This is a genomic window from Pseudomonas chlororaphis subsp. chlororaphis, from assembly GCF_003945765.1.
In the GTDB taxonomy this organism is placed as follows: domain Bacteria; phylum Pseudomonadota; class Gammaproteobacteria; order Pseudomonadales; family Pseudomonadaceae; genus Aquipseudomonas; species Aquipseudomonas chlororaphis.
The window spans coordinates 6,037,479-6,149,270 of sequence record NZ_CP027712.1; the positions used below are offsets into that span (position 1 = coordinate 6,037,479).

General features: G+C 60.4%; 114 protein-coding genes, 6 tRNA genes and 3 rRNA genes (2 of these 123 running past the window's edge). 39 read left to right on the forward strand and 84 right to left on the reverse strand.

All coding sequences use genetic code 11. The annotated features are described in order from the left end of the window. On the forward strand, positions 1-377 hold the 3' portion of the coding sequence (locus C4K27_RS27435; protein ID WP_053262810.1) for a DUF6124 family protein. 10 nt of this gene lie to the left of the window's left edge; only the last 377 of its 387 coding nucleotides appear in the window; its start codon lies beyond the left edge, outside the window; the stop codon is at positions 375-377. Between the two features lie 115 nt (positions 378-492). Here the strand turns inward: C4K27_RS27435 and C4K27_RS27440 are convergent, their stop codons facing one another. Then, positions 493-786 carry an addiction module antidote protein gene (locus tag C4K27_RS27440; protein WP_009045810.1) on the reverse strand — a complete coding sequence of 98 codons (294 nt, stop codon included), beginning with the start codon at positions 784-786 and terminating at the stop codon, positions 493-495. Then, positions 783-1,082, reverse strand: coding sequence for a type II toxin-antitoxin system RelE/ParE family toxin (locus tag C4K27_RS27445; RefSeq protein WP_007924097.1), 300 nt, complete (start codon positions 1,080-1,082; stop codon positions 783-785). The genes C4K27_RS27440 and C4K27_RS27445 overlap by 4 nt, the downstream gene beginning before the upstream one ends. 171 nt (positions 1,083-1,253) lie before the next feature. Here C4K27_RS27445 and C4K27_RS27450 point away from each other — a divergent pair, with 171 nt between their 5' ends. Continuing rightward, positions 1,254-1,703, forward strand: a complete 450-nt coding sequence (locus tag C4K27_RS27450) for a DUF3828 domain-containing protein (RefSeq protein WP_053262811.1) — start codon at positions 1,254-1,256, stop codon at positions 1,701-1,703. Positions 1,704-1,727: 24 nt separating this feature from the next. On the opposite strand, the gene C4K27_RS27455 is transcribed toward C4K27_RS27450, so the two are convergent. The 3 genes from C4K27_RS27455 to nirK all read right to left on the reverse strand — a co-directional run bounded on the left by C4K27_RS27455 (position 1,728) and on the right by nirK (position 4,250). Beyond that, positions 1,728-2,732: a zinc-dependent alcohol dehydrogenase family protein gene (locus C4K27_RS27455; RefSeq protein WP_053262812.1), complete on the reverse strand. Its 1,005-nt coding sequence runs from the start codon at positions 2,730-2,732 to the stop codon at positions 1,728-1,730. Positions 2,733-2,795: 63 nt separating this feature from the next. Continuing rightward, positions 2,796-3,095 carry an ArsR/SmtB family transcription factor gene (locus C4K27_RS27460; RefSeq protein WP_007924100.1) on the reverse strand — a complete coding sequence of 100 codons (300 nt, stop codon included), beginning with the start codon at positions 3,093-3,095 and terminating at the stop codon, positions 2,796-2,798. Between the two features lie 66 nt (positions 3,096-3,161). Then, entirely contained in the window at positions 3,162-4,250 is a 1,089-nt protein-coding gene (gene nirK, locus C4K27_RS27465; RefSeq protein ID WP_053262813.1) for a copper-containing nitrite reductase, read from the reverse strand. A 226-nt stretch (positions 4,251-4,476) separates the two neighbouring features. On the opposite strand from nirK, the gene C4K27_RS27470 reads away from it, so the two are divergent. The 4 genes from C4K27_RS27470 to C4K27_RS27485 all read left to right on the forward strand — a co-directional run bounded on the left by C4K27_RS27470 (position 4,477) and on the right by C4K27_RS27485 (position 9,598). Beyond that, positions 4,477-4,719, forward strand: a complete 243-nt coding sequence (locus C4K27_RS27470; protein WP_007924102.1) for an exodeoxyribonuclease VII small subunit — start codon at positions 4,477-4,479, stop codon at positions 4,717-4,719. Continuing rightward, positions 4,716-5,603 (forward strand): (2E,6E)-farnesyl diphosphate synthase, encoded by an 888-nt coding sequence (gene ispA, locus C4K27_RS27475; RefSeq protein WP_053262814.1) that lies wholly within the window; start codon positions 4,716-4,718, stop codon positions 5,601-5,603. The genes C4K27_RS27470 and ispA overlap by 4 nt, the downstream gene beginning before the upstream one ends. A gap of 111 nt (positions 5,604-5,714) precedes the next feature. Continuing rightward, positions 5,715-7,613 carry a 1-deoxy-D-xylulose-5-phosphate synthase gene (dxs, locus tag C4K27_RS27480; protein WP_007924104.1) on the forward strand — a complete coding sequence of 633 codons (1,899 nt, stop codon included), beginning with the start codon at positions 5,715-5,717 and terminating at the stop codon, positions 7,611-7,613. A gap of 101 nt (positions 7,614-7,714) precedes the next feature. Beyond that, positions 7,715-9,598 carry a TonB-dependent receptor domain-containing protein gene (locus C4K27_RS27485; protein ID WP_053262815.1) on the forward strand — a complete coding sequence of 628 codons (1,884 nt, stop codon included), beginning with the start codon at positions 7,715-7,717 and terminating at the stop codon, positions 9,596-9,598. Positions 9,599-9,613: 15 nt separating this feature from the next. On the opposite strand, the gene C4K27_RS27490 is transcribed toward C4K27_RS27485, so the two are convergent. The 12 genes from C4K27_RS27490 to nrdR form a co-directional block, all read right to left on the reverse strand. Then, complete coding sequence (locus tag C4K27_RS27490) at positions 9,614-10,408, reverse strand: cobalamin-binding protein (protein ID WP_053262816.1); 795 nt, start codon at positions 10,406-10,408, stop codon at positions 9,614-9,616. Beyond that, entirely contained in the window at positions 10,408-10,827 is a 420-nt protein-coding gene (locus C4K27_RS27495) for a hypothetical protein (RefSeq protein ID WP_053262817.1), read from the reverse strand. Before C4K27_RS27495 ends, C4K27_RS27490 begins: the two co-directional genes overlap by 1 nt. Further along, positions 10,824-11,441 carry a GTP cyclohydrolase II gene (ribA, locus tag C4K27_RS27500; RefSeq protein WP_007924108.1) on the reverse strand — a complete coding sequence of 206 codons (618 nt, stop codon included), beginning with the start codon at positions 11,439-11,441 and terminating at the stop codon, positions 10,824-10,826. The genes C4K27_RS27495 and ribA overlap by 4 nt, the downstream gene beginning before the upstream one ends. A 112-nt stretch (positions 11,442-11,553) precedes the next feature. Next, positions 11,554-12,312 carry a substrate-binding periplasmic protein gene (locus C4K27_RS27505; protein ID WP_053262818.1) on the reverse strand — a complete coding sequence of 253 codons (759 nt, stop codon included), beginning with the start codon at positions 12,310-12,312 and terminating at the stop codon, positions 11,554-11,556. Positions 12,313-12,322: 10 nt separating this feature from the next. After that, positions 12,323-12,826, reverse strand: a complete 504-nt coding sequence (locus C4K27_RS27510; protein WP_053262819.1) for a phosphatidylglycerophosphatase A family protein — start codon at positions 12,824-12,826, stop codon at positions 12,323-12,325. Further along, on the reverse strand, positions 12,823-13,788 hold the full coding sequence (gene thiL / locus C4K27_RS27515) for a thiamine-phosphate kinase (protein ID WP_053262820.1): 966 nt from the start codon (positions 13,786-13,788) through the stop codon (positions 12,823-12,825). Before thiL ends, C4K27_RS27510 begins: the two co-directional genes overlap by 4 nt. Positions 13,789-13,806: 18 nt before the next feature. Next, the gene (nusB, locus tag C4K27_RS27520) at positions 13,807-14,307 is read right to left on the reverse strand and encodes a transcription antitermination factor NusB (RefSeq protein WP_007924115.1); all 501 of its coding nucleotides are present in this window, start codon (positions 14,305-14,307) and stop codon (positions 13,807-13,809) included. Then, positions 14,304-14,780 (reverse strand): 6,7-dimethyl-8-ribityllumazine synthase, encoded by a 477-nt coding sequence (ribH, locus tag C4K27_RS27525; RefSeq protein ID WP_007924117.1) that lies wholly within the window; start codon positions 14,778-14,780, stop codon positions 14,304-14,306. The genes nusB and ribH overlap by 4 nt, the downstream gene beginning before the upstream one ends. 91 nt (positions 14,781-14,871) lie before the next feature. Next, positions 14,872-15,963: a bifunctional 3,4-dihydroxy-2-butanone-4-phosphate synthase/GTP cyclohydrolase II gene (gene ribBA, locus C4K27_RS27530; protein WP_053262821.1), complete on the reverse strand. Its 1,092-nt coding sequence runs from the start codon at positions 15,961-15,963 to the stop codon at positions 14,872-14,874. 16 nt (positions 15,964-15,979) lie between these two features. Continuing rightward, entirely contained in the window at positions 15,980-16,642 is a 663-nt protein-coding gene (locus C4K27_RS27535) for a riboflavin synthase (RefSeq protein ID WP_007924128.1), read from the reverse strand. A gap of 46 nt (positions 16,643-16,688) precedes the next feature. Beyond that, on the reverse strand, positions 16,689-17,822 hold the full coding sequence (ribD, locus tag C4K27_RS27540; protein WP_053262822.1) for a bifunctional diaminohydroxyphosphoribosylaminopyrimidine deaminase/5-amino-6-(5-phosphoribosylamino)uracil reductase RibD: 1,134 nt from the start codon (positions 17,820-17,822) through the stop codon (positions 16,689-16,691). Continuing rightward, a complete protein-coding gene (nrdR, locus tag C4K27_RS27545) occupies positions 17,819-18,283 on the reverse strand; it encodes a transcriptional regulator NrdR (RefSeq protein ID WP_007924133.1) in 465 nt (154 codons plus the stop codon). The genes ribD and nrdR overlap by 4 nt, the downstream gene beginning before the upstream one ends. Positions 18,284-18,412: 129 nt before the next feature. On the opposite strand from nrdR, the gene C4K27_RS27550 reads away from it, so the two are divergent. The 3 genes from C4K27_RS27550 to trxA all read left to right on the forward strand — a co-directional run bounded on the left by C4K27_RS27550 (position 18,413) and on the right by trxA (position 20,502). Then, entirely contained in the window at positions 18,413-18,871 is a 459-nt protein-coding gene (locus C4K27_RS27550; protein ID WP_053262823.1) for a hypothetical protein, read from the forward strand. Beyond that, positions 18,868-19,524, forward strand: coding sequence for a class I SAM-dependent methyltransferase (locus tag C4K27_RS27555; protein ID WP_009045827.1), 657 nt, complete (start codon positions 18,868-18,870; stop codon positions 19,522-19,524). The genes C4K27_RS27550 and C4K27_RS27555 overlap by 4 nt, the downstream gene beginning before the upstream one ends. A 105-nt stretch (positions 19,525-19,629) precedes the next feature. Further along, entirely contained in the window at positions 19,630-20,502 is an 873-nt protein-coding gene (gene trxA / locus C4K27_RS27560; RefSeq protein WP_007924137.1) for a thioredoxin, read from the forward strand. A gap of 50 nt (positions 20,503-20,552) precedes the next feature. Here trxA and C4K27_RS27565 read toward each other — a convergent pair whose 3' ends face one another. After that, the gene (locus C4K27_RS27565) at positions 20,553-20,906 is read right to left on the reverse strand and encodes a hypothetical protein (RefSeq protein ID WP_053262824.1); all 354 of its coding nucleotides are present in this window, start codon (positions 20,904-20,906) and stop codon (positions 20,553-20,555) included. Between the two features lie 135 nt (positions 20,907-21,041). Between C4K27_RS27565 and C4K27_RS27570 the strand changes: the two genes are divergently transcribed. The 5 genes from C4K27_RS27570 (at position 21,042) to C4K27_RS27595 (ending at position 25,237) form a co-directional block, all read left to right on the forward strand. Then, positions 21,042-21,638 carry a DUF2796 domain-containing protein gene (locus C4K27_RS27570; RefSeq protein WP_053262825.1) on the forward strand — a complete coding sequence of 199 codons (597 nt, stop codon included), beginning with the start codon at positions 21,042-21,044 and terminating at the stop codon, positions 21,636-21,638. Positions 21,639-21,776: 138 nt separating this feature from the next. Further along, on the forward strand, positions 21,777-22,487 hold the full coding sequence (locus C4K27_RS27580; protein ID WP_053262826.1) for an ABC transporter ATP-binding protein: 711 nt from the start codon (positions 21,777-21,779) through the stop codon (positions 22,485-22,487). Position 22,488: 1 nt separating this feature from the next. Continuing rightward, entirely contained in the window at positions 22,489-23,754 is a 1,266-nt protein-coding gene (locus C4K27_RS27585; RefSeq protein ID WP_053262827.1) for an ABC transporter permease, read from the forward strand. A gap of 28 nt (positions 23,755-23,782) precedes the next feature. Beyond that, complete coding sequence (locus tag C4K27_RS27590) at positions 23,783-24,301, forward strand: DUF3299 domain-containing protein (protein ID WP_037005021.1); 519 nt, start codon at positions 23,783-23,785, stop codon at positions 24,299-24,301. Positions 24,302-24,538: 237 nt separating this feature from the next. Continuing rightward, the gene (locus C4K27_RS27595) at positions 24,539-25,237 is read left to right on the forward strand and encodes an OmpW/AlkL family protein (protein ID WP_009045833.1); all 699 of its coding nucleotides are present in this window, start codon (positions 24,539-24,541) and stop codon (positions 25,235-25,237) included. Positions 25,238-25,295: 58 nt separating this feature from the next. Here the strand turns inward: C4K27_RS27595 and C4K27_RS27600 are convergent, their stop codons facing one another. Both C4K27_RS27600 and C4K27_RS27605 read right to left on the reverse strand, forming a co-directional pair. Further along, entirely contained in the window at positions 25,296-26,225 is a 930-nt protein-coding gene (locus tag C4K27_RS27600) for a UDP-N-acetylglucosamine epimerase PgnE (RefSeq protein ID WP_053262828.1), read from the reverse strand. Further along, on the reverse strand, positions 26,218-27,102 hold the full coding sequence (locus C4K27_RS27605) for a sugar nucleotide-binding protein (RefSeq protein WP_023969342.1): 885 nt from the start codon (positions 27,100-27,102) through the stop codon (positions 26,218-26,220). The genes C4K27_RS27600 and C4K27_RS27605 overlap by 8 nt, the downstream gene beginning before the upstream one ends. 222 nt (positions 27,103-27,324) lie before the next feature. Between C4K27_RS27605 and C4K27_RS27610 the strand changes: the two genes are divergently transcribed. The 6 genes from C4K27_RS27610 (at position 27,325) to C4K27_RS27635 (ending at position 37,303) form a co-directional block, all read left to right on the forward strand. Continuing rightward, positions 27,325-31,641 carry a DEAD/DEAH box helicase gene (locus C4K27_RS27610; RefSeq protein ID WP_053262829.1) on the forward strand — a complete coding sequence of 1,439 codons (4,317 nt, stop codon included), beginning with the start codon at positions 27,325-27,327 and terminating at the stop codon, positions 31,639-31,641. A gap of 194 nt (positions 31,642-31,835) precedes the next feature. Then, on the forward strand, positions 31,836-33,047 hold the full coding sequence (locus tag C4K27_RS27615; protein ID WP_053262830.1) for an MFS transporter: 1,212 nt from the start codon (positions 31,836-31,838) through the stop codon (positions 33,045-33,047). 255 nt (positions 33,048-33,302) lie between these two features. Next, complete coding sequence (locus tag C4K27_RS27620) at positions 33,303-34,229, forward strand: DUF72 domain-containing protein (protein WP_053262831.1); 927 nt, start codon at positions 33,303-33,305, stop codon at positions 34,227-34,229. Then, positions 34,226-35,023 (forward strand): endonuclease/exonuclease/phosphatase family protein, encoded by a 798-nt coding sequence (locus C4K27_RS27625; RefSeq protein WP_053262832.1) that lies wholly within the window; start codon positions 34,226-34,228, stop codon positions 35,021-35,023. The genes C4K27_RS27620 and C4K27_RS27625 overlap by 4 nt, the downstream gene beginning before the upstream one ends. Next, positions 35,020-36,321 carry a cardiolipin synthase ClsB gene (clsB, locus tag C4K27_RS27630; RefSeq protein ID WP_053262833.1) on the forward strand — a complete coding sequence of 434 codons (1,302 nt, stop codon included), beginning with the start codon at positions 35,020-35,022 and terminating at the stop codon, positions 36,319-36,321. The genes C4K27_RS27625 and clsB overlap by 4 nt, the downstream gene beginning before the upstream one ends. Continuing rightward, positions 36,308-37,303 carry a lysylphosphatidylglycerol synthase domain-containing protein gene (locus C4K27_RS27635; RefSeq protein ID WP_053262834.1) on the forward strand — a complete coding sequence of 332 codons (996 nt, stop codon included), beginning with the start codon at positions 36,308-36,310 and terminating at the stop codon, positions 37,301-37,303. The genes clsB and C4K27_RS27635 overlap by 14 nt, the downstream gene beginning before the upstream one ends. Positions 37,304-37,305: 2 nt before the next feature. On the opposite strand, the gene C4K27_RS27640 is transcribed toward C4K27_RS27635, so the two are convergent. The 3 genes from C4K27_RS27640 to C4K27_RS27650 all read right to left on the reverse strand — a co-directional run bounded on the left by C4K27_RS27640 (position 37,306) and on the right by C4K27_RS27650 (position 40,342). Next, a complete protein-coding gene (locus tag C4K27_RS27640; protein ID WP_053262835.1) occupies positions 37,306-38,061 on the reverse strand; it encodes an alpha/beta hydrolase family protein in 756 nt (251 codons plus the stop codon). Beyond that, positions 38,051-39,160, reverse strand: coding sequence for a DUF3182 family protein (locus tag C4K27_RS27645; protein ID WP_053262836.1), 1,110 nt, complete (start codon positions 39,158-39,160; stop codon positions 38,051-38,053). Before C4K27_RS27645 ends, C4K27_RS27640 begins: the two co-directional genes overlap by 11 nt. Before the next feature lie 183 nt (positions 39,161-39,343). Beyond that, positions 39,344-40,342, reverse strand: a complete 999-nt coding sequence (locus C4K27_RS27650; protein WP_053262837.1) for a GlxA family transcriptional regulator — start codon at positions 40,340-40,342, stop codon at positions 39,344-39,346. 103 nt (positions 40,343-40,445) lie between these two features. On the opposite strand from C4K27_RS27650, the gene C4K27_RS27655 reads away from it, so the two are divergent. The 10 genes from C4K27_RS27655 to C4K27_RS27700 all read left to right on the forward strand — a co-directional run bounded on the left by C4K27_RS27655 (position 40,446) and on the right by C4K27_RS27700 (position 53,651). Beyond that, positions 40,446-41,012, forward strand: coding sequence for a cysteine hydrolase family protein (locus tag C4K27_RS27655; protein WP_053262838.1), 567 nt, complete (start codon positions 40,446-40,448; stop codon positions 41,010-41,012). A 732-nt stretch (positions 41,013-41,744) separates the two neighbouring features. Then, positions 41,745-43,628 (forward strand): 3-dehydroquinate synthase, encoded by a 1,884-nt coding sequence (locus C4K27_RS27660; RefSeq protein WP_053262839.1) that lies wholly within the window; start codon positions 41,745-41,747, stop codon positions 43,626-43,628. Further along, on the forward strand, positions 43,625-44,509 hold the full coding sequence (locus tag C4K27_RS27665) for a UbiA family prenyltransferase (RefSeq protein WP_053262840.1): 885 nt from the start codon (positions 43,625-43,627) through the stop codon (positions 44,507-44,509). Before C4K27_RS27660 ends, C4K27_RS27665 begins: the two co-directional genes overlap by 4 nt. After that, positions 44,506-45,273, forward strand: coding sequence for an EboA domain-containing protein (locus tag C4K27_RS27670; protein WP_053262841.1), 768 nt, complete (start codon positions 44,506-44,508; stop codon positions 45,271-45,273). The genes C4K27_RS27665 and C4K27_RS27670 overlap by 4 nt, the downstream gene beginning before the upstream one ends. Positions 45,274-45,322: 49 nt before the next feature. Further along, positions 45,323-46,207, forward strand: a complete 885-nt coding sequence (locus tag C4K27_RS27675; protein ID WP_053262842.1) for a TatD family hydrolase — start codon at positions 45,323-45,325, stop codon at positions 46,205-46,207. Then, entirely contained in the window at positions 46,204-47,436 is a 1,233-nt protein-coding gene (gene eboE, locus C4K27_RS27680) for a metabolite traffic protein EboE (protein WP_053262843.1), read from the forward strand. The genes C4K27_RS27675 and eboE overlap by 4 nt, the downstream gene beginning before the upstream one ends. Further along, on the forward strand, positions 47,426-48,871 hold the full coding sequence (locus tag C4K27_RS27685) for an alkaline phosphatase family protein (protein WP_053262844.1): 1,446 nt from the start codon (positions 47,426-47,428) through the stop codon (positions 48,869-48,871). The genes eboE and C4K27_RS27685 overlap by 11 nt, the downstream gene beginning before the upstream one ends. Next, on the forward strand, positions 48,850-49,989 hold the full coding sequence (locus C4K27_RS27690) for a hypothetical protein (RefSeq protein ID WP_053262845.1): 1,140 nt from the start codon (positions 48,850-48,852) through the stop codon (positions 49,987-49,989). The genes C4K27_RS27685 and C4K27_RS27690 overlap by 22 nt, the downstream gene beginning before the upstream one ends. A gap of 10 nt (positions 49,990-49,999) precedes the next feature. Then, positions 50,000-52,396 (forward strand): hypothetical protein, encoded by a 2,397-nt coding sequence (locus C4K27_RS27695; RefSeq protein WP_053262846.1) that lies wholly within the window; start codon positions 50,000-50,002, stop codon positions 52,394-52,396. 199 nt (positions 52,397-52,595) lie between these two features. Beyond that, a complete protein-coding gene (locus tag C4K27_RS27700) occupies positions 52,596-53,651 on the forward strand; it encodes a hypothetical protein (RefSeq protein WP_053262847.1) in 1,056 nt (351 codons plus the stop codon). A gap of 92 nt (positions 53,652-53,743) precedes the next feature. Here C4K27_RS27700 and C4K27_RS27705 read toward each other — a convergent pair whose 3' ends face one another. Further along, complete coding sequence (locus tag C4K27_RS27705; protein WP_009045846.1) at positions 53,744-54,256, reverse strand: single-stranded DNA-binding protein; 513 nt, start codon at positions 54,254-54,256, stop codon at positions 53,744-53,746. Between the two features lie 9 nt (positions 54,257-54,265). Then, positions 54,266-55,660, reverse strand: coding sequence for an MFS transporter (locus tag C4K27_RS27710; protein ID WP_053262848.1), 1,395 nt, complete (start codon positions 55,658-55,660; stop codon positions 54,266-54,268). Positions 55,661-55,840: 180 nt separating this feature from the next. On the opposite strand from C4K27_RS27710, the gene uvrA reads away from it, so the two are divergent. Then, positions 55,841-58,675: an excinuclease ABC subunit UvrA gene (gene uvrA / locus C4K27_RS27715; protein WP_007924172.1), complete on the forward strand. Its 2,835-nt coding sequence runs from the start codon at positions 55,841-55,843 to the stop codon at positions 58,673-58,675. 91 nt (positions 58,676-58,766) lie between these two features. Here uvrA and bfr read toward each other — a convergent pair whose 3' ends face one another. The 56 genes from bfr to tyrS all read right to left on the reverse strand — a co-directional run bounded on the left by bfr (position 58,767) and on the right by tyrS (position 102,348). Then, positions 58,767-59,231, reverse strand: coding sequence for a bacterioferritin (gene bfr / locus C4K27_RS27720; protein WP_007924173.1), 465 nt, complete (start codon positions 59,229-59,231; stop codon positions 58,767-58,769). 155 nt (positions 59,232-59,386) lie between these two features. Next, complete coding sequence (locus C4K27_RS27725) at positions 59,387-60,835, reverse strand: catalase (protein ID WP_053262849.1); 1,449 nt, start codon at positions 60,833-60,835, stop codon at positions 59,387-59,389. A gap of 171 nt (positions 60,836-61,006) precedes the next feature. Then, a complete protein-coding gene (gene rplQ / locus C4K27_RS27730; RefSeq protein ID WP_007924175.1) occupies positions 61,007-61,393 on the reverse strand; it encodes a 50S ribosomal protein L17 in 387 nt (128 codons plus the stop codon). Positions 61,394-61,435: 42 nt separating this feature from the next. Further along, a complete protein-coding gene (locus C4K27_RS27735) occupies positions 61,436-62,437 on the reverse strand; it encodes a DNA-directed RNA polymerase subunit alpha (RefSeq protein WP_007924176.1) in 1,002 nt (333 codons plus the stop codon). 22 nt (positions 62,438-62,459) lie between these two features. Next, complete coding sequence (rpsD, locus tag C4K27_RS27740) at positions 62,460-63,080, reverse strand: 30S ribosomal protein S4 (protein WP_003176404.1); 621 nt, start codon at positions 63,078-63,080, stop codon at positions 62,460-62,462. A gap of 18 nt (positions 63,081-63,098) precedes the next feature. Beyond that, a complete protein-coding gene (gene rpsK, locus C4K27_RS27745) occupies positions 63,099-63,488 on the reverse strand; it encodes a 30S ribosomal protein S11 (RefSeq protein WP_007924177.1) in 390 nt (129 codons plus the stop codon). Between the two features lie 30 nt (positions 63,489-63,518). Beyond that, positions 63,519-63,875, reverse strand: coding sequence for a 30S ribosomal protein S13 (gene rpsM, locus C4K27_RS27750; protein ID WP_009045849.1), 357 nt, complete (start codon positions 63,873-63,875; stop codon positions 63,519-63,521). 130 nt (positions 63,876-64,005) lie between these two features. Next, a complete protein-coding gene (gene rpmJ / locus C4K27_RS27755; protein ID WP_002555468.1) occupies positions 64,006-64,122 on the reverse strand; it encodes a 50S ribosomal protein L36 in 117 nt (38 codons plus the stop codon). 24 nt (positions 64,123-64,146) lie between these two features. Further along, positions 64,147-65,475: a preprotein translocase subunit SecY gene (gene secY / locus C4K27_RS27760; protein ID WP_007924182.1), complete on the reverse strand. Its 1,329-nt coding sequence runs from the start codon at positions 65,473-65,475 to the stop codon at positions 64,147-64,149. Next, positions 65,476-65,910 (reverse strand): 50S ribosomal protein L15, encoded by a 435-nt coding sequence (rplO, locus tag C4K27_RS27765; RefSeq protein ID WP_007924183.1) that lies wholly within the window; start codon positions 65,908-65,910, stop codon positions 65,476-65,478. 3 nt (positions 65,911-65,913) lie between these two features. Beyond that, positions 65,914-66,090, reverse strand: a complete 177-nt coding sequence (rpmD, locus tag C4K27_RS27770) for a 50S ribosomal protein L30 (RefSeq protein WP_003176408.1) — start codon at positions 66,088-66,090, stop codon at positions 65,914-65,916. A gap of 2 nt (positions 66,091-66,092) precedes the next feature. Beyond that, the gene (gene rpsE, locus C4K27_RS27775; RefSeq protein WP_007924184.1) at positions 66,093-66,593 is read right to left on the reverse strand and encodes a 30S ribosomal protein S5; all 501 of its coding nucleotides are present in this window, start codon (positions 66,591-66,593) and stop codon (positions 66,093-66,095) included. Between the two features lie 3 nt (positions 66,594-66,596). Next, positions 66,597-66,947: a 50S ribosomal protein L18 gene (rplR, locus tag C4K27_RS27780; protein WP_003186037.1), complete on the reverse strand. Its 351-nt coding sequence runs from the start codon at positions 66,945-66,947 to the stop codon at positions 66,597-66,599. Between the two features lie 10 nt (positions 66,948-66,957). Beyond that, positions 66,958-67,491 (reverse strand): 50S ribosomal protein L6, encoded by a 534-nt coding sequence (gene rplF, locus C4K27_RS27785; RefSeq protein WP_007924185.1) that lies wholly within the window; start codon positions 67,489-67,491, stop codon positions 66,958-66,960. 12 nt (positions 67,492-67,503) lie between these two features. Next, the gene (gene rpsH / locus C4K27_RS27790) at positions 67,504-67,896 is read right to left on the reverse strand and encodes a 30S ribosomal protein S8 (protein WP_003228724.1); all 393 of its coding nucleotides are present in this window, start codon (positions 67,894-67,896) and stop codon (positions 67,504-67,506) included. A gap of 208 nt (positions 67,897-68,104) precedes the next feature. Beyond that, positions 68,105-68,410, reverse strand: a complete 306-nt coding sequence (gene rpsN / locus C4K27_RS27795; protein WP_003228726.1) for a 30S ribosomal protein S14 — start codon at positions 68,408-68,410, stop codon at positions 68,105-68,107. 13 nt (positions 68,411-68,423) lie between these two features. Next, a complete protein-coding gene (gene rplE / locus C4K27_RS27800; protein ID WP_007924186.1) occupies positions 68,424-68,963 on the reverse strand; it encodes a 50S ribosomal protein L5 in 540 nt (179 codons plus the stop codon). A 20-nt stretch (positions 68,964-68,983) separates the two neighbouring features. After that, positions 68,984-69,298 (reverse strand): 50S ribosomal protein L24, encoded by a 315-nt coding sequence (gene rplX, locus C4K27_RS27805; protein WP_003186046.1) that lies wholly within the window; start codon positions 69,296-69,298, stop codon positions 68,984-68,986. A gap of 11 nt (positions 69,299-69,309) precedes the next feature. Further along, on the reverse strand, positions 69,310-69,678 hold the full coding sequence (gene rplN / locus C4K27_RS27810) for a 50S ribosomal protein L14 (protein WP_002555479.1): 369 nt from the start codon (positions 69,676-69,678) through the stop codon (positions 69,310-69,312). Positions 69,679-69,701: 23 nt separating this feature from the next. Continuing rightward, a complete protein-coding gene (rpsQ, locus tag C4K27_RS27815; RefSeq protein WP_003194644.1) occupies positions 69,702-69,968 on the reverse strand; it encodes a 30S ribosomal protein S17 in 267 nt (88 codons plus the stop codon). 2 nt (positions 69,969-69,970) lie between these two features. Next, positions 69,971-70,162 (reverse strand): 50S ribosomal protein L29, encoded by a 192-nt coding sequence (rpmC, locus tag C4K27_RS27820; protein ID WP_002555481.1) that lies wholly within the window; start codon positions 70,160-70,162, stop codon positions 69,971-69,973. Then, positions 70,162-70,575, reverse strand: a complete 414-nt coding sequence (rplP, locus tag C4K27_RS27825) for a 50S ribosomal protein L16 (protein WP_003228729.1) — start codon at positions 70,573-70,575, stop codon at positions 70,162-70,164. The genes rpmC and rplP overlap by 1 nt, the downstream gene beginning before the upstream one ends. Before the next feature lie 12 nt (positions 70,576-70,587). Further along, entirely contained in the window at positions 70,588-71,274 is a 687-nt protein-coding gene (gene rpsC, locus C4K27_RS27830) for a 30S ribosomal protein S3 (RefSeq protein ID WP_007924192.1), read from the reverse strand. A 13-nt stretch (positions 71,275-71,287) separates the two neighbouring features. Further along, positions 71,288-71,620, reverse strand: coding sequence for a 50S ribosomal protein L22 (gene rplV, locus C4K27_RS27835; protein ID WP_003103908.1), 333 nt, complete (start codon positions 71,618-71,620; stop codon positions 71,288-71,290). A 13-nt stretch (positions 71,621-71,633) separates the two neighbouring features. Continuing rightward, on the reverse strand, positions 71,634-71,909 hold the full coding sequence (rpsS, locus tag C4K27_RS27840; protein ID WP_002555486.1) for a 30S ribosomal protein S19: 276 nt from the start codon (positions 71,907-71,909) through the stop codon (positions 71,634-71,636). A 16-nt stretch (positions 71,910-71,925) separates the two neighbouring features. Beyond that, complete coding sequence (gene rplB, locus C4K27_RS27845) at positions 71,926-72,750, reverse strand: 50S ribosomal protein L2 (RefSeq protein ID WP_007924198.1); 825 nt, start codon at positions 72,748-72,750, stop codon at positions 71,926-71,928. Between the two features lie 14 nt (positions 72,751-72,764). Next, entirely contained in the window at positions 72,765-73,064 is a 300-nt protein-coding gene (gene rplW / locus C4K27_RS27850) for a 50S ribosomal protein L23 (RefSeq protein ID WP_002555488.1), read from the reverse strand. Further along, the gene (gene rplD, locus C4K27_RS27855) at positions 73,061-73,663 is read right to left on the reverse strand and encodes a 50S ribosomal protein L4 (RefSeq protein ID WP_007924200.1); all 603 of its coding nucleotides are present in this window, start codon (positions 73,661-73,663) and stop codon (positions 73,061-73,063) included. The genes rplW and rplD overlap by 4 nt, the downstream gene beginning before the upstream one ends. Positions 73,664-73,675: 12 nt before the next feature. Further along, entirely contained in the window at positions 73,676-74,311 is a 636-nt protein-coding gene (rplC, locus tag C4K27_RS27860; protein ID WP_007924205.1) for a 50S ribosomal protein L3, read from the reverse strand. An 80-nt stretch (positions 74,312-74,391) separates the two neighbouring features. Beyond that, entirely contained in the window at positions 74,392-74,703 is a 312-nt protein-coding gene (gene rpsJ / locus C4K27_RS27865) for a 30S ribosomal protein S10 (RefSeq protein ID WP_003186070.1), read from the reverse strand. 140 nt (positions 74,704-74,843) lie between these two features. Next, positions 74,844-76,037: an elongation factor Tu gene (tuf, locus tag C4K27_RS27870; RefSeq protein WP_007924207.1), complete on the reverse strand. Its 1,194-nt coding sequence runs from the start codon at positions 76,035-76,037 to the stop codon at positions 74,844-74,846. Between the two features lie 30 nt (positions 76,038-76,067). Further along, on the reverse strand, positions 76,068-78,197 hold the full coding sequence (gene fusA / locus C4K27_RS27875; protein WP_007925960.1) for an elongation factor G: 2,130 nt from the start codon (positions 78,195-78,197) through the stop codon (positions 76,068-76,070). Positions 78,198-78,227: 30 nt separating this feature from the next. Further along, positions 78,228-78,698, reverse strand: a complete 471-nt coding sequence (rpsG, locus tag C4K27_RS27880; RefSeq protein ID WP_007925959.1) for a 30S ribosomal protein S7 — start codon at positions 78,696-78,698, stop codon at positions 78,228-78,230. Positions 78,699-78,808: 110 nt separating this feature from the next. Then, the gene (gene rpsL, locus C4K27_RS27885) at positions 78,809-79,180 is read right to left on the reverse strand and encodes a 30S ribosomal protein S12 (protein ID WP_003186084.1); all 372 of its coding nucleotides are present in this window, start codon (positions 79,178-79,180) and stop codon (positions 78,809-78,811) included. Positions 79,181-79,379: 199 nt separating this feature from the next. Beyond that, on the reverse strand, positions 79,380-83,579 hold the full coding sequence (rpoC, locus tag C4K27_RS27890) for a DNA-directed RNA polymerase subunit beta' (protein ID WP_007925958.1): 4,200 nt from the start codon (positions 83,577-83,579) through the stop codon (positions 79,380-79,382). A 64-nt stretch (positions 83,580-83,643) separates the two neighbouring features. After that, a complete protein-coding gene (gene rpoB / locus C4K27_RS27895) occupies positions 83,644-87,717 on the reverse strand; it encodes a DNA-directed RNA polymerase subunit beta (protein ID WP_007925957.1) in 4,074 nt (1,357 codons plus the stop codon). A gap of 219 nt (positions 87,718-87,936) precedes the next feature. Then, a complete protein-coding gene (rplL, locus tag C4K27_RS27900; RefSeq protein WP_007925956.1) occupies positions 87,937-88,302 on the reverse strand; it encodes a 50S ribosomal protein L7/L12 in 366 nt (121 codons plus the stop codon). 80 nt (positions 88,303-88,382) lie between these two features. Then, on the reverse strand, positions 88,383-88,883 hold the full coding sequence (gene rplJ, locus C4K27_RS27905) for a 50S ribosomal protein L10 (RefSeq protein ID WP_007925954.1): 501 nt from the start codon (positions 88,881-88,883) through the stop codon (positions 88,383-88,385). 198 nt (positions 88,884-89,081) lie between these two features. Continuing rightward, entirely contained in the window at positions 89,082-89,777 is a 696-nt protein-coding gene (gene rplA, locus C4K27_RS27910; protein WP_007925952.1) for a 50S ribosomal protein L1, read from the reverse strand. Beyond that, entirely contained in the window at positions 89,777-90,208 is a 432-nt protein-coding gene (gene rplK, locus C4K27_RS27915) for a 50S ribosomal protein L11 (protein ID WP_003176435.1), read from the reverse strand. Before rplK ends, rplA begins: the two co-directional genes overlap by 1 nt. A 118-nt stretch (positions 90,209-90,326) precedes the next feature. After that, positions 90,327-90,860: a transcription termination/antitermination protein NusG gene (gene nusG / locus C4K27_RS27920; RefSeq protein WP_002555501.1), complete on the reverse strand. Its 534-nt coding sequence runs from the start codon at positions 90,858-90,860 to the stop codon at positions 90,327-90,329. Between the two features lie 9 nt (positions 90,861-90,869). Further along, on the reverse strand, positions 90,870-91,238 hold the full coding sequence (gene secE / locus C4K27_RS27925; protein WP_009045851.1) for a preprotein translocase subunit SecE: 369 nt from the start codon (positions 91,236-91,238) through the stop codon (positions 90,870-90,872). A gap of 45 nt (positions 91,239-91,283) precedes the next feature. Beyond that, a tRNA-Trp gene (locus tag C4K27_RS27930) sits at positions 91,284-91,359 on the reverse strand. 54 nt (positions 91,360-91,413) lie between these two features. After that, on the reverse strand, positions 91,414-92,607 hold the full coding sequence (gene tuf, locus C4K27_RS27935; protein ID WP_007924207.1) for an elongation factor Tu: 1,194 nt from the start codon (positions 92,605-92,607) through the stop codon (positions 91,414-91,416). A gap of 84 nt (positions 92,608-92,691) precedes the next feature. Beyond that, positions 92,692-92,767, reverse strand: a tRNA-Thr gene (locus tag C4K27_RS27940). A gap of 26 nt (positions 92,768-92,793) precedes the next feature. After that, positions 92,794-92,867 (reverse strand) — tRNA-Gly (locus C4K27_RS27945). A gap of 24 nt (positions 92,868-92,891) precedes the next feature. Beyond that, positions 92,892-92,976: transfer RNA gene (locus tag C4K27_RS27950), tRNA-Tyr, on the reverse strand. Between the two features lie 142 nt (positions 92,977-93,118). Beyond that, a complete protein-coding gene (locus C4K27_RS27955; RefSeq protein WP_053262852.1) occupies positions 93,119-93,556 on the reverse strand; it encodes a hypothetical protein in 438 nt (145 codons plus the stop codon). A 7-nt stretch (positions 93,557-93,563) separates the two neighbouring features. Continuing rightward, on the reverse strand, positions 93,564-94,313 hold the full coding sequence (locus tag C4K27_RS27960) for a pantothenate kinase (RefSeq protein ID WP_053262853.1): 750 nt from the start codon (positions 94,311-94,313) through the stop codon (positions 93,564-93,566). Further along, positions 94,303-95,262 carry a bifunctional biotin--[acetyl-CoA-carboxylase] ligase/biotin operon repressor BirA gene (gene birA / locus C4K27_RS27965; RefSeq protein ID WP_053262854.1) on the reverse strand — a complete coding sequence of 320 codons (960 nt, stop codon included), beginning with the start codon at positions 95,260-95,262 and terminating at the stop codon, positions 94,303-94,305. Before birA ends, C4K27_RS27960 begins: the two co-directional genes overlap by 11 nt. Positions 95,263-95,429: 167 nt before the next feature. Further along, positions 95,430-95,545 (reverse strand): 5S ribosomal RNA (gene rrf, locus C4K27_RS27970). A gap of 139 nt (positions 95,546-95,684) precedes the next feature. After that, positions 95,685-98,576: ribosomal RNA gene (locus C4K27_RS27975) — 23S ribosomal RNA — on the reverse strand. 240 nt (positions 98,577-98,816) lie between these two features. Beyond that, positions 98,817-98,892: transfer RNA gene (locus C4K27_RS27980), tRNA-Ala, on the reverse strand. A gap of 26 nt (positions 98,893-98,918) precedes the next feature. Continuing rightward, a tRNA-Ile gene (locus C4K27_RS27985) sits at positions 98,919-98,995 on the reverse strand. A gap of 65 nt (positions 98,996-99,060) precedes the next feature. Continuing rightward, positions 99,061-100,597 (reverse strand): 16S ribosomal RNA (locus C4K27_RS27990). The 16S, 23S and 5S rRNA genes sit together here with 2 tRNA genes alongside, the layout of an rRNA operon. A gap of 551 nt (positions 100,598-101,148) precedes the next feature. Next, positions 101,149-102,348 (reverse strand): tyrosine--tRNA ligase, encoded by a 1,200-nt coding sequence (tyrS, locus tag C4K27_RS28000; protein ID WP_053262856.1) that lies wholly within the window; start codon positions 102,346-102,348, stop codon positions 101,149-101,151. 211 nt (positions 102,349-102,559) lie between these two features. Here tyrS and C4K27_RS28005 point away from each other — a divergent pair, with 211 nt between their 5' ends. Both C4K27_RS28005 and C4K27_RS28010 read left to right on the forward strand, forming a co-directional pair. After that, positions 102,560-103,990, forward strand: coding sequence for a peptidoglycan DD-metalloendopeptidase family protein (locus C4K27_RS28005; protein ID WP_053262857.1), 1,431 nt, complete (start codon positions 102,560-102,562; stop codon positions 103,988-103,990). A gap of 2 nt (positions 103,991-103,992) precedes the next feature. Then, positions 103,993-105,084 (forward strand): anhydro-N-acetylmuramic acid kinase, encoded by a 1,092-nt coding sequence (locus C4K27_RS28010; RefSeq protein ID WP_053262858.1) that lies wholly within the window; start codon positions 103,993-103,995, stop codon positions 105,082-105,084. Positions 105,085-105,151: 67 nt separating this feature from the next. Here C4K27_RS28010 and erpA read toward each other — a convergent pair whose 3' ends face one another. Both erpA and argC read right to left on the reverse strand, forming a co-directional pair. After that, a complete protein-coding gene (gene erpA / locus C4K27_RS28015) occupies positions 105,152-105,502 on the reverse strand; it encodes an iron-sulfur cluster insertion protein ErpA (RefSeq protein WP_007906865.1) in 351 nt (116 codons plus the stop codon). 167 nt (positions 105,503-105,669) lie between these two features. Continuing rightward, on the reverse strand, positions 105,670-106,704 hold the full coding sequence (gene argC, locus C4K27_RS28020) for an N-acetyl-gamma-glutamyl-phosphate reductase (RefSeq protein WP_053262859.1): 1,035 nt from the start codon (positions 106,702-106,704) through the stop codon (positions 105,670-105,672). A gap of 134 nt (positions 106,705-106,838) precedes the next feature. Here argC and hemJ point away from each other — a divergent pair, with 134 nt between their 5' ends. The 6 genes from hemJ (at position 106,839) to coq7 (ending at position 111,338) form a co-directional block, all read left to right on the forward strand. Then, entirely contained in the window at positions 106,839-107,270 is a 432-nt protein-coding gene (gene hemJ, locus C4K27_RS28025) for a protoporphyrinogen oxidase HemJ (protein ID WP_053262860.1), read from the forward strand. A gap of 34 nt (positions 107,271-107,304) precedes the next feature. Next, positions 107,305-108,273 (forward strand): NAD(P)H-dependent flavin oxidoreductase, encoded by a 969-nt coding sequence (locus C4K27_RS28030; protein WP_009051135.1) that lies wholly within the window; start codon positions 107,305-107,307, stop codon positions 108,271-108,273. Between the two features lie 92 nt (positions 108,274-108,365). Next, positions 108,366-109,229, forward strand: coding sequence for a DUF805 domain-containing protein (locus C4K27_RS28035; RefSeq protein WP_053262861.1), 864 nt, complete (start codon positions 108,366-108,368; stop codon positions 109,227-109,229). Positions 109,230-109,358: 129 nt separating this feature from the next. Then, positions 109,359-110,147, forward strand: a complete 789-nt coding sequence (locus C4K27_RS28040) for an SDR family NAD(P)-dependent oxidoreductase (RefSeq protein ID WP_053262862.1) — start codon at positions 109,359-109,361, stop codon at positions 110,145-110,147. 79 nt (positions 110,148-110,226) lie between these two features. Then, positions 110,227-110,565 (forward strand): histidine triad nucleotide-binding protein, encoded by a 339-nt coding sequence (locus C4K27_RS28045; protein WP_053262863.1) that lies wholly within the window; start codon positions 110,227-110,229, stop codon positions 110,563-110,565. A gap of 125 nt (positions 110,566-110,690) precedes the next feature. After that, positions 110,691-111,338, forward strand: coding sequence for a 2-polyprenyl-3-methyl-6-methoxy-1,4-benzoquinone monooxygenase (gene coq7, locus C4K27_RS28050; protein ID WP_007930179.1), 648 nt, complete (start codon positions 110,691-110,693; stop codon positions 111,336-111,338). Between the two features lie 82 nt (positions 111,339-111,420). Here coq7 and C4K27_RS28055 read toward each other — a convergent pair whose 3' ends face one another. Beyond that, a protein-coding gene (locus C4K27_RS28055) for an OsmC family protein (protein WP_009045862.1) crosses the window boundary here: on the reverse strand, positions 111,421-111,792 show its 3' portion. It continues 51 nt past the right edge of the window; the window shows 372 of its 423 coding nt (coding positions 52-423); its start codon lies off the right edge, out of view — the gene reads right to left on this strand; it ends in the stop codon at positions 111,421-111,423.

Genomic DNA, 111,792 nt, shown 5'->3' on the forward strand with positions numbered 1-111,792 from the left:
TTGTCCCCGATCCGCCCCTGCCCGGGCAATTCAGCCCCCCCGAACACGATCTCGCCACCCAGCGCATCCGCCTGGCCCTGGCCGCGAATACAGCTGAAACCTCAATCCTCGGCAACCTGAAAGCCACCGCCCCGGCAGCCGTGGGCCGTGACGCCCTGTTCAGCGTCCGCCCCGGCGTCAGCGCCGAAGAGGCCTTGGTGCATGTGTCGCTGCTACTGGATTGCGCGGTACAGGTCAGCGACGAGATCAGCGAACGCGCCAGCGGTGTGGAGCGCGGGCTGATCTGGTCGATGATCCACTCGGTGGAGATGGCCAATGCCGTAGTGAGCGCGTTGCTCGACACTAACCGGCCGGCCGAGGCTGGCGCGGGGCGTTAAAAATCGGCGAACGCTGGAACGGGGCGAAGCTCATTCGCCCCGTGCTCCATGAATTCCCGCCAGGCGCTGGACAGGGCCACCCACTCCGACATTGGCTGCGCGGCCTGGCCATCAATCAAGACGCCCCATGCACCCGCGCCGTCATGTCCAGTCCCAGTGCACGCATCACCGCCAGCAGGGTCTTCAGGGTCGGGTTGCCTTTTTCGCTGAATGAGCGATACAGCTGCTCGCGGGACAGCCCGGTTTCATGGGCCAGCTCAGTCATGCCCTTGGCCCGCGCCACCACACCCAGGGCTTTGGCGATGTAGCCGGCATCGCCGGTTTCGAAGGCGTCCGCCATGAACAGGGCGATGGCTTGCGGGTCGCGCAAGGCCGTGGCGGGGTCATAGTCGAATAGCGGTTCGTTCATGATCGGCTCCAACGACGGGCCAGGTATTTGGCCAGTTCGATATCGCGGCTCTGGCGACTCTTGTCGCCGCCGCACAACAGGATGACGAGTTGCAAGCCGCGCTGCTGGAAGTAAACCCGGTAGCCCGGCCCGTAATGGATGCGCAACTCGCTGACGCCTTCGCCCACCGGGGACACGTCCCCGGCAAGACCGTTGGCCAGGCGAAAAATCCGCGCAGCAATCAACGCCCTGGCTCTGGAATCCTTGAGCCTGTTTTCCCACTCCATAAAGGTCGCGGTCTGTTTGATCTCGATCATCCCGCGACTGTAGTTTGAAGACTACAGCATTTGAAAGCGTATTTGTATTGCAAAGCGCTGCCAACGCACAGGCAGATAGCGATCCGGGCCACAGCGTGTTGAAATCGAGCACTCGGCCATAAACCTGATGTCTCAACGGCTCAATGTCTTAACTCCTGTAAGGACGTCCCCATGAGAAAGCTGTTCCCCCTGCTGCTCCTCGCCGCGGCTTTCCATCAACCCCTCGCGCTCGCTGACTGCGCCAGCTCGCCCAAGCCAGTGGCCGAGGCCTTCTACAACTGGTACCTGCAAAGTTTCAGCAACGAAAAAGACCCGATCACCGATGACCTGTCGCACCTGCAGCAGTACGTCACGCAAACGCTGATCGAACGGATCAAGAAACAGATGAGCAGCCCCGAGGGTCTGGAAGAGGACTACTTTCTCAAGACCCAGGACTACATGGATGAGTGGCTGACCCAGATCAAGGTCAGCGAACCGCAGGTGCAAGGCACCTCGGCGCGTGAGTCGGTGACCCTGGGCAATACGCCGGATACCACGCAGATCGTCGACCTGCTGCTGGTCAAGGACAAAGGCTGCTGGAAGATCAACGAGGTGCTGGCCACCACGGATCAGAGCGAGTGATCCGCGGCGGCCGGCCAGGCAGGATCAGATATCGAGAATGATCTTGCCGAAGTGCTGGTTGCTTTCCTGGTAGCGGAAGGCATCGACCATCGCGTCCAGGGCGAAGTGCTTGTCGAGGATCGGATGCATGCCGTTGGCGTCGATCGCGCGGACCATGTCCTGCTGCTGCCGGCGGCTGCCCACCAGCACGCCTTGCAGACGCAGTTGCTTGACCAGCGCGGTGACGATCGGGAACTCACCGGCAACCCCGGTCAGGATGCCGATCACCGAGATATGGCCACCGACCCGCGCGGCGATCATCGACTGCTCCAGGGTGGAGGGGCCGCCCACTTCGATCACATGGTCGACACCACGGCCGTCAGTGAGCTTCTGTACGGTCTCGCCCCAGGTCGGGTCCTGGCGGTAGTTGATCAGGTGATCGGCGCCGAGGGCTTTCAAGCGTTCCAGCTTGGCATCGCTGGACGAAGTGGCGATCACGGTAGCGCCGAGCATCTTGGCGAATTGCAGGGCGAAGATCGACACACCGCCGGTGCCTTGCACCAGCACGGTATCGCCGGCAGTTACGCGGCCGTCGTCCACCAACGCGCGCCAGGCGGTAAGGCCGGCGGTGGTGAGGGTCGCCGCTTCGGCGTGGCTCCAGCCCTTGGGCGCACGGGTGAAGGCGGTGGCGCGGGCGGTGACGACTTCCCGGGCGTAACCATCCAGGCCATCGCCCGGCACCGTGGCAAAACCTATGACATTGGGCCGGCCGTCCAGCCATTCGGGGAAGAAGGTGCTGACCACCGAGTCGCCGATGGCGAATTCACTGACACCCTCGCCCACCGCTACCACTTCACCGGCGCCATCGGCCATCGGGATGCGCGACTCAGTCGGCCCCCACATGCCACTGACCACCGCGAAGTCGTGGTAGTTGAGGGAGCTGGCGCGCAGGCGCACAGTGATTTCGCCCGCTTGTGGCGCCGCGGCCGGAGCCTCGCCGACCACTACTTTGTCGTAGCCACCACCGGGTTGTACGTAGATTGCTTTCATGAACAGATCCTCCTGGGTTGCCTTTTCATTTCGAAAAATAACGAAATGTTCAAGTAAAAAAACTCAGAGTTCGCGCTTCAGTTGCTCGGCAAAAGCAGCAATGGCCGCTTCGTTACGGCGAAAGTAAGTCCATTTGCCGATACGCGTGGCCTCGACCAGCCCGGCCTGCTGCAGGATCGCCAGATGGCTGGACGTGCTGGACGCCGAAAGCGCGGCCTTGTGCTGCAGGTGAGTCATGCAGATGCCGATTTCTTTCGGCGCGTCATGCCCCTGGGGCGGGAAGTTGCCTTCCGGGTCCTTCAGCCATTCGAGCATCTGCATACGAATGTCGCTGGCCAGGGCTTTGATTTGGTCGATGAGCATGGCGAGGATATTACGGACTTTTACGAAATGTTCAAGATCCGAGCAATATCCTCGCCCGTCCACCTATTACTTGCTCTCGACGATCGGCCCCGGCGCTTTCACCTGGGTCATCAGGTCATCGTCCCACTGCCCTTCCACCTTGATCTGGGCCAGGGCCCCCAGTTCCATGGCCTCGATCAGGTTGTGGCTGAGGTACACGTAGGTACCCGGCTGCTTGAAGGTGTACAGCGCCGCGACCGCGGAGCCGCCGGGGATAAACCAGGTTTCCATGTTGCGTTGCGGCGGGTTGGCGAATTTGCCGGTGGTCCAGACCCAGTCGCCATGGCCGCCAATCAGGTGTGGACGGCTGTCGCGGTTGGCCTGGGAATGGATGAACAGCACGCTTTCACCGACCTTGGAGGTCAGCGCGTTGGCACCGGTCAGGGCGCCGACACGGCCGTTGAACACCACGTGGCTCGGAGTCAGGGTGCGCATGACCGCGCGAGTGTCCTGGTAGCTGGACGCCAGGTCCGGGTAGTCCTTGTAGTGGCCGTCCTTGTCCTTGGGGATATACAGGTCGGATTCGCCTATGGTGTAGACGCGGTCGTAATGCAGGGGCTTGCCCTGAGGATCGCGCAGGCCGTCACGGGGCAGCACCATCAGTGCGCCGTTCATGCCCGACACCATGTGCCACGGCACCATGCCTTGCGGCGCGCAATGGTAGACAAAGGTACCGCTGCGATCAGCCTTGAAACGCAGCACCACTTCCTGCCCCGGCACCACCTGGGTCAGGCCCGCCCCGCCCAGGGCGCCGGTGGCCGCATGAAAGTCGACGTTATGGGGCATGCTGTTGGTCGGCGGATTGACCAGTGTCAGCTCCACATAGTCACCCTCATGCACCACCAGCGTCGGGCCGGGCATGGACCCGTTGAAGGTCATGGCCTGGAGCGTGGTGCCCTGGTCGTCGATGACCATTTTTTTCTCTTCGATACTCATGCGGAACTGCACCACCTTGGGTGGCCCGTTGACCACTTGCTCATGAGGATGAACCAGCGGCGGTGCGACCAGCTCGACCTGCACCCGCTGCAAACCCTCTGCCCCACCGGCCAGGACCAGGCTGCTGGCACAACTGCCAAGCAGCACCCAGGCCCCCAATACACTTCGAAAAACACTCATTGCAGCTTCTCCTTGCCAATCAACGATGGGGCATTGCAAGGCAAGTGCGCGCAACTTTCCTTGTCGTAAAGCAAGAAATGGCGACAGAAGGTCGACCCGCGCAACCGGCCCCTGACCCAGGGCAGAAAATCGCCCTGCCGAGCCGTTCGGCAACCCCCTCTCATTTGCCCCAAAACCCCATGTCTGCTAGTGTCGCGCCGGTTTAACGTCAACCGGGATAGCCGCCATGGCCCGCAAAAAAGCTGCCTTAGATTTCGAACAATCCCTCGCCGACCTGCAAACGCTGGTCGAGCGTCTGGAGAACGGCGAGCTGTCGCTGGAAGACTCGTTGACCGCCTTCGAGCAAGGCATCGGCCTGACCCGCGATTGCCAGGCGGCGCTGGCCCAGGCCGAGCAGAAGGTGCAGATCCTGCTGGAGCGCGATGGCGAGCTGGCCGAAGAACCCTTCGACGCGGAACAACCAGAATGATCGCGGCCTATCAGGCCAGCAGCCAGGCCCGGGTCAATGCTGCACTGGAAACCCTGTTCCACGCGCCAAGCCCGGAGCTGGCCCGTCTTTACCAGGCCATGCGCTACAGCGTGATGAACGGCGGCAAGCGCGTGCGTCCGCTGCTGGCCTACGCCGCCTGCGAAGCCCTCGGTGCACGGCCGGAACAGGCCAACGGCGCGGCCTGCGCGGTGGAGCTGATCCACGCCTATTCCCTGGTGCACGACGATCTGCCAGCCATGGACGACGACGACCTGCGTCGCGGCCAGCCAACTACCCATAAAGCCTTCGATGAAGCCTGCGCGATTCTCGCCGGCGACGGTTTGCAGAGCCTGGCCTTCAGCGCCCTGCTCGACCCGCGCCTGAGCGATTCGAGTGCCGAGATCCGCCTGCAGATGGTCAGCGCCCTGGCGCTGGCCGCGGGCCCCGCAGGCATGGTCGGCGGCCAGGCCATCGACCTCGGTTCGGTGGGCCTCAAGCTCGACCAGAAAGCCCTGGAGTACATGCACCGGCACAAGACCGGCGCGCTGATCGAGGCCAGCGTCAAGCTCGGCGCCCTGGCCAGCGGCCGGGCCGAAAAAGACGAGCTCAAGTCCCTGCAGACCTACGCCCAGGCCATCGGCCTGGCGTTCCAGGTGCAGGACGACATTCTCGACGTGGAAAGCGATACCGCGACCCTCGGCAAACGCCAGGGTGCCGACATTGCCCGGGACAAACCGACCTACCCGGCCCTGCTCGGCCTGGAAGCGGCCAAGGCCTATGCCCTGGAACTGCGCGATCAGGCCCTGCACGCACTGCGACCCTTTGACGCGGGCGCCGAGCCCCTGCGGGAGCTGGCGCGTTATATCGTCGAACGACGCAGTTGATCGACCCCGGCGCGGCAGACCGCATATCGGCCAAGTTCCGCGCTCTGCGTGGGCAGCTTGCGATGCATAAGGTAAACTGCCGCCTCTTTTATACCTATAACGATTCGCCTGATGCCCACGACGTTTCATGAGATTCCCCGCAAGCGCCCGACCACGCCCCTGCTCGACCGTGCCAACACGCCGGACGGCCTGCGCCGGTTAGGCGAAGCCGAGCTGGAAACCCTGGCCGATGAGTTGCGCCTGGAATTGCTCTATACGGTCGGCCAGACCGGTGGGCATTTCGGTGCCGGCCTGGGCGTCATCGAGCTGACCATCGCGCTGCATTACGTCTTCGACACGCCGGACGACCGCCTGGTGTGGGACGTGGGTCATCAGGCTTATCCGCACAAGATCCTCACCGGTCGCCGCGAGCGCATGGCCAGCCTGCGCCAGAAGGACGGCCTGGCCGCCTTCCCGCGGCGCTCCGAGAGCGAGTACGACACCTTTGGCGTCGGCCACTCCAGCACCTCGATCAGCGCGGCGCTGGGCATGGCCATTGCCGCACGCCTGCAGAACAGCGAGCGCAAGGCCATCGCGGTGATCGGCGACGGCGCCCTGACCGCGGGCATGGCCTTCGAAGCGCTGAACCACGCGCCGGAAGTGGACGCCAACATGCTGGTGATCCTCAACGACAACGACATGTCGATCTCGCGCAACGTCGGCGGCCTGTCCAATTACCTGGCCAAGATTCTTTCCAGCCGCACCTACGCCAGCATGCGCGAAGGCAGCAAGAAGGTACTGTCGCGCCTGCCCGGCGCCTGGGAAATCGCCCGTCGCACCGAAGAATACGCAAAAGGCATGCTGGTTCCCGGCACCCTGTTCGAAGAACTGGGCTGGAACTACATCGGCCCGATCGACGGCCACGACCTGCCGACCCTGATCGCCACCCTGCGCAACATGCGCGACCTCAAGGGCCCGCAGTTCCTGCACGTGGTGACCAAAAAGGGCAAAGGTTTCGCCCCGGCGGAAGTCGACCCGATCGGCTACCACGCCATCACCAAGCTCGACCCCCTGGACAGCCCCGCCGCCGCGCCGAAAAAGGCCGGCGGGCCGAAGTACTCCGGAGTATTCGGCGAATGGCTGTGCGACATGGCCGCCGCCGACCCGCGCCTGGTGGGCATTACCCCGGCGATGAAGGAAGGCTCGGACCTGGTGGCCTTCAGCGAGCGCTTCCCGCTGCGCTACTTCGACGTGGCGATTGCCGAGCAGCACGCCGTGACCCTGGCGGCCGGCATGGCCTGCGAAGGCGCCAAGCCGGTGGTGGCGATCTATTCGACCTTCCTGCAGCGCGGTTACGACCAGCTGGTGCATGACGTAGCGGTGCAGAACCTCGACGTGCTGTTCGCCATCGACCGTGCCGGCCTGGTGGGCGAAGACGGCCCGACCCACGCCGGCAGCTTCGACCTGTCGTTCCTGCGCTGCATCCCCGGCATGCTGGTGATGACCCCGAGCGACGAGAACGAGCTGCGCAAGATGCTCAGCACCGGCCACCTGTACAACGGCCCGGCCGCCGTGCGTTATCCACGCGGTACCGGCCCGAACGCCACCATCGAAAAGGACCTGCAGCCGATCGAGATCGGCAAGGGCGTGGTCCGTCGCCAGGGCAGCAAGGTCGCCCTGCTGGTGTTCGGCGTGCAACTGGCCGAGGCGCTGAAAGTCGCCGACAAGCTGGATGCCACTGTGGTCGACATGCGTTTCGTCAAGCCGCTGGATGAAGCCCTGGTATGCGAAATCGCCGCCAGCCACGAACTGCTGGTGACTATCGAAGAGAACGCCATCATGGGCGGCGCCGGTGGCGCGGTCGGCGAGTTCCTGGCGCGCGAAGCGATCCTCAAGCCGATCCTGCACCTGGGCCTGCCGGACCTCTATGTCGAACACGCCAAGCCGGCGCAGATGCTGGCCGAATGCGGCCTGGACGAAGCCGGTATCGAAGCCGCCGTACGGGCACGCCTGCAACGGCTCGGCCTGTAATCTGTAGCCGCTGCCGAAGGCTGCGATCGCCCCCGAAAGGGGGCGTTGCTTTTGAGGTCGCACGGTTTTTCCTTGCATGCTCCATTCGCTATAGATTGCCGATGAAAGCCTCGCACCTCACCCTGACCCTTTGCCTGCTGCCCACCGGCCAACTGCTGGCCGACAATCTCGACCGCGAACAGGCCCTCAAGCTGCCGGACACGCTGATCAGCGCCAACCGCCAGGTAGAGGCCCGCAACGACAGCAGCGCCGCCAACACCGTATTCACCCGCGACGACATCGACCGCCTGCAACCCTCCAGCGCCACCGACCTGCTGCAACGGGTGCCTGGCGCGCAAGTGGCGCAAAGTGGCGGCCGGGGCAGCGTGCCGGGGATCTATATCCGCGGCACTTCGTCGGCGCAGACCCTGGTGCTGGTGGACGGCCAGCGCATCGGCAGTTCGAGCTCCGGCGACAGCAATCTGCAGCATCTGAATATCCAGCAGATCGAGCGGGTGGAAGTGCTGCGCGGCTCCCGCTCAGTGATCTACGGCAGCGACGCCATCGGCGGGGTGATCCAGATCTTCACCCGACGCAGCGCCGAGCAGGGCCTGCAACCCCGCCTGCACCTGGGGGTCGGCAGCCACCAGAGCTGGGAGCGCAGCATTGGCCTGTCCGGCGGCGACCAGCAGACCCGCTTCAGCCTGGGCGCCAGCCTCGACGACACGGCCGGGAGCAATCGCACCCATGAGTCCTATGCCAGCGATCGCGACAATGACGCCTACCGCAACCAGTCCCTCAGCCTGAGCCTGAGCCACGCCTTCAACGACGACTGGGAAGCGGGCCTGAACCTGCTGGATAACCGCGGCAAAAGCGAGTTCGACAACCCCTTCGGGCGCTTCGACAGCCGCACCTTCGAGAGCCTCCCGCAGAAGCCCTACAGCGAATTCGCGGTCAGCAGCTTCAGCAGCTATGTCGACGGGCGTATCAACGACGTCTGGAAGTCGCGCCTGGAGCTGGGCCACAGCGAAAACCGCGAGAAGACCTTCGACAAGCTCAGCGACGAACGCACGGTGTTCAACACCTACCGCGACTCGGTCAACTGGCAGAACGACCTGACCCTCGACGAACGCAACAGCCTGATCGTCGGCGGCGACTGGTACCAAGACCGGGTCAACAGCAGTACCGCCTTCGCCGAAGACAGCCGCTGGAACCGCGCAGCCTTTGTCCAGCATCGCTTCAAGGCCGAAAGTTTCTCCACCGAACTGGGCCTGCGCCGCGACCAGAACCAGCAGTTCGGCGGCCAGAACAGCTGGAGCGGCACCCTCACCCTGCCGCTGAACGCCGACAACGATGTCCTACTGACCTATAGCGAAGGCTTCCGCGCCCCGACCTTCAACGATCTGTATTACCCCGACTTCAGCAACCCCGACCTCAAGCCCGAGACCTCGAAAAGCTACGAGTTGCAATGGCGCAGCCAGTTAAGCGAGAGCACTCGCCTGGAGACCTCGCTGTACCGCACCGACCTGGAAGACGCGATTATCTTCGGCAGCAATTCGCGCCCACAGAACGTCGCCTCGGCACGCATCAACGGCTTCGAGGCGACGCTGCAGCAGGAGTTGTTCGGCTGGCAGAGCAATCTGGGGCTGGCGATCATCGATCCCCGCGACCGCGACACCGGCCACACCCTGGCCCGTCGTGCCCGGCGCACCCTGAGCCTGGACCTTGATCGGCAGTTCGACCGCCTGGGCCTCGGCGCCAGCTGGCAGGCGGTGAGCAGCAGCTATGACGACCTGGCCAACCAGCAACGCCTCGGCGGCTATGCCCTGCTGGGCTTGCGCAGCAGTTGGGCGCTGAATCGCGAAGTCCGGCTGGAACTGAAGGTCGACAATCTGCTCGAAAAGTCCTACAGCCGGGTGCTGTACAGCCATGACGGCGCGCAGTACGGGTATCGGGAGCAAGGCCGGGCCTGGATGTTCGGGGTGACCTGGACGCCGGAGCTTTAGTGGCGCCAGTAGCCGCTACTCGGAATCAAGCAACTCACAGAGCTTGGCCGTCGCGGCGATCATCTGCCCGCTCGGCCGCTCCAGGCCTTTATCGCTGATCAGCAACAACCTGCCTTGCGCCACCGCCTTCAGTTGCGGCCAGGCTTTCCAGGCGTCAAGTTGCGCCTGGGTGCTGGCCAGAATCACCTCGGGGTTGCGCTGCAATACTGCCTCGACGCTGACCTGGGGCGCCGGCAGCGGCAGGTCGGCAAACACATTGCGCGCGCCGCACACACTCAAGGCATCACTGATGATTTGCCCGCCGCCCACGGTGTACAACGGCTGGTCCCAGACCTGATAGAACACCGCCAGGGGCGTGCTGCGGGCATAGCGCTGACGCAGGCCGGCCAGTTGCTGCTGCAACTCGCTGGCACGCTCCAGGCCGCGTTGTGGGCGCCCTAGCCGGGCGGCGATGGTTGCAATTTGAGTGGTGAGCTGGTCGAGACTATGGGGTTCGGCCACCAGGGTCGGGATGCCCAGGCGAGCGAGCTGCTCGCGCTGGGCCGGGCCGACGCTGCCGGGCCAGAGCAGAAGCAGATCCGGCCTGAGGCTGAGCAGCCGCTCCATGTCCAGCTGGCCGTAGCGGCCCACCGACGGCAGGTTGTGCAATTGAGGGGGACGCTCGCCGGCGTCGAGCACACCAACCAGCAGGTCGGCGGAATCCAGTTCGACGACGATTTCCGATAGCGAAGGCGCAAGGCTGACCACGCGCTCCACGGCCAGCGCCGGGCCTGCGAGTGCCAGCAGCAGGACTGCCAGCCAGCGGCGCATCAACCGAGCTGACGCGGGATGCGGTAGAGGTAGAACAGCACCGCGGTGGACAGCGCCAGGAGGATCAGCGGCACCGCTTCCAGGCCGACGAACACCGCCAGGGCACCGACCCAGGCTGGCAGGGCCGCCGCCAGAAACGCCGTGCGACGGCGGGCCGCCAACTCGATCCAGGCCGCTGGCTCTTCAGGGGTATCGAGGGCTTTATGGGTGGCGATCAAGGCCCGTTTGTAGCCGCCGAAAAAGCGCAGGCTGACAAACATCGAAGCTACGCCAGCAATGAAAAACGGCATCGCCAGGATCGGCAGCAGCGGCTCGCCCTGGCCAAACACCAGGTTGATCACGAACAGCGGCAGCAACGCCAGCGCCAGGTATTGCCACCAACTGACGGCCAGCCGCCGCCGGACCTGACCGCGGGTCACGCCCGGTCTACCTCGCCCTGGTGCTCGTTGCCCATCATGTGGTCGAGCTTGCTGGCCTTGGTGGCCAGGTAGAGTTTGTTGTGCGGGTTGTGGCCGGTATGCAGCGGCACGCGCTCGGCAACGACTATACCCATCTCGGTCAGGGCCTTGACCTTGCGCGGGTTGTTGGTCATCAGCCGCAGGGATTTCACCCCCAGGTGCTCGAGCATCGGCAGGCACATGGCGTAGTCACGCTGGTCGGCGGCAAAGCCCAGGCGTTCGTTGGCTTCCACGGTGTCGGCGCCGCCATCCTGCAACTCATAGGCGCGGATCTTGTTCAGCAGGCCGATGCCACGGCCTTCCTGACGCAAGTACAGGAGTACGCCACGGCCTTCGCGGGCGATCGCCTGCAGGGCGGCTTCCAGTTGCGAACCGCAGTCGCAGCGCTGGCTGAACAGGGCATCGCCGGTCAGGCATTCGGAGTGCAACCGGCCGAGCACCGGAGCGCCATCGGCAATATCACCCAGGCTGAGCACGACGTGCTCGCGGCCGGTGGCTTCATCGAGAAAACCGTGCATGGTGAATTGCGCAAAAGGGGTGGGCAGCTTGGAAGCGGCGACAAAAACGACGGGCACCGTTGTGCTCCTGATCTGTATGGGACTGGAGATTCGCAGAGGCGGCATTGTAACAGCAGCTTCCGACAGACGCTTAGGCTGAATTATCGGACATAAAGATCGAGAAGTTAGATCAACGGTCTTCAGGCGGACGCCCGGTATCGAACGGATAGGGCTGCTGCCAGCGCTGGAAAATCGGGCGCAAACGGCCGTTTTTCACCAACTCGGCCATCCGTCGATCGAACAGCGCGCGCAGCACCCGGCCCCGTTCATTGTCGGCAAAGCCCAGGTACAGCGGCAGTTCGGCCAAATGGCTGCGCCGGAACTGAGAGCGGTCCCCGGCCTGGGACAGGACAACATCGACCTCGGTCAGAGCATCGATATAGAAGTCGGCGCGACCTTGCTGGAGCATCGGCAAGATACCGACCCGCCGGCGGATTTCATTGAAACGCTGAATATTGGGCAAGTAGTCCTGGTAGCGGTAGCCGCGTACCCAGACCAGGCGGTAGTTGCCGAGCGTGGCCAGGGTCGGCGGCGGGTTCGTCGCCAGGCCCAGGCTGTAGATATGGTCGGTGTCGTAATTCCAGCGCGGATACAGGGCGCCATCGGTCTCGTCCCGATAGGAGCCGACCAGGGCGTCGACTTCACGCCGCTGCACCAGCCCGACCGAGCGGGTGTACGGCACGCTGCGCATGTCGAGCTTCACGCCCTGGGTCTCGAAGACCTCGCGCAGGATATCCCAGGCCATGCCCTGGCCATCGGCCTGGGTGTAGCTGTCCCACTCCTCGCTGGCCACCCGGATTTCGCCGGGAAGCGCCGCCGGCTCGGCGGCCCGGACCAGGCTGGCGGTCAAGACACAGAGCGTTACCAGCAGAACGCGAGCGGCCGGCATGGCTGATTCCTCAGGTAAAGCACCACACCAGCCCCTGCATCGCCAACCAGGCGAAGACACCGGCCAGCACGTCGTCGAGCATGATCCCGATACCACCGTGCACATGCCGGTCGATCCAGCGAATCGGCCAGGGCTTGAGAATGTCGAAGAAGCGGAACATCAGGAAACCCGCCAGCAACCACTGCCAGCCTTCCGGCACCAGCCACAGGGTGATCCACATGCCGACCATTTCGTCCCAGACGATGCCTTCGTGGTCATGCACCCGCAGGTCGTCGGCCACCTTGCCGCACAGCCAGAAGCCGAACAGCATGGTGATGCCGAGCATCAGCCAGTAACCCCAGTCCGGCAGCATCTGCCACAGCGGGATGAACGGTAGCGCCACCAGCGAGCCCCAGGTACCCGGAGCCTTGGGCAAGGTGCCCGAACCGAAGCCGAAGGCCAGAAAATGCCAGGGATTACGCCAGACGGAGGGCGGCACGAACTCTGCCGGAACCTGTTTGGGATGATCTGTCACGGTGTCTCCCGAAAATGTTGATAGCCCCGAGTGCTCGGGGTGATGTCCCGCCCCTCGGCATCCAGCAGCACCACGCCCTGCCCGGCCACGACCCGGCCCAGCACATGCACCGGCCAGCCGGCGGCGAGCAGCGGCGCCAGCTTGGCTTCGGGCAAGGTGAAGAGCAGCACGTAATCGTCACCGCCGCTGAGTGCCGCCGAGCGGGCGCCATTCTCACCGAGAAAGCTCAACAACGCCCGGGACATCGGCAGTTTTTCACTTTCGATCAGCAAGCTGACAGCTGAAGCGGCAGCAATGTGCCCGCAGTCGGCCAGCAGGCCATCGGAGATATCCATGGCTGCGGTAGCCTTGCCGCGCAGCGCCTGGCCCAGGGCCAGTTGCGGTTGCGGCGACCAGTAATGGACCAGCAAAGGCTCGGCGACCGCCGGCTCGGCGCTGCGTTGTCCGAGCACCAGGGGCAAGGCACCGGCACCATTGCCCAGCTCGCCGCCGACACACAGCAGGTCGCCCGGACGGGCACCGCTGCGGGTCAGGGCCTGGCCGGCAGGCACGCGACCGAACACGGTCATGGTCAGGGTCAACGGACCACGGGTGGTGTCGCCGCCTACCAGGCGCACGCCGCAGCTCTGCGCCATGGCGCTCAGGCCGTTGGCATAGGCTTGCAGCCAATCGGCGTCAACCGTCGGCAGAGTCAGGGCAAGGGTGAAGGCGACAGGCGCGGCGCCCATGGCCGCCAGGTCGCTGACCGCCACCGCCAGCGAGCGCTGGCCGAGCAGGAAAGGGTCGCAGGGATCTGCGAAATGCACACCGGCCACCAGGGTGTCGGTGGAGATCGCCAACTGTTCGCCAGGGGGAACAGCCAGCAAGGCGCAGTCGTCGCCAATCCCCAGTGCAACGCCCTCGCCGCCCTGCGCACAAGGCGCGGCAGCGAAGAAGTTACGGATCAGCTCAAACTCGCCCATGGCAGCTGCAAGCGCGGATCAGCGCTTGAATGCCTTCACTTCAGCTTCACGCAGACGCGGGGCCAGCTTGTCGAGTACGCCGTTGACGAACTTGTGGCCGTCGGTGGAACCGAAGACCTTGGCCAGTTCGATACCTTCGTTGATCACAACGCGGTATGGCACATCGACGCGCTTGAGCAGTTCCCAGGTGGACAGGCGCAAAACCGCCAGTTCGACCGGGTCCAGCTCTTCGATGGTGAGGTCCAGGCAAGGAGTGAGAGCGTTGTCGATCTCATTCTTGTTGGCCGGAACGCCGTGCAGGATCTCACGGAAGTAGGCACCGTCGATGTCGGTGAAATCGTTGTCGACCCGGAACTGCGCTTCGATCTCGTTCAGCGAGTGCTTGGCCATGTGCCATTGGTACAGCGCCTGGGTCGCGAGCTGACGGGCTTCGCGACGCTTGGCGCTCTTGGATGGCTTGCCAGCGTCCGCAGGTTTCGGATCGCGCGGGTTGAAACGATCGCTATCGTCGCTAATCACTTGGCCTCCAACTGCGCCAGCAGGCTGACCATTTCCAGAGCGGACAAGGCAGCTTCAGCACCTTTGTTGCCGGCCTTGGTGCCGGAACGTTCGATGGCTTGCTCGATCGAGTCGACGGTCAGCACGCCGAAGGCGACCGGTACGCCAAACTCCATGGACACCTGGGCCAGGCCCTTGGTGCATTCGCCCGCCACGTATTCGAAGTGCGGAGTGCCGCCACGAATGACCGCGCCCAGGGCGATGATCGCCGCGAACTCGCCCTTCTGCGCGACTTTCTGCGCAACCAGCGGAATCTCGAAGGCGCCAGGGGCACGAATCACGGTGATGTCGCTTTCGCTCACGCCGTGACGGACCAGGGCGTCAACGGCGCCGCTGACCAGGCTTTCGACGACGAAGCTGTTGAAACGGCCGACCACCAGGGCATAGCGGCCTTTGGGGGCGATGAAGGTACCTTCGATGGTCTTCAGGGTCATTCGACAAATCTCTTAAAGAGCCGGAGCGCGTTCACTACGCGCTCACTAGTGATATTTGAACCGCGAATTTCAAGCCCGCAACAACCGGCTTTTATTCGGAGGGCACGTATTCTACAACTTCCAGGTCGAAACCGGATATCGCATTAAATTTCATCGGCGCGCTCATCAGGCGCATTTTGCGTACGCCCAGGTCGCGCAGGATCTGCGAACCGGCACCGACGATGCTGTAGGTGGTCGGTTTTTTCGCAGGCACGTGCTCGGCCGTTTCGCGGATATGCGCCAGCAGCACGTCGCCGTCCAGGGGGTGGCCCAGCAACAGCACCACGCCGCTGCCGGCCTCGGCCACCGTGGCCATGGCGGCCCGCAGGCTCCAGCGGCCAGGCTGTTTGACCATCAGCAGGTCGCGCAGCGGATCCATGTTGTGCACGCGAACCAGGGTCGGCTCTTCGGCGCAGATGTTGCCCAGGGTCAGCGCCATGTGCACGTCGCCTTCCACCGAATCACGGTAGGTCACCAGGTTGAACTGGCCCAATTCGCTGTCCAGCGGCTGCTCGGCAATCCGCTGAACGGTACGTTCGTGGATCATCCGGTAGTGAATCAGGTCGGCGATGGTGCCGATCTTGATGTCGTGTTCGGCGGCGAAGGCTTCCAGCTCGGCGCGACGGGACATGGTGCCGTCGTCGTTCATCACTTCGCAGATCACCCCGCTCGGCTCGAAACCGGCCATGCGCGCCAGGTCGCAGGCAGCTTCGGTGTGGCCCGCGCGGGCCAGGGTGCCGCCCGGCTGGGCCATCAGCGGGAAGATGTGGCCCGGGCTGACGATGTCTTCGGCCTTGGCGTCCTTGGCGGCGGCAGCCTGCACCGTGCGTGCGCGGTCGGCGGCGGAGATACCGGTGGTCACGCCGGTAGTGGCCTCGATGGAAACGGTGAACTTGGTACCGAACCCGGAACCGTTGCGCGGCGCCATCAAAGGCAGCTTGAGCAGCTCGCAACGCTCGCGGCTCATCGGCATGCAGATCAGGCCGCGGGCATGCTTGGCCATGAAGTTGATGTGTTCGGCCTTGCAGCACTCGGCGGCCATGATCAGGTCGCCTTCGTTCTCGCGGTCTTCGTCATCCATGAGGATGACCATCTTGCCTTGGCGGATGTCTTCAACCAGTTCTTCGATGCTGTTGAGCGCCACGCGGCACCCCCTTGAGTCAGGATTTGAGGTAGCCGTTAGCGGCCAGAAAACTTTCGGTGATGCCACCGCTCGAAGGCTCCGCGGCCTTGTCGCCCAGCAGCAGGCGCTCCAGGTAACGCGCCAGCAGGTCGACTTCGAGGTTGACCTGCCGACCCGGCCGGTAGTCGGCCATGATGGTTTCGGCCAGCGTGTGCGGGACGATGGTCAGCTCGAACTCGGCGCCATTGACCGCGTTGACCGTCAGGCTGGTGCCGTCGACGGTGATCGAGCCCTTGTGGGCGATGTACTTGGCCAGGTCCTTGGGCGCGCGGATACGGAACTGGATGGCGCGGGCATTTTCCTCCCGGGCCACCACTTCGCCGACGCCGTCGACATGGCCGCTGACCAGGTGACCGCCCAGGCGGGTGGTCGGGGTCAGGGCCTTTTCCAGGTTGACCCGGCTGCCGGCCTTCAACTGATGGAAAGCGGTGCAGTCCAGGGTCTCGCGGCTGACGTCGGCCCAGAAGCCGTCGCCCGGCAGTTCCACCGCGGTCAGGCAGACGCCGTTCACCGCGATGCTGTCGCCCAGCTTCACGTCGCCCAGGTCGAGCTTGCCGGTTTCCACATACACCCGCACATCGCCACCCTTGGGGGTCAATGCACGGATGCTGCCGATGGATTCGATGATGCCTGTAAACATGGAGTCCTCCTCGAGAACAGGGTCGCCGCGTGGCGAAGGCCCGAAATTATACGCTCGCTGCTGGCAGAGGAATGGCAATGACTCGCCAGTCATCGCCTACGGCGCGCATTTCAATGATTTTCAGCTGCGGCGCCTCACTCATCTGCGCCAGCGGCCAGTCGAGCAGCGGCCGGGCCGTAGAGCCGAGGAACTTGCCGGCGACAAAGATCTGGTACTCGTCCACCAAACCCTGCTGGGCGAACGCCCCCGCCAGGCGCGGACCGGCTTCCACCAGCACCTCGTTGACGCCGCGGGCAGCCAGCTCGCCCAGCAGCCGACGCAGGTCCACCTGGCCATCGGCGCCCGGCACGATCAGGCACTCCGGACCATTGGCGTACTGTTCTTCCACCGCGGCGCAGGTGGCGACCAGCGCCGGCCCCGCCTTGAAGAACGGCGCATCGAGCGGCACCCGCAGGCGGCCGTCGATCAACACGCGCAAGGGTGGACGGCTCATGGCCAGGGCGGTCTGTTCCGCATCCAGCCCCAGTTCCTCGGCACGCACCGTCAGCCGGGCATTGTCCGCCAGCACCGTGTCGGCTCCGGTCAACACCACGCTGGCCTGGGCCCGCAGGCGCTGCACCGCGGAGCGCGCGGCGGGGCCGGTGATCCACTGGCTTTCGCCACTGGCCATGGCGGTGCGCCCGTCCAGGCTCATGGCCAGCTTGACCCGCACGAACGGCAAGCCGTGCTCCATGCGCTTGAGGAAACCCTGGTTGAGGGCACGGGCTTGCTGCTCCATCACCCCACTGTGGGTAGCGATGCCGGCCTGGGCCAGGCGCTGCAGGCCACGGCCGGCGACTTCCGGGTTGGGGTCCTGCATCGCCGCCACGACCCGCGCCACGCCGGCATCCACCAGGGCATCGGCGCACGGCGGCGTACGGCCGTGATGGCTGCAGGGTTCGAGGGTCACGTAAGCGGTGGCGCCGCGGGCGTTGGCACCGGCGGCACGCAGGGCATGGACTTCGGCATGGGGCTCGCCGGCCCGCACATGCCAGCCTTCGCCGACGACCTGGCCGTCGCGCACGATCACGCAACCGACCCGGGGGTTGGGGTGAGTGCTGAAGCGGCCTTTTGCGGCCAGCTCCAGGGCGCGCGCCATATAGTGGGCGTCGAGTACCGCCTGTTCGCTGGAGGTGTTCATTCTTTACCCGGCTCACGGGCGAGACGGTCGATCTCTTCGCGGAATTCGTTGAGATCCTGGAACCGTCGGTAGACCGAAGCGAAGCGGATATAGGCCACTTCATCGAGCTTTTGCAGCTCGGCCATCACCAGTTCACCGACGACCAGGGACTTGACCTCGCGCTCGCCGGTGGCGCGCAACTTGTGCTTGATATGCACCAGCGCGGCTTCCAGGCGCTCGACGCTGACCGGACGTTTTTCCAGGGCACGCTGCATGCCAGCGCGGAGTTTTTCTTCGTCGAAGGGCTGGCGGCTGCCGTCAGTCTTGATCAGGCGCGGCAACACCAGTTCGGCGGTTTCGAAAGTGGTGAAACGCTCACCGCAGGCCAGGCATTCACGCCGGCGGCGCACCTGTTCGCCTTCGGCGACCAGACGCGAGTCGATGACCTTGGTGTCGTTGGCACCGCAGAAGGGACAGTGCATGGTGGCAGGCAACAAAAAAAGGGAGGGCCATGGTAGCGCATCCCACTGGCAAGACAAGCCATAGCCTTTACGGTATACAGACCGACTATTATGTTTTGCACATGGAATTTCGCCTTGTTGGAGCTTCGCATGCCACTACGACCGCTCGTTTTGCTCAGCCTTTTCAGCCTGCTGGTCGCTTGCAGCAGCGACGCCCCGAAACCGGTCACCTCCACCGTGCCGCCCCAGCAGAGTGTGAAAAAAGCCCAGGAATCCACTGACCTCGGCCCCCTGCCGGCCTACCAGCGTGAACTGAGCGGCACCCTGCAGGGCGTACCGAGCGGTGCCGAGGTGGAACTGGCGCTGCTGGTGATCGACGAGCGCGGCCGGCCGCAACGTTTGCTGGCCAGCAGCAACCTGATCGGCAACAACAAGGTCCTGCCGTTTCGCCTGCGCTTCAATCCCGATGTCTTCCCGGTAGGCGCCCGCGTCGAACTGCGCGGCCGCGCCAGCCAGTCCGGCCAGTTGATCCTGCACCTGCCGGCGCAACTCATCACCCAGCCGACCACCCAGGCCGTGGGCCAGCTGCAATTCGTCAAAGCACCATGACCCCACCGCTCGACCTGCAACGCGCCCTGAGCGAACTGCTGGGCGATGCCCAACTGGTGGCCTGCGAACTGCCGGACACCGAGCTGAAGCTGTGGTTGATCGATGCCGACAACATGGACCGCGCCTTCACCCCGGAAGAAACCCGGCGAATTCTCCACGAACCGCCGTACTGGAGTTTCTGCTGGGCCAGCGGCCTGGCCCTGGCGCGCTATCTGGCCGAGCGTCCGCAGTGGGTGCAAGGCAAGCGGGTCCTGGATTTCGGCGCCGGCTCCGGCGTGGCCGGTATCGCGGCGCTGAAAGCCGGCGCGCTGGAAGTGGTGGCCTGCGACCTCGACCCGCTGGCCATCGCCGCCTGCAAGGCGAATGCGGCGCTCAACGGGGTTGAACTGGGTTACTCCACGGACTTTTTCGCGCAAGCGGATCGCTTCGACCTGATCCTGGTGGCCGACGTGCTCTACGACCGCGCCAACCTGCCGCTGCTGGATGAGTTCCTCAGCCGCGGACGCCAGGCGCTGGTGGCGGACTCCAGGGTCAAGGACTTCCAGCATCCGCTGTACCGACGTCTGGAAATGCTCCACGCCCTGACCCTGCCGGATCTAGCCGAGCCCTGGGAGTTCCGCGAAGTGAGCCTGTATCACGCGCAGCGCGATTGATTCCCTGCCAGCGCCACGCGATAACCGGCGAGCGGACAGCCACCGCTTTCAGGCACACCCCGCCAGCCCTTATAGTTGGCCCATTCACGTTCTTCGAGATCCCCCATGAGTCAGGACACGCCGTACATTTTCGACGCCAGCACCGCCGACTTCGACCAGTCGGTGATCGAGAACTCGTTCCACAAGCCGGTGCTGGTGGATTTCTGGGCCGAATGGTGCGCGCCCTGCAAGGCGCTGATGCCGATGCTGCAACAGATCGCCGAGAGCTATCAGGGCGAACTGCTGCTGGCCAAGGTCAACTGCGATATCGAGCAGGACATCGTTGCCCGCTTCGGCATTCGCAGCCTGCCGACCGTGGTGCTGTTCAAGGACGGCCAGCCGGTGGACGGCTTTGCCGGAGCGCAACCGGAGTCCGCGGTGCGCGCCATGCTCGAACCCCATGTGCAGATGCCGCCGCCCAAGGCCGCCGACCCGCTGGAGCTGGCTGAAGCGCTGTTCGCCGAAGGGCGCATCGCCGATGCCGAAGCCACGCTCAAAGTGCTGCTGGGCGAAGACAACAGCAACGCCAAGGCCTTGATCCTCTACGCCCGCTGCCTGGCCGAACGCGGTGAACTGGGCGAAGCCCAGACCGTACTCGACGCGGTCACCGGCGATGAACACAAGGCGGCGCTGGCCGGGGCCAAGGCGCAGATCACCTTCCTCAAGCAGGCTGCCGACCTGCCGGACAGCGCCGAGCTGAAAAGCCGCCTGGCGCAGGACCCGCAGGATGACGAGGCGGTGTATCAGCTGGCCATCCAGCAACTGGCGCGCCAGCAGTACGACGCGGCGCTGGATGCCCTGCTCAAGTTGTTCATCCGCAACCGCAGCTACAACGAAGGCCTGCCGCACAAGACCTTGCTGCAAGTGTTCGAGCTGCTGGGCAACGATCACCCGCTGGTGACCACCTACCGTCGCAAGCTGTTCGCCGCGCTGTACTGATTCATAGCTGATAGCCGCGCCGGTTTATCGCAAGCCGGCGCAGCCCTCGCCTACTCGATCCAGCTGTAGAGCGGCGTATCGCCGCCGCTCACCACCTTGACCTGTGCGCTATGGCGCAAACGCACCAACAGCCGCTTGCCCGCCGCGGCGCTGCCGGTCAGGCCTTCCAGTTGCTCCAAAAGATCCGGGCCGCTCAATTGCCCGGCCTTGCGCAGCAGGTCCTGGGTGATCTGCCACAGCGCATCGTCCTGGCTCGCCGGCTTGGCCACAGGCGCGCCGCTTTCGGCTTTGGCCGCCTGCAACGGCGCCCCCAGCCGGGCACTCAACTGATCCCAGTCGGCCTCGTCCAGTTCCAGGGTCAAATCCACCGGCCATTCGCCGATGCTTCCACGAATCCGCACCATCGCTCTGCTCCCGAAAATTTCTGACGAGCATGCTCCCATGCGTCTTGCGCAACGCCAAGCAGGCGGTCAAACTCTTGCCACTTCCGTTATAAGATTACATAACATTATTTTCATGTTCGCTCCCGGAGACTTGCCATGCGTCGTCTGCTGCTCGCCTTGCCGTTCGCTCTGTTGCCCCTGGCCATCGCTCACGCGGCCGAAAAACACGACCACGACCATGAGCACGGCAGCCTCGATGCTCACGAGCATGGCGTGGCCCGCCTGAACGCGGCACTGGACGGCCAGACCCTGGAGCTGGAACTGGAAAGCCCGGCGATGAACCTGGTGGGCTTCGAGCACGCCGCCAGCACCGACGCGGACAAGGCCAAGGTCGCCGCCGTGCGCGCCCAGCTGGAAAAACCGCTGGCGCTGTTCAGCCTGCCGCCCGCCGCCGGTTGCGTGGTGGCGCAACAGGAACTGGAAAGCCCGCTGTTCGGTGACAAGCCCGAGGATCACGACGAAGACCATGACGACGCGAAGAGTGCCGGCGGCCACGAGCATCACCACGAGCACAGCGAGATCCATGCGCACTACCAGTTCACCTGTGCCACGCCGGGCGCGCTGAAGAACCTGGACTTGGGCGGCGTGTTCAAGACCTTCCCCGCCACCCAGAAAATTCAGGTACAACTCATCTCGCCAAGTGGCCAGCAAGGCGTGGAAGCGACGGCCAAGGCCGCCAGCCTGAAGTTCTGACCGCAACTCCTGTAGCCGCTGCCGCAGGCTGCGATCGAGCCCGAAGGGGTCGTTGCTCTTGAGGTTTTCGCAAGGTCCTGCGGACCTTATCGCAGCCTTCGGCAGCGGCTACAAAACTCACTCCATGATCGGCCCAACATGACCCAAGCACTTATCGAACTGTCCGACCTGGGCTTCAGCTGGCCCGGCCATCCACAGTTGCTGGATATCCCGGCCTTTCGCCTGGAAGCGGGTGAAACGCTGTTCCTCAAGGGCCCCAGCGGCAGCGGCAAGACCACCCTGCTCGGCCTGCTCGGCGGTGTGCAGAAACCCGGCCGCGGCAGCATCCGCCTGCTGGGCCAGGAGTTGACCGAACTCTCCGCCGGCGCCCGCGACCGCTTCCGGGTCGATCACACCGGCTACATCTTCCAGCAGTTCAACCTGCTGCCGTTTCTCTCGGTACGCGAAAACGTCGAGTTGCCCTGCCACTTCTCCAAATTGCGCGCCAGCCGCGCCGTGCAGCGCCACGGCAGTGTCGACCAGGCGGCGGCCACCCTGCTCGCCCACCTGGGGCTTAAAGACCCCGACCTGCTCGGTCGCCGCGCCGACTCGCTGTCCATCGGCCAGCAACAACGGGTCGCCGCCGCCCGCGCGCTGATCGGCCAACCGGAACTGGTGATCGCCGACGAACCCACCTCGGCACTGGACTACGACGCCCGCGAAGCCTTTATCCGCCTGCTGTTCGCCGAATGCCGCGAGGCCGGGGCCAGCCTGCTGTTCGTCAGCCATGACCAGAGCCTGGCGCCGCTGTTCGATCGCAACCTGTCGCTGGCCGAACTCAATCGCGCCGCTACGCCCGCGGAGGTCTGAGATGTATCTGTTCCGTCTAGCCATGGCCAGCCTGGCTAACCGCCGCTTCACCGCGATCCTCACCGCCTTCGCCATCGCCCTGTCGGTCTGCCTGCTGCTGGCGGTGGAACGGGTGCGTACCGAAGCCCGCGCCAGCTTCGCCAGCACCATCAGCGGTACCGACCTGATCGTCGGCGCCCGCTCCGGTTCGGTGAACCTGCTGCTGTACTCGGTGTTCCGCATCGGCAACGCCACCAACAACATTCGCAGGGACAGCTTCGAGCACTTCGCCAGCAGCCCGAAAGTGAAATGGGCGATCCCGATTTCCCTAGGCGATTCCCATCGCGGCTACCGGGTGATGGGCACCACCGCGGCCTACTTCGAGCATTACCAGTACGGCCACCAGCAGAACCTGCAACTGGCCAGCGGCCGCGAGTTCGCCAGCGATCCGTTCGAAGTGGTGCTGGGCGCCGAAGTCGCCGAGGCCCTGCATTACAAGCTCGGCGACAAGCTGGTGCTGGCCCACGGCGTAGCGGCCATCAGCCTGGTCAAGCATGACGACAAACCCTTCACCGTGGTCGGCATCCTCAAGCGCACCGGCACCCCGGTGGACCGCACGCTGCACATCAGCCTCGGTGGCATGGAGGCGATCCATATCGACTGGCACAACGGCGTGCCGGCCCAGGGCAACGGCCGCATCAGTGCCGACCAGGCGCGCAACATGGACCTGACGCCGCAAGCGATCACTGCCTTCATGCTCGGCCTGAACAGCAAGATCGCCACCTTCGCGGTGCAGCGCGAGATCAATGAATACCGCGGCGAACCGATGCTGGCGATCCTGCCCGGGGTCGCCCTGCAGGAGCTGTGGAGCCTGATGGGCACCGCGGAAAAGGCCCTGTTCGTGGTGTCGCTGTTCGTGGTGCTGACCGGCCTGATCGGCATGCTCACGGCGATCCTCACCAGCCTCAACGAGCGCCGTCGGGAAATGGCGATCCTGCGTTCGGTCGGCGCCCGCCCCTGGCATATCGCGACCTTGCTGGTGCTGGAGGCCTTCGCCCTGGCGCTGTCCGGTGTGCTCGCCGGGCTGGGCCTGCTGTACCTGGGCATCGCCCTGGCCCAGGGTCATGTGCAGTCGAGCTACGGCCTGTATCTGCCGCTGTCCTGGCCAAGCGAGTATGAGTGGACGCTGCTCGGCGGTATCCTGATCGCCGCCCTGCTGATGGGCAGCGTGCCCGCCTGGCGCGCCTACCGACAATCGCTAGCCGATGGCCTGTCCATCCGTTTATGAGGAACTTCCGGTTATGAGGAGCTCCGGCATGCCCCGTGCCCTGCTTGCGCTATTGATGCTGGTCGCCCTGCCACTGTGGGCCGCCGAACCCCGAGACCTGGCCTGGTCGGAAATGATCCCGCCGGACGCGCCGGCGGAGGTGCCGAACATGCAGCCGCTGCACGACCTGTCGCAGATGAGCGACGCCCTGGCCGCCGAGTCTGCCCCGGCGGCCAAGCAGGACATGCCCAACGCTCCGGTGGTGCAGAGCCTGGACGGCCTGTCGGTGCGCCTGCCCGGCTACATCGTGCCGCTGGAAGTCAGCGAGGAAGGCCGCACCACGGAGTTTCTGCTGGTGCCGTATTTCGGCGCCTGCATCCACGTGCCGCCACCGCCGTCGAACCAGATCGTGCATGTGAAAAGCCAAGTCGGCGTGAAGCTCGACGAGCTGTATCAGCCGTACTGGATCGAGGGGCCGATGCAGGTCAAGGCGTCCACCAGCGAAATCGCCGACGCGGGTTACCAGATGGAGGCAGAGAAGATCTACGTGTACGAATTGCAGGAGTGAAACCGCCGGTTTTGCAGTGCCGCACATGACCTCATCGCGAGCCAACCCGCTCTCGCAAAACAGCACAGTTCCCTGTAGGTGCGAACGGGCTCGCGATCAGTTGCAGCGCGCCCATAGCGCCCCCCCGATTAGTCCATTCCCACGCTGATCCGCTTTTCATTGAGCTGAGTCAAAGCCTGTTCCTTGACGATCCTTACCATTGGACCTAGCCAACTCGAATCGTCCTTTGGAGCTCCCATGCACAAGCCCCTGCTCAGCGCCTCCCTGTTCGCGCTCGCGCTCGCCGCCCCGATCGCCCACGCCCACGAAGCGGGCGACATCATCGTTCGCGCCGGTGCCATCACCGTCAATCCGAAAGCCGACAGCGGCGACGTCAAGGTCGATCGCGGTCCATTGGCCGGTGCCAACCTCGGCGGCAAGGCGACCATGAGCAGCGACACTCAGCTGGGCCTGAACTTCGCCTACATGCTGACCAACAACGTCGGTATCGAACTGCTCGCGGCCACCCCGTTCGAGCATGACGTCAAGCTCAAGGGCACCGCGCTGGACGCCGCCAACGGCAAGCTCGGTACCCTCAAGCACCTGCCGCCGACCCTGAGCGTCGTGTACTACCCGCTGGACCACAAGGCCGCCTTCCAGCCTTACGTCGGTGCCGGCATCAACTACACCTGGATCTATGACGAGCACGTCGGCAGCCGCGCCAGCGCCGCCGGTTTCGACAATTTCCGGGCGAAGAACTCCTGGGGCCTGGCCTGGCAGGTCGGTGCCGACTACATGCTGACCGACAACGTGATGATCAACGCCCAGGTGCGCTACGTCGACATCGACACCACCGCCTACGTGAACAACAACGCGGTCGCCGGCGGCACCCGGGCCAAGGTCGACGTGGATGTCGATCCATGGGTCTACATGGTCGGCCTGGGCTACAAGTTCTAAATCGGCCAGACAAAAAAAGGCGCCTGCAAAGGCGCCTTTTTTCATCGCTGGGGAAAGCTCAGCGGCCCAGCAAACGTGCCAGCCCGACGCTCATCGGCGTCGGTTCGGGGAACTTGAAACGCTGCAACAGGCGCTGGTTGTTCGCCCGCGAATGGCGAATATCCCCGGAGCGCGCCGTGCCGTAGCTGACAGGTGGCAATTGCCCCAACACCTCGCCCAGGGCCTCGAGCAACTGCTTGAGGGTAGTGGCCTGGTTCAGGCCGACATTGACCGCGCCGACTTCCAGTTGCGGTGCTTCCAGAGACTGTGCCAACACGTTCACCAGGTCTTCGACATAGACGAAATCGCGGGTTTGCTCGCCATCGCCAAATACGGTAATCGGCAGGCCTTTCTGCGCACGCTCGCAAAAGATGCTGATGACCCCGGAGTACGGCGAGGATGGATCCTGGCGCGGCCCGAAGATGTTGAAAAAGCGGAAAATCGCCGGCTCCAGCCCATGCTGGCGGCGATAGAAATCGAAGTAGTACTCGCTGGCCAGCTTGTCCGACGCATAGGGCGTCAGTGGTGCCTTGGGCGTGTCTTCATCGATCGATTCGCCCTCGCCATTGTTGCCATACACCGCCGCGCTGGAAGCAAACAGCACGCGCTTGACGCCAGCCTGGCGCATGGCTTCGCAGACGTTGAGGGTGCCTATGAAGTTGCTCTGGTGGGTACGCACCGGGTCGTCCACCGAAGCCTGTACCGAAGCGACCGCCGCCAGGTGCGCCACCGCGCGGCAGCCGCTCATGGCCCGCGCCACCAGGGCCGCATCGGCGACGTCGCCTTCGATCAGTTCGACCCGCGGGTTGTCCAGCGGCAGGTTGCCGGGTTTACCCGTGGACAGATCGTCGAGGATCCGCACCGAGTAACCCTTGGCGAGCAAAACGTCGGTCAGGTGCGAACCGATGAAACCGGCACCGCCGGTGATCAAGATTGGGGCATTAGCCATGACGATAAAACCTATCCAGTAGAGCCGGGAGTGCCGCGCGCCAGGCGCGAGGCTTGATCCCGAAGGTGTGCAGAATTTTTTTGCAGGCCAGCACCGCGTGCTGCGGTTCTTCGGCAGCGTCCGGCCGGGCGGCGTGGGCCTGGGCGGTCGGCGCTTCGATGGCCAGCGGATGCAGGCTGCGGGCCTCGGTGAGGATCGCCTGGCCCAGCGCCAGCGGCGTGGTCGCCTCATGGCCGGCGTAGTGGTAAGTGCCCCACAGCGGCGCGGCGCAATCGAGTTGCTTGAGTACGGAGATGATCACCCGGGCGGCATCGTCCACCGGCGTCGGGTTGCCCCGGCGGTCGTCGGCCAGCAGCAGCTCTTCGGGTTGCTCGGCACGGGCCAGAAAACGCCCCAGGGTGCCTTCGGCGCTATCGTCCAGCAGCCAGCCGAAACGCAGCAGCACATGCTGTGGGCAGGTGGCGCGCACATTCTGCTCGATCCGCCACAAGGCCTGGCCACGCAGGCCCAGCGGTACCGGTTCGTCCTTTTCGCTGTAGGCGGTGGCCCGCGAACCGTCGAACACGCGGTAGCTGGAAGGCTGCAGAAGAATGATGTTGTGATGCTGGCACAGCTCGGAAAGCCGCTCGACCGCCCGTTCCTGGCTGGCCAGGCGTGCCTCGGGGACACTCTCCGCCTGGAACCAGTCGAAGTAGTACGCAAGGTTGATCAAGGCATCCGGACGGGTGTCGTCGAGCAGTTGCGTCAGGCTCGCGGCATCCCAGCCGTCTTGCGGCGGACGGGGGGCGAGGAAACCGATGTCTTCCTCCGCACCGAGGCGAATCAGCGCCTGCCCAAGGGCATTTCCGCCGCCCAGTAACATAAGGCGCATTCGCATAGAGTCAGCAGGCCCAATCTGTTCGGAACGATGGTTTGAATCGGCCAGCCCCGCGGGTCTGGCCATGAATATTGCTCAGAATCGTTGCATTTTGCGGGTTTCCGGCGCAACCGTCACTGAGAAAGTGTAGAGCAGCAAAGCACACAGCCCTTCAGGGCCGCTGCCGCCAGCGGCGACAAGGCAGGCTTGCAACTTCACTCCGGCGGTCGCATAACGTTGTGCATGAACCTTCCCCAGATCCCCGCCAACGCCCTGCCGGGTTTTCATCCCGCGGTCAGCGCTTGGTTCGACAGCTGCTTCCCGGCGGCGACCGCCGCCCAGGCCCGGGCCTGGCCGCTGATCCGCCAGCGCCGTTCGACGCTGATCGCCGCGCCCACCGGCTCGGGCAAGACCCTGACCGCCTTCCTCGCGGTGATCGACGAGCTGGTTCATCGCGGCCTGGAAAACGGCGGCACGCTGCCGGAACAGACCCTGGTGGTCTACGTCTCGCCACTCAAGGCTTTGAGCAACGATATCCAGATCAACCTGCAGGACCCGCTGGCCGGGATCACCGCGCAACTCGAACACATGGGCCTGCCGCAATTGCGCATCAGCACCGCGGTGCGCACCGGCGACACCCCCCAGAAAGACCGCAGCGCCATGCGCAAAAGCGCGCCGCATATCCTGGTGACCACCCCCGAATCGCTGTATGTGCTGCTGGGCTCGGCCTCCGGCCGGCAAATGCTCGCCAGCACGCGCACGGTGATAGTCGACGAGATCCACGCCATCGCCGCCAGCAAGCGCGGCAGCCACCTGGCGTTGAGCCTGGAGCGCCTGCAAGCGCTATGCGCCGAGCCGCTGACGCGCATCGGCCTGTCGGCCACGCAGAAGCCCATCGAAGCGGTGTCGCGTTTTCTGGTCGGCCATGAACGCCCTTGCGAGATCGTCGATATCGGCCACGCCCGCCCCCGGGACCTGGCCATCGAAGTGCCGCCCGTGCCGCTGTCGGCGGTGATGGCCAACGACGTCTGGGAACGGGTCTACGAACGTATCGCCGAACTGGCGCGGGAGCACCGTACCACCCTGGTGTTCGTCAACACCCGGCGCCTGGCCGAACGCCTGAGCCGCCACCTCAGCGAGCGCCTGGGCAAGGACGCGGTGGCCGCCCACCATGGCAGTCTGGCCAAGGAGTTTCGCCTGGACGCCGAACAGCGTCTCAAGCGCGGCGACCTGCAAGTACTGATCGCCACCGCCTCGCTGGAACTGGGCATCGATATCGGCGATGTCGACCTGGTGTGCCAGATCGGCTCGCCGCGTTCGATCTCGGCCTTTCTGCAAAGGGTTGGACGCTCCGGGCACCAGGTCGGCGGCACGCCCAAGGGCCGCCTGTTCGCCCTGAGCCGCGACGACCTGATCGAATGCGCCGCCCTGCTCGACTGCGTGCACCGCGGCGAACTCGACACCCTGCAGATCCCCAGGGCGCCGCTGGATGTGCTGGCGCAGCAGATCGTCGCCGAAGTCAGCAACCAGGAATGGCAGGAACAGCCGCTGCTGGAGATGATCCGCCGCGCCTCGCCTTATAGCGACCTCGACGAAGGGCATTTCCAGGCGCTGCTGCGCATGCTCGCCGAGGGCTACAACGGGCGCCAGGGCATTCGCAGCGCCTATCTGCATCGCGATGCCGTCAACCGTAGCCTGCGCGGCCGGCGGGGCAGCCAGCTGACGGCGGTGACCAGCGGCGGCACCATCCCCGACAACGCCGACTACGCCGTGCTGCTGGAGCCCCAGGCGCTGAATATCGGCAGCGTCAACGAAGACTTCGCGGTGGAAAGCATCGCCGGCGATGTGTTCCAGCTGGGCAACACTTCGTACCGCATCCTGCGGGTGGAAACCGGCCGGGTGCGGGTCGAGGACGCCCACGGCCAGCCGCCGACCATTCCGTTCTGGCTCGGCGAAGCCCCTGGGCGCAGCGCCGAACTGTCGTTTGCCGTGGCGCGCCTGCTGGGCCGGCTCGACGAGTTGCTCGGTGCCACCCCCGGCCAACTACAGCCCGCCCTCGACTGGCTGGGCGACAGCCTGGGCCTGGACGCCGCCAGCGCCGAACAACTGGTCGAGTACCTGGCCCGCGCACGCCAGGCCCTGGGCGCGCTGCCGTCCCAGGACACGCTGATCATGGAGCGCTTTTTCGATGAGTCCGGCGGCACCCAACTGATCATCCACACGCCGTTCGGCAGCCGGATCAACCGCGCCTGGGGCCTGGCGCTGCGCAAGCGCTTCTGCCGCACCTTCAACTTCGAACTGCAGGCCGCCGCCAGCGAAGACGCCATCGTGCTGTCGCTGTCCACCGGCCACAGTTTCGAGCTCGACGACGTCTGGCGTTACCTGCACAGCAACAGCGCCGAACACATCCTGGTCCAGGCCGTGCTGGAGGCGCCGCTGTTCGGCGTGCGCTGGCGCTGGAATGCCGGGGTGGCCCTGGCGCTACCGCGCTTTGTCGGCGGGCGCAAGGTAGCGCCGCAGATCCAGCGGATGAAAAGCGAAGACCTGATCGCCAGCGTGTTTCCCGACCAGATCGCCTGCCTGGAGAACCTCGCCGGCGAACGGCAGATTCCCGATCACCCGCTGGTGGAACAGACCCTCGACGACTGCCTGCACGAAGCCATGGACAGCGAGGGCTGGCTGACGCTGTTGCGGCGCATGGAGCGCGGCGAGCTGCGCCTGATCAGCCGCGACCTGCCGGCGCCCTCGCCCCTGGCCGCGGAAATCCTCAGCGCCCGGCCTTACACCTTCCTCGACGACGCACCGCTGGAAGAGCGCCGCACCCAGGCCGTGCTCAGCCGCCGCTGGAGCGACCCCGAGTCCAGCGACGACCTCGGCGCCCTGGATGCCGAGGCCATCCAGTCGGTGCGCGAGGAAGCCTGGCCCGCCCCCGGCAACCCGGACGAAATGCATGAAGCGCTGATGAGCCTGGCCTGTATCAGCGAGGACGAAGCCCAGGCCAACCCGCGGTGGACCGACTGGCTGCAAACCCTGGCGGACAGCGGGCGCGCCAGCCGCCTGCAGATCGGCGACGGACAGGCCCTGTGGCTGGCCGTCGAGCGCCTGGGCTGCCTGCGGGCGATTTATCCACAGGTGCCGCTGCAACCGCTCCTCGAGGCGCCGCCCGGCTTCGATGAGCGATGGCAGCGCGATGAAGCGGTGGTCGAAGTGATTCGAGCCCGGCTCAGCGGCTTCGGCCCGTTGCCGCTGGAGAGTATCGCCATGCCCCTGGGCCTGAGCGCCGGCGAGGTCACCCAGGTCCTGGCGCAGCTGGAAGGCGAAGGTTATGTGCTGCGCGGCCGCTTCAGCCCCGGCGAGGCCCGGGAAGAGTGGTGCGAACGGCATCTGCTGGCGCGGATTCATCGCTACACCGTCAAACGCCTGCGCCGGGAAATCGAACCGGTGTCGCTGCAGGACCTGATGCGTTTTCTGTTCGACTGGCAGCACCTGTCCAGCGCCACCCAGGGCCAGGGCAGTGCCATGCTGGCGCAGACGGTCGCCCAGTTCGAAGGCTATGCCGCCGCGGCCGGCGCCTGGGACAGCGACCTGCTGCCGGCGCGGATCAAGGATTACTCCGCCACCTGGCTGGATGAGCTGTGCCGCAACGGCAAGGTGGTCTGGAGCCGGCTCAGCGCGCCGCACAAAACCGCCGGCGCGACCCTGCGCAATACGCCGATCGTGCTGCTGCCGCGCAACCAGGTCGCGCTGTGGAGCGGGCTGGGCGCACAGCCCGACAGCAGCGAGCTGTCACCCAAGGCGCAGAAGGTCCATGAGGCCCTGAGCCAGCACGGCGCCTTGTTCTTCGATGAATTGCAGCATGAAGCCCATGTCCTGCGGACCGAGCTGGAGATCGCCCTGCAGGAACTGGTGGCCGCCGGGCTGGTGAATGCCGACAGTTTTGCCGGCCTGCGCGCCTTGATCACCCCGGCCAGCAAGCGTCTGGCCCGCAGCGGCCGGCGCGGGCGCGGGGCCGTGGTCGGCGGCATGGACGATGCAGGGCGCTGGGCCCTGCTACGGCGTCCGTCGCCAGTACCGGAGGGCGTCGGCGGTCATGGGCAGGCAACCCCACCGGCCACCCTGGAACACATCGCCATGACCCTGTTGCGGCGTTATGGCGTGGTGTTCTGGCGCCTGCTGGAACGCGAGGCCGACTGGCTGCCGAGCTGGCGCGAACTGTTGCGCACCTTCCATCGGCTGGAGGCCCGCGGCGAAATTCGCGGCGGGCGTTTTGTCAGCGGCCTGGCCGGCGAGCAGTTCGCCCTGCCCGAGGCCATCGCCCTGTTGCGCGAAGTGCGCCGCCGCCCGCTGGATGGCAGCCTGATCGCGGTGTGTGGCGTCGACCCGCTGAACCTCGCCGGCACCTTGCTGCCCGGGCCGAAGGTTCCGGCCCTGGCCGGCAACCGGCTGGTGTACCGCGACGGCCTGCCCGCGGCCGCCGAGATCGCCGGCAAAGCGCATGTCTGGCTGGACCTTGAGCCGCAGGCCAGCCTTGAGCTGCGGACCCGGTTGATTCGCCACTGATATCGGGCCGCGGGCGGCCTGGTGCATCGCGTCGGCCTTATCGCGAGCAAGCTTCGCTCCTACAGAAGCGCAGTGATCGCGCTCAGCTCGATATTTGCCTTCAGGTCAAATATCAAATACCGGAACCGCTATTTTTCCGCACGAGTCAAATCCGGACACTGCGCTCCATTGTCAAATCCACCGGAGTTGCAGCCATGCCCATTGCCTTGCTCGCGCTGACCCTCAGCGCCTTCGCCATCGGGACGACTGAGTTCGTCATCGTTGGCCTGTTACCCACCATCGGCGCCGACCTCGGCGTCAGCCTGCCGTCCGCCGGGCTGCTGGTCAGCCTGTACGCCCTGGGTGTCGCCGTCGGCGCGCCGGTGCTCACCGCGCTGACCGGCAAGGTCCCGCGCAAACTGTTGCTGCTGTCGCTGATGGTGCTGTTCACCCTCGGCAACCTGCTGGCCTGGCAAGCGCCCAGCTATGAATCCCTGGTCCTGGCACGCATCGTCACCGGCCTGGCCCATGGCGTGTTCTTCTCCATCGGCTCGACCATCGCCACCAGCCTGGTGCCCAAGGAAAAAGCCGCCAGCGCGATTGCCATCATGTTCACCGGCCTGACGGTGGCCCTGGTCACCGGCGTGCCGCTGGGGACCTTTATCGGCCAGCATTTCGGCTGGCGCGAAACCTTCCTCGCGGTATCCGCCCTGGGTGTGATCGCCTTTATCGGCAGCCTGATCTACGTGCCGAAAAACATCGCCCACAGCAAACCGGCGTCCTTGCTGCAACAACTGCAAGTGCTGAAACAACCACGCCTGCTGCTGGTGTACGCCATGACCGCGGTGGGCTACGGCGGCTCGTTCATCGCCTTCACCTTCCTCGCGCCGATTCTCCAGGACATTTCCGGCTTCAGCGCCAGCACCGTCAGCCTGGTGCTGCTGGTCTACGGGATCTCGGTCGCCGTGGGCAACATCTGGGGCGGCAAGCTGGCGGACAAGCGCGGCCCGATCAGCGCCTTGAAGATCATCTTCGCCCTGCTGGCCGGCGTGCTGTTCCTGCTCACCTTCACCGCCGGCAACCCGTGGCTGGCACTGGCCACCGTACTGGTGTGGGGCGCCGTGGCCTTCGGCAACGTACCGGGCCTGCAGGTCTACGTGGTGCGCCAGGCCGAACACCACACCCCGCAAGCGGTAGACGTGGCCTCGGGCCTGAACATCGCCGCCTTCAACCTCGGCATCGCCGGCGGCGCCTGGGGTGGCGGCCTGATCGTCGCCCACCTGGGGCTGATCCACACCGCCTGGATCGGTGGCCTGGTGGTATTGGGCGCCCTGGCCCTGACCGCCTGGAGCGGCCGCCTGGATCGCCTCGGCCCGGTATACGCCGAGCCGGCCGAGGGGTCGAGCCGGGTGGTGGTCGGGCACTGAGCCCACAGCCCTGGCCGGCTAATGCCGATCAGTTAAACCATTGACTCCCCTGTAGGAGCGAGGCTTGCCCGCGAACGCCACGCCGCGCAATGCCTGCTCCATCGCGTTATCGTTCTTCGCGCGCAAGCTGCGCTCCTACAGGATCGGCTCCTAGAGGATCGAAAACACCGTCCGTAGGAAGGTCGAAACTTTCCCGTCAGCCGGGCAGTCATCAAAAGACAGAGGTGGTTCGAAGGCCCCTAGACGGGAGCAGACATGGCGGCGATTCATATCGGTATTTCCGGCTGGCGCTACAAGCCCTGGCGTGGAGATTTCTACCCCGAGGGGCTGACGCAGAGGCGCGAGCTGCAATTCGCTTCGCGCGCAGTCAACAGCATCGAAATCAACGGTTCGTTCTACGCGCTGCAGACCCCCGAGCGTTATGCCAACTGGTATGCCGATACGCCCAAGAACTTCGTGTTCAGCGTCAAGGCGCCACGCTACATCACCCATATCCTGCGGCTGCGGGATGTGCACAAGCCGATCGCCAACTTCTTCGCCTCGGGCGTGCTGGAGCTCAAGAACAAGCTCGGGCCGATCCTGTGGCAGTTTCCCCCAAGCTTTCGGTTCGACGCCGAGCTGTTCGGCGCCTTTCTTCAGCAATTGCCCGCCGATACCGAACAGGCCGCCGCCCTCGCCCGCCAGCACGAACCACGCCTCAACGGCCACGCCAGCACCAAGGCCTACGGCAAAAAAGCCATGCGCCATGCCGTGGAAATTCGCCACACAAGCTTTGCCGTGCCCGAATTCACCCATCTGCTGCGCCAGCACGGCGTGGCACTGGTGGTGGCCGACACCGCCAGCAAGTGGCCCTATTGCGAGGACCTGACCGGCGATTTCGTCTACCTGCGGCTGCACGGCGACAAGGCGCTGTACGCCAGCGGCTATACGTCCCAGGCCCTGAAGCGCTGGGGCGACCGGATCGAGGCCTGGCACAGCGGCAAGCAGCCTGCCGATGCCCGGCTGATCGACGCCCGGCACCCACCCTGGGCGCGCAAGAGCCGGGAGGTGTTCTGTTATTTCGACAATGACCTCAAGGTCCGCGCGCCCTTCGACGCCCGTCGGTTGCTGCAGCGCTTCGGGCTCGACAAGACACTGTCGACAACGCCCGGCGAGCCTGCCGCGCCCGGGGTGCTGCCATGAGCCATGACGAGTCGGCCAACAACCCGATACCGCCCGCGATCGGGCTCGCCGCCACGCGCCGCTTCACGGTGCTGACGGTGAATACCCACAAGGGTTTCACCGCCCTGAACCGGCGCTTCATCCTGCCCGAGCTGCGCGAGGCGGTGCGCAGCGTGGCCGCCGACGTGGTGTTCCTGCAGGAGGTGCACGGCGCCCACGACCAGCACCCGCAGCGCTACAACAATTGGCCGAGCATGCCGCAATACGAATTCCTCGCCGACAGCATCTGGCCGCAGTTCGCCTATGGACGCAACGCCGTGTACCCGGCCGGCGACCACGGCAATGCGTTGCTCTCGAAATTCCAGATCATTCGCTACGACAACCTCGACATCTCCCTGTCCGGGCACGAGAGCCGCGGCCTGCTGCATTGCGTGCTGCGCCTGCCCGGCGATGCCCTGGAAGTGCACGCCATTTGCGTGCACCTGGGATTGCGCGAAAGCCATCGCCAGCAACAGCTGGATCTGCTGCTGCAACTGATCGCCGAGCTTCCCGCCGACGCGCCCTTGATCGTCGCCGGCGACTTCAACGACTGGCGGCTGCGCGCCGGTGCACAGCTTGCGCCCAGTGGCTTGCGGGAGGCCTTTGTCAGCCAGCACGGCAAACCGGCGCGCAGCTTCCCCGCGCGCCTGCCGCTGCTGCGGCTGGACCGGATCTACGTGCGTCACCTGAAAATCCACCGCCCCCAGGTCCTGGCCTCCCATCCCTGGTCCCATCTCTCCGATCATGCACCGCTGTCGGTCGAGGTCGAGTTATGAACGACATGCCCCTGGAAAAAACCACGGTGGACCACCCGCCTGACGCGGGGCTGGCCCACGAGCCGCTACGGATGGACCTCGAGTACGGTTGGCACAGCAACAACCGGGTGGTGCTGCTGGAGAATGGCGAGGCGTATTTTCCCCGGGTATTCGAAGTGCTGCGCCAGGCGCAGAACGAGATCCTGCTGGAGACCTTCATCCTCTTCGAGGACAAGGTCGGCCACGAGCTGCACCGTATCCTGATCGAGGCCGCACAGCGTGGCGTGCGTGTCATCGTCAGCCTGGACGGCTTCGGTTGCGGCGAATTGAGCACCGAGTTCCTTGCCGCCATGAGCAACGCCGGGGTGCGCTTGCAGATATTCGACCCGGCGCAGCCGATTTTCGGGGTGCGCACCAACTGGTTCCGCCGCCTGCATCGCAAGATCGTGGTGGTCGACGGCGCCATCGCCTTTGTCGGCGGGATCAACTTCTCCGCCGATCACCTGGCCGATTTCGGCCCCCAGGCCAAACAGGATTACTCGGTAGAGATCCAGGGGCCGGCGGTGGTGGATATCCACCATTTCGCTCTGCTGCAAGGCGACCGCCCGGCCCGCGCCCGCTACTGGTGGCAACGCCGCCGGCAGCGCCGCGCGGAGCTGGCCCTGACCGACCATGACGGCCAGGTGCGCCTGGTCTACCGCGACAACCGCCAGCACCGCAGCGATATCGAAGAGGTCTACCGCCAGGTATTGCGCGGGGCCCGCCAGCGGGTGGTGATCGCCAATGCCTACTTCTTCCCCGGCTATCGGCTGCTGCGCGAGATCCGCAACGCCGCGCGCCGTGGCGTCGAGGTGCGGCTGATCCTGCAGGGCGAGCCGGACATGCTGGTGGCCAGGCTGGCGGCGCGCATGCTCTACGACTACCTGCTCAAGGACGGCGTGACCATCTACGAATATTGCGAACGGCCACTGCACGGCAAGGTGGCGCTGGTGGACGACGACTGGAGCACCGTGGGCTCGAGCAATCTCGACCCGCTGAGCCTGTCGCTGAACCTGGAAGCCAATGTGCTGATCCGCGACCGGGCGTTCAATCGCGACCTGTTCGAGCGCCTCGACCGGCTCAGTCGCGACCACTGCCAGGCCATGCCGGCCAAGGGCTCCGGGCGTGGCCGCTTGTGGCGCCTGACCGTGGGTTTCCTGGTGTTTCACATCCTGCGTCACTTCCCGGCCTGGGCCGGCTGGCTGCCCGCCCACAAGCCGCAATTGAAGCCCTTCGGCCAGGCCGTCACCCCTCGGGAGTCGCCCCATGAGCCACACTGACGCCCATGGCTCGACGCCCGCCGCGTCGCACTCCCGATCACGCTGGCAACGCCTGAAGAAACCGCTGACCATCGCTTTCTTCCTGCTGTTGATCGTGCTGTTCACCCTGCTGGCCCGGCGCATCGACTGGAGCGAAGTGCTCGGCACCCTGGCCGACTTCAAGGTGCGCACCCTGGTCATCGCCGCGGGCCTGACCCTGGCCAGTTTCCTGGTCTACGCCTGCTTCGACCTGATCGGGCGCACCTACATCCGGCAGAACCTCGGCTGGCGGCAGATCCTGCCGGTGGGGTTCATCAGCTACGCCTTCAACCTCAACCTCAGCGCCTGGGTCGGCGGGATCGCCATGCGCTACCGGCTGTATTCCAGGCTCGGGGTGAGCACCGGCAATATCGCCAAGATCCTCGGCCTGAGCCTGGCCACCAACTGGTTCGGCTACATGGCCCTGGCCGGCACGGTATTCGCCAGTGGCCTGATGAAGTTGCCGCCCGGCTGGCAACTCAGCAACGACGCGTTGCAGGGCGTGGGCGTCCTGCTGCTGGTGCTGGGCGTGGGTTACCTGGCGGCCTGTCGGTTTTCCCGACGGCGCGAGTGGTCGATACACGGGGTCGAGATCAACTTGCCCTCGTTGCACATGGCCCTGCTGCAACTGGCCCTGGGCGCACTCAACTGGTCGCTGATGGCAGCGGTGATCTTTACCCTGCTGCCCAGCAAGCTCGATTACCCGGTGGTGCTCGGGGTGCTGCTGATCAGCAGCATCGCCGGGGTCATCACCCATATTCCGGCGGGGCTCGGGGTGTTGGAGGCAGTGTTTATCGCCCTGCTGCAACATGAGGTGTCCCGCGGCAGCCTGCTGGCCGGGTTGATCGCCTACCGGGCGATCTACTTCATCCTGCCGCTGCTGATCGCGCTGCTGATGTACCTGGTGGTGGAGGCCAGGGCCAAGGCGTTGCGCGTGGAGAAAAATCCGCGCAAAGGCAGCTGAGGCTATCGCGACTGAATGATGCTCAAGCGTTCTCCCACCACCATTTCCGTGATCCAGTCCACCAGGATCGAGGTGTAGGCCTGCTGCGACACGGGATCGCTCAGGGCATGGTCGGCGCCGTCGATGATCCGGTGGGTCATGGAATGGGTCTGCTGGCAGGCCGCGCGGTAGCTCATGAACGTGGCGTGGGGCACATACTCGTCGTTTTCCGATTCCACCAGCAGCACATCCCCGGTGAACGTCGAACAGGCATGCAGCGCCCGGTTGCTGTCGGCACGCACCAGGCTGCTGCGGTAATCCAGCAGGTCGGCTTTGTCCAGGTCGCGCTTGGGGCTGTTCCAGGCTTCGTCGCGATACAGCGCCGGCACCCGCAATGCCAGCCAGCGCACCGGTCGCAGCGAGGTCAGGATGCTCGCCAGGTAGCCACCGTAACTGGTGCCCACCACCGCAATCGCCGAGGTGTCGAGGGCCGGATGGGCCAGCAGGCGGTCATAGGCCGCCAACAGGTCGCGCAGGTTGTCTTCGCGGGTCACCCGGTTCAGCGGGATGCCGCTGCCGGCATGGCCCCGCAGGTCGAAGGTCAGGCACACGCAACCCAGCCCGGCGATGCCGCGGGCACGCTCCAGGTCGCGCTCCTGGCTCCCACCCCAGCCGTGGACAAACAGTACGCCGGGGACTTTCGACTTGGGGCTGAGGAAAGTCCCGCGCATCTGCTCGTCATCGATGTCGATTTGAATGCTTTCGCTTCTAGCCGTCATAGGATTGGACCGTTACATATTTGAGAAGAAAGTCACTGTGTTCCGCGGGCCCGCGATAGACCTCGATGGCATCGGCCGGCAAGGGCCGGTCGACATAGGTTTCCACCGCGGACACACGAATCGCGCGCATGTCCGGATGATCGATAAAGGCCTGCAAAGCCGCCACTTCGGCGCTGCTGGCACCGCCCATGCGCCACGATTGTTCGAGTACGCCGCTGCGCTGCCGGCCTTCGGCGTCCAGGCCCTGGGCGATGTCGTAGTTGCGCCGGGAGGCGAAAAATCGTGGATAGGCCTCATCGGCGGCGGCGTCGAAAACCCGCGCCTGCTGCACCGCCAGGCGCACTTGCTGCGGCAGTTGCAACGCCAGCAACTCAGGGTAGCCACCCTGCACCACCAACAGCTCGGAACCGCCGTAGACCTGCTCGCTGTCGGAGTCTTCGGTCAGGTACTGCTGGCCGCAGTAACTGAGGACGTGGCCGGCGATAAAGGATTGGCCGACGCTGTAGGTGGCCACCTGTTGCAGATCCTGCTCCAGGACCACGCCTTGATTGAACTGCCGGGCGACGTCCGGTTGCGCCAGCATCTCGTCGAAGCGCTCCAGGCTCTCGATCACCTGCTGGCCGCGACCGGCGCAGGCATGGATCGGTTTCATGCGGATCGGCCCGCTGTAAAGCAAATGACTGGCCGCTGGCCGGGCGTCATTCAGGGAAAACACGCTCAGGCCGTCCAGCACCACATTGCGCACCCGCTGGGAGAACAGCGGCGCCCAGCCCGGCGGGGCCACGGCGTTCCTGTTCAACAGACCATGGGTAATGGCCTTGGTGCAGATAAAGTCATGCTCGACATACCCGCCCCACAGGTCGTCCGGCCCCTTGAGCCGCAATTGCCGGGCCGCGGCGGGGCCGACGATGGTCTGCGTCGGCAACAGGTACAGCTCGCTCTGCCCATGCACGAGCGGGTCGTAGTCACCGGCGAACTGCAACCCGAGGATCTGCGCCAGCCAGCGGGCCAGCGCGCGATTGGTCTCCACGACATGCTGCGAGGCCCCCGGATGGACCGAGTGGGCGACCACTAGCTTCTTGCGTTGCGTCGGGGTCATGCGTCCCCCTTCGTCATCGGCGTGATGAATGTACAAGACAGGGTGCAGGGATCACGCCAAGGCCAGGGGGGAAGTCGAATGCCCCCATGGAATAAGCGCTCCAGGCCATCGCTGCTGGCATTGCGCCTGTTTTATTTTGCACGATCGGCCCGCGACGCCCGGTATTTTGCACGACCCGCGGGGTCAGCCCCGCGCCAGCGGTGCCGGCGGTGTCACGCCGAAACGCGCGCGATACTCACTGGGCGCCAGCCCGGTGATCTTCTTGAAGGTGGCGCGGAACGCCCCCGGGTCCTGGTAACCGACCGTCCAGGCGATATGGTCGATGGTGCCGTTGGTGAACTCGAGCATTTCCCGTGCCTTGCCTACCCGCAAGTGTTGGCAATATTCAGTGGGCTTGAGCCCGGTGGCGGCCCGGAAGCGCCGCAGGAAGGTGCGCTCCTCCAGCCCGGCCTGCTGCGCCATGACGGCGAGGGAAACGTCCACCGCGCCATTGGCCTGCAGCCAGTGCTGCACCTTGAGGATCGCCGCGTCGCCATGGCCGAGGATCGGCGCGAAGTTACTACCGCACTGGCTGGCGCTGTCGCTGTGTTCGATCACCAGGAAACGCGCGGTGCCGCTGGCGATGCTCGGGCCCAGCAGGCGGTCGACCAGGCGCAGCCCCAGCTCGGACCAGGCCATCAGACCGGCGGTGGTGATCAGGTCGCCGTCGTCGACGATCGGCTTGTCGGCGTTCAGGCGGATGTTCGGGTAGCGCTCGGCGAACCGCTTCGCCGAGGTCCAGTGAGTGGTGGCGCTGCGGCCGTCGAGCAGGCCGCTTTCGGCCAGCAGGATCGAACCGACACAGACCCCGCCCAGGGTCGCGCCATTGGCATGCTGCTGGCGCAGCCATTGGATCAGTGCCTGCGGTGCCTGCGCCTGGGAAAAACCGGCCACCGAGGGCGGGATCAGCACCGCCAGCAATGGACCGTCAGCACCCGGGTGACTGTCGTACACCCGTACGGGCGCCTGGTCGGCCTGGGCCTGCCAGTGGCTGATGCGCAGCAGCGGCAACTGTGTGCTGCGCTGTTCGGCGGCAATGCGGTTGGCGACCTCGAACAGGTCGGTCAAGCCATGCACCGCGGCCATCTGTGCGCCGGGATAGATCAGCACGCCCAGTTCGGCAACTGCGCTTTCCATACCCATTGTCAGTTTTCCCCCTGCTATTGTCGGTGCGGCCAATCCTCGACCGGCCCGCCGGAGCCAATACTGGACTCCACAGCCAACCACTACTTCAGAGGAAACACCCATGGCCAAGCAAGCGCTCATCGTAATCGATATCCAGAACGACTACTTCCCCAACGGCAAGTGGCCCCTGGTTGGCGCCGAAGCCGCCGCCGACAACGCCGCGCGGCTGATCCAGGCCTTCCGCGACAGCGACCAGCAGGTGGTGCACATCCGCCACGAATTCACCTCCGACGGCGCACCGTTCTTCACCCCCGGCTCCAGCGGCGCGCAACTGCATCCGAAGGTCAGCAACCGCGCCGACGAGCCGGTGGTGCTCAAGCACTTCGTCAACTCGTTCCGCGAAACCGAGCTCAAGGCCATTCTTGACCAGCACGGCATCGAACAACTGGTGGTGGTCGGCAGCATGAGCCACATGTGTGTGGAAGGTACCGCCAGGGCCGCCGCCGACCTGGGCTACCCGGTGAAAGTGATCCATGACGCCTGCGCCACCCTCGACCTGGAGTTCAATGGCCAGCGAGTCGCCGCGGCACAGGTTCAGAGCGCGGTGATGTCAGCCCTGGCGTTCGCCTATGCCAGCGTCTTGTCCACCGAAGAGTTCCTTGCCGCCGAACGCGTCACTCCGGCCTGAGCCCACGGCTGCGGTGAGTTTTCCCTCACCGCAGCCGCCGTGCAGCCCGATCTTCACGGACAACCGGTGCAGAAACAGCCAGGTCCATGGCGCACGACTTACATGTTGTTTCAAGCAAGGCAACTTAACCGAACAACTTCACGAATGATTCTTACTACCAAATAAACAACCTCCCCCTTGAATAAGTCCATACAGTAAATTCGCCCATACAACTCAATAAAGACCAAACCAACAAGCCACCTATTCAATAGCCAACTAATAGTCAGTCTAAGAATAGTTATTTCAAATCCTGCCTTATCCCCCCTCCCCAAAGTATTCCCTTTATAAATTGCCGCGTTTATTTCCTTTGGTTACTTCTCTTGCATATGAAAAAAAGCAATACACTCTATAGCCGAACACCACACCAAAAAATCTTGTACTGCCCCGAACCCATTGACTAAAACCCACAAAAACAGGTCATCACAGTCAATCCACAAGACTGTTCGCAACAGTACAAACACATTATTCCCAGGCTTTCCCAACGAACCAGAAAAGCGTATTTCAGCCAGCTCGCTCGGTTTACTTGCAAAACTCTCGGCCTTGGCTAAGTTGATGACTAATCGAGATCCAAGTGTTCTCCAACGGGGCAAAAACCAATAAGAACCTTTCGAGGAATTCAATAACCGAACATCTCCCCTGCCTTACAAGCTGAACTGACACGGAATAAGTCATATCAATCAAGAGGGATGCTTGATGAAGCGCAGCTCGTTGCCTCGTGCCTTCTCGCTGAAGGGTGCGACTGAGAATTACTGGCTCTCGTTATTCCTGTTCTCGACCCTGGTGGTCGCCAGCTTCCTGCTGTTCGAACAGCAGATCCAACAGCTGCTGAATCATCTGGGCAGCTTGCTACCCACCGACCCCACGCAACGTTTAGGCCTGGCCCTGCTGCTGGTAGCCCTGCTGACGCTGGATGTGCTGCTGCCAGTACCTTCAAGCCTGGTGGCGCTGCTGGCCGTGGCAGCCCTGGGTGCCATCGGCGGCTACCTGGTGATCTTTATCGGCCTGTGCCTGGGAGCCTGCCTGGGCTACTGGCTGGGGTCAGGCTACTTTCGCCTGCTCTCCAACTGGCTCGGTCTCAGAAGCTGGCAACCCGGGCAACTGGCCTATCGCCTCAGTACCTTGTCGCTGGTCTGCCTGCGTGGTGTGCCAGTGCTGGCCGAGACCTCGGTGCTGGCCGCCGGCATGCAGCGCTACCCGCTGCGCCAGTTCCTGCTGGTCACCACCCTGGCCAACGCCGGACTGGCCCTGGCCTACAGCGCCATCGGCAGTCTGCTGGTAGAGCAGAATGCCATGCTGGCGACCATTCTCGCCAGCATGGTCCTGCCGGGTCTGTTCCTGGGCGGCCGCAGCCTGCTCAAGTCACGCGTCGCGCAGCCGCAGGGTGATCGAGCGCGCTCCCTGGAGGGTCGCTTCGAGGTGAGCTACCACTATCCGGTACTGTTCACCGACCACATCTTCCAGGCGGACAATGCCTGCCTGCACCAGCAACTCACCCGGCAGCATCCGGGGCGGACCACCGTGCTGGTGTTTGTCGACGAGCAACTGCTGCAGTGCTCCGCGCAATTGCCACAGCAGATCAGCGATTACTTCAGCGCCCACACCGCCGACCTGCATCTGCAGGCCGCGCCGATCGCGGTGCCGGCGGGGGAACTGAGCAAAACCCCGGAAGTGCTCCAGCAGTTGTATGCGCACATGCTGCAGCACGGCCTGGACCGGCACTGCTATGTGCTGGCCCTGGGCGGCGGAGCGGTACTGGACGCCGTGGGCTACGCCTGTGCCACCTTCCACCGGGGCATGCGCCTGGTCCGCATCCCGACCACGGTGCTGGCCCAGAACGACGCGGGCATCGGGGTGAAAAACGGCATCAACGCCTTCGCCCAGAAGAACCTGCTGGGGGCGTTCTACCCCGCCACGGCAGTGATCAACGACTTCCAACTGCTGCTCAGCCTGTCGCACCGGGACCAGATCGCCGGCCTCGCCGAGGCGGTGAAAGTCGCGGTGATCAAGGATCATGCGTTCTTCCAGTGGATGGAGCAGCAGGTCGAGGCCCTGGCCAGCTTCGAGCACAGCGCCAGCCGTTATGCCATCCGCCGCTGCGCCGAGTTGCACCTGGGCCATATCAATGGTGCCGGCGACCCCTTTGAACGGGGCAACGGCCGGCCTCTGGATTACGGCCACTGGGCCGCCCACAAGCTGGAAAACCTCAGTCGGCACCGCTTGCGCCATGGTGAGGCGGTGGCCGTGGGCATGGCTCTGGATGCGCTCTACGCCAACGCCATCGGCCTGCTGTCCGATGGGGAAACCCAGCGCCTGCTGCACGTGCTCGACAAGCTCGGCTTCAACCTGTGCCCCGCGGAACTGCGCCTGAAAGACGCCCAGGGTGGCTCTCTGGTGCTGCAAGGTCTGGAAGAGTTCCGCCAGCACCTGGGGGGGCAGTTGTCGATCCCGATGCTCAACCGCCTGGGCCAGTCCATCGATGTGCACCACATCGAACTGCCAGTGATGGAACAAGCCCTGTTGCGCCTGGCCAGCCTCGGCAGAGCGGACTTCGCCTGGAGCGAGGGCTGCGCGCAATGACGCCTTCAGCGCTGAGCACCTGGCTGACCCTGGGGCGGGTCTCCAACCTGCCGACGGTGTGGACCAACGCCCTGGCCGCCTCCCTGCTGGCCAGCAGCGCCACCGCCCTGGCGCCGCCCTCGTCGCTGGTCTGGACCCTGCTGCTGGTGGTGCTCTCGGCGCTCTACCTGGCGGGCATGCTGCTCAACGACCTGCTGGATGCCGACTGGGATCAGCGGCACCAGAACCCGCGCCCCATTGTCCTCGGCCTGGTCAGTCGCACTCAGGTGAGCCTGGCCACCACCGCCCTGCTGCTGTTGGCGTTACTGTCGCTGCTGGGGCTCAGCCAGTTGATCGCCCAGCCTCGCTGGCTGCTGGCCAGCGCCGGGTTGTTGCTGCTGTTCATCCTGGCCTACAACCTGCTGCACAAAAAACACCCCCACAGCGTCTGGCTCATGGGCGGCTGCCGCTCGGCCCTGTACCTGACCGCCGCCGCCAGCCTGGCCATGCCACCGCAACCGTTGTGGTTGTGCGCCGCGTTGCTGGGCGCCTACATCGCCGGCCTGACTTACCTGGCCCGGCTGGAACATAAGAACCAGCTGCTCAGCCGCCTGCCGCTGCTGCTGATGCTCAGCCCGCTGGCCCTGGTCGCTTATGCCGATAACGGCGTGTTCTGGCTGGTACTGCTGCTGTGGCTGGGCTGGTTGGGCTGGCACTACCGGCGCCATCTGGCCAACCCGCGGCAGCGGCAGATCCGTGCCTTTATCGGTGCCGGCCTGGCTGCCCTGCCACTGTTCGATGCCCTGGTGCTGGCCCTGGCCAACCAACCCCTGGGCAGCCTGCTGTGCGTACTGGTGTTTTTCCTGCTTCCTCACCTTCAACGCTGGATCAAGCCGACATGAGCATGGACGTCATTGCCCCATCCTCGAATGCGCTCGCCCCCCGCCATGCCGCCTTCGCCGAACGGCGCCGGCAGCTCGACGGACAGCTCGCCCCCGACACCCGCCGCTGGTGGCAAGAGGCCCTGGAACAACTGGCCCGGAAGCCTTCGGCCAATACCCTGGTGCTGCTCAGCAGCCAGTGCAAACGCCGCCTCGGTGACAGCCTGGTGCCCGACAGCCAAGGCTGGACCCGGAGCCAACTGGCCCGCGCGCTGTTGTTGGCGCAGCTTCTGCAACAGCAGGCCAGCGCCGATCGGTTGCCCTTGTTGCGCCAGCTGTTCCTCTGGGCCGACGACTCGGAAAAGAGCGCCCTGCTCAAGGCCCTGGACGACCTCGATAGCCAAGGCCACAGCCTCGACCTGGCGCTGCAGGCGGGGCGCACCAATAACCGCGAGGTGTTCGCCGCCATCGCCCTGGACAACCCCTTCCCGGCCCGCCACTACAACGACCGGGCCTTCAATCAACTGGTGCTCAAGAGCCTGGGCATGGGCCTGGACAGCCGCCGGATCAACGGCCTGGCCCAGCGGCGCAGCGTCGATCTCAACCAGCTGGCGCTGGACCTGATGGAGGAGCAATTGGCGGCGCAGCGCAACGTTTCCGACGGGTTGCCCCAGGCCATCGCCTTCGAGTTGTTGAGCCCGGCCCAGCGTCTGCGTCTGCGCGACCTGTGCCAGCAGCGACGACTGCCGCCGCACTGGCTCGAACACCTCCCGGCCGACGCCTGAACAAGCCAGGCACCACCACGGTTTTCTACAACCACATAAGGGACTCACCATGCTGAAGTACTTCGACCCGCATATTCATATGGTCAGCCGCACCACCGACGACTATCAGAACATGGCCGCCGCTGGCATCACCGGGGTGATCGAGCCGGCTTTCTGGCAAGGCCAGGCGCGCACCAGCGTCGGCAGCTTCATCGACTACTTCGATACCCTGCTGGGCTGGGAACGCTTTCGCGCCAGCATGTTCGGCATCCACCACTTTTGCACCATCGGCCTCAACCCCAAGGAGGCCAATGACCTGTCGCTGGCCAACGAGGTGCTGGAGATCCTGCCGCGCTATCTGGTCAAGGACGGCGTCGTGGCGGTAGGGGAAATCGGCTACGACGACATCACCCCGGAGGAAGACCGCTTTCTCGCCGCGCAACTGGAACTGGCCAGGCAGTTCAACCTGCCGGTGCTGGTGCACACCCCGCACCGCGACAAGATCGGCGGCACCAAGCGCACCCTGGCAGTGATCCGCGAAGTGGGCATCGCCGAACATCTGGTGATCATCGATCACCTCAACGAACTGACCCTGCCCCTGGTGCTCGACAGCGACTGCTGGCGCGGGCACTCCATCTACCCCAACACCAAGATGTCGGAGCAGCGCATGGTGGCCCTGCTCAAGGAGTACGGCACCGAGAAAATGGTGGTCAACAGCGCCGCCGACTGGGGCATCAGCGATCCGCTCAAGGTGCCCAAGACCGGACAGGCCATGCTCGCCGCCGGCTTCAGCGAGGCCCAGGTGGAGCAGGTGCTGTTCCACAACCCGGTGGATTTCTTCGCCCAGAGCGGGCAGTTGGACAAGCAGTGGGTGAGTGCCCCGCTGCCCATCGACCAGCGTCGTCAGTGGCAGGACAACTCCGCCCTGCGCGGCCAGGAACCGGTGGTCAAATGAGCGCTCGTCGGGGCTGGAGCGCCGCCCGGATCGGCTATTGCAGCAACGTGCACCCAGCCCCCGACCTGGCCACGCTGAGCGCCTCGATCGAGACGCACTTCCAGGGCGTGCGCCAGCAACGCGGCCTGCCCGAACAGGACAGCGGGTTGTGGATCAGCGCCCAGGCGGCGGCCGAGCTGCAACAGCCGCAGGCCCTCATGGGATTTCTCAGGCTGTTGCGGCACAGCGGGCTGCGCCTGACTTCGCTCAATGGCTTTCCCTACGGCCAGTTCCACCAGGGCGCGGTGAAAGCCGAAGTCTATCTGCCCAACTGGGCCGACCCGCAGCGCCTGGAGTACAGCCTGCAACTGGCGCGGATCCTGGCCGCGGCCCTGCCGCAGGATTGCCCCAAAGGGGTGATTTCCAGCGTGCCGCTGGGGTATGCCGCCACCTGGAGCCTGGCCCACCGGCAACGGGCCGAGCAACAGCTGCGCCAGCTGACCCAGGCCCTGGCCAGGCTGCGCCGGGAGACCGGCAAGCAGATCCTGTTCTGCCTGGAAATGGAGCCCGACTGCGTGCTGGAGCACACCGACCAGGCCATCGAATTCTTCCGCCGCTGGCAAGCCACGGATCCCCATCATGAACATCTGGCCCTGTGCTTCGATGTCTGCCATCAAGCCGTGGTCTTCGAGCATTGCCATGACGCCCTGGAGCGGCTGCGCCAGGCCGGTGTGCCGGTGGGCAAGATCCAGCTCTCCAATGCCCTGATCTGCCGCCTGCCGGAAGCGGACCCGCTGCGGCGCCAGCAGGTGCTGACGGCCCTGGGGGACTTTGTCGAGGCCACCTACCTGCATCAGGTCAAAGCCCGGGACCACCAGGGCCGCCTGCTGGCCTGGCCGGACCTGCCCGCCGCGCTGCAGGCCGGCGAGCTGGCGTCCTGCCCCGAGCTGCGCATTCATTTCCATGTGCCGCTATTCAGCGAGCAGTTGTTGCTGCCCGAACTCAGCGGCAGCCAGAGCACGCTGTTGCAGACCTTCGATTACCTGGCGGAACACCCGGAAGTGCGCCCGGTACTGGAGGTGGAAACCTACAGCTGGAATGTGCTGCCCGCTCCGCTGCGGCCACAGACCGAACAGGCGCTGCTCCAAGGCATCGTTGCCGAGTTGCGCTGGGTCGAAGGGCAATTACGCGAGCGGCAACTGCTGAGCGCCCCATCCCCCGCGCAGGAGGCCTGCCCCCATGGTCTCTGAAACGAGCTGCCCACCGCTGTTGCTGATCAATGTGGTCGGGTTGACGCCGAGCCTGCTGGGCGAGGCCACGCCACGGATCAATGCCCTGCTGCGCAACGCCGCGATGACCAGCCTGCAACCGGTGTTCCCGGCCGTGACCTCGACCGTGCAGGCCTCGCTGCTGACCGGCCTGACGCCCGCGGAACACGGCATCGTCGGCAACGGCTGGTACTTTCGCGACCAGGCCGAAGTGCGCTTCTGGCTGCAATCCAACGCCCTGGTCCAGGGGGAAAAGGTCTGGCAGACCCTCAAGCGCCAGCGCCCCGACTTTCGCTGCAGCCAGTTGTTCTGGTGGTTCAACATGCACGCAGAGGTGGATGCGGCCATCACTCCACGCCCCCATTACCCGGCCGATGGGCGCAAGGTGTTCGGGCTCTATTCGACGCCCGCCAGCCTGCACCAGACCCTCGAGCGGCAGATCGGCGAGTTTCCCTTCCCCGGTTTCTGGGGGCCCGCGGCGGGCATCGCCTCCAGCCGCTGGATCGTCGATTGCGCCATGGCCGAGTTCCAGCTCAACCGACCCGACCTGCAACTGATCTACCTGCCGCACCTGGATTACAGCCTGCAACGCCTGGGCCCCCAAGACCCGTCGATCGCCGACGAGGTCCGCGCCATCGACCAGCAGGTGGGGCGCCTGCTGAGCTTCGCCCAAGCCCAGGGCGCCAGGGTGATGCTGCTCTCCGAATACGGCATCGAGGCGGTCCGGCAATCGGTGTCGATCAACCGCCTGCTGCGCCGTGAAGGATGGCTGCAGGTCCGCCAGTCGCTGAGCTGGGAATTGCTCGACCCTGGCGCCAGCGCCGCCTTCGCCGTGGTGGACCATCAGATCGCCCATGTCTACGTGAAACGCGCCGAGGACGTGGCCCGGGTCAAGGCGCTATTGCAGCGCCAGCCGGGCATCGAGCAGGTGCTGGACAAGCCCGCGCAACGGGACTGGCAACTGGACCACGAGCGCAGCGGCGAACTGGTGGCGGTGGCCGCGGCCGGCTACTGGTTCGATTACCGCTACTGGCTCGACGACTGCCTGGCCCCCGACTTCGCCCGCACCGTGGACATCCACCGCAAGCCGGGCTACGACCCGCTGGAACTGTTCATCGATCCGGCCATCCGCTTTCCGAAACTGCGAGCGGCGCGGCGCCTGCTGCAGAAGAAACTCGGCTTTCGCTACTACATGGACCTGATCCCCCTGGATACCCGGCTGGTCCGCGGCAGCCATGGACGCTTGCCGGCCAGCCGCGCGACCGCTCCGCTGCTGATCACCAATTGCGGTCTGTCGTTGCCGGACCAGCTTCCGGCCACGGCAGTCAAGCAACTGCTCCTGCAGTACTTCCTGGAGCGCCCCCACCACGACCCGGCCAATGCCAAGGAGCTTCCATGCGGCGAGCCATCTCTATAACAGTTCTGAGTGCCGTGGCCGGTTTGGCCCAGGCCCAGAGCGCCAGCCCTTACGACTGCAGCAATTTCTTCACCTACGGGACCAACGTCGAGAAGACCCGCAGCGACTTCCTCGCCAGTCCCGAGACCCAGGCCTGGAACTGGTTCGTCTGCCTCAACCAGCCGTCCGCCCAGGGCAGCCCCAACCGGGTCTGGGAAGGGCTCAAGCCCTCGAGTCAGGTGTTCCTGCCCAATGGTGCTCCGCCCCAGCCCTACCTCCCGGAGCAGCCCGCGCCCGACGCAGTCCTGGAACAGGCCCGGCAACTGGGGATGAACCTCGACCGGACCTTCCATGACCTGGACAGCACGCTACAGGTGGACGGCCTGCCCCTGCTGATGGGCGGCCAGGTACCGGCAGCGCAACGGGGCCAGCCGGTGCGTTTTCTCTTGCAGATGGGCCAGGGCACCTTCGACTACATCGTGCAGAAACAGGTCTACAACATGAACGGTCAGTACGCGCTGACCAGCAACCTGAAATTTCCCGAGACCTCCTGGGAGGTAAAAACCTCGTGGATCTGGATCGGCACCGATGCCACGTTCAAGCAACAGCTGGAAAACGACGGCTACTACGTCATCCAGGCCTACTACCCCCACCAGAACCAGTATCAGGTCGGCTATGCCGCGCTCAGCGGCATGCACGTGATCAACAAGCTGAGTCCCGAGTGGATCTGGACCACCTTCGAGAACGTCAACAACCACAAGTACACCGTGACCAACGCCGTGCCGGCCACCCCGATGACCAACACCACCGGGCCGACGCCCCCCTCCATACCAGTCAACAGCAGCTTCCAGGGCAACTACCCCTACCTCTCGAAGTACGAGTTGATCGGGGTCGAATTCCAACCCGTGACCCAGGTGCTGGCCAATTCGCAACTGGAGTCGGCCTTCCAGGACACCTCATCGTGCCTGGCCTGCCACGGTACCGCGGCCTACTCGAAACAGAAGGGTTACTTCAATTTCGCGATGAAAGAGGACGGCGGGATCGTCTACCCCACCACCCCGCTGCCGGCTTCGGACTTCGCCGATTACAACAAACTGGACTTTGTCTGGTCGCTTAAACGCGCCCAGTGGCAACGCTAAGGAGCCTGACATGAGCGTATTGAACTTCCCCCGCATCTACCTCAACGGCCATATGTTCTGGAACCCGCCAACGGCCAACAACAACGATGCACTGCCGCTCTATGACGCGGTCAGGATGGACCTCAACTGGCAGTTCCTGAACTACTACGACATCAATCCCCAGAACGCCCCCGAAGCGCTGATGCCCTGGACCATCCAGCCGTTGTCCAGTACCCAGGTACCTCGCTATGTATTGCAGGTGCCGACCAATGCCGGGGCCTTCCGCAATCCGTTCATGCCCGCCGAATGGGACCTGTTCGGCGACAATGCCTGCGGCACCGTAAGCTACAAGGACACTCAGTCAACGATCATTGGTGGCGAGCTCCAGGCCAATACCTACATCGACCGGGACCCGCTGGTCAGCAAGAGCTTTCAGTTGCTCGGCAACCCCTTTGGCAGCCAGGCGCCCACGCCCGCCCGCTTCGTCGATATCAGCCCCTGGCAGAACACCTTCACCGCGCTGTATTTCGACAAGCTGGTGCTGGGCGACGCCCAGTGCGGCCTGACCCTCAACCGCCAGTACCGGATGCTCGACCGCTTCCTGAACTTCAACTGGGCATCCACCTTCGGCGGCCTGAGCTATGTGACGACCACCTGGCAGACCTGCTTTGCGAGGGAAAACCTGGACTGGGCCGTCGGCGATTCGCTCCTGCTGCAACAACTCCAGCAGCAGATGATCGAGCAAGGCGCCAAGGGGCTGATGTTCCGCTTCTCCACCTACCTGACCTACTACGACAAGAACGGCGTGTTCAACGACTTCCCGCCGGTCAATACCCATTCCAGCAACCCCGAGGACGTGGCCCAGGTGCAGCGGATGTATGAGCAGGGGCTGAACAACGTCGCCGATATTTTCTACAACCCGGCCTACAGCAGCACGGCGGGTACCCTGGGCCTGTGGTTCGACGACGAATTCCCCACCGCCCCGGCTGGCCGGCGCCTGGTCCCGGCGGAGCCGGTGCCGGTCTACAAGACCACGCCTGGCGATATGCAAGACACCAAGGCCACGCTGGGCGTGATCCCTGTCCAGATCACCGACGACACCCTGTCGCTGGACCTGTCCAACGGCTTTCCGTTCTATCCGGTCGATCCCAAGGCCCCCATCGCGGTGGCCGAGAAATTCAATGCCGGCATCCTCCACCTGGGGGTGCGCCAGCAAGACCGGTTCATCTCCGCCGTCATGATCACCTACCCCCAGTACCGTCAGTCGGCCTTCAACCAGCGCTCAGGCATTCTCGACCTGCCCCTGACTGTCGAGCAAAAGAACCTGCTCGAGAGCGGCCCCCTGGAACTGCAACAACTGCTGGCAAGCGCCGAACCGGTGATCGCCGCCACCCAGCGGCAGTGGACCGCCGAAGTGGTCGAGAGTGGCGGATTCATCGATGTGGGCGACCACAAGACGCTGACGATCATGGTGCAGAAGGACGGCAAGCCCGCGCCGGAGGGCACCGAGCTACTGGTCGCCGAATACGGCAACGCCTATATGGTGACCACCAGCGACTATTACCTGGCATTCAGCAACGAAGCCGACTTCACCCTGTTCTACGATTACCCGGAAGAACCTACGCTGAATCGCTCCAACCGGCCGCAGTTCATCGACACGCCGGTGGCTGTCAGCTATCTGGCCACTGGCAGCGGCCGCCGGCTCACGGACAGGCGCACGGTCGTCACCTCCAATACCGTGCCGGAGGGAGAACCGGTCGGTTATCAGCAGTTCCTCGACCAACCCATTACCGTCAACCTGCGCCCCTGCCTGGTTTTCGACAATGCCATCGCCCAGACCGGAACCCTGCGCGACGAAACGGCTACCAGCAGCGTCAACTACAGCATCGCCAGGATCCGCACCGACGCCAGCGGTGTCGCCCGACTGGGAATCAGGGCAGAAGCACCGGGTTTCCCTACCCTGCGTTTCTTCCTGCCCGAAAGCGGCAAGATGCCCGCCGTGCCCTTCAGCTTCAACTACTCCGAGGCCTACACCGACTGCCTCGCGCCTTTGCGGGTGCTGCCGCTGGAGCCGAAGCTGCAGCAGGACTTCATCGACTACTGGAACACCATCTACCGGGACCTGAACGCCAGCCAGCTGATGTGGAACAACTTCATCTACCCGCAGATCCTGCAGCCTTTCTATTACCTGTACCCGATCATGAACAAGTTCATGCCGCTCAACTCCCAGCAGCGCGTGGAAGGCGCCATCGACCAGTTGATCGTGCTGATCAGCAAGGAGTACCAGGAAGAAAGCACGCTCTCGATGCCCATCACCCGTGACATGTCGCAGAGCCGGCGGGCCGTGCTGGAGCTTTGGGCCAACGCCCTGGTGAAACACAATTACCCGCCGATGCCCCTGAGCATGAAGGACTTCCCCCCCTGCTGACAGGAACCCCGTACCGGGAACACCGGGTGACACAGCGTCACCCGGCACTTCACAGGAGTGCCGCCATGAACGTCTGTCTCTTGCGCCGCCTGTTGCCATTGCTCCTGCTGTTCTGTCCCTGGGCTTTCGCCGGGCAGGACAGCAGCGAGCCCTGGCAGCCGCCGCTATGAACCGACCCAATGCCAACTGGAGAGAACCGATGACAGCTCCCCTACGGATTCCCCCCCGGCCCCGTGAAGACTTGCGTGCGCACACGGTCATTCGCGAGAACCTGCTCAACCCCCGGGGCCTCTGTCTGCAAGCCGATGGCAGCCTGCTGCTGGCCGAAGCCGGCTCCGGGCGGCCGGACCAGCCGTTCAGTGGGCGCATCAGCCGGCTGCGCCCCGACCCGCACCGGACGGGTGCCTACCTGATGCCCGAAACGCTGGCCCATGGCTTTCGCTCCATGAACATGCAGGCACGCATGCTGCGCGACGAAATCCTGGGGCTGTCGGATATCGCCTGCGGCGCGGGGCGTTGCCTGGCCAGCCTGACCGACTACGTCGAAGGCTCGAAAGTCCTGGACCTGGCCTGTAGCCCTCCCGAGCCTCTGTTTCACAGCCGCGGCAACCTCAACGCCCTGTGCTATCACCCCACGCGTCATCGCTGGCTGGCAGTCAAACCCGATAGCAACCAACTGGTGGAGTTCAGCGGCACCGGCGAGGAGCGGGTCCTGGTCGAGCTGCCCGACCTGGGCCAGGATCAGGATGCGGTGCCCGTTACCCTGGTCTACGAACCGACCACCGGCGCCATGCTGATCAGCCTGTTCTCCGGCGAGTTGCACCAGGACCCGAGTCGCCGGGGCATCGACTTCGCCGACCAGGCCGGCCAGGTGATCCGGGTCTGGCCGGAAAGCGGCCACAGCGAAGTCCTGATCGAAGGCCTACAACTGCCCACCGGCCTGGCACTGACCCCGACAGGACAACTGCTGGTGCTGGAACTCTGCGACCGTCTGCTGCAACCGCTGCTCACGGACTGGGACGGCGAATGCCTGCACGGCGGCTTCGCCCGCTTCAGCGGTCGCCTGCTGTGCTGCAACCTGCAGACAAGAGAAGTGAGTGTCCTCGCCCAGGGCCTGGATACCCCGTCCAACCTGTGCCTGGTACCGGGGGCCGCGCTGATCAGCGAAGGCATGGGCTTGAGTGGCCGCCCCTTGCCCACCCCCGACGGCCCGCCCGTCCCCTTGACCGGTAGGCTGCGGCGAGTCGAACTCTAAAGCGGCGACACCAGGCCGGTGTTTCGAGCGGCCAAAAAAAACGGAGCCCATCAAGGGCTCCGTTTTTCACTCATGACCTGCGTTCCGAGGGATCAGAACGGAATATCGTCATCGAAGCTGTCGTCGAAGTTCTGCGCCGGCTGTGGCGAGGACTGCTGAGGCGCTGGACGCGATTCACGTTGTGGCGCCTGCGAAGGCTGCGGACGCGACTGCTGCGGACGTGGCGCGGAGTTGCCCATGCCCTGACCCTGGTCGCCCTGAGGACGGCCGCCCAGCAGCTGCATGGTGCCCTGCATGTCGACGATGATTTCAGTGGTGTAACGCTTGATGCCGTCTTTTTCCCACTCGCGGGTCTGCAGCTTGCCTTCGATGTAGACCTGCGAGCCTTTGCGCAGGTACTCGCCGGCGATTTCCGCAACCTTGCCGAACATCGACACACGGTGCCACTCGGTCTTCTCGACCTTCTGACCGGTCTGCTTGTCGGTCCATTGTTCGCTGGTGGCCAGACTCAGGTTGGTCACGGCGTTACCGTTAGGCAGGTAGCGAACTTCAGGATCCTGGCCGCAAGTGCCGACCAATATGACTTTGTTAACCCCACGGGCCATAACGTTCTCCTAGGCTTCGCACGCCGATCGGGCTGGGTTGACCAGCTGCTCGAGGGTCGCGCGATCCAATAATTCGGTGTCCAATTTGATGTAAATGGCGGCTTCTTCGGCCACCATCACTGCATCTGTTACCCCAACAACGGCCTTCAGGCGCTCGACCAGACCGGCTTCGCGGATCGCTTCGGGCGATAACGGCAAGCGCAGGCTCGTCACGTAAGGTGGTTCGCGCATGGTAACAGCAAAGGCCAGCCAGAGTGCAGCCAACCCTGCGCAACCCAGGAATACAACCGACAAACCGCCATGCTGGAACAACCAGCCGCCGAGAATGCCGCCCAGCGCCGAACCGAGGAACTGGCTGGTGGAATAGACCCCCATGGCCGTGCCCTTGCCGCCGGCCGGTGAAACCTTGCTGATCAGCGACGGCAGCGAAGCTTCCAGCAGGTTGAACGCGGTGAAGAACACCACCGTGCCGATCACCAGCGCCTGCAGGTTGTCGCCGAACTCCCAGAAGAATAGCTCGGTGAGCAGCAGCGTACTGACCGCGCCCAGCAGAACTCGTTTCATTTTGCGTTTCTTCTCGCCGTAGATGATGAACGGGATCATGGCGAAGAAGGAGATCAACAACGCGGTGAGGTAGACCCACCAGTGCTGCTCCTTGGGCAGGCCGGCTTTTTCCACCAGGGCCAGCGGCAAGGCGACGAAGCTCGACATCAGCATCGCGTGCAACACGAAGATACCAAGATCCAGGCGCAGCAGGTCCGGGTGCTTGAGCGTCGGCAACAGGGCCTGGCGCGCGACCCCGGATTCGCGGTGCTGCAACGGGCCGGTCGAGTGCGGCACCATGAAGGCGACGATGAAAATGCCCAGCAGCGCCATGCCGCCGGTGGCGAAGAACAGCCCGGGCAAGCCGAAAGCGCGGGTCAGCAGCGGGCCGGCCACCATGGCCACGGCAAAGGACAGGCCGATGGTCATGCCGATCATGGCCATGGCCTTGGTGCGGTGCTGCTCGCGGGTCAGGTCCGACAACAGCGCCATGACCGCCGCGGAAATCGCCCCGGCACCCTGCAGGATGCGCCCGGCGATCACGCCCCAGATCGAATCGGCGTTGGCCGCCAGCACACTGCCCAGGGCAAAGACGATCAGCCCCAGGTAAATCACCGGGCGACGGCCGATGCGGTCGGAAATGATCCCGAACGGGATCTGGAAAATCGCCTGGGTCAGGCCGTAAGCGCCGATCGCCAACCCGATCAGGGCCGGGGTCGCTCCCGCCAGGTCCATCCCATAGGTCGCCAGGACCGGCAACACCATGAACATGCCAAGCATACGGAAGGCGAACACCAGGGCCAGACCGCTTGCCGCGCGGGTCTCGGCGCCACTCATGCGCTCGCTGTGGGGATCATGCATGGAAAAACCTCGTGTGAACCGGCGGCGATTCTACCAGTCCGATCGATTGACGGGGTATATGGCGACGCTTTGCCGCGCAGGTTTCATCTACGGCTGCACAGACCTCATTTGATAGTGTGCATCCATCCAGTATTTGCCCTTATACTCCTACGTTTTCGACGCCCGCCGAGCGAGGCCACTTTGGACAAGATCCTGATTCGTGGGGCCCGAACCCACAACCTGAAGAACATCGACCTGACCCTGCCACGGGACAAACTGATCGTCATCACCGGCCTGTCCGGATCCGGCAAATCGTCCCTGGCGTTCGACACGCTGTACGCCGAAGGCCAGCGTCGTTATGTCGAGTCGCTGTCGGCCTATGCCCGGCAATTCCTGTCGATGATGGAAAAACCCGATGTCGACACCATCGAAGGTTTGTCGCCGGCAATTTCCATCGAGCAGAAATCCACCTCGCACAACCCGCGCTCCACCGTGGGCACCATCACCGAGATCTACGACTACCTGCGCCTGCTATATGCCCGCGTGGGTACGCCACGCTGCCCGGATCACGACATCCCGCTGGAAGCCCAGACCGTCAGCCAGATGGTCGACCTGGTGCTGGCCCAGCCGGAAGGCAGCAAGCTGATGCTGCTGGCGCCGGTGATTCGCGAGCGCAAGGGCGAGCACCTGTCGGTCTTCGAGGAACTGCGCGCCCAGGGCTTCGTCCGTGCCCGGGTCAACGGCAAGCTCTACGAGCTGGATGAGCTGCCGAAGCTGGATAAACAGAAGAAGCACTCGATCGATGTGGTGGTCGACCGCTTCAAGGTCCGCGCCGACCTGCAGCAGCGTCTGGCCGAGTCGTTCGAGACCGCGCTGAAGCTGGCCGACGGTATCGCCCTGGTAGCGCCGATGGACGACGAGCCCGGCGAAGAAATCATCTTCTCCGCGCGCTTCGCCTGCCCGATCTGTGGTCACGCCATCAGCGAACTGGAACCCAAGCTGTTCTCCTTCAACAACCCGGCCGGTGCCTGCCCGACCTGCGATGGCCTGGGGGTCAAGCAGTTCTTCGACATCAAGCGCCTGGTCAATGGCGAGCTGACCCTGGCCGAGGGGGCGATTCGCGGCTGGGACAGGCGTAACGTCTATTACTTCCAGATGCTTGGCTCGCTGGCATCGCATTACGGCTTCAGCCTGGAAGTGCCGTTCAACCAGCTGCCGGCCGACCAGCAGAAGGTCATTCTCAACGGCAGCGGCACGCAGAACGTCGACTTCAAGTACCTCAACGATCGTGGCGATATCGTCAAACGCTCCCACCCGTTCGAAGGCATAGTGCCGAACCTGGAACGCCGCTACCGCGAGACCGAATCGGCCACCGTGCGCGAGGAGCTGGCCAAGTTCCTCAGCACCCAGCCGTGCCCGGATTGCCGTGGCACCCGCCTGCGTCGCGAAGCCCGCCACGTGTGGGTCGGCGAGAAGACGTTGCCGGCCGTTACCAGCCTGCCGATCGGCGATGCCACCGATTACTTCGGCACCCTGTCGCTAACCGGACGCCGTGGCGAGATTGCCGACAAGATCCTCAAGGAAATCCGCGAGCGTCTGCAGTTCCTGGTCAATGTCGGCCTGGATTACCTGACCCTGGATCGCAGCGCCGATACTCTGTCCGGCGGCGAGGCGCAGCGTATTCGTCTGGCCAGCCAGATCGGCGCCGGCCTGGTGGGGGTGATGTACATCCTCGACGAACCCTCCATCGGCCTGCACCAGCGCGACAACGATCGCTTGCTGGGCACCCTGAAACACCTTCGGGATATCGGCAATACGGTGATCGTGGTCGAACACGACGAGGACGCCATTCGCCTGGCCGACTATGTGGTGGACATCGGCCCGGGCGCTGGCGTGCATGGCGGACAGATCGTCGCCGAGGGCACTCCCGACGAGGTGATGTCCCATCCCGATTCGCTGACCGGCAAATACCTGTCAGGGCGCGTGAAAATCGCCGTGCCGGCCAAGCGTACGCCGCGCAACAAGAAGCTTTCTCTGTCCCTAAAAGGGGCTCGCGGCAACAACTTGCGCAACGTCGACCTGGAGATTCCGATCGGCCTGCTGACCTGCGTGACCGGTGTCTCCGGTTCGGGCAAGTCGACCCTGATCAACAACACCCTGTTCCCCCTCAGCGCTACGGCGCTGAACGGCGCGACCACGCTGGAAGCCGCTGCGCACGACAGCATCAACGGCCTGCAGCACCTGGACAAGGTGGTCGATATCGATCAAAGCCCGATCGGTCGTACCCCGCGCTCCAACCCGGCGACCTATACCGGGCTGTTCACGCCGATCCGCGAACTGTTTGCCGGGGTACCCGAATCGCGCTCGCGCGGCTACGGTCCGGGCCGCTTCTCCTTCAACGTCAAGGGCGGACGCTGCGAAGCCTGCCAGGGCGACGGCCTGATCAAGGTGGAAATGCACTTCCTGCCGGACATCTACGTGCCGTGCGATGTGTGCAAGAGCAAGCGCTACAACCGCGAAACCCTTGAGATCAAGTACAAGGGCAAGAGCATCCACGAGGTCCTGGAAATGACCATCGAGGAAGCGCGGGAGTTCTTCGACCCGGTGCCGGCGCTGGCGCGCAAGCTGCAGACGCTGATGGACGTGGGGCTTTCCTACATCAAGCTGGGGCAGTCGGCGACGACCTTGTCCGGCGGTGAGGCGCAGCGGGTCAAGCTGTCTCGCGAGCTGTCCAAACGTGACACCGGCAAGACCCTCTACATCCTCGACGAGCCAACCACCGGCCTGCACTTTGCCGATATCCAGCAGTTGCTGGACGTTCTGCATCGCCTGCGTGACCACGGCAACACCGTGGTGGTGATCGAACACAACCTGGACGTGATCAAGACCGCCGACTGGCTGGTGGACCTGGGGCCGGAAGGCGGTTCCAAGGGCGGACAGATCATTGCCGAGGGTACGCCGGAGCAGTTGGCAGAAATGCCGCAATCCCATACCGGCTACTACCTCAAGCCACTGCTGACCCGCGACCGGGCCTGAGCCCAATGAAAAAGCCCCTGCCATTGTGAAATGGCAGGGGCTTTTTTGTGCTCGTCAGTCCTGCATTTGCCTGCAGGCGCGGGCTAGAACATCAGAACTGCGACTGCAGGTAGTTTTCCAGACCGATCGACTTGATCAAGCCCAACTGCTTTTCCAGCCAGTAGGTATGGTCTTCTTCGGTATCGGCCAACTGCACACGCAGGATGTCGCGGCTGACATAGTCCTTGTGCTTCTCGCACAGTTCGATGCCTTTGCACAGTGCAGCGCGGACCTTGTACTCCAGGCGCAGGTCGGCGGCGAACATGTCCGGCACGGTGGTACCGATATCCAGATCGTCAGGGCGCATGCGTGGCGTGCCCTCGAGCATCAGGATGCGACGCATCAATGCATCGGCATGTTGAGTCTCTTCTTCCATCTCATGATTGATGCGCTCGTAGAGCTTGCTGAAGCCCCAGTCCTCATACATGCGCGAGTGGATGAAATATTGGTCACGCGCCGCCAGTTCGCCCGTCAGCAACGTGTTGAGGTAATCGATTACGTCCGGGTGACCTTGCATCGCCCTACATCTCCCTGCTTGAAAGTCTGTATTTTGAACCAAGCTGACTTGCAGGTCACTGGAAAAACGCTAACAAAGTGAAGATTTTCAGAGAAAAGTAGCCGAAAAAACGCAAAAACCGCCCGAATGAGGGCGGTTCTGCTTCTCGTTTAGACTTAGTTAAGCTGTACGCCCAACGCCTTTGCGATTCCTTCTCCATAAGCCGGGTCAGCCTTGAAGAAATGCTGCAGTTGACGCTGAACCACGTCCGAGCTGACACCCGCCATTGCGCCGGCGATGTTGTTGATCAACAGGGCTTGCTGCTGATCATTCATCAGGCGGAACAGAGCGCCTGCATGGCTGTAGTAGTCGGTGTCTTCGCGGTGATCGTAACGGTCCGCCGCACCGCTGAGGGCCAGCGCCGGCTCCGCGTAGCGAGGAGCCTGCTTCGGCGCATCGGCGTAGCTGTTCGGCTCATAGTTCGGTGCCGCGCCACCATTGCTGCCAAACGCCATGGAGCCGTCGCGCTGGTAGCTGTTCACCGGGCTGCGCGGGGCGTTGACCGGCAGTTGCTGGTGGTTGGTGCCGACACGATAGCGATGAGCATCGGCGTAAGCGAATACGCGGCCTTGCAGCATGCGGTCCGGCGACAGGCCGACGCCTGGAACCATGTTGCTAGGACCAAAGGCAGCCTGCTCGACTTCCGCGAAGTAGTTCAGCGGGTTGCGGTTCAACTCCAGCTCACCGACCTCGATCAGCGGGAACTCCTTCTGCGACCAGGTCTTGGTCACGTCGAACGGGTTCTCGTAGTGAGCGGCAGCCTCAGCCTCGGTCATGATCTGAATGCATACGCTCCATTTCGGGAAGTCGCCGCGCTCGATCGCGTTGAACAGGTCACGTTGGGCGTAATCCGGATCGGTACCCGCCAGGCGGGCAGCCTCGGCCGGCGCCAGGTTCTTGATGCCCTGCTGGGTCTTGTAGTGCCATTTCACCCAGTGACGCTCGCCCTTGGCGTTGATCAAGCTGTAGGTGTGGCTACCGAAACCGTGCATATGACGATAGCCGTCCGGAATCCCGCGATCCGAGAACAGGATGGTGACCTGGTGCAGCGCCTCGGGAGAGTGTGACCAGAAGTCCCACATGGCCTGGCCGCTCTTCAGGTTGCTCTGCGGCAGACGTTTCTGGGTGTGGATAAAGTCGGGAAACTTCAGTGGATCGCGAATGAAGAACACAGGCGTGTTGTTGCCGACGATGTCCCAGTTACCTTCTTCGGTATAGAACTTCAGGGCAAAACCGCGCGGGTCGCGTTCGGTATCAGCCGAACCACGCTCGCCACCTACGGTGGAGAACCGCAGGAAGGTAGGAGTCTGCTTACCCACGGACTCGAAAAGCTTGGCGCTGGTGTATTCGGTGATGTCGCGGGTCACTGTGAAAGTGCCATAGGCACCCGAGCCCTTGGCGTGTACGCGACGTTCAGGAATGTTTTCACGGTTGAAGTGGGCAAGCTTCTCGATCAGGTGAAAATCATCGAGCAGCAGCGGGCCACGAGGGCCAGCAGAACGGGAATTCTGGTTATCGGCGACTGGAGCGCCACTTGCGGTGGTAAGCGTTTTGTTTTGGCTCATGCTCAATCTTCCTCTGTCAGTCTTGGAACTGCCGGCTAATCGGCTGACGAGGAGTATCGACCATCAAGATGACAGCATCAAATGCATTAAATGATTACTATCGATAGAAATTTTCTAATACAGCAGACACAAAAAACCGGGCACTAGGCCCGGTTCTTTGTATTTGACGTCTTACTCAGCGGATACAGCTTCACCGCCGACAGCACGATCAACCAACTCGACGTACGCCATAGGCGCGTTGTCGCCAGCGCGGAAACCGCACTTGAGGATGCGCAGGTAGCCACCCTCACGGGTAGCGTAACGCTTGCCCAGGTCGTTGAAGAGCTTACCAACGATAGCTTTCGAACGAGTACGGTCGAAAGCCAGACGGCGGTTAGCCAGGCTGTCTGTCTTGGCCAAAGTGATCAGCGGCTCAGCAACGCGGCGCAGTTCTTTAGCTTTCGGCAGTGTAGTTTTGATCAGCTCGTGCTCGAACAGCGACACCGCCATGTTTTGGAACATGGCCTTGCGGTGCGAGCTGGTGCGGCTCAGGTGACGACCACTTTTACGATGACGCATGGTTCATTCCTTACCAAACACAACGTTCGGTGATTACGACGATCAGGCAGTCGCCTTGTCGTCCTTCTTAAGACTTGCAGGCGGCCAGTTGTCGAGGCGCATGCCGAGGGACAGACCGCGGGAGGCCAGAACGTCCTTGATTTCGGTCAAGGATTTCTTGCCAAGGTTCGGAGTCTTCAACAGCTCTACTTCGGTACGCTGAATCAGGTCGCCGATGTAGTAAATGTTTTCCGCCTTAAGGCAGTTAGCCGAACGTACAGTCAGTTCCAGATCGTCAACCGGGCGAAGCAGGATCGGATCGATCTCGTCTTCCTGCTCGATTACCACTGGCTCACTGTCACCTTTGAGGTCGACGAATGCAGCCAACTGCTGTTGCAGGATGGTTGCAGCACGACGGATAGCCTCTTCAGGATCCAGGGTACCGTTGGTTTCCAGATCAATAACCAGCTTGTCCAGGTTGGTACGCTGCTCGACACGGGCGTTTTCCACCACGTATGCGATACGGCGAACCGGGCTGAACGAAGAGTCAAGCTGCAAGCGACCGATGCTGCGGCTTTCGTCTTCATCGCTCTGACGCGAGTCTGCCGGTTCATAACCACGACCACGAGCTACTACGAGCTTCATGTTCAGGGCGCCGTTAGACGCCAGGTTAGCGATTACGTGATCGGGGTTAACGATCTCGACATCATGATCCAGCTGAATATCGGCAGCGGTAACCACCCCCGAACCCTTCTTCGACAAGGTCAGCGTAACTTCGTCACGGCCGTGCAGCTTGATAGCCAGACCTTTAAGGTTCAACAGGATTTCAATTACGTCTTCCTGTACACCTTCGATGGCGCTGTACTCGTGGAGCACACCGTCAATCTCGGCCTCGACTACTGCACAGCCGGGCATTGAGGACAACAGGATGCGGCGCAGCGCGTTGCCCAGGGTGTGGCCAAAACCACGCTCGAGAGGCTCGAGGGTGATCTTGGCGCGGGTTGGACTGACAACCTGCACATCAATATGGCGGGGTGTCAGGAACTCATTTACCGAAATCTGCATGGATGCACCTATTTTCTAGCCCTTACTTGGAGTAGAGCTCGACAATCAGGCTTTCGTTGATGTCGGCGGACAGATCACTGCGAGCTGGAACGTTCTTGAAAACGCCCGATTTCTTCTCAGTGTCTACTTCTACCCATTCTACGCGGCCACGTTGGGCACACAGATCGAGAGCTTGGACAATGCGAAGTTGGTTTTTTGCTTTCTCGCGAACAGCAACCACGTCACCAGCACGAACCTGGTAGGACGGAACGTTAACGGTCTGACCGTTTACGCTGATCGACTTGTGCGATACCAGCTGACGGGATTCGGCACGAGTCGAACCGAAGCCCATACGGTATACAACGTTGTCCAGACGGCATTCGAGCAGTTGCAGCAGGTTTTCACCGGTTGCACCCTTCTTGCCAGCAGCTTCTTTGTAGTAGCCGCTGAATTGACGCTCGAGAACGCCGTAGATACGACGGACCTTCTGCTTTTCACGCAGTTGGGTGCCGTAGTCGGACTGGCGACCGCGGCGCTGGCCGTGGATACCAGGTGCTGCTTCGATGTTGCACTTGGATTCGATAGCGCGCACGCCGCTCTTCAGGAAGAGATCGGTGCCTTCGCGACGAGCCAGTTTGCATTTTGGACCAATGTAACGAGCCATTCTTTACAATCTCCTGGATTACACGCGGCGCTTCTTCGGCGGACGGCACCCGTTATGCGGGATTGGCGTCACGTCGGTGATGCTGGCGATCTTGTAGCCACAGCCGTTCAAAGCGCGGACTGCGGATTCACGACCTGGACCTGGGCCCTTGACGTTAACGTCGAGGTTTTTCAGGCCATATTCCAGCGCAGCTTGACCAGCACGCTCAGCAGCTACTTGAGCAGCGAACGGGGTGGACTTGCGGGAACCGCGGAAACCCGAACCACCGGAGGTTGCCCAGGAAAGAGCGTTACCTTGACGGTCGGTGATGGTCACGATGGTGTTGTTGAAAGACGCGTGGATGTGGGCGATGCCATCAACCACTGTCTTTTTAATCTTTTTACGAGGACGAGCAGCAGGTTTTGCCATGACTAAATTCCTGTCGATTCGCTGGTGCGATTACTTGCGGATCGGCTTACGCGGACCTTTGCGAGTACGCGCGTTGGTCTTGGTACGCTGACCGCGCACTGGAAGACCACGACGATGGCGCAGACCGCGGTAGCAGCCCAGATCCATCAAGCGTTTGATTTTCATGTTGATTTCGCGACGCAGGTCACCTTCAGTGGTGAACTTCGCCACTTCGCCACGCAGCTGTTCAATTTGCTCGTCGCTCAGATCCTTGATCTTTGCGGCTGGGTTGACCCCAGTCTCTGCACAGATTTTCTGCGCAGTCGTGCGACCAACACCATAGATGTAGGTCAGCGAGATAACAGTATGCTTGTTATCTGGAATGTTAACGCCTGCAATACGGGCCATTCAGTGGGACTCCAATTGACAGCTACCTACGCCCCGGAAGCCAAGAAATAGGGCGCGAGATAATATCGCTGTAATAACAAATAATCAACCCAGCAGCGCACTAGCTGCTGGGCTTGAAGCACAATCACACTCAGCCTTGGCGCTGTTTGTGACGCGGTTCCGCGCTGCAAATTACTCGAACAACACCTTCGCGGCGAATAATCTTGCAGTTACGGCACAGCTTTTTCACCGATGCACGAACTTTCATCACCAACTCCTCGAACCTTATGGGTCAGCGCAGCATGCCGCTGCCGTAACCCTTCAGGTTGGCTTTCTTCATCAGGGATTCGTACTGGTGCGAAACGAGGTGCGATTGTACTTGCGACATAAAGTCCATAACAACCACGACCACGATCAGCAACGAGGTCCCGCCAAGGTAGAACGGAACGTTTGCTGCAACCACCAGGAACTGGGGCAACAGGCAGACGGCCGTCATATATAGAGCACCGAACATGGTCAAGCGGGTCAGAACGCCATCAATGTAGCGCGCAGACTGCTCACCTGGACGGATGCCCGGAATAAAGGCACCGGACTTCTTCAGGTTTTCCGCTACGTCTTTCGGATTGAACATCAACGCCGTATAGAAGAAGCAGAAGAAAATAATCCCTGCACTAAACAGCAGAATATTCAACGGCTGACCAGGAGCGATCGACTGCGAGATGTCCTGCAACCAGCCCATACCTTCAGACTGACCGAACCAGGCACCCAACGAAGCCGGGAACAGCAAAATGCTGCTCGCGAAAATGGCAGGAATAACGCCTGCCATATTCACTTTCAGCGGCAAGTGGCTAGTCTGCGCAGCAAACACCTTACGGCCCTGCTGACGCTTGGCATAGTGAACAGCGATACGACGCTGGCCACGCTCAATGAACACCACAAAACCGATAATCGCTACTGCCAGCAAACCGATGGCAACCAGGGCAAAAATGTTGATATCACCCTGACGCGCAGACTCGAAAGACTGCCCGATCGCTCTCGGAAGACCGGCGACGATACCTGCGAAAATCAACATCGAGATACCGTTGCCAACACCACGCTCAGTAATCTGCTCACCCAGCCACATCATGAACATCGCACCAGCCACAAAAGTGGATACCGCGACGAAATGGAAGCCAAAGTCACCAGTGAACGCAACGCCCTGCCCCGCCAGGCCAACGGACATGCCGATGGCCTGAACAAGAGCTAGGACGACAGTGCCGTAGCGGGTGTACTGGCTGATCTTGCGACGGCCAGCTTCACCTTCCTTCTTCAACTGCTCCAACTGCGGGCTGACGGCGGTCATCAACTGCATGATGATCGATGCCGAGATGTACGGCATGATCCCCAGTGCAAAGATGCTCATCCGTTCCAGCGCGCCGCCGGAAAACATGTTGAACAAGCTAAGAATGGTCCCCTCATTCTGTCGAAACAGGTCTGCGAGTCGGTCAGGGTTAATACCTGGAACCGGGATGTGTGCGCCTATTCGGTAGACGATAATCGCCAAGAACAGAAAACGCAGACGAGCCCAGAGTTCAGACATACCGCCTTTGCCGAGCGCAGAGAGAGCACCTTGCTTAGCCATTTATTCCTCGAACTTGCCGCCAGCTGCTTCGATAGCCGCACGCGCACCTTTGGTGGCTGCGATGCCCTTGATAGTCACAGCGCGAGTAACTTCGCCGGACAGCATGATCTTCACACGCTGTACGTTTTGGTTAATCACGTTGGCATCTTTCAGGGACTGCACGGTGACGATGTCGCCTTCCACTTTAGCCAGCTCGGACAGACGCACTTCTGCGCGGTCCATGGCCTTCAGGGATACGAAACCGAACTTTGGCAGGCGACGATGCAGCGGCTGTTGACCGCCTTCAAAGCCTGGAGCAATGGTGCCACCGGAGCGGGAAGTCTGACCCTTGTGACCACGGCCACCAGTCTTACCCAAACCACTACCGATACCACGGCCCGGACGATGCTTTTCGCGACGGGAACCCGGCGCTGGACTCAGATCATTGAGTTTCATCGATTAACCCTCGACACGCAGCATGTAGTAAGCCTTGTTGATCATCCCGCGGTTCTCGGGAGTATCCTGGACTTCTACAGTGTGACCGATGCGACGCAGACCCAGACCCTTAACGCACAATTTGTGGTTAGGGATACGGCCGGTCATGCTTTTGATCAGCGTTACTTTAACGGTAGCCATGATCAGATGATCTCCTGGACGCTTTTGCCACGCTTGGCGGCAATGGATTCAGGGGACTGCATTGCTTTCAAACCCTTGAAAGTGGCGTGAACCACGTTTACTGGGTTAGTCGAGCCGTAGCACTTGGCCAGAACGTTCTGAACGCCAGCAACTTCGAGGACAGCACGCATAGCGCCGCCAGCGATGATACCGGTACCTTCAGAAGCAGGCTGCATGTACACCTTCGAAGCGCCGTGAGCGGACTTCATTGCGTACTGCAGGGTAGTGCCGTTCAGATCAACTTGGATCATGTTGCGGCGAGCAGCTTCCATTGCCTTCTGGATCGCAGCAGGCACTTCACGCGACTTGCCACGGCCGAAGCCAACGCGACCTTTACCATCACCAACCACGGTCAACGCGGTGAAAGTGAAGATACGGCCGCCTTTTACGGTTTTGGCTACGCGGTTAACTTGAACCAGCTTCTCAATGTAGCCTTCGTCGCGCTTTTGGTCGTTATTTGACATAACTTAGAACTCCAGCCCAGCTTCACGAGCAGCATCAGCCAGCGCCTTGACGCGGCCGTGATACTTGAAGCCAGAGCGGTCGAAAGCCACCTGCGAGACGCCAGCGGCTTTTGCACGCGTAGCGACCAGCTGGCCAACCTTAGTGGCCGCGTCGATGTTGCCAGTGGCGCCATCACGCAGTTCTTTATCCAAAGTCGAGGCACTTGCCAGGACCTTGTTGCCGTCGGCCGAAATGACCTGGGCGTAGATGTGCTGCGAAGAGCGGAACACGCAGAGACGCACGACTTCGAGTTCGTGCATTTTCAGGCGTGCTTTGCGAGCGCGACGCAGTCGAGTAACTTTTTTGTCGGTCATTTGCTATGCCCTACTTCTTCTTGGCTTCTTTACGACGGACGACTTCGTCCGCGTAGCGCACACCTTTACCTTTGTAAGGCTCTGGCGGACGGAAGTCGCGGATCTCAGCGGCCACTTGACCTACCAGCTGCTTGTCGATGCCCTTGATCAGGATATCGGTCTGGCTAGGAGTCTCAGCGGTGATGCCTTCCGGCAGCTCGTAGTCCACTGGATGCGAGAAGCCAAGGGCCAAGTTCAGCACTGTGCCTTTTGCTTGTGCCTTGTAACCAACACCGACCAGCTGGAGCTTGCGCTCGAAGCCTTGGCTTACGCCTTGGACCATGTTGTTTACCAACGCACGAGTGGTACCGGCCATTGCGCGAGTTTGTTGGTCGCCATTGCGAGCAGCGAAACGCAGCTCACCAGCTTCCTGAACAATTTCAACGGACGAGTGTACGTTCAGTTCGAGAGTGCCCTTGGCACCCTTCACCGAAAGCTGTTGGCCGGCGAATTTAACTTCAACACCAGCTGGCAGCTTAACGGGGTTCTTAGCGACGCGAGACATGCTTATCCCCCCTTAGAACACAGTGCAAAGAACTTCGCCGCCGACACCGGCAGCGCGCGCAGCACGATCAGTCATCACACCTTTGTTGGTGGAGACGATAGACACGCCGAGACCGCCACGAACTTTCGGCAGATCTTCAACGGACTTGTACTGACGCAGGCCTGGACGGCTAACGCGCTTCACTTCCTCGATGACCGGACGGCCTTCGAAGTATTTCAGCTCGATGGACAGCAGTGGCTTGGTTTCGCTGCTGATCTGATAACCCGCGATGTAACCTTCGTCCTTCAGGACTTTTGCTACAGCCACCTTCAGCGTGGAAGACGGCATGCTTACGACGGACTTTTCAGCCATCTGGGCATTACGGATTCGAGTTAGCATGTCCGCTAACGGGTCCTGCATACTCATGGGCTAGACGCTCCTGATACAAAAAAAATGAGCCTTGCGGCTACAGCTTGTCGCCGAGAAATTCCGGGCAAAAAACACGGGCTCAGGCGAGCCGGTCATTCTAGACACACCCCAGAAATGAATCAAGCCCCAAAAGGGGCTTGATTCATGTTCAAGGCCACCGGCGGTCAGGATCTTGCGACCCCGAACACCGCGACTTTTATAGCTATTACCAGCTGGCTTTAACCAGACCTGGTACGTCACCACGCATTGCAGCTTCACGCAGCTTGTTACGGCCGAGGCCGAACTTGCGGTAAACGCCGTGCGGACGACCAGTCAGGCGGCAGCGGTTACGCATGCGCGAAGCGCTTGCGTCACGTGGCTGCTTCTGCAGAGCTACGGTAGCCTCCCAACGCGCTTCTGGACTTGCGTTCAGATCGACGATGATAGCTTTCAGCGCTGCACGCTTGGTGGCGTACTTGGCAACGGTGAGCTGACGCTTCAGCTCACGGTTTTTCATGCTCTTCTTGGCCATTTTCCTACTCCAATCAGTTGCGGAACGGGAATTTGAAAGCACGCAGCAGAGCGCGGCCTTCATCATCGTTCTTGGCAGTGGTGGTCAGGGTAATGTCCAGACCGCGGAGAGCATCGATCTTGTCGTAGTCGATTTCCGGGAAGATGATCTGCTCTTTCACGCCCATGCTGTAGTTGCCACGACCGTCGAAGGACTTGGCATTCAGGCCGCGGAAGTCGCGAACCCGAGGCAGGGAGATCGACAGCAGACGATCCAGGAACTCGTACATACGCTCACGACGCAGGGTCACTTTGACGCCGATCGGCCAACCTTCACGGACTTTAAAGCCAGCGATGGATTTCCGAGCGTAGGTCACAACGACTTTCTGGCCGGTGATCTTTTCCAGGTCAGCAACAGCGTGCTCGATGACTTTTTTGTCGCCGATCGCTTCGCCCAGACCCATGTTCAGGGTGATTTTGGTAACGCGCGGAACTTCCATCACGTTCGAAAGCTTAAGTTCATCCTTAAGTTTCGGAGCGATTTCCTTCCGGTAAATCTCTTGTAGTCGTGCCATGGTCTTCTACCTAGCAGTGTTCAAGCATCAACCGCTTTTTGGGTCGACTTGAAGACACGAATTTTTTTGCCGTCTTCTACTTTGAAACCAACGCGGTCAGCCTTGTTGGTTTCGCCGTTGAAAATGGCGACGTTGGAAGCGTGCAGTGGCGCTTCTTTCTCGACGATACCGCCCTGTACGCCCGACATCGGGTTAGGCTTGGTATGACGCTTAACCAGGTTCAGACCACCAACAACCAGACGGTTGTCAGCGAGAACCTTAAGCACCTTACCGCGCTTACCCTTGTCTTTGCCGGCGATCACGATGATCTCGTCGTCACGACGAATCTTTTGCATGTCGGATCTCCTTACAGCACTTCTGGGGCGAGCGAGACGATCTTCATGAACTTCTCAGTACGAAGTTCACGGGTCACTGGCCCAAAGATACGGGTGCCGATCGGCTCTTGCTTGTTGTTCAACAGAACAGCAGCGTTGCCATCAAAGCGGATGATGGAGCCGTCAGCACGACGGACGCCATGGCGAGTGCGGACTACAACAGCAGTCATCACTTGACCTTTCTTCACCTTACCGCGAGGAATTGCTTCCTTGACGGTAACTTTGATGATGTCACCGATACCAGCGTAACGACGATGGGAGCCACCCAGCACCTTGATGCACATAACGCGGCGAGCGCCGCTGTTATCGGCCACATCGAGCATGGATTGAGTCTGAATCATATAATTTCTCCGACCCTTAGCCCTTAGACTTCCACAGCGCGTTCGAGAACATCAACCAGAGCCCAAGACTTGGTCTTGGCCATCGGACGAGTTTCACGAATAGTGACTTTGTCGCCGATGTGGCACTGGTTGGTTTCGTCGTGCGCGTGCAGCTTAGTCGAACGCTTAACGTATTTACCGTAGATAGGGTGCTTAACGCGACGCTCGATCAGAACGGTGATGGTCTTGTCCATCTTGTCGCTGACAACACGGCCAGTCAGCGTACGGACAGTTTTTTCGGCTTCAGCCATGATTACTTACCTGCCTGCTGGTTGAGCACAGTCTTCACGCGAGCGATGTCACGCTTAACTTGCGAGAGCAGATGAGACTGCCCCAACTGGCCAGTTGCCTTCTGCATGCGCAGATTGAACTGGTCGCGCAGCAGGCCGAGCAGTTGCTCGTTCAGCTGCTGTGCGGATTTTTCACGAAGTTCATTCGCTTTCATCACATCACCGTCCGTTTAACAAAGGAGGTGGCGAGCGGCAGCTTTGCAGCAGCCAGGGCGAAAGCCTCACGCGCCAGCTCTTCAGAAACACCCTCGATTTCATACAGGACTTTGCCTGGCTGAATCTGGGCAACCCAGTATTCGACGTTACCCTTACCTTTACCCATCCGAACTTCGAGTGGCTTCTTGGAAATAGGCTTGTCCGGGAATACACGGATCCAGATCTTGCCGCCACGTTTTACGTGACGGGTCAGAGCACGACGCGCTGACTCGATCTGACGAGCGGTGAGACGACCACGAGCAACAGACTTCAGCGCGAACTCGCCGAAGCTGACTTTGCTACCGCGCAATGCCAGACCACGGTTGTGGCCGGTCATTTGCTTGCGGAACTTCGTACGCTTTGGTTGCAACATTTGGCGTACCCCTTACTTAGCAGCTTTTTTACGAGGCGCAGGTGCTTGTGGCTTCAGCTCTTCTTGGCGACCACCAATTACTTCGCCTTTGAAGATCCAAACCTTCACACCGATCACACCGTAAGTGGTGTGAGCTTCGTAGGTGGCATAGTCGATATCGGCACGCAGGGTGTGCAGTGGCACACGACCTTCGCGATACCATTCAGTACGTGCGATTTCAGCACCGCCGAGACGACCGCTCACTTGGATTTTGATGCCTTTGGCACCAATGCGCATGGCGTTCTGTACTGCGCGCTTCATAGCGCGACGGAACATTACACGACGCTCCAGCTGCTGAGCTACGCTCTGGGCAACCAGCATACCGTCGAGCTCCGGCTTGCGGATCTCTTCGATATTGATGTGCACAGGCACACCCATTTGCTTGGTCAGGTCCTGACGCAGTTTCTCAACATCTTCACCTTTCTTGCCGATCACGATGCCGGGACGAGCGGTGTGGATGGTGATGCGTGCAGTTTGAGCCGGACGATGGATATCGATACGGCTTACGGACGCGCTTTTTAGTTTGTCTTGGAGGTACTCACGCACATTCAGATCTGCGAGCAAATAGTCCGCATAAGTCCGACCGTCTGCGTACCAGACGGAGGTGTGCTCCTTGACGATTCCCAGGCGAATGCCAATGGGATGTACTTTCTGACCCATCTCTTCGACTCCGTTACTTGTCAGCAACCTTGACAGTGATATGGCAAGACCGCTTGACGATGCGATCAGCACGGCCTTTGGCACGTGGCATGATGCGCTTCAGCGAACGCCCTTCGTTGACGAAAACGGTGGAGACCTTCAGGTCATCAACGTCTGCGCCTTCGTTATGCTCGGCGTTGGCTACGGCCGACTCCAGCACTTTCTTCATGATCTCGGCGGCTTTCTTACTGCTGAAAGCCAACAGGTTGAGCGCTTCGCCCACCTTCTTCCCGCGGATCTGGTCGGCGACCAAGCGGGCTTTCTGGGCGGAGATTCGAGCGCCCGACAACTTAGCGGCTACTTCCATCGTTCCTTACCCCTTAACGCTTGGCTTTCTTGTCAGCCACGTGCCCGCGATATGTACGGGTACCGGCGAACTCGCCCAGTTTGTGGCCGACCATGTCTTCGTTCACGAGAACTGGAACATGTTGACGACCGTTATGCACAGCAATGGTCAGACCGACCATTTGTGGCAGGATCATGGAACGGCGCGACCAGGTCTTAACTGGTTTGCGATCGTTCTTTTCCGCCGCCACTTCGATCTTCTTCAGTAGGTGAAGATCAATAAAAGGACCTTTTTTCAGAGAACGTGGCACTGTCGTATCCCTCTATTTACTTGCGACGACGGACGATCATTTTGTCGGTACGCTTATTACCACGAGTCTTCGCGCCCTTAGTCGGGAAGCCCCATGGCGATACCGGATGACGACCACCAGAGGTACGACCTTCACCACCACCATGTGGGTGGTCAACCGGGTTCATGGCAACACCACGAACGGTTGGGCGAACGCCACGCCAGCGTTTGGCACCAGCTTTACCCAGCGAACGCAGGCTGTGCTCGGAGTTCGAGACTTCGCCCAGGGTCGCACGGCATTCAGCCAGGACTTTACGCATCTCACCGGAACGCAGACGCAGGGTCACGTAGACACCTTCACGAGCGATCAGCTGAGCCGAAGCACCAGCGGAACGAGCGATTTGCGCGCCTTTACCTGGCTTCAGTTCGATGCCGTGTACGGTGCTACCAACTGGAATGTTACGCAGTTGCAGAGCGTTGCCCGGCTTGATCGGTGCCAGAGCACCTGCGATCAGCTGGTCGCCAGCGCTCACGCCTTTAGGGGCGATGATGTAGCGACGCTCGCCGTCTGCGTACAGCAGCAAAGCGATGTGAGCAGTACGGTTTGGATCGTATTCGATACGCTCGACAGTGGCAGCGATGCCATCTTTGTCGTTGCGACGGAAGTCGACCAGACGGTAGTGCTGCTTATGACCACCACCAACGTGACGAGTGGTAATACGGCCATTGTTGTTACGACCACCAGACTTCGATTTCTTCTCGAGCAGCGGTGCGTGAGGAGCGCCTTTATGCAGCTCCTGGTTGACCACCTTGACCACAAAACGGCGGCCAGGGGAAGTCGGTTTGCATTTAACGATTGCCATGATGCACCCCTTCCTTACTCAGCACTGCTGCTGAAATCGAGATCTTGGCCTGGCTGAAGGGAGATAACTGCCTTCTTCCAGTCATTACGCTTGCCCAGACCGCGAGCGGTACGCTTGCTCTTACCCAGAACGTTCAGGGTAGTAACGCGCTCCACTTTCACGCTGAACAGGCTTTCGACGGCCTTCTTGATTTCCAGCTTGGTTGCATCAGTAGCAACCTTGAAAACGAACTGGCCTTTCTTGTCTGCCAGAACCGTAGCCTTCTCGGAAACGTGCGGGCCAAGCAGAACTTTAAATACGCGTTCCTGGTTCATCCCAGCAGCTCCTCGAATTTCTTCACGGCCGACACAGTGATCAACACTTTGTCGTATGCGATCAGACTAACTGGATCGGAACCTTGCACGTCACGTACATCAACGTGTGGCAGGTTACGAGCAGCCAGGTACAGGTTCTGATCAACAGCGTCAGACACGATCAGAACGTCGGTCAGACTCATGTTGTTCAGCTTGCCCAGCAGATCTTTGGTTTTCGGAGTTTCAACAGCGAAATCCTGAACCACGACCAGACGATCAGTACGCACCAGCTCAGCAAGGATGGAACGCATTGCTGCGCGATACATCTTCTTGTTCAGCTTCTGGGAGTGATCCTGTGGACGAGCTGCGAAAGTGGTACCGCCGCCACGCCAGATTGGGCTACGGATAGTACCGGCACGAGCACGGCCAGTACCTTTCTGACGCCATGGGCGCTTACCGCCACCGGAAACGTCGGAACGGGTCTTTTGCTGCTTGCTACCTTGACGGCCGCCGGCCATGTAGGCCACGACTGCTTGGTGAACCAGCGTCTCGTTGAATTCGCCGCCAAATGTCAGTTCGGAAACTTCGATCGCTTGAGCGTCATTTACATTTAATTGCATGTCAGCTTCCCCTTAACCGCGAGCCTTGGCCGCCGGACGTACAACCAGGTTGCCGCCAGTAGCGCCAGGAACAGCACCCTTGACCAACAACAGATTGCGTTCAGCGTCGACGCGCACTACTTCCAGGGACTGCACGGTCACGCGCTCAGCGCCCATATGACCGGACATTTTTTTGCCCTTGAATACACGACCAGGAGTCTGGCACTGGCCAATAGAGCCCGGGACGCGGTGGGAAACGGAGTTACCGTGGGTGTTATCTTGACCGCGGAAATTCCAACGCTTGATGGTACCGGCGAAGCCTTTACCTTTCGACTGACCGGTAACATCTACCAGTTGGCCAGCTGCGAAGATTTCTGCATTGATCAGATCGCCAGCTTGGTACTCGCCTTCTTCAAGGCGGAATTCCCAAACGCCACGACCGGCAGCAACGTTCGCTTTAGCGAAGTGACCTGCTTGAGCAGCAGTCACGCGCGAAGCACGACGCTCACCTACAGTGACTTGCACTGCACGATAGCCATCGGTTTCTTCAGTTTTGAACTGGGTGACGCGATTCGGCTCGATCTCAATGACCGTGACCGGAATGGAGACACCTTCTTCGGTGAAAATACGGGTCATACCGCATTTACGACCGACTACACCAATAGTCATGTTGTAAACCTCATGAGTGTACGGGGCTTTCACCCGCTATGGCCGCCCATTTCAGAGCGTTACACGACTAAGACCGAGTCTTAGCCGAGGCTGATCTGCACTTCCACACCTGCCGCAAGATCAAGCTTCATAAGAGCATCAACGGTTTTATCCGTTGGCTGGACGATGTCCAGTACGCGCTTATGAGTACGGATCTCGTACTGGTCACGCGCGTCTTTGTTGACGTGCGGGGAGACCAGAACGGTGAACCGCTCTTTACGGGTAGGCAGTGGAATAGGACCACGCACTTGAGCACCAGTACGTTTCGCGGTTTCCACGATTTCCTGGGTGGATTGGTCGATCAGGCGATGGTCGAAAGCCTTCAACCTGATACGGATTTGCTGATTTTGCATTGGATTTCAGACTCCAGGCTGCTATTCCCACCGGGCGCAATACGCCCGTTAAAAGGAGGCGCAATTCTATAGACGGCCCCACAGAGTGTCAACCCAATAAAAAAGCCCCCGCAAGCGGGGGCTTTTTCATGAGTCGTCGATTACTCGATGACTTTGGCTACGACGCCAGCGCCGACGGTACGACCGCCTTCACGAATAGCGAAACGCAGACCATCTTCCATCGCGATGGTTTTGATCAGAGTGACAGTCATCTGGATGTTGTCACCTGGCATTACCATTTCAACGCCTTCTGGCAGCTCGCAGTTACCAGTCACGTCAGTAGTACGGAAGTAGAACTGTGGACGGTAGCCTTTGAAGAACGGAGTATGACGGCCGCCTTCTTCTTTGCTCAGAACGTACACTTCAGCAGTGAACTTGGTGTGCGGCTTAACGGTACCTGGCTTAACCAGAACCTGGCCACGCTCAACGTCGTCACGCTTGGTGCCACGCAGCAGAACGCCACAGTTCTCACCAGCACGACCTTCGTCCAGCAGCTTGCGGAACATCTCAACACCAGTGCAGGTGGTTTTCTGAGTGTCGCGCAGACCAACGATCTCAACTTCTTCCTGGATGCGAACGATACCACGCTCAACACGACCAGTTACCACGGTACCGCGGCCGGAGATCGAGAATACGTCTTCGATTGGCATCAGGAACGGCTTGTCGATAGCACGCTCTGGCTCTGGGATGTAGGTATCCAGAGTTTCTACCAGCTTCTTAACAGCGGTAGTGCCCATTTCGTTGTCGTCTTGGCCGTTCAGAGCCATCAAAGCCGAACCGATGATGATTGGAGTGTCATCACCTGGGAAGTCGTAAGTGCTCAGCAGGTCGCGCACTTCCATCTCAACCAGCTCCAGCAGCTCAGCGTCGTCCACCATGTCAGCCTTGTTCAGGAAGACAACGATGTACGGAACACCTACCTGACGGGACAGCAGGATGTGCTCGCGAGTTTGCGGCATCGGACCATCGGCAGCCGAGCAAACCAGGATCGCGCCGTCCATCTGGGCGGCACCAGTGATCATGTTTTTGACGTAGTCGGCGTGACCTGGGCAGTCAACGTGCGCGTAGTGACGAATGTTCGAATCGTACTCTACGTGCGCAGTGTTGATGGTGATACCACGAGCCTTTTCTTCCGGGGCGCTGTCGATCTTGTCGAAGTCAACGCGAGCCGAACCGAAAACCTCGGAGCAAACACGAGTCAGTGCAGCGGTCAGAGTGGTTTTACCGTGGTCAACGTGACCGATGGTGCCAACGTTGACGTGCGGTTTGTTACGTTCAAATTTTTCTTTAGCCACGACAGTGAACCTCTTGCCTAAAGGGCTGGATTAGCCTTGTTTTTTAACGAGTGCTTCGACGATATTCGACGGAGCTTCGGCGTACTTGGAGAACTCCATGGAGTAGCTCGCGCGACCCTGGGACATGGAACGAACGTCGGTCGCATAACCGAACATTTCACCCAGCGGCACTTCAGCACGGATAACCTTGCCAGAGACCGAGTCTTCCATACCCTGGATCAGACCACGACGACGGTTCAGGTCACCCATCACGTCACCCATGTAGTCCTCAGGGGTTACTACTTCAACCTTCATGATCGGCTCAAGAACTACGCCCTTGCCCTTCTCACGCAGCTGCTTGGTCGCCATGGAGGCCGCTACCTTAAACGCCATCTCGTTAGAGTCGACGTCGTGGTAAGAACCATCAAACACGGTAGCCTTCAGGCCGATCAGCGGATAGCCGGCGACAACGCCGTTCTTCATCTGCTCTTCGATACCCTTCTGGATTGCCGGGATGTATTCCTTCGGAACCACACCACCAACGACCTCGTTGGCAAACACCAGACCTTCAGTGATATTGCCTTTTTCGTCGACGTCTGCCGGAGCAAAACGGATCCAGCAATGACCGAACTGGCCACGACCGCCGGATTGACGAACGAACTTACCTTCAACTTCACAGCCGACGGTGATCTTCTCGCGGTAGGAAACCTGCGGCTTACCGATGTTGGCTTCGACGTTGAACTCGCGCTTCATGCGGTCAACGAGGATGTCCAGGTGAAGCTCACCCATACCCGAGATGATGGTCTGACCAGTTTCTTCGTCAGTCTTGACGCGGAACGACGGGTCTTCCTGAGCCAGCTTGCCCAGTGCAATACCCATCTTCTCCTGGTCTTGCTTGGTTTTCGGCTCAACAGCTACCGAAATCACCGGCTCAGGGAAGTCCATACGCTCGAGGATAACCGGGCTGGCAGCATCACACAGGGTGTCACCAGTGGTGACGTCCTTCATGCCGATCAGCGCAGCGATGTCGCCCGCGAGCACTTCCTTGATTTCTTCACGCTGGTTGGCGTGCATCTGCACCATACGACCAACGCGCTCTTTCTTGCCCTTGACCGAGTTGATCACGGAGTCGCCAGACTGCAGCATGCCCGAGTAAACGCGCACGAAAGTCAGGGTACCCACGAACGGGTCAGTAGCAATCTTGAACGCCAGAGCCGAGAACGGCTCGCTGTCGTCGGCGTGGCGCTCGATTTTCGGAGCGTTTTCGTCGTCGATGTTGTCCGGATGGATACCCTGGATTGCAGGGATCTCGGTCGGAGCAGGCAGGTAGTCGATGACAGCATCGAGAACCAGCGGAACGCCCTTGTTCTTGAACGAGGAACCGCAGACAGCCGGAACGATCTCGCTGGCCAGGGTGCGCGCGCGCAGGCCTGCCTTGATCTCTTCGACAGTCAACTCACCTTCTTCAAGGTACTTGTTCATCAGCTCTTCGTTGGCTTCGGCGGCAGCTTCAACCATGTTGGAGCGCCACTCGTTAGCCAGGTCCAGCATATCGGCAGGAATTTCTTCCTCGCGATAGGTAGTACCCTTGTCGTCGTCGTTCCAGTAGATAGCCTTCATCTTGATCAGATCGATCTGACCTTCGAAGTTATCTTCTGCACCGATAGCCAGCTGAACTGGAACCGGAGTGTGACCCAGACGGTTTTTGATCTGAGCAACAACGCGCAGGAAGTTGGCACCAGCACGGTCCATCTTGTTCACGTAAACAACACGTGGAACGCCGTATTTGTTGGCTTGACGCCATACGGTTTCGGACTGAGGCTCAACACCGGAAGTACCGCAGAACACAACGACCGCGCCGTCGAGTACGCGCAGCGAACGCTCTACTTCAATGGTGAAGTCTACGTGGCCCGGGGTATCGATAACGTTTACACGATAGTTATCGTATTGGCCGCGCGAACCTTTCCAGAAGGTAGTCACAGCAGCAGAGGTAATGGTGATACCACGCTCCTGCTCCTGCACCATCCAGTCGGTGGTAGCAGCGCCGTCATGCACCTCACCCATCTTGTGGCTGAGACCTGTGTAGAACAGGATCCGCTCGGTAGTGGTAGTCTTGCCCGCGTCAACGTGGGCACAGATACCGATGTTACGGTAGCGGTTGATTGCTGTAGTACGAGCCATAAAGCCCTCGCAAAATGAATGATGCCGATATTAGAAGCGGTAGTGCGAGAAAGCCTTGTTGGCTTCAGCCATACGGTGTACGTCTTCACGCTTCTTAACTGCAGCACCCTTGCCTTCGGCAGCATCCAGCAGTTCGCCAGCCAAGCGCAGAGCCATAGACTTCTCGCCGCGCTTACGGGCGAAGTCTACCAACCAGCGCATTGCCAGAGCGTTACGACGGGACGGACGAACTTCGACCGGAACCTGGTAAGTAGCACCGCCAACACGGCGCGACTTCACTTCGACCAGCGGAGCGATGGCGTCGAGAGCTTTCTCGAAGATTTCCAGGGGATCGCTGTTCTTGCGCTCTTTAACTTTTTCCAGCGCGCCATAAACGATACGCTCGGCAACGGCTTTCTTGCCGCTTTCCATTACGTGGTTCATGAACTTGGCGAGGATCTGGCTTCCGTATTTCGGATCGTCCAGAATCTCACGTTTGGCTGCTACGCGACGTCTTGGCATGATAAGCCCTCAAACGGTCTTCAGGTTAGCTCGGGACAGTTGATCCAAAGGACTCGTGCCCGACCTTACTCTTATCGACTCAATAAAATAATTAACTGCAAAACGGCCGATTACTTCGGACGCTTGGTACCGTACTTCGAACGACCTTGGTTACGACCTTTAACGCCGGAGGTATCCAGGGAGCCGCGAACGGTGTGGTAACGAACACCTGGCAAGTCTTTTACACGACCGCCGCGGATCAGTACCACGCTGTGTTCTTGCAGGTTGTGGCCTTCACCACCGATGTACGAGGAAACCTCGAAACCGTTGGTCAGGCGCACACGGCATACTTTACGCAGTGCCGAGTTAGGTTTTTTCGGCGTAGTGGTATACACGCGAGTGCACACGCCACGACGTTGCGGGCAGTTCTGCAGCGCAGGCACGTCGGATTTCTCGACGATACGCTTACGCGGCTGACGTACCAGCTGGTTGATAGTTGCCATCTACTAGCTCCACTGTTGTCTTTCGACATAAACAAAATGGCAGGGCGCAAGCCCCACCAAATTTAGGGGTACAAGAGTCTAAAGAGGATCTTGTCCCCAGTCAAGGCAAGGCCCCGGCCTCCCCTATCAGCGAACCCCGACAAAATCGTCTTGATTCGTGAGCGGAAAAGCCAGGGCCCTATCTCAATTACTGCAGACCTCAGTTACCGCTGGAGTTCAGCGCTTCAGTCAGCGCAGCTTCAACTTCACTTGCGCTTACGCGCAGAGGCTTGTCTGCATCACGGCGACGCTTACGCTCACTGTGATAGGCCAGGCCAGTACCAGCCGGGATCAGGCGACCCACGACCACGTTTTCTTTCAGGCCGCGCAGGTAATCGCGCTTGCCGGTTACCGCCGCTTCGGTCAGTACGCGAGTGGTCTCTTGGAAAGAGGCCGCCGAGATGAACGATTCGGTCGACAGCGATGCCTTGGTGATACCCAGCAGAACGCGGGTGAACTTGGCGACAAACTTGTCTTCGGTGTTCAGACGCTCGTTCTCTACCAGTACGTGAGTCAGTTCCATCTGGTCGCCCTTGATGAAGCTGGAATCGCCGGATTCAGCGATCTCAACCTTACGCAGCATCTGACGCAGAATGGTCTCGATGTGCTTGTCGTTGATCTTCACGCCCTGCAGGCGGTAAACGTCCTGGATCTCGTTCACGATGTACTTGGCCAGCGCACTCACACCCAGCAGACGCAGGATGTCGTGTGGATCGCTTGGACCGTCGGAGATAACTTCGCCGCGGTTTACCTGTTCGCCTTCGAAGACGTTCAGGTGACGCCACTTCGGAATCAGCTCTTCGTACGGATCGCTACCGTCGTTCGGGGTAATGACCAGACGGCGCTTGCCCTTGGTCTCTTTACCGAACGCGATGGTGCCGCTGACTTCAGCCAGGATCGAGGCTTCTTTCGGACGACGAGCTTCGAACAGGTCGGCAACACGCGGCAGACCACCGGTAATGTCACGGGTCTTTGAAGTTTCTTGCGGGATACGAGCGATAACATCACCGATCGCGATCTTCGCGCCGTCCGCTACACCGACCAGGGCGTTGGCTGGCAGGAAGTACTGAGCAATTACGTCAGTGCCTGGCAGCAACAGGTCCTTACCGTTGTCGTCGACCATCTTCACGGCAGGACGGATGTCTTTACCGGCAGCTGGACGATCTTTCGCGTCAAGTACTTCAATATTGGTCATACCGGTCAATTCGTCAGTCTGACGCTTGATCGTGATGCCTTCTTCCATGCCCACGTAGGTCACGGTACCTTTCATTTCGGTAACGATCGGGTGAGTGTGCGGATCCCACTTGGCCACGATAGAGCCAGCGTCGACCTTGTCACCTTCTTTAACCGAAATCACAGCACCGTACGGCAGCTTGTAACGCTCACGCTCACGACCGAAGTCGTCAGCGATCGCCAGCTCGCCGGAACGGGACACAGCAACCAGGTGACCATCCACTCGCTCAACGTGCTTCAGGTTATGCAGACGGACGGTACCGCCGTTCTTCACCTGAACGCTGTCGGCCGCGGAGGTCCGGCTTGCCGCACCACCGATGTGGAACGTACGCATCGTCAGCTGGGTACCCGGCTCACCGATGGACTGAGCAGCGATAACGCCGACAGCTTCACCGATGTTCACCTGGTGACCACGAGCCAAGTCACGGCCGTAGCACTTGGCGCAAATGCCGTAGCGGGTTTCGCAACTAATCGGCGAACGCACGATCACTTCGTCGATGCTGTTCAGCTCGATGAACTCGACCCACTTCTCGTCGACCAGAGTGCCGGCAGGAACGATGACGTCCTCGGTACCCGGCTTGAATACGTCACGGGCAATAACACGACCCAACACGCGCTCACCCAACGGCTCTACAACGTCGCCGCCTTCAATGTGCGGAGTCATTACCAGGCCATGTTCAGTGCCACAGTCGATCTCGGTTACAACCAGATCCTGCGCCACGTCTACCAGACGACGAGTCAGGTAACCGGAGTTCGCAGTTTTCAACGCGGTATCCGCCAGACCTTTACGAGCACCGTGAGTCGAGATGAAGTACTGGAGTACGCTCAGACCTTCACGGAAGTTCGCAGTAATCGGCGTTTCGATGATGGAACCGTCCGGCTTGGCCATCAGACCACGCATACCGGCCAGCTGACGAATCTGTGCTGCGGAACCCCGCGCACCCGAGTCGGCCATCATGTACATCGAGTTGAAGGATTCTTGCTCGACTTCGTCGCCGTGACGGTCGATGACTTTCTCTTTCGAGAGGTTGGCCATCATCGCCTTGGAGACTTCGTCGTTCGCTTTCGACCAAAGGTCGATCACTTTGTTGTACTTCTCGCCCTGGGTTACCAGGCCGGAGGCGTACTGGCTCTCGATCTCTTTCACTTCGTCGGTGGCAGCACCGATGATGCGGGCTTTTTCATCCGGGATAACGAAGTCGTTAACACCGATGGAAACGCCGGAAATAGTCGAGTAGGCAAAACCGGTGTACATCAACTGGTCAGCGAAGATCACAGTCTCTTTCAGACCAACCACGCGGTAGCACTGGTTGATCAGCTTGGAGATCGCCTTTTTCTTCATCGGCAGGTTGACGACGTCGTACGACAGCCCTTTTGGCACAACCTGGAACAACAGCGCACGGCCGACAGTGGTATCGACGATACGAGTGTTGGTCACGCTGCCGCCATCACGGTCATTGACGGTTTCGGTGATCCGCACCTTGACCTTGGCATGCAGTGCGGCTTCGCCGGCACGGAATACACGGTCAACTTCCTGCAGATCCGCGAACACACGACCTTCGCCCTTGGCGTTGATCGCTTCACGAGTCATGTAGTACAGACCCAATACAACGTCCTGCGACGGAACGATGATTGGCTCACCGTTGGCTGGCGACAGGATGTTGTTGGTCGACATCATCAACGCACGAGCTTCCAGCTGGGCTTCCAGTGTCAGCGGTACGTGCACGGCCATTTGGTCGCCGTCGAAGTCGGCGTTGTACGCAGCACAGACCAGAGGGTGCAGCTGGATAGCCTTACCTTCGATCAGTACTGGCTCAAACGCCTGGATACCCAGACGGTGAAGGGTCGGTGCACGGTTGAGGAGCACTGGGTGCTCGCGAATCACTTCGGCGAGAACGTCCCAGACCTCTGGCAGCTCGCGCTCGACCATTTTCTTCGCGGCTTTGATGGTGGTGGCCAGGCCACGCATTTCCAACTTGCCGAAAATGAACGGTTTGAACAGCTCGAGAGCCATTTTCTTAGGCAGACCGCACTGGTGCAGACGCAGGGTCGGACCTACGGTAATTACCGAACGACCGGAGTAGTCAACACGCTTACCGAGCAAGTTCTGACGGAAACGACCTTGCTTACCCTTGATCATGTCGGCCAGGGATTTCAGAGGACGCTTGTTGGAACCGGTGATAGCGCGGCCACGACGACCGTTGTCGAGCAGTGCGTCGACGGCTTCCTGCAACATACGCTTTTCGTTGCGCACGATGATGTCCGGAGCGGACAGATCCAGCAGGCGCTTCAAACGGTTGTTACGGTTGATCACTCGACGATACAGATCGTTGAGGTCGGAAGTCGCGAAACGACCGCCATCCAGCGGGACCAGCGGGCGCAGATCTGGCGGCAGAACCGGCAGAACGGTCAGCACCATCCACTCTGGCAGGTTGCCGGAACCCTGGAAGGCTTCCATCAACTTCAGACGCTTGGACAGCTTCTTGATCTTGGTTTCCGAGTTGGTTTGCGGAATCTCTTCGCGCAGACGGCCAATCTCGTGCTCCAGGTCGATAGCGTGCAGCAGCTCGCGGACAGCCTCGGCACCCATGCGGGCGTCGAAGTCGTCACCGAACTCTTCCAGCGCTTCGAAATACTGCTCGTCGTTCAGCAGCTGGCCTTTTTCCAGGGTGGTCATGCCCGGGTCGATAACGACGTAGCTCTCGAAGTAGAGAACACGCTCGATATCACGCAGGGTCATGTCCATCAGCAGGCCGATACGGGACGGCAGCGATTTCAGGAACCAGATGTGGGCAACCGGCGAAGCCAGTTCGATGTGCGCCATGCGCTCACGACGAACCTTGGCCAGTGCAACTTCAACGCCGCACTTCTCGCAGATCACGCCACGATGCTTCAAGCGCTTGTACTTACCGCACAGGCACTCGTAATCCTTTACCGGGCCAAAGATCTTGGCGCAGAACAGGCCGTCACGCTCAGGTTTGAACGTACGGTAGTTGATGGTTTCCGGCTTTTTAACTTCACCGAACGACCACGAACGGATCATCTCAGGCGAGGCCAATCCGATACGGATGGCGTCGAACTCTTCGACTTGACCCTGGTTTTTCAGCAAATTCAGTAGGTCTTTCAAGGCCTTTCCTCCTGGCGGAGCAGAGAGCGGGCAATCCTGCCCCGCTCTCGATTCGCGTCACGTGTTATTCGGTTTCCAGATCGATATCGATGCCGAGGGAACGAATTTCTTTGATCAACACGTTGAAGGACTCGGGCATGCCCGGCTCCATACGGTGATCGCCGTCCACGATGTTTTTGTACATCTTGGTCCGACCGTTCACATCGTCCGACTTCACTGTGAGCATTTCTTGCAGAGTGTATGCAGCACCGTATGCTTCCAGTGCCCAGACCTCCATCTCCCCGAAACGCTGACCACCGAACTGCGCCTTACCACCCAGCGGCTGCTGGGTAACCAGGCTGTACGAACCGGTAGAACGAGCGTGCATCTTGTCGTCTACCAAGTGGTTCAGCTTCAGCATGTACATGTAGCCAACAGTAACCGGGCGCTCGAACTTGTTGCCGGTACGGCCGTCGGTCAGCTGCATCTGGCCGCTTTCTGGCAGGTCCGCCAGTTTCAGCATGGCCTTGATTTCGCTTTCCTTGGCACCGTCGAACACCGGAGTGGCCATCGGCACGCCGCCGCGCAGGTTCTTCGCCAGATCCAGGATTTCCTGATCGGAGAAGCTATCCAGATCTTCATTACGACCGCCGATCTGGTTGTAGATCTCGTCCAGGAACTTACGCAGTTCCGCAACCTTGCGCTGCTCTTCGACCATGCGGTTGATCTTCTCGCCCAGACCTTTGGCCGCAAGGCCCAGGTGGGTTTCAAGAATCTGACCAACGTTCATACGCGAAGGTACGCCCAACGGGTTGAGGACGACGTCGACCGGGGTGCCGTTGGCATCGTGCGGCATGTCTTCAACCGGCATGATCACGGAGACCACACCCTTGTTACCATGACGACCGGCCATCTTGTCGCCCGGCTGGATGCGGCGGCGGATTGCCAGGTAAACCTTGACGATTTTCAGCACGCCTGGAGCCAGGTCATCGCCCTGCTGCAGTTTGCGCTTCTTGTCTTCGAACTTGTCGTCCAGCAGACGGCGGCGATCAACGATGTAGGCCTGGGCCTTCTCGAGCTGCTCGTTCAGAGCATCTTCAGCCATGCGCAGTTTGAACCACTGGCCATGCTCGAGACCGTCGAGTACTTCGTCGGTGATTTCCTGGCCTTTCTTCAGACCGGCGCCGCCTTCGGCTTTGTGGCCGACCAGAGCGGAACGCAGACGTTCGAAAGTGGCGCCTTCAACGATACGGAACTCTTCGTTCAGATCCTTACGGATTTCGTCGAGCTGGCTCTTCTCGATCGACAGGGCACGAGCGTCACGCTCCACGCCGTCGCGAGTGAAGACCTGTACGTCGATGACAGTACCCTTGGTACCGGTAGGTACACGCAGGGAAGTGTCTTTAACGTCGCTGGCTTTTTCACCGAAGATTGCACGCAGCAGTTTCTCTTCCGGAGTCAGCTGGGTCTCGCCTTTCGGAGTGACCTTACCGACCAGGATGTCGCCTGCGCCAACTTCAGCACCCACATAAACGATACCGGCTTCGTCCAGCTTGTTCAGTGCAGCCTCGCCCACGTTCGGGATGTCTGCAGTGATTTCCTCTGGGCCAAGCTTGGTGTCACGGGCCACACAGGTCAGTTCCTGGATGTGGATCGTGGTGAAGCGGTCTTCCTGAACCACGCGCTCGGACAGGCAGATGGAGTCTTCGAAGTTGAAGCCGTTCCATGCCATGAACGCGATGCGCATGTTCTGACCCAGAGCCAGCTCACCCATGTCGGTGGACGGACCGTCGGCCATGATGTCGCTACGCTGAACCCGATCGCCCTTGCTCACCAGCGGACGCTGGTTGATGCAGGTGTTCTGGTTGGAGCGGGTGTATTTGGTCAGGTTGTAGATGTCGACACCGGCTTCGCCTGGTTCAACTTCGTCATCTGCAACACGAACCACGATACGGCTGGCGTCAACCGAGTCGATCACGCCGCCACGACGAGCCACGACGCAAACGCCGGAGTCACGGGCAACGTTACGCTCCATGCCGGTACCTACCAGCGGCTTGTCGGCACGCAGGGTTGGTACAGCCTGACGCTGCATGTTCGAACCCATCAACGCACGGTTGGCGTCGTCGTGCTCGAGGAACGGAATCAGCGACGCCGCAACCGAAACTACCTGCTTCGGCGAAACGTCCATCAAGGTGACGTCTTCCGGCGCCTTGACGGTGAATTCGTTCAAGTGACGAACAGCTACCAGCTCATCGATCAGCTGACCTTTATCGTTCATGGTCGCCGAAGCCTGGGCGATCACGTGATCGGCCTCTTCGATAGCGGACAGGAACACGATCTCGTCGGTCACCAGACCTTCTTTCACCACACGGTACGGGCTCTCGAGGAAACCGTACTGGTTGGTGCGAGCATAGGCCGCCAAGGAGTTGATCAGACCGATGTTCGGACCTTCCGGCGTTTCAATCGGACATACACGACCATAGTGAGTCGGGTGTACGTCACGAACTTCGAAGCCTGCGCGCTCACGGGTCAGACCGCCCGGGCCGAGTGCGGAGACACGACGCTTGTGGGTGATCTCGGACAGCGGGTTGTTCTGGTCCATGAACTGGGACAGCTGGCTGGAACCGAAGAACTCTTTCACCGCCGCAGCCACAGGCTTGGCGTTGATCAGGTCTTGCGGCATCAGGCCTTCGCTTTCAGCCATCGACAGACGCTCTTTGACCGCACGCTCAACACGCACCAGGCCAACACGGAACTGGTTCTCGGCCATCTCGCCTACGCAGCGAACACGACGGTTACCCAGGTGGTCGATGTCATCGACGATGCCTTTACCGTTACGGATATCGACCAGAGTCTTCAGAACAGCAACGATGTCTTCCTTGCACAACACGCCCGAACCTTCGATCTCGGTACGACCGATACGACGGTTGAACTTCATCCGGCCGACCGCAGACAGGTCATAGCGCTCAGGGCTGAAGAACAGGTTGTTGAACAGGGTCTCGGCCGCATCCTTGGTTGGAGGCTCGCCAGGACGCATCATGCGATAGATCTCGACCAACGCTTCCAGCTGGTTGGTGGTGGAGTCGATCTTCAGAGTGTCGGAAACGAACGGACCGCAATCGATATCGTTGGTGTACAGCGTTTCGATACGCACGACCTGAGCCTTGGCGATCTTCGCCAGGATCTCGGTGTTCAGCTCAGTGTTGCACTCTGCCAGGATTTCGCCGGTGGCCGGATGCACGATGACCTTGGCGGTAGTACGACCCAGGACGTAGTCCAGAGGCACTTCCAGCTCTTTGATCCCGGCTTTTTCCAGCTGGTTGATGTGACGAGCGGTAATACGACGACCCTGCTCGACAATAACCTTGCCTTTGTCATCCTGAATATCGAGGACTGCAATTTCACCGCGCAGGCGCTGAGGCACCAGCTCCAGGCTCAGGCTTTCGCCGCGCACATGGAATACGTTGGTGGTGTAGAAAGCATCCAGCACTTCTTCAGTGGTGTAGCCCAGCGCACGCAGCAGTACCGATGCAGGCAGCTTGCGACGACGGTCGATACGCACGAACACGCAGTCTTTCGGGTCGAACTCGAAGTCCAACCAGGAACCGCGGTAAGGAATGATACGTGCGGAGTACAACAGCTTACCGGAGCTGTGCGTCTTGCCACGGTCGTGGTCGAAGAATACGCCAGGGGAACGGTGCAGCTGGGAAACGATTACACGCTCGGTACCGTTGATTACGAAGGTACCGTTCTCAGTCATCAGGGGGATTTCACCCATGTAGACTTCTTGCTCTTTGATGTCCTTGATCGCTTTGTTCGACGATTCTTTGTCGAAAATGATCAGACGAACTTTTACCCGCAAAGGTACGGCGTAAGTTACACCGCGCAGCACGCATTCTTTGACATCAAATGCCGGTTCACCCAGGCGATAACCGACATACTCCAACGCAGCATTGCCGGAGTAGCTGATGATCGGGAAAACGGATTTGAAGGCCGCATGCAGGCCCACGTCGCGGAACTGATCTTTAGTCGCTCCCGCTTGCAAGAATTCACGATACGAATCCAGCTGGATGGCCAGGAGGTACGGCACATCCATGACGTCCGGCAACTTGCTAAAGTCCTTGCGGATACGTTTTTTCTCAGTATATGAGTAAGCCATCAGCGTTCCCCAGCTTGGTCACCTGCTTATTTGGCCCCTCCCGACGGGAGCAGCCAGAAAATCGTGCAAACCCTTTGGTTTGCTCCACCGCACAGGGTGGTTACAGCGCGTTAGAGACACCGACCCAGTCGGTTGCCAATAACGGAAAAAGGCCGGTGGCAAGAGCCACCAGCCATCAGCCTCAGCTTAACGCTTGGGCTGGAGACACAAAGTCGATGCTTACTTCAGCTCGACTTTAGCGCCTGCTTCTTCCAGAGCTGCTTTGGCTTTGTCAGCGGCTTCTTTAGCAACGCCTTCCAGAACCATGGCAGGAGCACCGTCAACTACAGCCTTGGCTTCTTTCAGGCCCAGACCGGTCAGTTCACGTACAGCCTTGATCACGTTAACTTTCTTCTCGCCAGCTTCGGTCAGCATGACGTTGAATTCAGTTTGCTCTTCAACAACAGCGGCAGCAGCAGCTGGACCAGCAGCGGCAACAGCAGCGGTAACGCCGAAGGTTTCTTCCATTGCTTTGATCAGCTCAACAACTTCCAGAACGGTTTTCTGGCCGATTGCTTCGATGATTTGCTCGTTAGTCAGAGACATGACTATAAATTCCTGTATTGGGGTGACAGCCTACGCAGCCATCAAATTAAACATATGATTTTGAAAGGGCTTGCAGTGCCTTAGGCAGCAGCAGCTTCTTTCTGGTCGCGAATGGCCGCCAGAGTACGAGCCAGCTTGCTGGTAGCGCCTTGGATCACGCTCATCAGCTTCGCAATAGCTTCGTCGCGAGTTGGCAGCGAAGCCAACACGTCGATCTCGTTTGCTGCGAGGTACTTGCCCTCGAACGCAGCTGCCTTGATCTCGAACTTTTCCTGACCCTTTGCGAACTCTTTGAAAATACGAGCAGCAGCGCCCGGATGTTCCTTGGAGAATGCAATCAGGGTCGGGCCGACGAACGCGTCGTTGAGCACGTCATATTGAGTGCCTTCAACAGCGCGCTTGAGCAGGGTGTTACGTACGACACGTACATACACGCCAGCTTCGCGGGCCTCTTTACGGAGTCCGGTCATAGCGCCTACTGTCACACCACGGGCATCAGCCACGACAGCGGACAGAGCGCCTTTGGCAGCCTCGTTGACTTCAGCGACGATGGCCTTCTTGTCTTCGAGTTTAATTGCCACGGGTTTAACTCCTGCTTGTTACCGTTTCATCCAACCGAGGTCGGATGTCGTTTTGGTGTCTGATTCGGTAAGGAACCGGGAGCACCATCTGCGTAGGCTTGTGGTTTAAGACTTGCGTCGCCTACGGTCTTGGATAGCCCCCGCCAGGCAGGGACCCCAATCTTTCAATTGGCGCAATCTCTTGCACCAACCTGTGTCTTATACGTCCAGCGAGCCTTGGTCGATGACCAGACCTGGGCCCATGGTGGTGCTCAGGGTAACGCGCTTGACGTAGATACCTTTCGAGGAAGCTGGCTTGATACGCTTCAGGTCAGCGATCAGGGCTTCAACGTTCTCCTTCAGCTTGACGGCGTCGAAGCCGACCTTGCCAACGGAGGTATGGATAATGCCGTTTTTGTCGGTGCGATAACGAACCTGACCAGCCTTGGCGTTTTTAACAGCGCCAGCTACGTCTGGAGTTACGGTACCAACCTTGGGGTTAGGCATCAGACCACGTGGACCGAGGATCTGGCCCAGCTGACCTACAACGCGCATTGCATCCGGGGAAGCAATAACTACGTCATAGTTCAGGTCGCCGCCTTTCATTTCGGCAGCCAGGTCGTCCATGCCTACGCGATCAGCGCCGGCAGCCAGGGCAGCTTCAGCGGCTGGACCTTGGGTGAACACAGCTACACGTACAGTCTTGCCAGTGCCGTGAGGCAGCACGGTAGCGCTGCGAACAACCTGGTCGGACTTACGTGGGTCAACGCCCAAGTTTACAGCGACGTCAACAGACTCGCTGAACTTGACGGTCGACAGCTCGGTCAGGAGAGCAGCTGCGTCTACGAAGCTGTAGGCCTTGCCCGCTTCAATCTTGCCGGCGATAGCCTTTTGGCGCTTGGTCAGCTTAGCCATTACACACCCTCCACGTTAAGGCCCATGCTACGAGCAGAACCGGCGATAGTACGCACGGCTGCATCCATATCAGCTGCAGTCAGATCCGCGTTTTTGGTTTTCGCGATTTCTTCCAGCTGAGCACGGGTAACGGTGCCAACCTTAACGGTGTTCGGACGAGCGGAACCGCTGGTCAGGCCAGCAGCTTTCTTCAGCAGAACCGAAGCAGGGGTGCTCTTAGTTTCGAAAGTGAAGCTGCGGTCACTGTAAACAGTGATGATCACAGGAGTCGGCAGACCTGGCTCAAGCCCCTGGGTACGGGCGTTGAAGGCCTTGCAGAATTCCATGATGTTCACGCCGTGCTGACCCAGTGCTGGACCGACGGGTGGACTTGGGTTGGCCTGTGCGGCCTTCACTTGCAGCTTGATGTAAGCAGTAATCTTCTTAGCCATGAGGCACTCCAATTACGGGTTCAAACGCCTGGAAAGGCTCCCCGGTTACTTGCGCGTTTATCCCAGTGACGACAAAACCCCACAGCCTTGGACTGCGGGGTATGGGATTCTCGTTCAGCTATGCCTTTTCGACCTGGCTGAACTCTAGCTCTACCGGAGTAGAGCGACCGAAAATGAGCACAGCCACTTGGATCCGGCTCTTTTCGTAGTTAACTTCTTCGACGGTGCCGTTAAAGTCAGCGAACGGACCATCGGTAACACGAACAACCTCACCCGGCTCGAACAGAGTCTTAGGCTTAGGCTTGTCACTACCATCAGCAACACGACGCAGAATGGCTTCTGCCTCCTTGTCCGTGATTGGCGCAGGCTTGTCGGCAGTACCACCGATAAAACCCATCACCCGAGGAGTATCCTTGACCAAGTGCCAAGTACCCTCATTCATATCCATCTGAACCAGCACATAACCCGGGAAGAATTTGCGCTCGCTTTTGCGCTTCTGGCCATTACGCATCTCAACCACTTCTTCAGTGGGAACCAGAATTTCACCAAAGCCATCTTCCATGCCAGCCAGCTTTACGCGCTCGATCAACGAACGCATTACATGCTTCTCGTAACCCGAGTAAGCATGCACAACGTACCAACGCTTAGCCACGGGACACCCTTAGCCAACTATCAAGGAAACGAGCCAGCCGAGCAGGGAATCAAGCCCCCACAACAGCAACGCCATAACCAGAACAACAGCCACTACGATCAACGTGGTCTGCGTGGTTTCTTGGCGAGTTGGCCATACGACTTTACGAATCTCGGTGCGAGCTTCCTTAACCAGTACAAAGAAAGACTTGCCCTTGGCAGTCTGCAGGCCTACAAAGGCAGCTACAGCAGCGATAGCAAGCAAAGCGAGTACTCGGTACAGGATCGGCGAAGCGGAGTAATACTGATTACCGACAACGCCAACGACCACCAAAGCAACTACTACAAGCCACTTGAGCAGATCGAAGCGAGAGCCTTGAGCTTCAGCTTTAGGAGTCATCTATGAAGATCCTGTGAAAAGAAAGCCAGACACACCGAGTGAATCTGGCAGGTCAGGAGGGAATCGAACCCCCAACCTACGGTTTTGGAGACCGTCGCTCTGCCAATTGAGCTACTGACCTAAAAACAAAATCAGGCCGACCATTATGCCGGCCCGATGGAGATATATCAAGAACTTACTCGATGACTTTGGCTACGACGCCAGCGCCGACGGTACGACCGCCTTCACGAATAGCGAAACGCAGACCATCTTCCATCGCGATGGTTTTGATCAGAGTGACAGTCATCTGGATGTTGTCACCTGGCATTACCATTTCAACGCCTTCTGGCAGCTCGCAGTTACCAGTCACGTCAGTAGTACGGAAGTAGAACTGTGGACGGTAGCCTTTGAAGAACGGAGTATGACGGCCGCCTTCTTCTTTGCTCAGAACGTACACTTCAGCAGTGAACTTGGTGTGCGGCTTAACGGTACCTGGCTTAACCAGAACCTGGCCACGCTCAACGTCGTCACGCTTGGTGCCACGCAGCAGAACGCCACAGTTCTCACCAGCACGACCTTCGTCCAGCAGCTTGCGGAACATCTCAACACCGGTGCAGGTGGTTTTCTGAGTGTCGCGCAGACCAACAATCTCAACTTCTTCCTGGATGCGAACGATACCACGCTCAACACGACCAGTTACCACGGTACCGCGGCCGGAGATCGAGAATACGTCTTCGATTGGCATCAGGAACGGCTTGTCGATAGCACGCTCTGGCTCTGGGATGTAGGTATCCAGAGTTTCTACCAGCTTCTTAACAGCGGTAGTGCCCATTTCGTTGTCGTCTTGGCCGTTCAGAGCCATCAGAGCCGAACCGATGATGATTGGAGTGTCATCACCTGGGAAGTCGTAAGTGCTCAGCAGGTCGCGCACTTCCATCTCAACCAGCTCCAGCAGCTCAGCGTCGTCCACCATGTCAGCCTTGTTCAGGAAGACAACGATGTACGGAACACCTACCTGACGGGACAGCAGGATGTGCTCGCGAGTTTGCGGCATCGGACCATCGGCAGCCGAGCAAACCAGGATCGCGCCGTCCATCTGGGCAGCACCAGTGATCATGTTTTTGACGTAGTCGGCGTGACCCGGGCAGTCAACGTGCGCGTAGTGACGAATGTTCGAATCGTACTCTACGTGCGCAGTATTGATGGTGATACCACGAGCCTTTTCTTCCGGGGCGCTGTCGATCTTGTCGAAGTCAACACGAGCCGAACCGAAAACCTCGGAGCAGACGCGAGTCAGAGCAGCAGTCAGAGTGGTTTTACCGTGGTCAACATGACCAATGGTACCAACGTTGACGTGCGGCTTATTACGTTCGAACTTTTCCTTAGCCATCGAAATCACCCCTAGGAGAAGAATTGAGCAAGTCACACAAGCCATTAAAACAAAGGCAGATATTTTCATATCTGCCTTGTTATATGGAGCTCTTGAGCGGATTTGAACCGCTGACCTCACCCTTACCAAGGGTGTGCTCTACCAACTGAGCTACAAGAGCGAAACACTTTGCACAACCTGCAAACTTGGAGCGGGTAGCGGGAATCGAACCCGCATCATCAGCTTGGAAGGCTGAGGTTCTACCACTAAACTATACCCGCGGAGCCTGCAGCTCACGCTAAATCTGGTGGAGGGGGAAGGATTCGAACCTTCGAAGTCGTAGACGTCAGATTTACAGTCTGATCCCTTTGGCCGCTCGGGAACCCCTCCTAAGCGAGGCAGCATTCTACATCATGCCACCCTTCTGTCAAGCATTTTCTCATTAAAAACCTGAGGTTAGCTGCGTTGACCTCGCTTCGCTGCGTCTACCTCTAGAGGTCTTCACTGCGGAGCGGGCGCCATTCTATGCAAACTATTCGGCAGTTGCAATGCCTTCGCATGACATTATTTTATGTTTTAACTCATTGAATTCTTTAGCAAGATTCTGCAGCAGCGAATCATCCAGCAAATGCTTGCTTTCAGGAGCCACCCGCAACCAGTAACCAGAAGCATCAGGCAACCCCAAGGACTTCAACCGGACCTCCACCCCCAATGCCGACAGACGCTGCTCGAGCATTTGAGCCTGATCACGACGAGCAAAACCACCTATATAGAGGCAATCGGCTTGAGCCCCACCCTTGTCACGCCTAGAGAGCGCGCCAGACGACTCACTCAACAAGCGGATATCCTGCTGGGCCCCTTTATAAAGCGTCAGAGGTGTTACCTCCTTGGCACGTAAAGGCGCTTCCTGCTGATGCCAGACGTAATAGAACACATTGAGAACCAGGAGCAGCAGGAACAACCAGCGCATAAAAACCTCAGGACAATGGGCATGCCATAGCCAATCCGACAAAAACCAGATCCGGAACCACTCGCCCTTGCGGCACAACCCCAGAAACCAGATCAGCATCACCACCGGTGAGAAATACTACGAAATCATCCCCCCAGTAACCACGCGCCAACTCCAACTGAGTTAGAACGAACCCCCTCAACATCAATGAGCAGCCGCGCTCTACCGCCTCAACCGTCGTACGACCCGGTAAAAGGTTCACCAGCGCGCGCTCGGCAGACAAATCATCGTACCGAATTCGACGAGTGTGAGTTCTCAGCTGATTACGCATCAATGGCATCCCTGGGCAGATAAACCCCCCCAGGTGCTCACCATCCGCAGCAATGAAATCCGCAGTAACCGCCGTCCCGAAATCGAGTACCAGGCAGGCACCAGCCGCAAGGCGAAAACCTCCCAGCATGGCAAGCCAGCGATCCAGGCCAAGTCGCTCAAACTCCTCATAACCATTTCGTACGCCGGCCATTTCTTTCGCAGGCGCAGCACAGATCACCGCCACGCCAAAAGCCCGAACCAACATGGAAGTAAGCTTGCTCGTCTCCTCGGCCGTACGCACGCTGACCAAGCGGCAGCGGGTCAAAACCAAGCCGTTTAGCGTACGCAGATGCCCGACCAAAGCATCATCGGAATCAACCACACCCTCAGCAAATACCCCAAGCGCAGCATTATCCAGAACGCGCCATTTAATGAAGCTGTTTCCGCAATCAAGCTCAAGAATCATTGCGTAACCTCAAGCTGAGCTCACCACCGCTGTAGACCTTCTCAACCCCATCCACCCTCAATCGCAATGCGCCCTGCTGATCGATGCCCATAACAACACCGTCTATTTTATTGATCCCAGCAATCAGAGACACCGCACTACCTTGCCACAAGTGATTCTGTTCCCACTCCTCTTGAATAGAGGAAAAGCCCTGGGCCTGGTGGCGCTCCAAGTAAGCCTTCAGCATCATGCTCAGCCGAGCAACCAACTGGTTACGATCAACCTGCTTGCCGGACTCAAGACGTACAGACGTCCACTGCTGATCAATCTCGTCGGTTTTCTGCATGCTGACGTTGATACCTACACCCAGAACTACATGACAGACATCAGCAGGATCCCCAACCAACTCCAACAGGATTCCGGCGATTTTTTTGCGTCCAACTAAAACATCGTTTGGCCACTTCAGGCCCGCACCAGCAATTCCAAACTCGCGCAAGGTTTGCATGACCGCCAGCCCGACTACCAAGCTGAGCCCTTCAAGCTGACGCATTCCACCATCGATACGCAGTACGAGACTGTAATAAACATTTTCTGCAAAAGGGCTAGCCCATTTTCGCCCTCTCCGACCACGCCCCGCCGTCTGACGCTCAGCGAGCACCAGGAACGGCGCAGGCACGCCACGCTCGACAGCCCTCAGAGCTTCGGCGTTTGTAGAGTCAATAGAATCGAAAACCAGCACAGCCCAAGGGCAATCCTTTGATTGTTCGTAAATATCAGCCGGATTCAGAAGCGTCAGCGGAGCCGCCAACTGATAACCGCGACCGCGAACTTTATGGATAGAGAGCCCCAGCTCAACCTCCAACTGCTGCAACTGCTTCCACACGGCACTGCGACTAACGCCCAAGGCGGCACCAAGGGCCTGGCCCGAGTGAAACCGCCCATCCTTCAGAAGCTCCAACAATGTCAGCATGCAGATCTCGCCTCACAATGAGGCAGGCATGATAGCCATGCCTAAGGCTGTTGCATAGGAAGCGTGACCAGGCACAATCAAGCAGCTAGCAGCTGCAATTTGAAAGGTTTTCCGCGCGCAAAAGACAAAACCCCAATTGCTTTCGCAATTGGGGTTTTGGAATTTAATCTTGACGATGACCTACTCTCACATGGGGAAACCCCACACTACCATCGGCGATGCATCGTTTCACTTCTGAGTTCGGGATGGGATCAGGTGGTTCCAATGCTCTATGGTCGTCAAGAAATTCGGTGTGCCGAGTCGTCTTTCGACGCTTCAGCAAATTGGGCATGCGATAGTTTGTGTGTTTTCTCGAACTTTCGGTTCGTTTCGTCTTCACACACCGCAATCTGGCTGTTAAGCGCAAATTGCTTGGGTGTTATATGGTCAAGCCTCACGGGCAATTAGTATTGGTTAGCTCAACGCCTCACAGCGCTTACACACCCAACCTATCAACGTCGTAGTCTTCGACGGCCCTTTAGGGAACTCAAGGTTCCAGTGAGATCTCATCTTGAGGCAAGTTTCCCGCTTAGATGCTTTCAGCGGTTATCTTTTCCGAACATAGCTACCCGGCAATGCCACTGGCGTGACAACCGGAACACCAGAGGTTCGTCCACTCCGGTCCTCTCGTACTAGGAGCAGCCCCTCTCAAATCTCAAACGTCCACGGCAGATAGGGACCGAACTGTCTCACGACGTTCTAAACCCAGCTCGCGTACCACTTTAAATGGCGAACAGCCATACCCTTGGGACCGGCTTCAGCCCCAGGATGTGATGAGCCGACATCGAGGTGCCAAACACCGCCGTCGATATGAACTCTTGGGCGGTATCAGCCTGTTATCCCCGGAGTACCTTTTATCCGTTGAGCGATGGCCCTTCCATACAGAACCACCGGATCACTAAGACCTACTTTCGTACCTGCTCGACGTGTCTGTCTCGCAGTCAAGCGCGCTTTTGCCTTTATACTCTACGACCGATTTCCGACCGGTCTGAGCGCACCTTCGTACTCCTCCGTTACTCTTTAGGAGGAGACCGCCCCAGTCAAACTACCCACCATACACTGTCCTCGATCCGGATAACGGACCTGAGTTAGAACCTCAAAGTTGCCAGGGTGGTATTTCAAGGATGGCTCCACGCGAACTGGCGTCCACGCTTCAAAGCCTCCCACCTATCCTACACAAGCAAATTCAAAGTCCAGTGCAAAGCTATAGTAAAGGTTCACGGGGTCTTTCCGTCTAGCCGCGGATACACTGCATCTTCACAGCGATTTCAATTTCACTGAGTCTCGGGTGGAGACAGCGCCGCCATCGTTACGCCATTCGTGCAGGTCGGAACTTACCCGACAAGGAATTTCGCTACCTTAGGACCGTTATAGTTACGGCCGCCGTTTACCGGGGCTTCGATCAAGAGCTTCGCGTTAGCTAACCCCATCAATTAACCTTCCGGCACCGGGCAGGCGTCACACCCTATACGTCCACTTTCGTGTTTGCAGAGTGCTGTGTTTTTAATAAACAGTCGCAGCGGCCTGGTATCTTCGACCGGCATGGGCTTACGGAGCAAGTCCTTCACCCTCACCGGCGCACCTTCTCCCGAAGTTACGGTGCCATTTTGCCTAGTTCCTTCACCCGAGTTCTCTCAAGCGCCTTGGTATTCTCTACCCAACCACCTGTGTCGGTTTGGGGTACGGTTCCTAGTTATCTGAAGCTTAGAAGCTTTTCTTGGAAGCATGGCATCAACCACTTCGTCACCTAAAAGGTAACTCGTCATCAGCTCTCGGCCTTAGAATCCCGGATTTACCTAAGATTCCAGCCTACCACCTTAAACTTGGACAACCAACGCCAAGCTGGCCTAGCCTTCTCCGTCCCTCCATCGCAATAACTAGAAGTACAGGAATATTAACCTGTTTTCCATCGACTACGCTTTTCAGCCTCGCCTTAGGGACCGACTAACCCTGCGTCGATTAACGTTGCGCAGGAAACCTTGGTCTTTCGGCGTGGGTGTTTTTCACACCCATTGTCGTTACTCATGTCAGCATTCGCACTTCTGATACCTCCAGCAAGCTTCTCAACTCACCTTCACAGGCTTACAGAACGCTCCTCTACCGCATCACTTACGTGATACCCGTAGCTTCGGTGTATGGTTTGAGCCCCGTTACATCTTCCGCGCAGGCCGACTCGACTAGTGAGCTATTACGCTTTCTTTAAAGGGTGGCTGCTTCTAAGCCAACCTCCTAGCTGTCTAAGCCTTCCCACATCGTTTCCCACTTAACCATAACTTTGGGACCTTAGCTGACGGTCTGGGTTGTTTCCCTTTTCACGACGGACGTTAGCACCCGCCGTGTGTCTCCCATGCTCGGCACTTGTAGGTATTCGGAGTTTGCATCGGTTTGGTAAGTCGGGATGACCCCCTAGCCGAAACAGTGCTCTACCCCCTACAGTGATACATGAGGCGCTACCTAAATAGCTTTCGAGGAGAACCAGCTATCTCCGAGCTTGATTAGCCTTTCACTCCGATCCACAGGTCATCCGCTAACTTTTCAACGGTAGTCGGTTCGGTCCTCCAGTCAGTGTTACCTAACCTTCAACCTGCCCATGGATAGATCGCCCGGTTTCGGGTCTATACCCAGCGACTAAACGCCCTATTAAGACTCGCTTTCGCTACGCCTCCCCTATTCGGTTAAGCTCGCCACTGAATATAAGTCGCTGACCCATTATACAAAAGGTACGCAGTCACAGAACAAAGTCTGCTCCCACTGCTTGTACGCATACGGTTTCAGGATCTATTTCACTCCCCTCTCCGGGGTTCTTTTCGCCTTTCCCTCACGGTACTAGTTCACTATCGGTCAGTCAGTAGTATTTAGCCTTGGAGGATGGTCCCCCCATATTCAGACAAAGTTTCTCGTGCTCCGTCCTACTCGATTTCATGACTAAGAGATTTTCGCGTACAGGGCTATCACCCACTATGGCCGCACTTTCCAGAGCGTTCCGCTAATCTCAAAGCCACTTAAGGGCTAGTCCCCGTTCGCTCGCCACTACTAAGGGAATCTCGGTTGATTTCTTTTCCTCAGGGTACTTAGATGTTTCAGTTCCCCTGGTTCGCCTCTTGCACCTATGTATTCAGTACAAGATAACCATCTTATGATGGCTGGGTTCCCCCATTCAGACATCTCCGGATCAAAGTCTGTTTGCCGACTCCCCGAAGCTTTTCGCAGGCTACCACGTCTTTCATCGCCTCTGACTGCCAAGGCATCCACCGTATGCGCTTCTTCACTTGACCATATAACCCCAAGCAATCTGGTTATACTGTGAAGACGACATTCGCCGAAAATTCGCGATTAAACTCACAAATTTTACCTTAGCCTGAATAAACACCAGTGAAAGTGCTATCCAGTCTATCTTTCTATCACATACCCAAATTTTTAAAGAACGATTCTGATAAAGATCAGAAATCAACATTCACCATCAACTTGATGGAATGCTCATTTCTAAGCTTTAAACGATGGACACCAATCTGTAATGGTGGAGCCAAGCGGGATCGAACCGCTGACCTCCTGCGTGCAAGGCAGGCGCTCTCCCAGCTGAGCTATGGCCCCGTATCGCTACAGGGTGCACCAGTAATTGGTGGGTCTGGGCAGATTCGAACTGCCGACCTCACCCTTATCAGGGGTGCGCTCTAACCAACTGAGCTACAGACCCAATCGTCTTCTTCAATGAATCAAGCAATTCGTGTGGGAGCTTATGAAGCAGCTGATGTCGTCGATTAAGGAGGTGATCCAGCCGCAGGTTCCCCTACGGCTACCTTGTTACGACTTCACCCCAGTCATGAATCACACCGTGGTAACCGTCCTCCCGAAGGTTAGACTAGCTACTTCTGGTGCAACCCACTCCCATGGTGTGACGGGCGGTGTGTACAAGGCCCGGGAACGTATTCACCGCGACATTCTGATTCGCGATTACTAGCGATTCCGACTTCACGCAGTCGAGTTGCAGACTGCGATCCGGACTACGATCGGTTTTGTGGGATTAGCTCCACCTCGCGGCTTGGCAACCCTCTGTACCGACCATTGTAGCACGTGTGTAGCCCAGGCCGTAAGGGCCATGATGACTTGACGTCATCCCCACCTTCCTCCGGTTTGTCACCGGCAGTCTCCTTAGAGTGCCCACCATTACGTGCTGGTAACTAAGGACAAGGGTTGCGCTCGTTACGGGACTTAACCCAACATCTCACGACACGAGCTGACGACAGCCATGCAGCACCTGTCTCAATGTTCCCGAAGGCACCAATCCATCTCTGGAAAGTTCATTGGATGTCAAGGCCTGGTAAGGTTCTTCGCGTTGCTTCGAATTAAACCACATGCTCCACCGCTTGTGCGGGCCCCCGTCAATTCATTTGAGTTTTAACCTTGCGGCCGTACTCCCCAGGCGGTCAACTTAATGCGTTAGCTGCGCCACTAAGAGCTCAAGGCTCCCAACGGCTAGTTGACATCGTTTACGGCGTGGACTACCAGGGTATCTAATCCTGTTTGCTCCCCACGCTTTCGCACCTCAGTGTCAGTATCAGTCCAGGTGGTCGCCTTCGCCACTGGTGTTCCTTCCTATATCTACGCATTTCACCGCTACACAGGAAATTCCACCACCCTCTACCATACTCTAGCTCGCCAGTTTTGGATGCAGTTCCCAGGTTGAGCCCGGGGATTTCACATCCAACTTAACGAACCACCTACGCGCGCTTTACGCCCAGTAATTCCGATTAACGCTTGCACCCTCTGTATTACCGCGGCTGCTGGCACAGAGTTAGCCGGTGCTTATTCTGTCGGTAACGTCAAAATACTCACGTATTAGGTAAGTACCCTTCCTCCCAACTTAAAGTGCTTTACAATCCGAAGACCTTCTTCACACACGCGGCATGGCTGGATCAGGCTTTCGCCCATTGTCCAATATTCCCCACTGCTGCCTCCCGTAGGAGTCTGGACCGTGTCTCAGTTCCAGTGTGACTGATCATCCTCTCAGACCAGTTACGGATCGTCGCCTTGGTGAGCCATTACCTCACCAACTAGCTAATCCGACCTAGGCTCATCTGATAGCGCAAGGCCCGAAGGTCCCCTGCTTTCTCCCGTAGGACGTATGCGGTATTAGCGTCCGTTTCCGAACGTTATCCCCCACTACCAGGCAGATTCCTAGGCATTACTCACCCGTCCGCCGCTCTCAAGAGGTGCAAGCACCTCTCTACCGCTCGACTTGCATGTGTTAGGCCTGCCGCCAGCGTTCAATCTGAGCCATGATCAAACTCTTCAGTTCAAACATCTTTGGGTTTTGAGAAAACCCTAAACTTGGCTCAGCAATCGTTGGTTACATCTTTGATTTCTCGCGGAGTAACTTGTGATGCTGATAATCTTTCTGACTACCAGTCCGACCCCACAAGCACCCACACGAATTGCTTGATTCAGTTGTTAAAGAGCGGTTGGTTAAGTCTTTCGTCTCAACCGAGGCGCGCATTCTACAGCAGCCCCTGTATCTGTCAAGCGGTTATTTTAAGAAGTTTTCAAAGTTTCCTTTGCAACTTCAACCACTTGCGCCTCCGATCTCTCGTCAGCGGGAGGCGAATTCTACAGCGTTACACGCTGCTGTCAACACCTCTTTTTCTCCGCTTTCGACCGAGAAGATCGAATCGTTAACTCGGCGAAAACTGACTGCCCAATCAACTCCTTCGGGCTTCGATGAACTGAAGCGTAACCGCTGTCGAAAGCCGCGTAACTCGTTGAATCTCAAGGAGTTTTCCGTTTCGACTGCGCCGGAAGTGGGGCGAATTATAGAGAGATATAATTCGCCGTCAACACCTATTTTCAGTTTTATTCGGATTTAAGCGTAATACGTGCAAAAGCCTTCTTTCCAGCCTGGCAGACATGAGTCGAGCCGACAGCCCATATAAAGGAACGCTCAACAACCTCACCATCTACACGCACACCACCAGAGCCGAGCAGGTCACGCGCCATTGCCGAGTTCTTTACCAAGCCCGCCTTATTAAGGACAGCCGCGATCGGCATATCTTCAGCAGCAGCCAGCTCGATCTCAGGCAGATCATCCGGCAACTCACCATCCTTCATGCGGTTGCCCGCAGCACGATGAGCATTCGCTGCAGCTTCCTCACCATGGAAACGCGCAACGATTTCTTCAGCCAGCTTGATCTTGATATCCCGCGGATTCGCACCCGCCTCGACATCTGCCTTAAAGGAAAGAATCTCATCCATGGAGCGGAAGCTCAGCAGCTCAAAGTAACGCCACATCAACGCATCTGGAATGGAAACCAGCTTGCTATACATAACACCCGGCGCTTCCTGGATACCTACATAGTTACCCAGCGACTTGGACATCTTCTTGACGCCGCCCAACCCCTCGAGCAACGGCATCGTCAGAATGCACTGAGCCTCTTGACCATAACCGCGCTGCAGCTCACGCCCCATCAACAGATTGAACTTCTGATCGGTACCGCCCAACTCCACATCGGCACGCAGTGCCACAGAGTCATAACCCTGAACCAGCGGATAGAGGAACTCGTGAATGGCAATGGGTTGATTGGTGGAATAGCGCTTGTCGAAGTCGTCACGCTCGAGCATGCGAGCAACGGTGTACTGGGAAGTCAGGCGAATGAAGTCCGCAGGCCCCATCTTGTCCATCCAGGTGGAGTTGAAGGCCACCTCGGTTTTCGCCGGGTCGAGAATCTTGAACACCTGGCTCTTGTAGGTCTCGGCATTTTCGAGGACCTGCTCGCGAGTCAGTGGCGGACGAGTTGCGCTCTTGCCACTCGGATCACCGATCATCCCGGTGAAGTCGCCGATCAGGAAGATCACCTGATGACCCAGATCCTGGAACTGGCGCAGCTTATTAATAAGCACGGTATGACCCAGGTGCAAATCCGGCGCCGTTGGGTCGAAGCCAGCCTTAATACGCAGCGGCTGGCCGCGCTTGAGCTTTTCGATCAGCTCGGACTCGACCAACAACTCTTCTGCACCACGTTTGATCAGCGCTAGCTGCTCTTCAACCGACTTCATAACAGACCCGCAAGGCTCAGATTCAAAGGGAACCAACCATACAAGATCAGCGCCCAATTACAAGTTTTGCCCGGCGTACGGATGGCTTTCCGCGAACAGGACGTCCGCAGGCTTGCTTAACAGATGATTTGGTTATATTTTATACAGTTATTTCATCTTCATCATGTCATTCATCTTTTCCAATTCATCTTCTTCAAAGTCAAAATTACTTATGACCACAGAACCGCCTAAAGCCCCGCCGCTTTATCCGAAGACCCACCTGCTCGCCGCAAGTGGTATCGCCGCCCTCCTCAGCCTGGCGCTCCTGGTATTCCCTTCCAGTGATGTAGAAGCCAAAAGAACAACTCTGAGCCTCGACCTGGAAAGCCCGGCCGAGCAACTGACACAAGATCAAGACGCCGCAGACGCCGCACAAGCCACAAATGAAGCCGTAGCGTCCCCGTTCGCACAAATCGAAAACAGCCCCGAAGACACTGCGAAAACCACTGAAACCGCTCAAGAGCAGCCTGCTCCGGCCGTGACGGAAGAAAAGAAGGCAGCGAATCATAGGGAAGTCATTGTCGCCAAGGGCGACACCCTTTCCACGCTATTTGAGAAGGTCGGCCTACCTGCCACTTCGGTGCATGACGTGTTGGCCAGCGACAAGCAAGCCAAGCAGTTCACCCAGCTGAAGCGCGGCCAGAAACTTGAGTTCGAACTGGGTCCGGACGGCCAGTTGAACAATCTGCACAGCAAGGTCAATGACCTGGAAAGCATCACCCTGACCAAAGGGCCAAAAGGCTTCGCCTTCAGCCGTATCACCGCCAAGCCCATGGTGCGCACGGCCTACGTTCATGGTGTGATCAACAGTTCGCTGTCGCAATCCGCAGCACGTGCTGGACTGTCTCACAGTCTGACAATGGACATGGCCAACGTCTTTGGCTACGACATCGACTTCGCCCAGGATATTCGCCCCGGTGACGAGTTCGACGTGATCTACGAACAGACCGTCGTCAATGGTAAAGCTGTGGGTACCCGCAACATTCTCTCTGCGCGCTTCACCAACCGTGGCAAGACCTACACCGCGGTGCGTTACACCAACAAACAAGGCATGAGCAGTTATTACACCGCTGATGGCAATAGCATGCGCAAGGCCTTTATCCGTACTCCGGTGGACTTCGCACGTATCAGTTCGCGCTTCTCCATGGGCCGCAAACACCCGATCCTGAACAAGATCCGCGCTCACAAAGGCGTCGACTACGCAGCCCCTCGCGGTACGCCAATCAAGGCAGCCGGCGATGGCAAGGTGCTCCTGGCCGGGCGTCGTGGCGGATACGGCAACACCGTGATCATCCAGCACGGCAATGCTTACCGCACGCTGTACGGCCATATGCAAGGCTTCGCCAAAGGCGTCAAGACCGGCGGAACCGTCAAGCAGGGCCAGGTGATCGGCTACATCGGCACCACCGGGCTTTCCACGGGCCCGCATTTGCATTACGAGTTCCAGGTCAACGGCGTTCACGTCGATCCACTGGGCCAGAAGCTACCAATGGCCGATCCGATCGCCAAAGCGGAACGCGCACGCTTCCTGCAACAAAGCCAGCCACTGATGGCGCGGATGGATCAGGAAAAAGCCACCCTGCTCGCTTCGAACAAGCGTTAAGCATGGTGCTCTATATAGGTGTGATGTCCGGGACCAGTCTTGATGGCCTGGATATCGCACTCATCGAACAAACACCGGCGATCAGGCTGATCGCCACGCATTACATTCCCATGCCTGAATCCCTGCGCGCCGAGCTGCTTGGCTTGTGCGCCAGCGGTCCCGATGAAATCGCCCGCTCCGCCATCGCCCAGCAAAACTGGGTAAAACTGGCCGCCCAGGGTATTCATAGCCTACTTGCCCAACAGAAACTGAAACCCGCGAACATCCGCGCCATTGGCAGTCATGGCCAGACCATCCGCCATGAGCCCGCCCGCGGCTTCACGGTCCAGATCGGCAACCCGGCATTACTGACAGAGCTGACCGGAGTCACGGTGGTCAGCGACTTCCGCAGCCGCGATGTCGCCGCCGGCGGCCAGGGGGCTCCACTAGTACCGGCCTTTCATGAAGCGCTCTTTGATCAAAGCTGCGGCAAGCGCGCGGTCCTCAATGTCGGCGGTTTCAGCAACCTGAGCCTGATCGAGAGCGACAAGCCGGTCGCCGGCTTCGACTGTGGCCCGGGTAACGTCCTGCTGGATGCCTGGATCAATGCCCAGCGTGGAGAAAACTACGATCGCGACGGCCAATGGGCTGCCAGCGGTCAGGTTGAGCCGCTGCTGCTGAACGCGCTGCTCAGCGACCCATTCTTTGCCACTCAAGGCCCGAAGAGTACGGGTCGCGAGGTATTCAACCTGGAGTGGCTACAGGAGCATCTGGCTCGCCTGCCAGCCTTGCCCACCGAAAACGTACAGGCAACGCTCCTGGAGCTGACAGCACTGACCATCGTCGAGTCGCTGCAAGCTGCGCAGACCGATACCCAGGAGCTGCTGGTCTGCGGCGGCGGCGCTCACAACTCGGCCTTGATGAATCGCCTGTCCAGCCTGCTGCCTAACACCAAGGTCAGCAGTACCGCCACCCACGGCGTCGATCCGGACTGGGTTGAAGCCATGGCATTCGCCTGGCTGGCCCACTGCTGCCTGGAAGGCATAGCCGCCAACCGCCCAAGTGTCACCGGCGCCCGCGGCTTGCGTGTCCTGGGCGCGATCTACCCCGCCTGATCGCCAGACAGCAAAACGCCGCAGAGCCCGAAAACCCTGCGGCGCTTGGTAAAACCTTATTCAGCGATCAGATCGAGAACGAAGACCCGCAACCGCAGGTGGTTGTGGCATTCGGGTTCTTGATCACGAAACGCGAACCTTCCAGACCTTCCTGATAATCCACCTCGGCACCCGCCAGATACTGGAAGCTCATCGGATCGACCACCAGGCTGACGCCTTCGCGCTCGACGATGGTGTCGTCATCCGCGACTTCTTCATCGAAAGTGAAGCCGTACTGAAACCCTGAACAACCGCCGCCCGTAACGAATACGCGCAGCTTCAAGCGATCATTACCCTCTTCATCGACCAGGCTCTTCACCTTGTGCGCGGCACCGTGGGTGAATTGCAAAGCCGTGGGGGTGAAGGATTCGACGCTCATGCTGACTATCTCCCGGCGTTACGCCGCCATAATGCGTGATGACGCGCATTATCCGCTTCTCCCAGAAAAGCGGTCAACTATTGTTACGGTATATCAATAAGCCCAGGGCTTACCGCAAAATGCAAAAAGGCCCGGTAACGGGCCTTTTGCTGAGGCAGGCAGACGCCTTAAGGCAGCATGCCGGCGTGGGACAGGCCCAGACGCTCGTCCAGACCGAACAGGATGTTCAGGTTCTGTACGGCTTGGCCCGACGCGCCTTTGACCAGGTTATCGATCACCGACAACACGACCACCAGATCGCCATCCTGAGGACGGTGCACGGCAATCCGGCATACGTTGGCGCCCCGCACGCTGCGGGTTTCCGGATGGCTGCCCGCCGGCATCACATCCACGAACGGCTCGTTGGCATAACGTTTCTCGAACAGCGCCTGCAGGTCCACCGACTTGTCCACGACAGTGGCATAGAGTGTCGAGTGAATGCCACGGATCATCGGCGTCAGGTGAGGCACGAACGTCAGGCCGACATCCTTGCCCGCCGCACGGCGCAGGCCCTGGCGAATCTCCGGCAGGTGACGATGACCTTTGACCGCATAGGCCTTCATGCTTTCCGAGGTCTCGGAGTACAGGGAACCGACGCTGGCGCCCCGACCAGCACCGCTGACACCCGACTTGCAGTCGGCGATCAAGCGCAAAGTGTCGGCCAGCCCCGCCTCCAGCAATGGCAGGAAGCCGAGCTGGGTAGCGGTCGGGTAGCAACCCGGAACAGCGATCAGGCGGGCCTTCTTGATCTGCTCGCGATTGACTTCCGGCAGGCCATAGACGGCTTCGTCGAGCAACTCAGGGGCCCCATGGGGCTGGCCGTACCACTTGGCCCACTCATCGGCGTCCTGCAGACGGAAGTCCGCCGACAGGTCGATGACCTTGGTACCGGCAGCCAGCAGCTCACCCGCCAGGGCATGGGCAACACCGTGCGGAGTCGCGAAGAACACCACATCGCAGGCACCGAGGGTCTTGATGTCCGGAACGCTGAATGCCAGGCCGTCATAGTGGCCTCGCAGGTTCGGGTACATATCGGCGACGGCAAGGCCTGCCTCAGATCGGGAAGTGATGACCACCACTTCAGCCTGCGGATGCTGTGCCAACAGACGCAGCAGTTCGACACCGGTGTAACCCGTGCCGCCGACGATACCGACCTTGACCATAAACCTGCCCTCAACGAACCCACTGGAAAGCCGTCGATGATAGGGGCCGAAAGACCCTGCGACAACCGTCAAGGTGACGTGCGGACGCTCCTGCCACTACTATCTTCGCTACCGTGAACCTGGGAATAACCGAAATGCTCTATCTGTGGCTCAAAGCCTTTCACATCGTCAGTCTGGTCTGCTGGTTTGCCGGTCTGTTCTACCTGCCGCGCCTGTTCGTTTATCACGCTCAAAGCGAAGACACGATCAGCAAGGAACGCTTCAGCATCATGGAGCGCAAGCTGTACCGCGGAATCATGGGCCCAGCGATGATTGCCACGCTGATTTTCGGTATCTGGCTGCTGAGCCTGAACCCCAGCGCCTACTTCGGCCAGGGCGGCTGGATGCATGCCAAGCTGACCCTGGTGGTCATCCTGATTGGCTACCACCATATGTGCGGCGCCCAGGTGAAACGTTTTGCCCGTGGCGAAAACACCCGCAGCCATGTCTTTTACCGCTGGTTCAATGAAGTGCCAGTTCTGCTATTGCTGGCTATCGTAATTCTGGTCGTCGTCCGGCCGTTCTAACTTCTACTAGCCGTCATTATTCGGGGTACTTCCAATGTCGCTGCCCGCTCTGCTCGAACAACGCTTGCGCCTGCCTGTCGTGGCTGCGCCGATGTTCCTGATTTCCAATCCACAACTGGTTCTGGCGTGCTGCCGCAATGGGGTGGTCGGCAGTTTCCCTGCCCTCAACCAGCGTGAAAGCAGTGGTTTCAAGGCCTGGCTGGAAGAAATCGAAGCAGGCCTTGCGACCCTGGAAAACCCCGCGCCCTATGCCGTCAACCTGATCGTGCATCACAGCAACCCACGCTTGAATGCCGACCTGGCGATCTGCATCGAACACAAGGTGCCTATCGTCATCACCAGCCTGGGAGCGGTGAAGGAACTGGTCGATGCAGTGCATGCCTATGGAGGCCTGGTCTTCCATGACGTCACCACCCGGCGCCATGCGGAAAAAGCCGCCGAGGCCGGGGTCGATGGCCTGATCGCCGTAGCCGCCGGCGCCGGTGGCCACGCCGGGACCTGGAGCCCGTTCTCCCTGATCGCCGAAATCCGCCAGTTCTTCGACAAGACGCTGCTGCTGGCTGGCTGCCTGAACCACGGCCACGAGATCCTCGCCGCACAGTTGCTCGGCGCCGACCTCGCCTACTTCGGCACGCGTTTTATCGGCACCACGGAAAGCCATGCGCCGGAGGCCTACAAGGAGATGCTGCTGAGCGCCAAGGCCGCCGACATTGTGCACACCGCGGCAGTCTCCGGGGTTCCAGCAAGCTTCATGCGCCAAAGCCTGGAAAACGCCGGCTTCGACCTTGCCGCCCTGCAGGGCAAAGGCGAAGTCAACTTCGGCTCGAAACTCAAGCCGCTCAGCGATGAAGCCAAAGCCTGGAAAACCGTGTGGTCCGCCGGACAAGGCGTCGGTGAAATCGATGACTTGCCGAGCGTCGATCAACTGGTCGCCCGCCTGGACGCCGAATACCGTGCCGCGCAGGAGCTGGCCGCCCGGCTACCGCAACGCTGGCCGCGCTGAATCGCTGATGTTTTTTGGCCAGCAACGGACGGCTGGCCTTAAACTGTCGCCCTGCGAAAGCCCTCTCTATATAGCCGACAAGGACGCCCTGCATGAGCCAAGACCGTTTCAAGATCGTATTTGACGGGGCTCTGCTTCCGGGTGTCGACATCGAACATGCCAAGCAGAAAATCGCCAAGCTGTTCAAAAGTGATATCGCTGCGATCGAGCCTCTGTTCAAGGGACAAAACATCACCCTCAAGCGCGACCTCTCCCAACAAGACGCGGACATCTATCTCGCCGCGCTGAACCAGGCCGGGATCGCCCCACGCATCGAACCGGATCTTGCCCCAGGCGCCAGCCAACCGGCACCTCAGCCTGCTCCCCCAGCACCAGCACCTTCGGTGGACTTGCCCCAGGCAGAACCCACCGCGACAAGTGACTGGCAACGCCCGGCCCCTACGCCGACGCCAGACCCCATGGCCGGCGCGGGTACTTCGCCCTACACCCCGCCTCAAGCCACAGTGGGCGATCCCCTTCCCGAGTTTGGCGAGCTGAAGTTCTACACCGTCGAAGGACGCATCGGGCGCCTGCGCTATCTCGCCTGGACCCTGGTGCTGATCCTGCTGACTACCCTGGCCGGCGGCTTCCTGACCGCGGCTCTGGTCGGCAACAGCCTGCAAGTGACGGGAATGATCTTCCTCGGCGTCGTAGCACTGGCCTTCGCCTATCTGAACATCACCATTTCCGTTCAGCGCCTGCATGACCTGGGCTGGTCGGGTTGGCTCTGGCTGCTGAATTTGCTGCCTTTTGTGTACGCAGTGTTTCCGCTGCTGCTGGCGATCCTGCCGGGCAACACCGGCGCCAATCGTTACGGCGCGCCGCCTCCGCCAAACAGTGGAGCGGTCAAGGGGCTTGCCGCGCTGTGGATAATCGTTTTGCTGCTGTCCTTCATCGGTGGTCTCAGCTCGGTCTAGGGCGCCGAGAACAGGAGCAGTGAAAGCAGCAAGCCCGCCCCGGCCACCTGTAGACTATCGGATTGAATTAACGCGCCGCTGCCTGGGACTTTTCCCCACAGGCAACCGGCCGTTGCAATGGAGAACCGCATGACCCGTTACGCTCTGATCACCGGCGCCTCCAGCGGCATAGGCCTGGCCCTGGCCGAAGCTCTGGCCCGGCGCGGCCGCAGCCTGCTCCTGGTGGCCCGTCAGCGTGATCAGCTGGAAAGCATCGCCATCGAGTTGACCCAACGCTTTGGTGTAGAGGTGCTGTTCCGTGCCTGCGACCTGTCCGAGCCTTTGCGGCTTTCGGGCTTCCTGCTGGAGCTGGAAGAAGGCGACCGGCAGATCGATCTATTGGTGAACTGCGCCGGCATCGGCACCTGCGGCCCCTTCCTCGCCCAGGACTGGATGACCGAGCAGGACCTGATCGAAGTGAACATTCTGGCCCTTACCCGGCTGTGCCATGCCCTGGGCAACAGCATGGCCTTGCAGGGCGGCGGGCAGATTCTCAACGTCGCTTCGATCGCCGGCTTCTATCCCGGCCCCTGGATGAGCACCTACTACGCCAGCAAGGCCTATGTGCTGCACTTCTCCGAAGGCCTGCGCGAAGAGCTGAAAAACAATGCAGTGAAGGTTTCCGTGCTCTGCCCCGGCCCGACCCGCACCGGTTTCTTTGATACCGCCCAGTTGAACACCAGCAAGCTTAACGACAGCAAACTGCTGATGAGCCCGGAAGAAGTCGCGCTGTACACTGTGCGCGCCCTGGACAAGAATCGCGCCATTATCATCCCCGGCCGCCGCAACCGCTGGTTTGCGTTCAGCCCGCGCCTGGGTTCACGCTGGCTGACCCGCAAGATTTCCGGCGCCGTCAACAAAGCCTATTGCCCGCGCTGACCTGGCAACCATCTAAGGCTGGGCGCACTCGGCTTGCCTGAGTACACTCAGCCCGGACCAACACAACGGAGAAACAGCTGTGGATACTCTGTTCACCAAGATCATCAACCGGGAAATACCGGCGAAGATCATCTATGAGGACGACCAGGTTCTGGCCTTCTACGATATCGCCCCACAGGCCCCCGTGCATTTCCTGGTAGTTCCGAAAAAGCCGGTACGCACCCTCAATGACCTGACCGAAGACGACAAGCTGCTGGCCGGACATATCCTGTTCACCGCCCAGCGTCTGGCCAGGGAGCTGGGCTGCGAAGAAGGCTTCCGGGTCGTCATGAACTGCAATGAACTCGGTGGCCAGACCGTGTATCACATTCACATGCACGTTCTGGGTCAGCGCCAGATGCACTGGCCGCCGGGCTGATCCCCATCCAAGGTGCGCGACAGCACACTTCTCGCCCGCTTTTGCCGGGAGTGTGCTGATCCAGCGCAGGCCTCTGCCCATCGATTGGGGTAAACTGGCCGCCGTGATTCTTCCCGGAGGTAAGCATGACTACCCAACGTCACTACTCGCCGATTGACCGTCTACTGCTGCAGGCAGATGCAGCAATGCGTACCTTGCTGCCCTTCAGCGGCCAGCCTTATCGCCCTTCCCCTGCAATCGTGCAGCCGGACGTGCAGATGAGCGAAGAGGACACCAAGCATGTCGCCGGCCTGATGCGCATCAACCATACCGGCGAAGTCTGCGCCCAGGCGCTGTACCAGGGCCAGGCACTGACCGCCAAGCTGCCGCAAGTGCGCGCCGCCATGGAGCATGCCGCGGAAGAAGAAATCGATCATCTGGTCTGGTGCGAGCAACGCATTCACCAACTGGGTAGCCACACCAGCGTGCTCAACCCGCTGTTTTATGGCATGTCATTCGGCATCGGCGCAGTGGCCGGGCTGATCAGCGACAAGGTCAGCCTGGGTTTCGTGGCCGCTACTGAAGATCAGGTGTGCAAACACCTCAACGAACACCTTGAGCAATTGCCGGCCGAGGACGAAAAATCCCGGGCGATTCTCGAGCAGATGCGCATCGACGAAGAACAACACGCCGAAAGCGCCCTGGACGCGGGCGGATTCCGTTTCCCGGCGCCGGTAAAGTTCGGTATGAGCCTACTGGCCAAGGTCATGACCAAAAGCACTTACCGGATCTGATCGATACAAATCGCAGGCAAAAAAAGGGCGCTTTTTCAGCGCCCTTTCTTTTGCCGCGAATTCAGAAGGGTTGAATGGCGACTCAACCGAGCTCGACGATTTCGTAATCGTGAGTGATGGCAACCCCGGCCGCACCGAGCATGATCGATGCCGAGCAGTATTTTTCCGCCGACAGCTCGATGGCGCGCTTGACCTGGGCTTCTTTCAACCCGCGGCCCTTGACCACAAAGTGCATGTGGATCTTGGTGAAGACCTTGGGATCCTCTGTCGCACGCTCGGCGTCGAGGAAGGCTTCGCAACTTTCGACAGCCTGGCGGGATTTCTTCAGGATGCTGACCACGTCGAAGTTGCTGCAACCGCCTACGCCGAGCAGGAGCATTTCCATCGGGCGCACGCCCAGGTTACGACCACCGGCTTCCGGCGGGCCATCCATTACCACCACATGACCGCTGCC

What these genes read in the sequence shown, in the direction of transcription:
- fusA (WP_007925960.1), bottom strand. Translation starts at nt 78,197, where the DNA reads ATGGCTCGTACTACAGCAATCAACCGCTACCGTAACATCGGTATCTGT.
- rplW (WP_002555488.1), bottom strand. Translation starts at nt 73,064, where the DNA reads ATGAACCAGGAACGCGTATTTAAAGTTCTGCTTGGCCCGCACGTTTCC.
- argC (WP_053262859.1), bottom strand. Translation starts at nt 106,704, where the DNA reads ATGGTCAAGGTCGGTATCGTCGGCGGCACGGGTTACACCGGTGTCGAA.
- clsB (WP_053262833.1), top strand. Translation starts at nt 35,020, where the DNA reads ATGAACGACATGCCCCTGGAAAAAACCACGGTGGACCACCCGCCTGAC.
- rplE (WP_007924186.1), bottom strand. Translation starts at nt 68,963, where the DNA reads ATGGCACGACTACAAGAGATTTACCGGAAGGAAATCGCTCCGAAACTT.
- secE (WP_009045851.1), bottom strand. Translation starts at nt 91,238, where the DNA reads ATGACTCCTAAAGCTGAAGCTCAAGGCTCTCGCTTCGATCTGCTCAAG.
- hemJ (WP_053262860.1), top strand. Translation starts at nt 106,839, where the DNA reads ATGCTCTATCTGTGGCTCAAAGCCTTTCACATCGTCAGTCTGGTCTGC.
- C4K27_RS27665 (WP_053262840.1), top strand. Translation starts at nt 43,625, where the DNA reads ATGACGCCTTCAGCGCTGAGCACCTGGCTGACCCTGGGGCGGGTCTCC.
- rpmD (WP_003176408.1), bottom strand. Translation starts at nt 66,090, where the DNA reads ATGGCTACCGTTAAAGTAACGCTGATCAAAAGCATGACCGGCCGTATC.
- C4K27_RS27595 (WP_009045833.1), top strand. Translation starts at nt 24,539, where the DNA reads ATGCACAAGCCCCTGCTCAGCGCCTCCCTGTTCGCGCTCGCGCTCGCC.
- rplP (WP_003228729.1), bottom strand. Translation starts at nt 70,575, where the DNA reads ATGTTGCAACCAAAGCGTACGAAGTTCCGCAAGCAAATGACCGGCCAC.
- rplF (WP_007924185.1), bottom strand. Translation starts at nt 67,491, where the DNA reads ATGTCTCGCGTCGCTAAGAACCCCGTTAAGCTGCCAGCTGGTGTTGAA.
- eboE (WP_053262843.1), top strand. Translation starts at nt 46,204, where the DNA reads ATGAGCGCTCGTCGGGGCTGGAGCGCCGCCCGGATCGGCTATTGCAGC.
- rplC (WP_007924205.1), bottom strand. Translation starts at nt 74,311, where the DNA reads ATGACTATTGGTGTAGTCGGTCGTAAATGCGGTATGACCCGTATTTTC.
- C4K27_RS27555 (WP_009045827.1), top strand. Translation starts at nt 18,868, where the DNA reads ATGACCCCACCGCTCGACCTGCAACGCGCCCTGAGCGAACTGCTGGGC.
- C4K27_RS27675 (WP_053262842.1), top strand. Translation starts at nt 45,323, where the DNA reads ATGCTGAAGTACTTCGACCCGCATATTCATATGGTCAGCCGCACCACC.
- C4K27_RS27585 (WP_053262827.1), top strand. Translation starts at nt 22,489, where the DNA reads ATGTATCTGTTCCGTCTAGCCATGGCCAGCCTGGCTAACCGCCGCTTC.
- erpA (WP_007906865.1), bottom strand. Translation starts at nt 105,502, where the DNA reads ATGAGCGTCGAATCCTTCACCCCCACGGCTTTGCAATTCACCCACGGT.
- rpsM (WP_009045849.1), bottom strand. Translation starts at nt 63,875, where the DNA reads ATGGCCCGTATTGCAGGCGTTAACATTCCAGATAACAAGCATACTGTT.
- C4K27_RS27455 (WP_053262812.1), bottom strand. Translation starts at nt 2,732, where the DNA reads ATGAAAGCAATCTACGTACAACCCGGTGGTGGCTACGACAAAGTAGTG.
- rpmC (WP_002555481.1), bottom strand. Translation starts at nt 70,162, where the DNA reads ATGAAAGCGAATGAACTTCGTGAAAAATCCGCACAGCAGCTGAACGAG.
- rplR (WP_003186037.1), bottom strand. Translation starts at nt 66,947, where the DNA reads ATGACCGACAAAAAAGTTACTCGACTGCGTCGCGCTCGCAAAGCACGC.
- C4K27_RS27470 (WP_007924102.1), top strand. Translation starts at nt 4,477, where the DNA reads ATGGCCCGCAAAAAAGCTGCCTTAGATTTCGAACAATCCCTCGCCGAC.
- C4K27_RS27535 (WP_007924128.1), bottom strand. Translation starts at nt 16,642, where the DNA reads ATGTTTACAGGCATCATCGAATCCATCGGCAGCATCCGTGCATTGACC.
- C4K27_RS27605 (WP_023969342.1), bottom strand. Translation starts at nt 27,102, where the DNA reads ATGCGAATGCGCCTTATGTTACTGGGCGGCGGAAATGCCCTTGGGCAG.
- C4K27_RS27580 (WP_053262826.1), top strand. Translation starts at nt 21,777, where the DNA reads ATGACCCAAGCACTTATCGAACTGTCCGACCTGGGCTTCAGCTGGCCC.
- C4K27_RS27695 (WP_053262846.1), top strand. Translation starts at nt 50,000, where the DNA reads ATGAGCGTATTGAACTTCCCCCGCATCTACCTCAACGGCCATATGTTC.
- C4K27_RS28040 (WP_053262862.1), top strand. Translation starts at nt 109,359, where the DNA reads ATGACCCGTTACGCTCTGATCACCGGCGCCTCCAGCGGCATAGGCCTG.
- trxA (WP_007924137.1), top strand. Translation starts at nt 19,630, where the DNA reads ATGAGTCAGGACACGCCGTACATTTTCGACGCCAGCACCGCCGACTTC.
- ribD (WP_053262822.1), bottom strand. Translation starts at nt 17,822, where the DNA reads ATGAACACCTCCAGCGAACAGGCGGTACTCGACGCCCACTATATGGCG.
- rplL (WP_007925956.1), bottom strand. Translation starts at nt 88,302, where the DNA reads ATGTCTCTGACTAACGAGCAAATCATCGAAGCAATCGGCCAGAAAACC.
- C4K27_RS27460 (WP_007924100.1), bottom strand. Translation starts at nt 3,095, where the DNA reads ATGCTCATCGACCAAATCAAAGCCCTGGCCAGCGACATTCGTATGCAG.
- rpsL (WP_003186084.1), bottom strand. Translation starts at nt 79,180, where the DNA reads ATGGCAACTATCAACCAGCTGGTACGTCAGCCGCGTAAGCGTATCGTC.
- C4K27_RS27690 (WP_053262845.1), top strand. Translation starts at nt 48,850, where the DNA reads ATGCGGCGAGCCATCTCTATAACAGTTCTGAGTGCCGTGGCCGGTTTG.
- C4K27_RS27565 (WP_053262824.1), bottom strand. Translation starts at nt 20,906, where the DNA reads ATGGTGCGGATTCGTGGAAGCATCGGCGAATGGCCGGTGGATTTGACC.
- rpsC (WP_007924192.1), bottom strand. Translation starts at nt 71,274, where the DNA reads ATGGGTCAGAAAGTACATCCCATTGGCATTCGCCTGGGAATCGTCAAG.
- C4K27_RS28005 (WP_053262857.1), top strand. Translation starts at nt 102,560, where the DNA reads ATGACCACAGAACCGCCTAAAGCCCCGCCGCTTTATCCGAAGACCCAC.
- rplN (WP_002555479.1), bottom strand. Translation starts at nt 69,678, where the DNA reads ATGATTCAGACTCAATCCATGCTCGATGTGGCCGATAACAGCGGCGCT.
- rpsD (WP_003176404.1), bottom strand. Translation starts at nt 63,080, where the DNA reads ATGGCTCGTTACATTGGTCCAAAATGCAAACTGGCTCGTCGCGAAGGC.
- C4K27_RS27615 (WP_053262830.1), top strand. Translation starts at nt 31,836, where the DNA reads ATGCCCATTGCCTTGCTCGCGCTGACCCTCAGCGCCTTCGCCATCGGG.
- C4K27_RS27445 (WP_007924097.1), bottom strand. Translation starts at nt 1,082, where the DNA reads ATGATCGAGATCAAACAGACCGCGACCTTTATGGAGTGGGAAAACAGG.
- C4K27_RS28030 (WP_009051135.1), top strand. Translation starts at nt 107,305, where the DNA reads ATGTCGCTGCCCGCTCTGCTCGAACAACGCTTGCGCCTGCCTGTCGTG.
- rplX (WP_003186046.1), bottom strand. Translation starts at nt 69,298, where the DNA reads ATGCAAAAGATTCGTCGTGACGACGAGATCATCGTGATCGCCGGCAAA.
- C4K27_RS27960 (WP_053262853.1), bottom strand. Translation starts at nt 94,313, where the DNA reads ATGATTCTTGAGCTTGATTGCGGAAACAGCTTCATTAAATGGCGCGTT.
- nrdR (WP_007924133.1), bottom strand. Translation starts at nt 18,283, where the DNA reads ATGCACTGTCCCTTCTGCGGTGCCAACGACACCAAGGTCATCGACTCG.
- C4K27_RS28035 (WP_053262861.1), top strand. Translation starts at nt 108,366, where the DNA reads ATGAGCCAAGACCGTTTCAAGATCGTATTTGACGGGGCTCTGCTTCCG.
- C4K27_RS27485 (WP_053262815.1), top strand. Translation starts at nt 7,715, where the DNA reads ATGAAAGCCTCGCACCTCACCCTGACCCTTTGCCTGCTGCCCACCGGC.
- C4K27_RS27590 (WP_037005021.1), top strand. Translation starts at nt 23,783, where the DNA reads ATGCCCCGTGCCCTGCTTGCGCTATTGATGCTGGTCGCCCTGCCACTG.
- rpsQ (WP_003194644.1), bottom strand. Translation starts at nt 69,968, where the DNA reads ATGGCTGAAGCCGAAAAAACTGTCCGTACGCTGACTGGCCGTGTTGTC.
- rplB (WP_007924198.1), bottom strand. Translation starts at nt 72,750, where the DNA reads ATGGCAATCGTTAAATGCAAACCGACTTCCCCTGGCCGCCGTTTTGTG.
- C4K27_RS27700 (WP_053262847.1), top strand. Translation starts at nt 52,596, where the DNA reads ATGACAGCTCCCCTACGGATTCCCCCCCGGCCCCGTGAAGACTTGCGT.
- rpsK (WP_007924177.1), bottom strand. Translation starts at nt 63,488, where the DNA reads ATGGCAAAACCTGCTGCTCGTCCTCGTAAAAAGATTAAAAAGACAGTG.
- C4K27_RS27625 (WP_053262832.1), top strand. Translation starts at nt 34,226, where the DNA reads ATGAGCCATGACGAGTCGGCCAACAACCCGATACCGCCCGCGATCGGG.
- tyrS (WP_053262856.1), bottom strand. Translation starts at nt 102,348, where the DNA reads ATGAAGTCGGTTGAAGAGCAGCTAGCGCTGATCAAACGTGGTGCAGAA.
- ribH (WP_007924117.1), bottom strand. Translation starts at nt 14,780, where the DNA reads ATGACCCTGAAGACCATCGAAGGTACCTTCATCGCCCCCAAAGGCCGC.
- C4K27_RS27655 (WP_053262838.1), top strand. Translation starts at nt 40,446, where the DNA reads ATGGCCAAGCAAGCGCTCATCGTAATCGATATCCAGAACGACTACTTC.
- rplV (WP_003103908.1), bottom strand. Translation starts at nt 71,620, where the DNA reads ATGGAAGTAGCCGCTAAGTTGTCGGGCGCTCGAATCTCCGCCCAGAAA.
- C4K27_RS27685 (WP_053262844.1), top strand. Translation starts at nt 47,426, where the DNA reads ATGGTCTCTGAAACGAGCTGCCCACCGCTGTTGCTGATCAATGTGGTC.
- C4K27_RS27610 (WP_053262829.1), top strand. Translation starts at nt 27,325, where the DNA reads ATGAACCTTCCCCAGATCCCCGCCAACGCCCTGCCGGGTTTTCATCCC.
- rplD (WP_007924200.1), bottom strand. Translation starts at nt 73,663, where the DNA reads ATGCAATTAAATGTAAATGACGCTCAAGCGATCGAAGTTTCCGAACTG.
- rpsE (WP_007924184.1), bottom strand. Translation starts at nt 66,593, where the DNA reads ATGTCAAATAACGACCAAAAGCGCGACGAAGGCTACATTGAGAAGCTG.
- birA (WP_053262854.1), bottom strand. Translation starts at nt 95,262, where the DNA reads ATGCTGACATTGTTGGAGCTTCTGAAGGATGGGCGGTTTCACTCGGGC.
- C4K27_RS27735 (WP_007924176.1), bottom strand. Translation starts at nt 62,437, where the DNA reads ATGCAGATTTCGGTAAATGAGTTCCTGACACCCCGCCATATTGATGTG.
- rpsN (WP_003228726.1), bottom strand. Translation starts at nt 68,410, where the DNA reads ATGGCCAAGAAGAGCATGAAAAACCGTGAGCTGAAGCGTCAGCTCACC.
- C4K27_RS27620 (WP_053262831.1), top strand. Translation starts at nt 33,303, where the DNA reads ATGGCGGCGATTCATATCGGTATTTCCGGCTGGCGCTACAAGCCCTGG.
- tuf (WP_007924207.1), bottom strand. Translation starts at nt 92,607, where the DNA reads ATGGCTAAGGAAAAGTTCGAACGTAATAAGCCGCACGTCAACGTTGGT.
- C4K27_RS27670 (WP_053262841.1), top strand. Translation starts at nt 44,506, where the DNA reads ATGAGCATGGACGTCATTGCCCCATCCTCGAATGCGCTCGCCCCCCGC.
- C4K27_RS27660 (WP_053262839.1), top strand. Translation starts at nt 41,745, where the DNA reads ATGAAGCGCAGCTCGTTGCCTCGTGCCTTCTCGCTGAAGGGTGCGACT.
- rpsJ (WP_003186070.1), bottom strand. Translation starts at nt 74,703, where the DNA reads ATGCAAAATCAGCAAATCCGTATCAGGTTGAAGGCTTTCGACCATCGC.
- rplK (WP_003176435.1), bottom strand. Translation starts at nt 90,208, where the DNA reads ATGGCTAAGAAGATTACTGCTTACATCAAGCTGCAAGTGAAGGCCGCA.
- C4K27_RS27440 (WP_009045810.1), bottom strand. Translation starts at nt 786, where the DNA reads ATGAACGAACCGCTATTCGACTATGACCCCGCCACGGCCTTGCGCGAC.
- rplA (WP_007925952.1), bottom strand. Translation starts at nt 89,777, where the DNA reads ATGGCTAAGCTGACCAAGCGCCAAAAGGCTATCGCCGGCAAGATTGAA.
- ispA (WP_053262814.1), top strand. Translation starts at nt 4,716, where the DNA reads ATGATCGCGGCCTATCAGGCCAGCAGCCAGGCCCGGGTCAATGCTGCA.
- bfr (WP_007924173.1), bottom strand. Translation starts at nt 59,231, where the DNA reads ATGCAAGGTCACCCGGACGTAATCGATTACCTCAACACGTTGCTGACG.
- rpoB (WP_007925957.1), bottom strand. Translation starts at nt 87,717, where the DNA reads ATGGCTTACTCATATACTGAGAAAAAACGTATCCGCAAGGACTTTAGC.
- C4K27_RS27635 (WP_053262834.1), top strand. Translation starts at nt 36,308, where the DNA reads ATGAGCCACACTGACGCCCATGGCTCGACGCCCGCCGCGTCGCACTCC.
- secY (WP_007924182.1), bottom strand. Translation starts at nt 65,475, where the DNA reads ATGGCTAAGCAAGGTGCTCTCTCTGCGCTCGGCAAAGGCGGTATGTCT.
- C4K27_RS27600 (WP_053262828.1), bottom strand. Translation starts at nt 26,225, where the DNA reads ATGGCTAATGCCCCAATCTTGATCACCGGCGGTGCCGGTTTCATCGGT.
- C4K27_RS27450 (WP_053262811.1), top strand. Translation starts at nt 1,254, where the DNA reads ATGAGAAAGCTGTTCCCCCTGCTGCTCCTCGCCGCGGCTTTCCATCAA.
- C4K27_RS27710 (WP_053262848.1), bottom strand. Translation starts at nt 55,660, where the DNA reads ATGCATGATCCCCACAGCGAGCGCATGAGTGGCGCCGAGACCCGCGCG.
- rpsH (WP_003228724.1), bottom strand. Translation starts at nt 67,896, where the DNA reads ATGAGTATGCAGGACCCGTTAGCGGACATGCTAACTCGAATCCGTAAT.
- C4K27_RS27550 (WP_053262823.1), top strand. Translation starts at nt 18,413, where the DNA reads ATGCCACTACGACCGCTCGTTTTGCTCAGCCTTTTCAGCCTGCTGGTC.
- thiL (WP_053262820.1), bottom strand. Translation starts at nt 13,788, where the DNA reads ATGGGCGAGTTTGAGCTGATCCGTAACTTCTTCGCTGCCGCGCCTTGT.
- C4K27_RS27650 (WP_053262837.1), bottom strand. Translation starts at nt 40,342, where the DNA reads ATGGGTATGGAAAGCGCAGTTGCCGAACTGGGCGTGCTGATCTATCCC.
- rpsG (WP_007925959.1), bottom strand. Translation starts at nt 78,698, where the DNA reads ATGCCAAGACGTCGCGTAGCAGCCAAACGTGAGATTCTGGACGATCCG.
- C4K27_RS27570 (WP_053262825.1), top strand. Translation starts at nt 21,042, where the DNA reads ATGCGTCGTCTGCTGCTCGCCTTGCCGTTCGCTCTGTTGCCCCTGGCC.
- C4K27_RS27640 (WP_053262835.1), bottom strand. Translation starts at nt 38,061, where the DNA reads ATGACGGCTAGAAGCGAAAGCATTCAAATCGACATCGATGACGAGCAG.
- C4K27_RS27490 (WP_053262816.1), bottom strand. Translation starts at nt 10,408, where the DNA reads ATGCGCCGCTGGCTGGCAGTCCTGCTGCTGGCACTCGCAGGCCCGGCG.
- C4K27_RS27955 (WP_053262852.1), bottom strand. Translation starts at nt 93,556, where the DNA reads ATGCGCTGGTTGTTCCTGCTGCTCCTGGTTCTCAATGTGTTCTATTAC.
- coq7 (WP_007930179.1), top strand. Translation starts at nt 110,691, where the DNA reads ATGACTACCCAACGTCACTACTCGCCGATTGACCGTCTACTGCTGCAG.
- C4K27_RS27705 (WP_009045846.1), bottom strand. Translation starts at nt 54,256, where the DNA reads ATGGCCCGTGGGGTTAACAAAGTCATATTGGTCGGCACTTGCGGCCAG.
- C4K27_RS28010 (WP_053262858.1), top strand. Translation starts at nt 103,993, where the DNA reads ATGGTGCTCTATATAGGTGTGATGTCCGGGACCAGTCTTGATGGCCTG.
- C4K27_RS27505 (WP_053262818.1), bottom strand. Translation starts at nt 12,312, where the DNA reads ATGCCGGCCGCTCGCGTTCTGCTGGTAACGCTCTGTGTCTTGACCGCC.
- nirK (WP_053262813.1), bottom strand. Translation starts at nt 4,250, where the DNA reads ATGAGTGTTTTTCGAAGTGTATTGGGGGCCTGGGTGCTGCTTGGCAGT.
- C4K27_RS27725 (WP_053262849.1), bottom strand. Translation starts at nt 60,835, where the DNA reads ATGAGCCAAAACAAAACGCTTACCACCGCAAGTGGCGCTCCAGTCGCC.
- rpmJ (WP_002555468.1), bottom strand. Translation starts at nt 64,122, where the DNA reads ATGAAAGTTCGTGCATCGGTGAAAAAGCTGTGCCGTAACTGCAAGATT.
- C4K27_RS27645 (WP_053262836.1), bottom strand. Translation starts at nt 39,160, where the DNA reads ATGACCCCGACGCAACGCAAGAAGCTAGTGGTCGCCCACTCGGTCCAT.
- rplO (WP_007924183.1), bottom strand. Translation starts at nt 65,910, where the DNA reads ATGAAACTCAATGATCTGAGTCCAGCGCCGGGTTCCCGTCGCGAAAAG.
- dxs (WP_007924104.1), top strand. Translation starts at nt 5,715, where the DNA reads ATGCCCACGACGTTTCATGAGATTCCCCGCAAGCGCCCGACCACGCCC.
- rplQ (WP_007924175.1), bottom strand. Translation starts at nt 61,393, where the DNA reads ATGCGTCATCGTAAAAGTGGTCGTCACCTGAGCCGCACCAGCTCGCAC.